Annotated in this window: 95 protein-coding genes and 1 tRNA gene (1 of these 96 running past the window's edge); 50 read left to right on the forward strand and 46 right to left on the reverse strand. The window is 67.7% G+C overall.

Features of this window, described 5'->3' with window-relative positions:
- Positions 1-11 precede the first annotated feature (11 nt).
- Positions 12-683: a cyclase family protein gene (locus CJ177_RS15060; protein WP_095868031.1), complete on the forward strand. Its 672-nt coding sequence runs from the start codon at positions 12-14 to the stop codon at positions 681-683.
- A 6-nt stretch (positions 684-689) separates the two neighbouring features.
- Here CJ177_RS15060 and CJ177_RS15065 read toward each other — a convergent pair whose 3' ends face one another.
- Genes CJ177_RS15065 through CJ177_RS15075 form a run of 3 tightly spaced genes read right to left on the reverse strand, consistent with a single transcriptional unit; the run spans position 690 to position 2,714 of the window.
- Complete coding sequence (locus CJ177_RS15065; protein WP_005251336.1) at positions 690-980, reverse strand: MoaD/ThiS family protein; 291 nt, start codon at positions 978-980, stop codon at positions 690-692.
- Positions 977-2,074 (reverse strand): hypothetical protein, encoded by a 1,098-nt coding sequence (locus tag CJ177_RS15070; RefSeq protein WP_061699471.1) that lies wholly within the window; start codon positions 2,072-2,074, stop codon positions 977-979. The genes CJ177_RS15065 and CJ177_RS15070 overlap by 4 nt, the downstream gene beginning before the upstream one ends.
- Positions 2,075-2,126: 52 nt before the next feature.
- The gene (locus tag CJ177_RS15075; protein ID WP_005251338.1) at positions 2,127-2,714 is read right to left on the reverse strand and encodes a sigma-70 family RNA polymerase sigma factor; all 588 of its coding nucleotides are present in this window, start codon (positions 2,712-2,714) and stop codon (positions 2,127-2,129) included.
- Between the two features lie 169 nt (positions 2,715-2,883).
- On the opposite strand from CJ177_RS15075, the gene CJ177_RS15080 reads away from it, so the two are divergent.
- The 3 genes from CJ177_RS15080 to CJ177_RS15090 all read left to right on the forward strand — a co-directional run bounded on the left by CJ177_RS15080 (position 2,884) and on the right by CJ177_RS15090 (position 6,902).
- The gene (locus tag CJ177_RS15080) at positions 2,884-4,071 is read left to right on the forward strand and encodes an AAA family ATPase (RefSeq protein ID WP_005258779.1); all 1,188 of its coding nucleotides are present in this window, start codon (positions 2,884-2,886) and stop codon (positions 4,069-4,071) included.
- Between the two features lie 130 nt (positions 4,072-4,201).
- Positions 4,202-6,157 carry an aconitate hydratase gene (locus tag CJ177_RS15085; protein ID WP_061699470.1) on the forward strand — a complete coding sequence of 652 codons (1,956 nt, stop codon included), beginning with the start codon at positions 4,202-4,204 and terminating at the stop codon, positions 6,155-6,157.
- 28 nt (positions 6,158-6,185) lie between these two features.
- Positions 6,186-6,902 (forward strand): M50 family metallopeptidase, encoded by a 717-nt coding sequence (locus CJ177_RS15090; RefSeq protein WP_061045351.1) that lies wholly within the window; start codon positions 6,186-6,188, stop codon positions 6,900-6,902.
- Here the strand turns inward: CJ177_RS15090 and CJ177_RS15095 are convergent.
- Complete coding sequence (locus CJ177_RS15095; protein WP_095868032.1) at positions 6,837-21,554, reverse strand: non-ribosomal peptide synthetase; 14,718 nt, start codon at positions 21,552-21,554, stop codon at positions 6,837-6,839. The two genes, CJ177_RS15090 and CJ177_RS15095, sit on opposite strands and share 66 nt — an antisense overlap.
- 135 nt (positions 21,555-21,689) lie before the next feature.
- Positions 21,690-22,697, reverse strand: a complete 1,008-nt coding sequence (locus CJ177_RS15100) for an NAD(P)H-dependent glycerol-3-phosphate dehydrogenase (RefSeq protein ID WP_005251343.1) — start codon at positions 22,695-22,697, stop codon at positions 21,690-21,692.
- Between the two features lie 106 nt (positions 22,698-22,803).
- On the opposite strand from CJ177_RS15100, the gene CJ177_RS15105 reads away from it, so the two are divergent.
- Complete coding sequence (locus CJ177_RS15105) at positions 22,804-23,472, forward strand: hypothetical protein (protein ID WP_061045349.1); 669 nt, start codon at positions 22,804-22,806, stop codon at positions 23,470-23,472.
- An 8-nt stretch (positions 23,473-23,480) separates the two neighbouring features.
- On the opposite strand, the gene CJ177_RS15110 is transcribed toward CJ177_RS15105, so the two are convergent.
- Positions 23,481-24,803 (reverse strand): HNH endonuclease signature motif containing protein, encoded by a 1,323-nt coding sequence (locus CJ177_RS15110; RefSeq protein WP_095868033.1) that lies wholly within the window; start codon positions 24,801-24,803, stop codon positions 23,481-23,483.
- 455 nt (positions 24,804-25,258) lie between these two features.
- On the opposite strand from CJ177_RS15110, the gene CJ177_RS15115 reads away from it, so the two are divergent.
- Positions 25,259-25,903: a dihydrofolate reductase family protein gene (locus tag CJ177_RS15115; RefSeq protein ID WP_005251351.1), complete on the forward strand. Its 645-nt coding sequence runs from the start codon at positions 25,259-25,261 to the stop codon at positions 25,901-25,903.
- A gap of 31 nt (positions 25,904-25,934) precedes the next feature.
- On the opposite strand, the gene CJ177_RS15120 is transcribed toward CJ177_RS15115, so the two are convergent.
- Positions 25,935-26,771 carry a class I SAM-dependent methyltransferase gene (locus CJ177_RS15120; protein WP_005251354.1) on the reverse strand — a complete coding sequence of 279 codons (837 nt, stop codon included), beginning with the start codon at positions 26,769-26,771 and terminating at the stop codon, positions 25,935-25,937.
- A gap of 103 nt (positions 26,772-26,874) precedes the next feature.
- Positions 26,875-29,577 carry a LuxR family transcriptional regulator gene (locus CJ177_RS15125; RefSeq protein WP_005251356.1) on the reverse strand — a complete coding sequence of 901 codons (2,703 nt, stop codon included), beginning with the start codon at positions 29,575-29,577 and terminating at the stop codon, positions 26,875-26,877.
- Between the two features lie 122 nt (positions 29,578-29,699).
- On the opposite strand from CJ177_RS15125, the gene CJ177_RS15130 reads away from it, so the two are divergent.
- On the forward strand, positions 29,700-31,634 hold the full coding sequence (locus CJ177_RS15130; RefSeq protein WP_005251358.1) for a 2-oxoacid:acceptor oxidoreductase subunit alpha: 1,935 nt from the start codon (positions 29,700-29,702) through the stop codon (positions 31,632-31,634).
- 5 nt (positions 31,635-31,639) lie between these two features.
- Complete coding sequence (locus CJ177_RS15135) at positions 31,640-32,707, forward strand: 2-oxoacid:ferredoxin oxidoreductase subunit beta (protein WP_095868234.1); 1,068 nt, start codon at positions 31,640-31,642, stop codon at positions 32,705-32,707.
- On the opposite strand, the gene CJ177_RS15140 is transcribed toward CJ177_RS15135, so the two are convergent.
- The 7 genes from CJ177_RS15140 to CJ177_RS15170 all read right to left on the reverse strand — a co-directional run bounded on the left by CJ177_RS15140 (position 32,683) and on the right by CJ177_RS15170 (position 40,852).
- Positions 32,683-34,047, reverse strand: coding sequence for an aromatic acid/H+ symport family MFS transporter (locus tag CJ177_RS15140; RefSeq protein ID WP_095868233.1), 1,365 nt, complete (start codon positions 34,045-34,047; stop codon positions 32,683-32,685). The genes CJ177_RS15135 and CJ177_RS15140 overlap by 25 nt on opposite strands.
- Before the next feature lie 146 nt (positions 34,048-34,193).
- Entirely contained in the window at positions 34,194-34,988 is a 795-nt protein-coding gene (locus CJ177_RS15145; RefSeq protein ID WP_005251366.1) for a 1,6-dihydroxycyclohexa-2,4-diene-1-carboxylate dehydrogenase, read from the reverse strand.
- Positions 34,985-36,523 carry a benzoate 1,2-dioxygenase electron transfer component BenC gene (gene benC / locus CJ177_RS15150; protein WP_095868034.1) on the reverse strand — a complete coding sequence of 513 codons (1,539 nt, stop codon included), beginning with the start codon at positions 36,521-36,523 and terminating at the stop codon, positions 34,985-34,987. The genes CJ177_RS15145 and benC overlap by 4 nt, the downstream gene beginning before the upstream one ends.
- A gap of 36 nt (positions 36,524-36,559) precedes the next feature.
- A complete protein-coding gene (benB, locus tag CJ177_RS15155) occupies positions 36,560-37,069 on the reverse strand; it encodes a benzoate 1,2-dioxygenase small subunit (RefSeq protein WP_095868035.1) in 510 nt (169 codons plus the stop codon).
- Between the two features lie 14 nt (positions 37,070-37,083).
- The gene (gene benA, locus CJ177_RS15160) at positions 37,084-38,460 is read right to left on the reverse strand and encodes a benzoate 1,2-dioxygenase large subunit (RefSeq protein ID WP_095868036.1); all 1,377 of its coding nucleotides are present in this window, start codon (positions 38,458-38,460) and stop codon (positions 37,084-37,086) included.
- 182 nt (positions 38,461-38,642) lie between these two features.
- Entirely contained in the window at positions 38,643-39,638 is a 996-nt protein-coding gene (locus tag CJ177_RS15165) for a 2Fe-2S iron-sulfur cluster-binding protein (protein ID WP_095868037.1), read from the reverse strand.
- A gap of 2 nt (positions 39,639-39,640) precedes the next feature.
- Positions 39,641-40,852, reverse strand: coding sequence for a cytochrome P450 (locus CJ177_RS15170; RefSeq protein WP_095868038.1), 1,212 nt, complete (start codon positions 40,850-40,852; stop codon positions 39,641-39,643).
- A 218-nt stretch (positions 40,853-41,070) separates the two neighbouring features.
- On the opposite strand from CJ177_RS15170, the gene CJ177_RS15175 reads away from it, so the two are divergent.
- A complete protein-coding gene (locus CJ177_RS15175) occupies positions 41,071-42,018 on the forward strand; it encodes an AraC family transcriptional regulator (protein ID WP_005251377.1) in 948 nt (315 codons plus the stop codon).
- A gap of 22 nt (positions 42,019-42,040) precedes the next feature.
- On the opposite strand, the gene CJ177_RS15180 is transcribed toward CJ177_RS15175, so the two are convergent.
- Both CJ177_RS15180 and CJ177_RS15185 read right to left on the reverse strand, forming a co-directional pair.
- Entirely contained in the window at positions 42,041-43,657 is a 1,617-nt protein-coding gene (locus tag CJ177_RS15180) for a 4-hydroxyphenylacetate 3-hydroxylase family protein (protein WP_061041962.1), read from the reverse strand.
- 24 nt (positions 43,658-43,681) lie between these two features.
- A complete protein-coding gene (locus CJ177_RS15185; RefSeq protein WP_037231006.1) occupies positions 43,682-44,242 on the reverse strand; it encodes a flavin reductase family protein in 561 nt (186 codons plus the stop codon).
- A 165-nt stretch (positions 44,243-44,407) separates the two neighbouring features.
- Between CJ177_RS15185 and CJ177_RS15190 the strand changes: the two genes are divergently transcribed.
- Positions 44,408-45,346, forward strand: a complete 939-nt coding sequence (locus tag CJ177_RS15190) for an AraC family transcriptional regulator (protein ID WP_095868039.1) — start codon at positions 44,408-44,410, stop codon at positions 45,344-45,346.
- Between the two features lie 10 nt (positions 45,347-45,356).
- Here CJ177_RS15190 and CJ177_RS15195 read toward each other — a convergent pair whose 3' ends face one another.
- Together CJ177_RS15195 and CJ177_RS15200 are read right to left on the reverse strand one after the other, a co-directional pair.
- The gene (locus CJ177_RS15195; RefSeq protein WP_005251383.1) at positions 45,357-46,841 is read right to left on the reverse strand and encodes a multicopper oxidase family protein; all 1,485 of its coding nucleotides are present in this window, start codon (positions 46,839-46,841) and stop codon (positions 45,357-45,359) included.
- Positions 46,842-46,893: 52 nt separating this feature from the next.
- Positions 46,894-47,841 carry an acyl-CoA thioesterase gene (locus CJ177_RS15200; RefSeq protein WP_005573872.1) on the reverse strand — a complete coding sequence of 316 codons (948 nt, stop codon included), beginning with the start codon at positions 47,839-47,841 and terminating at the stop codon, positions 46,894-46,896.
- 232 nt (positions 47,842-48,073) lie between these two features.
- On the opposite strand from CJ177_RS15200, the gene CJ177_RS15205 reads away from it, so the two are divergent.
- Positions 48,074-48,604, forward strand: coding sequence for an intradiol ring-cleavage dioxygenase (locus CJ177_RS15205; protein ID WP_095868040.1), 531 nt, complete (start codon positions 48,074-48,076; stop codon positions 48,602-48,604).
- A gap of 14 nt (positions 48,605-48,618) precedes the next feature.
- Here CJ177_RS15205 and CJ177_RS15210 read toward each other — a convergent pair whose 3' ends face one another.
- On the reverse strand, positions 48,619-49,389 hold the full coding sequence (locus CJ177_RS15210) for an IclR family transcriptional regulator C-terminal domain-containing protein (RefSeq protein WP_095868235.1): 771 nt from the start codon (positions 49,387-49,389) through the stop codon (positions 48,619-48,621).
- Positions 49,390-49,596: 207 nt separating this feature from the next.
- On the opposite strand from CJ177_RS15210, the gene catA reads away from it, so the two are divergent.
- The 3 genes from catA to catC are packed head-to-tail and all read left to right on the forward strand — an operon-like array spanning position 49,597 to position 51,887.
- The gene (gene catA, locus CJ177_RS15215) at positions 49,597-50,439 is read left to right on the forward strand and encodes a catechol 1,2-dioxygenase (RefSeq protein WP_005251389.1); all 843 of its coding nucleotides are present in this window, start codon (positions 49,597-49,599) and stop codon (positions 50,437-50,439) included.
- 29 nt (positions 50,440-50,468) lie between these two features.
- Positions 50,469-51,590: a muconate/chloromuconate family cycloisomerase gene (locus tag CJ177_RS15220; protein WP_061701616.1), complete on the forward strand. Its 1,122-nt coding sequence runs from the start codon at positions 50,469-50,471 to the stop codon at positions 51,588-51,590.
- A 15-nt stretch (positions 51,591-51,605) separates the two neighbouring features.
- The gene (catC, locus tag CJ177_RS15225; protein WP_095868041.1) at positions 51,606-51,887 is read left to right on the forward strand and encodes a muconolactone Delta-isomerase; all 282 of its coding nucleotides are present in this window, start codon (positions 51,606-51,608) and stop codon (positions 51,885-51,887) included.
- Between the two features lie 49 nt (positions 51,888-51,936).
- Here the strand turns inward: catC and CJ177_RS15230 are convergent, their stop codons facing one another.
- On the reverse strand, positions 51,937-53,130 hold the full coding sequence (locus tag CJ177_RS15230; RefSeq protein WP_005264060.1) for an ROK family transcriptional regulator: 1,194 nt from the start codon (positions 53,128-53,130) through the stop codon (positions 51,937-51,939).
- A gap of 151 nt (positions 53,131-53,281) precedes the next feature.
- Between CJ177_RS15230 and zwf the strand changes: the two genes are divergently transcribed.
- From zwf to CJ177_RS15255, 5 genes are all read left to right on the forward strand, one after another.
- Positions 53,282-54,760, forward strand: coding sequence for a glucose-6-phosphate dehydrogenase (gene zwf, locus CJ177_RS15235; protein ID WP_005251397.1), 1,479 nt, complete (start codon positions 53,282-53,284; stop codon positions 54,758-54,760).
- Entirely contained in the window at positions 54,757-56,625 is a 1,869-nt protein-coding gene (edd, locus tag CJ177_RS15240) for a phosphogluconate dehydratase (RefSeq protein ID WP_061041957.1), read from the forward strand. The genes zwf and edd overlap by 4 nt, the downstream gene beginning before the upstream one ends.
- Complete coding sequence (eda, locus tag CJ177_RS15245; protein ID WP_061041956.1) at positions 56,622-57,248, forward strand: bifunctional 4-hydroxy-2-oxoglutarate aldolase/2-dehydro-3-deoxy-phosphogluconate aldolase; 627 nt, start codon at positions 56,622-56,624, stop codon at positions 57,246-57,248. The genes edd and eda overlap by 4 nt, the downstream gene beginning before the upstream one ends.
- 29 nt (positions 57,249-57,277) lie before the next feature.
- Positions 57,278-58,456 (forward strand): ROK family transcriptional regulator, encoded by a 1,179-nt coding sequence (locus tag CJ177_RS15250; RefSeq protein ID WP_005251402.1) that lies wholly within the window; start codon positions 57,278-57,280, stop codon positions 58,454-58,456.
- Between the two features lie 228 nt (positions 58,457-58,684).
- Positions 58,685-60,136 (forward strand): sugar porter family MFS transporter, encoded by a 1,452-nt coding sequence (locus CJ177_RS15255; protein ID WP_005251404.1) that lies wholly within the window; start codon positions 58,685-58,687, stop codon positions 60,134-60,136.
- Positions 60,137-60,173: 37 nt separating this feature from the next.
- Here CJ177_RS15255 and CJ177_RS15260 read toward each other — a convergent pair whose 3' ends face one another.
- Positions 60,174-60,905: a FadR/GntR family transcriptional regulator gene (locus CJ177_RS15260; RefSeq protein WP_005251406.1), complete on the reverse strand. Its 732-nt coding sequence runs from the start codon at positions 60,903-60,905 to the stop codon at positions 60,174-60,176.
- A 167-nt stretch (positions 60,906-61,072) separates the two neighbouring features.
- Between CJ177_RS15260 and CJ177_RS15265 the strand changes: the two genes are divergently transcribed.
- From CJ177_RS15265 to CJ177_RS15275, 3 genes are all read left to right on the forward strand, one after another.
- Positions 61,073-62,467 (forward strand): GntP family permease, encoded by a 1,395-nt coding sequence (locus tag CJ177_RS15265; protein WP_005251408.1) that lies wholly within the window; start codon positions 61,073-61,075, stop codon positions 62,465-62,467.
- Between the two features lie 33 nt (positions 62,468-62,500).
- Positions 62,501-63,052 carry a gluconokinase gene (locus CJ177_RS15270; RefSeq protein WP_005573887.1) on the forward strand — a complete coding sequence of 184 codons (552 nt, stop codon included), beginning with the start codon at positions 62,501-62,503 and terminating at the stop codon, positions 63,050-63,052.
- A 172-nt stretch (positions 63,053-63,224) separates the two neighbouring features.
- A complete protein-coding gene (locus tag CJ177_RS15275; protein ID WP_025433210.1) occupies positions 63,225-64,196 on the forward strand; it encodes an alpha/beta hydrolase in 972 nt (323 codons plus the stop codon).
- A 48-nt stretch (positions 64,197-64,244) separates the two neighbouring features.
- On the opposite strand, the gene CJ177_RS15280 is transcribed toward CJ177_RS15275, so the two are convergent.
- Complete coding sequence (locus CJ177_RS15280) at positions 64,245-65,741, reverse strand: MFS transporter (protein ID WP_095868042.1); 1,497 nt, start codon at positions 65,739-65,741, stop codon at positions 64,245-64,247.
- Positions 65,742-65,805: 64 nt separating this feature from the next.
- Between CJ177_RS15280 and CJ177_RS15285 the strand changes: the two genes are divergently transcribed.
- On the forward strand, positions 65,806-66,186 hold the full coding sequence (locus CJ177_RS15285) for a MarR family winged helix-turn-helix transcriptional regulator (RefSeq protein WP_061041969.1): 381 nt from the start codon (positions 65,806-65,808) through the stop codon (positions 66,184-66,186).
- 4 nt (positions 66,187-66,190) lie between these two features.
- Here CJ177_RS15285 and CJ177_RS15290 read toward each other — a convergent pair whose 3' ends face one another.
- From CJ177_RS15290 to CJ177_RS15350, 13 genes are all read right to left on the reverse strand, one after another.
- On the reverse strand, positions 66,191-66,994 hold the full coding sequence (locus CJ177_RS15290) for a transglutaminase family protein (protein WP_061041953.1): 804 nt from the start codon (positions 66,992-66,994) through the stop codon (positions 66,191-66,193).
- 51 nt (positions 66,995-67,045) lie between these two features.
- Positions 67,046-67,885: an alpha/beta hydrolase gene (locus CJ177_RS15295; RefSeq protein ID WP_095868043.1), complete on the reverse strand. Its 840-nt coding sequence runs from the start codon at positions 67,883-67,885 to the stop codon at positions 67,046-67,048.
- Positions 67,886-67,955: 70 nt separating this feature from the next.
- Positions 67,956-69,554 (reverse strand): NAD(P)/FAD-dependent oxidoreductase, encoded by a 1,599-nt coding sequence (locus tag CJ177_RS15300; protein ID WP_095868044.1) that lies wholly within the window; start codon positions 69,552-69,554, stop codon positions 67,956-67,958.
- A gap of 33 nt (positions 69,555-69,587) precedes the next feature.
- Positions 69,588-70,811 (reverse strand): cytochrome P450, encoded by a 1,224-nt coding sequence (locus tag CJ177_RS15305; RefSeq protein ID WP_095868045.1) that lies wholly within the window; start codon positions 70,809-70,811, stop codon positions 69,588-69,590.
- A gap of 103 nt (positions 70,812-70,914) precedes the next feature.
- Positions 70,915-70,991, reverse strand: a tRNA-Met gene (locus CJ177_RS15310).
- A gap of 61 nt (positions 70,992-71,052) precedes the next feature.
- Complete coding sequence (locus tag CJ177_RS15315) at positions 71,053-71,691, reverse strand: LON peptidase substrate-binding domain-containing protein (RefSeq protein ID WP_005569482.1); 639 nt, start codon at positions 71,689-71,691, stop codon at positions 71,053-71,055.
- Positions 71,691-72,164: a DUF309 domain-containing protein gene (locus CJ177_RS15320; protein ID WP_007297214.1), complete on the reverse strand. Its 474-nt coding sequence runs from the start codon at positions 72,162-72,164 to the stop codon at positions 71,691-71,693. Before CJ177_RS15320 ends, CJ177_RS15315 begins: the two co-directional genes overlap by 1 nt.
- Positions 72,165-72,180: 16 nt before the next feature.
- Positions 72,181-72,930 carry an ESX secretion-associated protein EspG gene (locus tag CJ177_RS15325; protein ID WP_095868046.1) on the reverse strand — a complete coding sequence of 250 codons (750 nt, stop codon included), beginning with the start codon at positions 72,928-72,930 and terminating at the stop codon, positions 72,181-72,183.
- Positions 72,927-74,255, reverse strand: a complete 1,329-nt coding sequence (locus CJ177_RS15330) for a hypothetical protein (protein ID WP_095868047.1) — start codon at positions 74,253-74,255, stop codon at positions 72,927-72,929. The genes CJ177_RS15325 and CJ177_RS15330 overlap by 4 nt, the downstream gene beginning before the upstream one ends.
- 3 nt (positions 74,256-74,258) lie before the next feature.
- Positions 74,259-74,843: a DUF3558 domain-containing protein gene (locus CJ177_RS15335; RefSeq protein WP_095868048.1), complete on the reverse strand. Its 585-nt coding sequence runs from the start codon at positions 74,841-74,843 to the stop codon at positions 74,259-74,261.
- Positions 74,840-75,181 (reverse strand): hypothetical protein, encoded by a 342-nt coding sequence (locus CJ177_RS15340; RefSeq protein WP_306453394.1) that lies wholly within the window; start codon positions 75,179-75,181, stop codon positions 74,840-74,842. Before CJ177_RS15340 ends, CJ177_RS15335 begins: the two co-directional genes overlap by 4 nt.
- 97 nt (positions 75,182-75,278) lie before the next feature.
- The gene (locus CJ177_RS15345) at positions 75,279-76,622 is read right to left on the reverse strand and encodes an HNH endonuclease signature motif containing protein (protein WP_095868050.1); all 1,344 of its coding nucleotides are present in this window, start codon (positions 76,620-76,622) and stop codon (positions 75,279-75,281) included.
- An 80-nt stretch (positions 76,623-76,702) separates the two neighbouring features.
- Positions 76,703-77,302 (reverse strand): TetR/AcrR family transcriptional regulator, encoded by a 600-nt coding sequence (locus tag CJ177_RS15350; RefSeq protein ID WP_037182564.1) that lies wholly within the window; start codon positions 77,300-77,302, stop codon positions 76,703-76,705.
- 134 nt (positions 77,303-77,436) lie between these two features.
- On the opposite strand from CJ177_RS15350, the gene CJ177_RS15355 reads away from it, so the two are divergent.
- The 7 genes from CJ177_RS15355 (at position 77,437) to CJ177_RS15385 (ending at position 84,068) form a co-directional block, all read left to right on the forward strand.
- Positions 77,437-78,582, forward strand: coding sequence for an acyl-CoA dehydrogenase family protein (locus tag CJ177_RS15355; RefSeq protein WP_095868051.1), 1,146 nt, complete (start codon positions 77,437-77,439; stop codon positions 78,580-78,582).
- A gap of 40 nt (positions 78,583-78,622) precedes the next feature.
- On the forward strand, positions 78,623-79,384 hold the full coding sequence (locus CJ177_RS15360; RefSeq protein WP_061041943.1) for an SDR family NAD(P)-dependent oxidoreductase: 762 nt from the start codon (positions 78,623-78,625) through the stop codon (positions 79,382-79,384).
- A 44-nt stretch (positions 79,385-79,428) separates the two neighbouring features.
- Positions 79,429-80,124 (forward strand): TetR/AcrR family transcriptional regulator, encoded by a 696-nt coding sequence (locus CJ177_RS15365; RefSeq protein WP_005251444.1) that lies wholly within the window; start codon positions 79,429-79,431, stop codon positions 80,122-80,124.
- 122 nt (positions 80,125-80,246) lie between these two features.
- On the forward strand, positions 80,247-81,056 hold the full coding sequence (locus tag CJ177_RS15370; protein ID WP_025433206.1) for an SDR family oxidoreductase: 810 nt from the start codon (positions 80,247-80,249) through the stop codon (positions 81,054-81,056).
- A 22-nt stretch (positions 81,057-81,078) separates the two neighbouring features.
- On the forward strand, positions 81,079-82,320 hold the full coding sequence (locus CJ177_RS15375; protein WP_095868052.1) for an acyl-CoA dehydrogenase family protein: 1,242 nt from the start codon (positions 81,079-81,081) through the stop codon (positions 82,318-82,320).
- Positions 82,317-83,075: a 3-oxoacyl-ACP reductase FabG gene (fabG, locus tag CJ177_RS15380; RefSeq protein WP_005251447.1), complete on the forward strand. Its 759-nt coding sequence runs from the start codon at positions 82,317-82,319 to the stop codon at positions 83,073-83,075. Before CJ177_RS15375 ends, fabG begins: the two co-directional genes overlap by 4 nt.
- Positions 83,076-83,078: 3 nt before the next feature.
- Positions 83,079-84,068, forward strand: a complete 990-nt coding sequence (locus CJ177_RS15385; RefSeq protein WP_061042197.1) for an NADPH:quinone oxidoreductase family protein — start codon at positions 83,079-83,081, stop codon at positions 84,066-84,068.
- Here CJ177_RS15385 and CJ177_RS15390 read toward each other — a convergent pair.
- On the reverse strand, positions 84,065-84,523 hold the full coding sequence (locus CJ177_RS15390) for an SRPBCC family protein (protein ID WP_005251449.1): 459 nt from the start codon (positions 84,521-84,523) through the stop codon (positions 84,065-84,067). The two genes, CJ177_RS15385 and CJ177_RS15390, sit on opposite strands and share 4 nt — an antisense overlap.
- Before the next feature lie 119 nt (positions 84,524-84,642).
- Between CJ177_RS15390 and CJ177_RS15395 the strand changes: the two genes are divergently transcribed.
- The 4 genes from CJ177_RS15395 (at position 84,643) to CJ177_RS15410 (ending at position 88,330) form a co-directional block, all read left to right on the forward strand.
- On the forward strand, positions 84,643-85,263 hold the full coding sequence (locus CJ177_RS15395) for a TetR/AcrR family transcriptional regulator (RefSeq protein WP_061042196.1): 621 nt from the start codon (positions 84,643-84,645) through the stop codon (positions 85,261-85,263).
- Between the two features lie 99 nt (positions 85,264-85,362).
- The gene (locus CJ177_RS15400; protein ID WP_005251452.1) at positions 85,363-86,574 is read left to right on the forward strand and encodes an acyl-CoA dehydrogenase family protein; all 1,212 of its coding nucleotides are present in this window, start codon (positions 85,363-85,365) and stop codon (positions 86,572-86,574) included.
- Positions 86,571-87,596 carry a phosphotransferase family protein gene (locus tag CJ177_RS15405; RefSeq protein WP_005251453.1) on the forward strand — a complete coding sequence of 342 codons (1,026 nt, stop codon included), beginning with the start codon at positions 86,571-86,573 and terminating at the stop codon, positions 87,594-87,596. The genes CJ177_RS15400 and CJ177_RS15405 overlap by 4 nt, the downstream gene beginning before the upstream one ends.
- Positions 87,593-88,330 carry an SDR family oxidoreductase gene (locus tag CJ177_RS15410; RefSeq protein WP_005251458.1) on the forward strand — a complete coding sequence of 246 codons (738 nt, stop codon included), beginning with the start codon at positions 87,593-87,595 and terminating at the stop codon, positions 88,328-88,330. Before CJ177_RS15405 ends, CJ177_RS15410 begins: the two co-directional genes overlap by 4 nt.
- Here CJ177_RS15410 and CJ177_RS15415 read toward each other — a convergent pair.
- On the reverse strand, positions 88,327-88,878 hold the full coding sequence (locus CJ177_RS15415) for a ribulose 1,5-bisphosphate carboxylase large subunit (RefSeq protein WP_095868053.1): 552 nt from the start codon (positions 88,876-88,878) through the stop codon (positions 88,327-88,329). The genes CJ177_RS15410 and CJ177_RS15415 overlap by 4 nt on opposite strands.
- Positions 88,879-88,972: 94 nt before the next feature.
- Here CJ177_RS15415 and CJ177_RS15420 point away from each other — a divergent pair, with 94 nt between their 5' ends.
- From CJ177_RS15420 to CJ177_RS15445, 6 genes are read left to right on the forward strand one after another with little or no spacing between them, the layout of a single operon-like run.
- Positions 88,973-89,479, forward strand: coding sequence for a methylated-DNA--[protein]-cysteine S-methyltransferase (locus tag CJ177_RS15420; RefSeq protein WP_025433205.1), 507 nt, complete (start codon positions 88,973-88,975; stop codon positions 89,477-89,479).
- A complete protein-coding gene (locus CJ177_RS15425) occupies positions 89,476-89,967 on the forward strand; it encodes an RNA polymerase sigma factor (protein ID WP_095868054.1) in 492 nt (163 codons plus the stop codon). The genes CJ177_RS15420 and CJ177_RS15425 overlap by 4 nt, the downstream gene beginning before the upstream one ends.
- A complete protein-coding gene (locus CJ177_RS15430; protein ID WP_005251466.1) occupies positions 89,964-90,566 on the forward strand; it encodes a methylated-DNA--[protein]-cysteine S-methyltransferase in 603 nt (200 codons plus the stop codon). The genes CJ177_RS15425 and CJ177_RS15430 overlap by 4 nt, the downstream gene beginning before the upstream one ends.
- Positions 90,563-91,273: a 2OG-Fe(II) oxygenase gene (locus tag CJ177_RS15435; protein ID WP_005251468.1), complete on the forward strand. Its 711-nt coding sequence runs from the start codon at positions 90,563-90,565 to the stop codon at positions 91,271-91,273. Before CJ177_RS15430 ends, CJ177_RS15435 begins: the two co-directional genes overlap by 4 nt.
- Before the next feature lie 5 nt (positions 91,274-91,278).
- On the forward strand, positions 91,279-91,935 hold the full coding sequence (locus tag CJ177_RS15440; RefSeq protein WP_095868236.1) for an alpha-ketoglutarate-dependent dioxygenase AlkB: 657 nt from the start codon (positions 91,279-91,281) through the stop codon (positions 91,933-91,935).
- Entirely contained in the window at positions 91,932-92,777 is an 846-nt protein-coding gene (locus CJ177_RS15445; protein ID WP_095868055.1) for a DNA-3-methyladenine glycosylase, read from the forward strand. The genes CJ177_RS15440 and CJ177_RS15445 overlap by 4 nt, the downstream gene beginning before the upstream one ends.
- Here CJ177_RS15445 and CJ177_RS15450 read toward each other — a convergent pair.
- Entirely contained in the window at positions 92,774-94,996 is a 2,223-nt protein-coding gene (locus tag CJ177_RS15450; RefSeq protein WP_095868056.1) for an MMPL family transporter, read from the reverse strand. The two genes, CJ177_RS15445 and CJ177_RS15450, sit on opposite strands and share 4 nt — an antisense overlap.
- Before the next feature lie 83 nt (positions 94,997-95,079).
- A complete protein-coding gene (locus CJ177_RS15455; protein ID WP_095868057.1) occupies positions 95,080-96,621 on the reverse strand; it encodes a bifunctional 3'-5' exonuclease/DNA polymerase in 1,542 nt (513 codons plus the stop codon).
- 116 nt (positions 96,622-96,737) lie between these two features.
- Between CJ177_RS15455 and CJ177_RS15460 the strand changes: the two genes are divergently transcribed.
- Positions 96,738-96,947 carry a hypothetical protein gene (locus tag CJ177_RS15460; protein WP_005251476.1) on the forward strand — a complete coding sequence of 70 codons (210 nt, stop codon included), beginning with the start codon at positions 96,738-96,740 and terminating at the stop codon, positions 96,945-96,947.
- A 1-nt stretch (position 96,948) separates the two neighbouring features.
- On the opposite strand, the gene CJ177_RS15465 is transcribed toward CJ177_RS15460, so the two are convergent.
- Positions 96,949-98,292, reverse strand: coding sequence for a YhgE/Pip domain-containing protein (locus tag CJ177_RS15465; RefSeq protein WP_095868058.1), 1,344 nt, complete (start codon positions 98,290-98,292; stop codon positions 96,949-96,951).
- A gap of 75 nt (positions 98,293-98,367) precedes the next feature.
- The gene (locus CJ177_RS15470; protein WP_005251479.1) at positions 98,368-98,610 is read right to left on the reverse strand and encodes a phosphopantetheine-binding protein; all 243 of its coding nucleotides are present in this window, start codon (positions 98,608-98,610) and stop codon (positions 98,368-98,370) included.
- 152 nt (positions 98,611-98,762) lie between these two features.
- On the opposite strand from CJ177_RS15470, the gene entS reads away from it, so the two are divergent.
- Positions 98,763-100,028: an enterobactin transporter EntS gene (entS, locus tag CJ177_RS15475; RefSeq protein WP_095868059.1), complete on the forward strand. Its 1,266-nt coding sequence runs from the start codon at positions 98,763-98,765 to the stop codon at positions 100,026-100,028.
- Positions 100,029-100,044: 16 nt separating this feature from the next.
- Here the strand turns inward: entS and CJ177_RS15480 are convergent, their stop codons facing one another.
- The 3 genes from CJ177_RS15480 to CJ177_RS15490 all read right to left on the reverse strand — a co-directional run bounded on the left by CJ177_RS15480 (position 100,045) and on the right by CJ177_RS15490 (position 109,055).
- Positions 100,045-101,109 (reverse strand): iron-siderophore ABC transporter substrate-binding protein, encoded by a 1,065-nt coding sequence (locus CJ177_RS15480; RefSeq protein ID WP_095868060.1) that lies wholly within the window; start codon positions 101,107-101,109, stop codon positions 100,045-100,047.
- On the reverse strand, positions 101,106-108,236 hold the full coding sequence (locus CJ177_RS15485; protein ID WP_095868061.1) for a non-ribosomal peptide synthetase: 7,131 nt from the start codon (positions 108,234-108,236) through the stop codon (positions 101,106-101,108). Before CJ177_RS15485 ends, CJ177_RS15480 begins: the two co-directional genes overlap by 4 nt.
- A gap of 171 nt (positions 108,237-108,407) precedes the next feature.
- Positions 108,408-109,055 carry an isochorismatase family protein gene (locus tag CJ177_RS15490; RefSeq protein ID WP_005251483.1) on the reverse strand — a complete coding sequence of 216 codons (648 nt, stop codon included), beginning with the start codon at positions 109,053-109,055 and terminating at the stop codon, positions 108,408-108,410.
- Between the two features lie 223 nt (positions 109,056-109,278).
- On the opposite strand from CJ177_RS15490, the gene CJ177_RS15495 reads away from it, so the two are divergent.
- The 5 genes from CJ177_RS15495 to CJ177_RS15515 are packed head-to-tail and all read left to right on the forward strand — an operon-like array spanning position 109,279 to position 112,860.
- A complete protein-coding gene (locus tag CJ177_RS15495; RefSeq protein ID WP_025433200.1) occupies positions 109,279-109,875 on the forward strand; it encodes a DUF4178 domain-containing protein in 597 nt (198 codons plus the stop codon).
- Entirely contained in the window at positions 109,872-110,375 is a 504-nt protein-coding gene (locus CJ177_RS15500; protein WP_005251485.1) for a DUF2617 family protein, read from the forward strand. The genes CJ177_RS15495 and CJ177_RS15500 overlap by 4 nt, the downstream gene beginning before the upstream one ends.
- Positions 110,363-110,785 (forward strand): DUF4247 domain-containing protein, encoded by a 423-nt coding sequence (locus CJ177_RS15505; protein ID WP_005251486.1) that lies wholly within the window; start codon positions 110,363-110,365, stop codon positions 110,783-110,785. The genes CJ177_RS15500 and CJ177_RS15505 overlap by 13 nt, the downstream gene beginning before the upstream one ends.
- A 28-nt stretch (positions 110,786-110,813) precedes the next feature.
- The gene (locus CJ177_RS15510; RefSeq protein WP_005251488.1) at positions 110,814-111,284 is read left to right on the forward strand and encodes a DUF350 domain-containing protein; all 471 of its coding nucleotides are present in this window, start codon (positions 110,814-110,816) and stop codon (positions 111,282-111,284) included.
- Positions 111,285-111,288: 4 nt separating this feature from the next.
- Positions 111,289-112,860 (forward strand): polyamine aminopropyltransferase, encoded by a 1,572-nt coding sequence (locus CJ177_RS15515; protein ID WP_095868062.1) that lies wholly within the window; start codon positions 111,289-111,291, stop codon positions 112,858-112,860.
- Positions 112,861-112,910: 50 nt separating this feature from the next.
- Here CJ177_RS15515 and CJ177_RS15520 read toward each other — a convergent pair whose 3' ends face one another.
- Positions 112,911-113,573, reverse strand: a complete 663-nt coding sequence (locus tag CJ177_RS15520) for an IclR family transcriptional regulator (protein ID WP_095868237.1) — start codon at positions 113,571-113,573, stop codon at positions 112,911-112,913.
- A 207-nt stretch (positions 113,574-113,780) separates the two neighbouring features.
- Between CJ177_RS15520 and CJ177_RS15525 the strand changes: the two genes are divergently transcribed.
- The 3 genes in view from CJ177_RS15525 to CJ177_RS15535 are tightly spaced (at most 50 nt apart) and all read left to right on the forward strand, a layout consistent with a single transcriptional unit that may run on beyond the window.
- Positions 113,781-114,215 carry a nuclear transport factor 2 family protein gene (locus CJ177_RS15525; protein WP_095868238.1) on the forward strand — a complete coding sequence of 145 codons (435 nt, stop codon included), beginning with the start codon at positions 113,781-113,783 and terminating at the stop codon, positions 114,213-114,215.
- Between the two features lie 50 nt (positions 114,216-114,265).
- A complete protein-coding gene (locus tag CJ177_RS15530; RefSeq protein ID WP_095868239.1) occupies positions 114,266-115,102 on the forward strand; it encodes an SDR family NAD(P)-dependent oxidoreductase in 837 nt (278 codons plus the stop codon).
- A protein-coding gene (locus CJ177_RS15535; protein WP_025433197.1) for an SDR family NAD(P)-dependent oxidoreductase crosses the window boundary here: on the forward strand, positions 115,095-115,343 show its 5' portion. It continues 537 nt past the right edge of the window; 249 of the gene's 786 nt are visible here — the first part of the coding sequence; it begins with the start codon at positions 115,095-115,097; its stop codon lies off the right edge, out of view. The genes CJ177_RS15530 and CJ177_RS15535 overlap by 8 nt, the downstream gene beginning before the upstream one ends.

Genomic DNA, 115,343 nt, shown 5'->3' on the forward strand with positions numbered 1-115,343 from the left:
ACAATCGAGCGATGCCACACGTGCGGAAAATCGTGGATCTGTCACACACCATCGGGCCGGGGATGCAGGTGTATCCCGGCGACCCGGTGCCGACGCTGATCCGGCACTGCACCCTCGAACGCGACGGCTACAACGTGCTGGACGTCAGGATCGGTTCGCAGTCCGGGACGCACGTCGACGCCCCGGCGCATCTGCAGGCAGGGGCGGCGACCGTCGATCGGCTGGCGCCGGAGCTGTTCGTCGGACGCGGCGTCGTGTTCGACCTGCGCGAGCTCGTTGCGCGGCAGCGGATTACCCGCGAACTGATCATGTCCCGGGCGGAGGACGCCGGGCCGGGCGACATCGCCGTGTTCCATACCGGGTGGTCTCGCCACTACGGAACGGATGCCTATTACACACATCCGTTCCTCGACCCCGAGGCATGCGCGCTGCTGCTCGACCGGGGAGTGCGGACGTTCTGCCTCGACACCCCGAGCATCGACGAGACTCCGGACGGGGAACACACCGACGCCGGATACCCGGTTCACCATCTGATCGCCGACGCCGGCGGAGTGATCGGCGAGAATCTGTGCCGGCTCGACCGGATCGACTTCCCCGACCCGCTCGTCAGCCTCCTGCCGATCGCACTGGAAGCAGGCGACGGAGCTCCCACCCGGGCAGTGGCGATGGAGCTGGCCGAGTAGTCGCGCTCAGCCGCCGGCCACGGACTGCAGGATCTGCAGTTCCTGCCCGGGCGTCACCTCGGTGCCGACACCGCCGAGGAGCCGGACGTCCTCGCCGTCCACGTAGACGTTGACGTACCGCCGCAGGGCGCCGGTCTCGTCGCGAATCCGGCGGCCGAGAATCGGGAACTCGCCCGCGAGGACGTCGAGCACGTGGGACAGCGTCGAGGCGGTGTCGAGGGGCACGTGTACGGAGCGTTCACCGCCGACGATCGACGCCAGTGCCCGCGGAACCCGCACGGTGACGCCCTCGCTCATGACGCGATCACCGCGGCCCGCACGCACAGGACGTCGGGCAGATGCGCCGCGACCGTGCCGAACGTGGCGCCCTCGTCGGCGCTCCCGTAGACCTCGCCGCCGCGCGTGCCGAAATACACCCCGACCGGGTCGGCGGTGTCCACTGCGGCGGCGTCGCGGAGCACCACGTTGTAGTCGCGTTCCGGCAGCCCGCTGTCGAGGCGGGTCCAGCTGTTCCCGGCGTCCTCGCTTCGGTAGACGGCCGGCCGGCCGTCGGGTGGGATTCGTTCACGGTCCGCCTCGATCGGAACGACCCAGATGGTTCCCTCGCGGCGCGGGTGGGTGAGCATCACGAATCCGAAGTCCGTCGGCAGCCCGTCCGCGATCGACTTCCACGTGTCACCGCTGTCGTCGGTGCGGTAGACGCCGTGATGATTCTGGGCGTACAGCCGGTCGGGGGCGACGGCGTCGCGGGCGATCTTGTGGACGCACTGACCGAACTCCGGGTTCGGGTCCGGCAGGAAGTAGGCCGTGATCCCGGTGTTGCGCGGCTCCCAGGACGCACCCCCGTCCGTGGTGCGGTAGACCCCTCCGGTGCTCATCGCGACATGCATCGTGTTCTCGTCCTCTGGATGGGGTACGACGGAATGCGCTGCGGCGCCGCCGTATCCGGCTCCCCACTCCGGTCGGTGCGGATGGTCCCACAGCCCGCGTTCGAGGTCGAAATGCTCGCCGCCGTCGACCGACCGCCACACCGAGATGGGTTCGCACCCCGCCCACACGACGCCCGGGCGGTCGTCCGTGTCGGGCCGGAGCTGCCACACCCGCTCGAGCGCGGCGCCGTCTCCGTCGCCGAAGCGGATGGCGCCGTGATCCGGTTCGGTCCAGGTGGAACCCAGATCGTCGGAGTGTGCGACGGTGGGACCCCAGTGCTCGGACCGGACCCCGACCAGGATGCGGGTGCGCCCACCCCGCGTGTCGATCCCGATACTCGGAATCTCGTTCATCAGGAAGTGTGGGCCGGACAGCGACCAGGTGGCGCGGTCGCGGCTGGTGGCCAGCCACAGGCCCTTCTTCGTTCCGATCGCGACCAGGACGGTGTCGGGTGCGCTCATGAATCCATCGGACCACTCGGCCCGGCAGTTGGCAACGACGGAGCGGGAACTCTCAGCGGGCGGGCCCGTGCCCGATCCGCGCCCGCAGGTGGCTCAGTGCCCGGTGCTGGGCGACGCGGACGGCGCCCGGTGTGGTGTCCAGGACCCGTGCCGTCTGTTCGGCCGACATTCCCACGATGACGCGCATGAAGAGGATCTGCTGGTGCCGGACCGGAAGGGTCTCGACGAGCTGGCCCATCTCGCCGCGCAGTTCACCGCGCAGGATGTGATGCTCGGGGCCGTCCTCGACGTCCACCACGTGGTGTGCGGCCGCGGCGCGCGCAGTCTGCGGCACGGACAACCGGGTGGCGCGGCGCCGCGCGTCGGACACCTTGTGCGCGGCGATGCCGAAGATGAACGACAGCAACGATTTCCCCTGGTTCTCGTACGTCCGCAGGGCGCTCATCAACGCGAGGCACACGTCCTGGGTGACATCGTCGGCGGTGGTGTGCGGGTGATCCACCGACTCGAGCCGGCTCGTGCAGTAGCGGTGCACGAGGGGGTGCGCGATGCGGAGAACCTCTTCGACGGCGTCCTCGTCGCCCTTCGCTGCATGCGGCGCGAGGCGTTCCAACTCGGCTCTGGCGTCCAACTCGATCATGGTGTTCTCCCTGTTCCTGGTGCTGCATCCAGCCTCGGGGGAACGCGCGATAGTCGATAGGCACCGAAGGGTGCGGAAGTCACCACCCCGGCTAGGACTTCATAGCGGGATCTAGGACACGCGCTAGATGAGCGCAGATTCGGCAACAGAGGTTGTTACCTTCGTGGCCATGGACCCTGTCCGTAACCCCTATGCGCCCGGCGCGGGGCAGCGCCCGCCGGAGCTCGCGGGCCGAACCAGGCAGCTCGACGCGTTCGACGTCGTGCTCGAGCGGATTGCGCGCGGTCGCCCGGAACGCAGCGTGATGCTCACGGGTCTGCGTGGCGTCGGGAAGACGGTCCTGCTGAACCACCTGCGGTCGGCCGCCATCTCGCGGCGGTGGGGAACGGGGAAGATCGAGGCCCGCCCCGATCAGGATCTGCGGCGGCCGCTGTCGTCGGCGTTGCACATGGCGGTTCGGGAGATCGCGGGCTCGCATCGCGACCCCGACCGGGTGGAGGAGTTCCTCGGCGTCCTGAAGTCGTTCGCCCTGCGGGCGACGGCCGACAAGGGCATGCGGGAGCGGTGGCAGCCGGGCATCGACGCCCCCGCGGTGAAGGGTCGCGCCGATTCCGGCGACATCGAGATCGACCTGGTGGAACTGCTGCTCGACGCGTCGTCCCTGGCCCGTGACGTCGGGGTCGGGATCGCACTGTTCATCGACGAGATGCAGGACCTCGGCGCCGCGGACGTCTCGGCGGTGTGCGGGGCCTGCCACGAGCTCAGCCAGGACGCGGCGCCGCTGATCGTGGTCGGAGCCGGCCTGCCGCACCTGCCCGCCGTGCTGTCGGCGTCCAAGAGTTACTCGGAACGGCTGTTCAGCTACCACCGCATCGACCGGCTGGACCGGGTGTCGGCCGATCGGGCATTGATCGCGCCCGCCGAGCGGGAGGACGTGAAGTTCACGGACGAGGCGCTCGACGCGTTGTACGCCGCGGCCGACGGCTACCCCTACTTCGTCCAGGCCTACGGCAAGGCGACGTGGGACGTGGCCGCGGCCAGCCCGATCACCGAGGAGGACGTGCGGGTGGCCGCGCCGACCGCGGAGGAGGAACTCGCGGTCGGGTTCTTCGGGTCGCGGTACGAGCGCGCGACGCCTGCCGAGCGGGAGTACATGCGGGCGATGGCCGACCTCTCCGGCGACGACGGACCGGTCGCCACGTCGGCGATCGCCTCCGAGCTCGGCCGCAAACCCGCGTCGCTGTCACCGGCGCGGGACGGGCTGATCAAGAAGGGCCTGATCTATTCGGCCGAGCGCGGGTCGATCGGATTCACCGTGCCGCACTTCGGCAAGTACCTGCGGGCGCAGCACGACTAGCGGAATCTAGCTCTCTCTACGGATTTGCCTAGAGAGCCGAATATTTTCCTGTCGAGTGCCGGACGTATTCCGGGCGCTGGCCCTCGGCGTCGCTCCGGCGCATCCTGGAGGTACGACGAAGGGATCAGCGATGTCGGACACTGTCGCCCGCAAGGTCATCGGTGCACACCTCCTCGACGGCCGGATGGAACCGGGCGAGGAGATCTCGATCCGGATCGACCAGACTCTCACCCAGGACGCCACCGGAACCCTGGTGATGCAGGAACTCGAGGCGCTCCACCTCGATCGCATCAAGACCGAGTTGAGCGCGCAATACGTCGACCACAATCTGCTGCAGGCCGACGAGAAGAACGCCGAGGACCACGAGTTCCTCCGCACCGCCGCCCTGCGGTACGGGCTGTGGTTCTCGAAGCCGGGCAACGGGGTCTCTCATCCCACCCACATGCAGCGCTTCGGCGTTCCCGGCAAGACCATGGTCGGGTCCGACTCGCACACACCGGCGGCCGGATCGCTGGGCATGCTCGCGATCGGCGTCGGTGGGCTCGAGGTCGCCATGGCGATCGCGGGCCAGCCCCTGCACCTGCGGATGCCTCAGATCTGGGGGGTGGAGTTGACCGGCAGGCTCCCCGACTGGAGTTCGGCGAAAGACGTCATCCTCGAGATGCTCCGCCGCCACGGGGTCAAGGGCGGGCTCAACAGAATCATCGAATATCACGGTGAGGGGCTCGCGACGTTGACGGCGATGGATCGTCACGTGATCGCGAACATGGGCGCCGAACTGGGCGCCACGACGTCCATCTTTCCCGCAGATGACGCCGTCCGCGATTTCCTGCGCTCCGAGGGCAGGGAAGACGACTTCGTGGAAATCCTCGCCGATGCGGGCGCGGAGTACGACGTACACGAACACCTCGACCTGTCGACGATCGTGCCGCTGATCGCGAAACCGTCTTCGCCGGGAAACGTGGTGCCCGTCCGGGAGGTCGCCGGTGAGGACGTCAGCCAGGTGGTGATCGGGTCGTCCGCCAATCCCGGACTGCGCGACTTCGCGATCGCTGCGGCCATGGTGTCGGGGAGGCAGACCGACCCGAGCGTGAGCTTCGACGTCAATCCGAGTTCGCGGGAGATCCTCTCCGACCTGACCAAGATGGGCGCCACGCTCGAACTCGTCGTGGCAGGCGCGCGAATTCACCAATCCGGGTGCATGGGCTGTATCGGCATGGGCCAGGCGCCGGCGACCGGCCGGAATTCTCTCCGGACGATGCCCCGCAATTTCCCAGGGCGTTCGGGCACTCGCGAGGATTCCGTGTGGCTGTGCTCACCCGAGACAGCGGCCGCGTCGGCTCTCACCGGGGTGATCACCGATCCGCGGGACTGGGCGGAGAAGGCGGGGATGCCGTACCCGGAGATCACGCTTCCGGACGAGGCCACCGTCAACACGGCCATGCTGGTGGCTCCGCTGCCCGAGGACGAGGCTCGGCATGTCGAACTCGTGAAGGGACCCAACATCTCGTCCCTGCCCGAGTTTCCGCCCCTGCCCGACCGCATCGAGGCACCGGTACTTCTCAAGGTCGGTGACAACATCTCCACCGACGAGATCTCGCCGGCCGGGGCGCGGGCCCTGCCGTTCCGCTCCAACATTCCCAAGCTGTCCCGGTTCACGTTCACCCAGGTCGACGAGACCTATCCGGCGCGCGCGGAGGAGACGGCGAAGACCACCGGGCATTTCATCGTCGCCGGCGACAACTACGGGCAGGGGTCCTCGCGTGAGCACGCCGCGATCACCCCGCGCTACCTCGGGTTGCACGCGGTGATCGCCACCTCGTTCGCCCGTATCCACTGGCAGAACCTCGCCAACTTCGGTGTACTCGCGCTCGAATTCGAGAACCCGGACGACTACGACACGATCCGGCAGGACGACGTGCTGGTCCTGGACGGGGTCCGGGAGGCCATTCGTTCCGGCCCCCACCTGACCCTGTTCGACTCGACCCGTGACGTGGAGATCCCGGTGCGTCACCGGCTGTCCCCACGTCAGGTCGACGACGTGCTCGCGGGCGGATTGATTCCACAGCTGGCACGCAGGGAGTGAGCAGCCGGTCGCCGTACACTCGGCGCCGATGAATGGAATTGAATCGCTGTGGGAGCGCATGAGCGCCGTCAGCCCCGCGCCGGCTCCCTGGATAGTTCAGGTCACGGCGGTGGTGGCGGTGATACTCGTCCTCGAACCGCACGCCTGGCGAGTCACCCGCAACGTTGTGACCATCGTGCACGAGGGCGCACATCTGGTGGTCGCCCTGCTGTTCGGTCGCACGCTGAAGGGGGTGCGGCTGCACTCGGACACATCGGGTGTGGCGATCTCGTCCGGTAAACCGACCGGGCTCGGTGTGGTCCTCATGACGTTCGCCGGCTACGTGGGTCCTGCCGTTCTGGGGCTCGGTGCGGCCTGGGTGCTGGGTACCCAGCACGCGGTCGCGGTGCTGTGGATCGGTGTCGTCGCTCTCGCGGCCATGCTGATCCTCGTCCGGAACCTGTACGGGTTGTTCTCCCTCACGGTGGTCGGAGCTCTCCTGTTCGGACTCGTGTGGTTCGGGACGCAGGACCAGCAGGTGGCCGCGGCGTATCTGATCACCCTGTTCATGCTCGTCGCCGCACCGCGCCCGGTCCTCGAACTGCAGCGGCAACGGGCCCGCGGCGCTGCCCCGGAGTCGGATGCGGATCAGCTGGCGCGACTCACCCGCGTGCCCGGCATCGTCTGGGTGGGTCTGTCCCTACTCGTGACGCTGGGCTGTCTCGCGCTGGGTGGCTGGTGGATTCTCCGTCCCGTCGGTGGCTGAGGCACCCGCGAGATACTCGGCAAGGATCGGCCCGATGACGGCCAGCGCTTCCGGGTCGGTCATCAGTGTGTGAGGGCGGTCGACGGTGTGCGCCATGACGTCCCCGTCGATCCACGGCCGCCACGTCGTACTCGCCGGCACGGGCTGGGATCCGTCCCCGGCCGCGCCGAAGAACACCAGGTTGCCGTCGAAATGTCCCGGAACGAAGTCGGCGGCAGCGTCGACGACGTCGACGTAGTCCTCGTACAACCGGGTCAGTTGCTCCGGCCCGAGCTGCTCCGACGCCCCGCCGCCGAATTCCGTGAGCAGTTCCGGCAGTGTCGGTGCCGGGGTGTCCCGCTCCGCCGACGCGTAGCTGTCGATCATCGCGAGCACATGCACCTCCTCGCCGAGCGACCGCAGCTCGACGGCCATCGCGTGCGCGATCACGCCACCCACCGAGTACCCGAGCAGGTGGTACGGCCCCCGCGGTTGCACACGGCGAATCTCCTGCACATATCGATGGGCCCGCTCTGTGATCGACGAAAACCGTTCGCCGGGCACGGTCACGGTGGGGGACTGCACACCCCAGACGGGGCGGTCGGGGCCGAGATGCGCACTCAATCCCGCATAACACCAGGCCAACCCGACGGCCGGATGGATGCAGAACAGCGGCTCCCGTCCGCCGTCCGGATGCAGCGGCAGCAGCACCCCGAGCCCGGCGGAGGTGTCGGAGGCCGCGGCGAAACTCGACGAGATTCGCGCGGCGATGCTCTCCGCGGTCGCGTCGGCGAAGAACCATTCGAGCCGGACCTCGACCCGAGTGGTGGCGTGCAGCCGTGACGCCGCCCTGGTCGCGGACAGGGAGTTGCCGCCCAGTTCGAAGAAATTGTCGTCCAGCCCCACCAGGCCTGTGCCGAGAACGTCCGCGAACACCGCGGTGACCAGCTTCTCGGTACGGGTCGTCGGGGGACGGAACCGCTGAGCCCGCGGCACACCCGGATCCGGAAGCGCCCGTCGATCCAGCTTGCCGTGGAGTGTCGACGGTAGCGCCCCCAGCACCACGATCTGGTTGGGCACCATGTACCGGGGCAGTCGCTGCGCCAGTTCCGCCGACACGGCACGGGTGTCCACCACCATGTCCGGCCGCGGCACGACGTAGCCGACCAGCCGGACGCCGGTGCCGGCTGATTCGTACACGGCCGCCGCGGAGTGCGCGACGGCGGTATGGCGTCGCAGCGCCGTCTCGATCTCCTCGAGTTCGACGCGCTGACCGCGGATCTTCACCTGGAGATCGCGCCGGCCGAGGTAGTCGATCGTGCCGTCTCTGCGACGACTCACCACGTCGCCGGTCCGGTACATCCGCTGCCCGGGCGGTCCCCACGGATTCGCCGGGAATCGGGAGGCCGTCACCCCCGGTTGTCCGAGATAGCCGCGCGCCAACTGGGCACCCGCCAGGTAGAGCTCGCCCGGAACGCCGACGGGCACCGGATGCAGCCGCGAATCCAGCACGAGCACACCGATACCGTTCTGCGGCACGCCGATCGGGACGGTCGCATCCACGGTGCCGACGACCGTGCGGGTCACGGCGACCGCCGTCTCGGTCGGGCCGTACTCGTTGTACAGCACCGCGTCCGGGCACCGCGCGTGGAAACTGTGTGCCGTGCCGGGCGGCAGGACCTCGCCGCCGCACGACACCTGTCGCAGTGACGTCAGGTCCGCGTCGGGGATCGCCAGGATCTCGGCCAGCATGAGGGGAAGGAAGTATCCCGCGGTCACCCGGTGCCGTCCGATCAGCTCGGCGAGATGCCGCGGGTCGCGGTGGCCGTCCGGTCGAGCGATCACCAGCCGCGCACCGGCGATCAGCGGCCACCAGAATTCGCGGACCGAGGCGTCGAACGTGTACTGCAACTTGAGCATCACCGTGTCGTCCGCGCCGAGCGGGTCGGTGTCCTGACGCCAGCTCAGGAAGCTCACGACGGCCGCATGGGTCACGACGACACCCTTGGGGGTACCCGTCGATCCCGACGTGTGGATCACGTACGCGGGGTTCTGCGCTCGCAGGGGCGCGATCCGGTGCAGGTCGGAGATCGGCGACGGATCGATACCGGAGAGGTCCAGTCGGTCCACGACGACCAGTCGTGTCTCCGTGGGCAGGACGTCGGAGAGGTCGAACCGGTCGCGCTCGGTGGTGAGGACGACGCGTGTGTCCGAGGACCGGATGACCTGGGCATTGCGCTGCGCGGGCTGATCGGGGTCGATCGGCACGTACGCCCCTCCCGCTGTCGATACGGCATACATTCCGACGAGGAGGTCGACCGAGCGGCGAATCGCCAGTCCCACCATGGACTCCGGGCCGACGCCGGCGCCGATCAGGAGCCGGGCCAAGCGATTCACGTGCTCGTCGAGTTCACGATAGGTGAGCGCACGATCTCCGGAGACGACGGCGATCGCGTCGGGCGAACTGGCGACCTGCCGCGCGAACAGATCGACGAGGGTCTCCCCGGAGGACGGCACAGCGGTGGGGACATCCGGGGCAGGATCGAGAAGGGCGAGGTCGCCGACGGCCGTATCCGGTTGTGCGACGGCCTCGCTCAACGTCCGGATGAAGCGTTCGCCGATGTCCGCGACGGTGTGGTGGTCGAACAGATCGGTGGCGTACGTGAACACCGCCGCACGCCGGGTACGTTCCGTCGACAGGTCCGGATCGGCGGTCACGGTGAGTTGCAGGTCGAATCGGGCCGACCGGGTAGGGGGAGTCATCGCCGACACCCGCAGTCCGGGCAGCGTGAGCGGGGTGTGGTCGAGGTTCTGAAACGCCAGGGCCACCTGGAACAGCGGATTGCGTGCGCGTGACCGTGCGGGATCGAGCACCTCGACCACGGTCTCGAACGGAACGGCGGAGTGCGCGAACGCGTCCAGGTCGTGCTCCCGCACGCGGCCGAGCAGTTCCGCGAAGCTTTCCGAGGGAATCACCTCGGTGCGCAGGACCAGGTTGTTGACGAACATGCCCACCAGGTCGTCGAGGGCCTCATCCCCGCGTCCCGCGACGGGGGTGCCGATCACGATGTCGGTGGATCCGCTGAGCCTCGCGAGCAGCACCGCGAATACCGCGTGCACGACCATGAACGGGGTGACGGCAAGGGCCGAAGCGGTGTGCTCGACCGCACGGTAGAGCACGTCGTCGAGCGCGAACTCGACTGTGCCACCGCGGTGCGACGCGATCGCGGGATGTGGCCGGTCGGCGGGGAGGGACAGCTGTTCCGGCGCATCCGACAACGTGTTCTTCCAATACGACAGTTGCTGCGCGGCAACGGACTGTGAATCGTCGCGGTCGCCCAGCAGTTCGTGCTGCCACAGGGTGTAGTCCGTGTACTGGACGGGAAGTTCGGCCCACCGCGGCGCCCGGCCCGAGACTCGCGCCTCGTAGGCGGTCATCACGTCGCGGACGAGCAGCGGCACCGAGAACCCGTCCGTGCTGATGTGATGGACCATGACTGCGAGCACCCACTCGTCGGGGGCGAGGGCGAACAGCCGGGCACGGATCGGCGGTTCGGCGCCCAGGGCGAAACCCTTCGACGCGAACGTCGCAACCCGCGTAGCGACGTCACCGCGGGACACGGGTATCGGACTGAGAGTGGGAGCGGCCCGCGACACCGGGACCAACTGCTGGTACGCCACACCGTCACTGTCGGGGTAGAGGGTGCGCAGCGGTTCGTGACGGCCCACCACGTCCGCGACGGCCGCGGTGAGGGCGGCGACGTCGAGTGTTCCTGTGAGCTGCAACGCCATCGGGATGTTGTATTCGGGGGAGCCGGGTGCAAGGCGGGCGAGGAACCACAATCGTTGCTGCGCCGGTGACAGCGGCACGCGGGCCGGGCGCGGACGCACGGTCAGGGCGACGTGCGTCGCGCCGTCGGTCTGCTCGATGACGGCCGCAGCGAGCGCGGAGACCGTCGGCGAGTCGAACACTGCGCGCACCGGCACCGTCGTCTCCAGCGCGGCACCGATCCGGGACGCAACGCGCGTGGCGGACAGAGAACTGCCGCCCAGGGCGAAGAAGTTGTCGTCCCGCCCCACGAGGTCGAGTCCGAGCACCTCGGCGAACGCTGTCGCCACCACCCGTTCGGCGGGTGTGTGTGGGGCCTCGAACTCGGTTGCCGTGGGACCGGGGTCGGGCAGCGCCGAGCGGTCCAGTTTCCCGTTGGCGGTGAGCGGGACGGCGTCCACCACGACCACGATCGCGGGCACCAGCGGGGTCGGCAGGCGCGTCGCCGCGTAGCGGATCAGCTGATCCGGATCGACCGTCTCGTTCCGAGCCGGGAGGACGTACGACACGAGAACCTCGACGCCGTCCCGGAGTTCACGCACATCCGTCGCCGCGAATCTCACGGCCGGATGGGTGAGGAGGGTGGCGTCGATCTCGCCGAGTTCGATTCGGACGCCGCGCAGTTCGATCTGCGAGTCGTTCCGGTACAGATACTCGATCGACCCGTCGCGACGCCACCGTCCTACATCGCCCGTCCGGTACATCCGCTCCCCGGCTGTGCCGAACGGGGAGGCGACGAAGCGCGCGGCGGTCAGCGCGGGCCTGCGATGGTAACCGCGGGCGACGCCCGGTCCGCAGATGTAGAGTTCGCCGGCCACTCCCGCCGGAACCGGGTGCAGACGCGAATCCAGCAGGAGTACGGCGGCGCCGCGGACCGGGCGGCCGATGGTGACCGTCCCGCCGGCCGCCATGGGATCACTGATACTCGTCATGGCCGTCGTCTCGGTCGGACCGTATCCGTTGAACATCTGCGCCTGCTCAGCCCACACTGCCGCGAGCTCCGGCGGGCAGGGTTCGCCGCCCACCACGACGACGCGCAGATCGTGCAGGCCGCGCGGGTCGACCGTCGCCAGAACCGTCGGCGTGGTGAACACGTGGCTGACCCGCTCGCGGGCCAGCAGGTCCGTGAGTTGGTTCTCGCCCTGGACCGTCGGGGGTGCGAGCACCATGCAGGCGCCCGCACCGAGCGCGAGCAGTATCTCCAGCACCGCGCCGTCGAAGCTGGGAGACGAAGCGTGCAGCGTGCGCGACGACGCCGTCACCGAATACCGATCCCGCTGTTCCGCTGTGAAGTCGGCGAGACCGGTGTGGGTGACCGTCACTCCCTTGGGGTTTCCCGTCGAACCGGACGTGTAGACCATGTACGCCGGATGGCGCGCATCCAGCGGCCGAGCACGGTCGGCATCGGTGACCGGGGCCGAAGACCAACCGCGACATTCGGTTCGGAAGTCCGGGTCGTCGAGCAACAGCCAGTCCGTATCGTCCGGCAGGGCCTCGCGGTCCGCAACGGTGGTCAGCCCGAGGGCGGCGCCGGAGTCGTCCATCAGATACCGGACCCGCGCGGCGGGGTAGTGCGGGTCGACGGGCACGAACGTGGCACCCGTCTTCGCGACGGCCCACACGGAGACGACGGACAGGACGGACCGAGGCAGACCGAGCGCCACGAGTGCTTCGGGTCCCACCCCGCGCCGAAGCAGGGCGCGGGCGAGCCGATTCGACTCGACGTCGAGTTCGCGATACGTCATCGACCGGCCGTCCGCCGTCAGCGCCGATCCTCTCGGATTCTGCCGGACGGCGGCCGACATCAGTTCGGGCAGTGTGCATTGCGGCAACGACGGCGGTCCGTCGTGCCGCGCCTGCTGCTCCGCGAGGTCCCGCACGTCGATGTCGCCGATCACGACGGACGGGTGTGCGAGCGCGGCCCGCAGAATGCGCCGGAACCGGTCCGCGAATCCCGCGACCGTGGCGTCGTCGAACAGATCGGTGGCGTACGTGAAGACGCACGACAGTGATCCCGGGCCGCCTGCGTCGTCGACCGATTCGGTGACCGTCAGCTGCAGGTCGAATTTCGCGGTGTGCGTCTCGATCTCGACGATCTCGGCGGAAACCTCCGGCAGATCGATCACGACCGGCGCCGTGTTGTGATAGGCGAGCGCCAGCTGGAACAGCGGATTGCGACTGCGGGACCGAGCGGGCGCGACCGCCTCCACAACCTCCTCGAACGGGACGTCCGCGTGGGCGTACGCGGCGAGATCGACGTCCCGCACGCGGGTGAGGGTGTCGGCGAACGTGTTGTGCAGCGGGACGTCTGTCCGTAGCACCAGTGTGTTGACGAACATCCCGACGAGGTCGTCGAGTTCGCGGGGCCCGCGTCCCGCGATCGGCGCGCCGACGACGATGTCCGACGTGTCGCCGAGTCTGGCCGCGAGGACGGCCAGCGCCGCGTGCACCACCATGAACGGAGTGGCGTCGTGAGTGCGCGCGAGAGCACGAATCCGCCGATGAATCTCGGCGTCGAGATTGAACTCGACGTTCGCTCCGTGGTGCGTCGCGACGGGCGGGCGGGCTCGGTCGAACGGCAGGGGGAGCAGCTCGGGCAACCCGGACAGGGTCTGCGTCCAATACGCCAGGCCCCGCTGCCCGTCCTGCAGTTCACGCTGCCAGAGGGCGTAGTCGGCGTAGCGGACGGGCAGCGGCGTCCAGCCCGGGGAGTCACCCTGTGCCCGAGCGCGATACGCGGCCGTCACATCCCGGGCGAGCGGTCCCAGCGAGAACCCGTCGGCGCTGATGTGATGGACGACGAGGGCCAGCACGCACTCGTCGGCGTTCACCGCGAGAAGCTCGGTGCGAACCGGGGGTTCGGCGGTGAGGTCGAACCCCGCTGACAGCAGGTCGCGGACCCGGCCGACCGGGTCCGTCGTCCTCCGCACCGTGCACGCCGGCACCGCGGAGGCGGGGAGAACGTGCTGGCAGGGGATCCCGTCGTGCTCGGGATACACGGTGCGCAGGGGTTCATGTCGTTCGATCACGTCACCCACCGCCGCGCACAGCGCCGATTCGTCGAGCGTGCCGGTGAGGCGGAGCACGACGGGAATGCTGTCGGTGGCCGAGCGTCCGTCGAACCGGTTCAGGAACCACACTCGCTGCTGCGCGAGGGACAGCGGCACGTGGGCGGTCGGGGTGTGTCGGACCAGGGGCGCCCGCTCGGTCTCGTGCGTTCGTTTCGCGAGATACTCCGACAGTTCCGCGACCGTCGGGTGGTCGAACAGTTCGCGGATGTCGACGGAGGTTCCCAGCGCCGCTCCGACGCGGGCGACGGCCTGCGCCGCGGTCAGCGAGTGTCCGCCCGCCGCAAAGAAGTTGTCGTTCCTGCCCACCCGGCCGGTGCCGGTGACCTCCGCGAACACGAACGCGACGACGTCTTCGGTGGGTGTGGCGGGCGGATCGGATGCAGACTGCGCGGGCGCCGGTTCCGGTAGGGCTGCGCGATCCAGCTTCCCACTGGTGGTGAGGGGCAGCGCCGTGAGTGGGACGACGGCGGAGGGAATCATGTAGGCCGGGAGCAGACCGGCGAGACGGTTGACGATCCGGCGTTCGTCCGGCGGCACACCGTCCGCGGACACGACGTAGGCGATCAGCCGGTCTCCCGCTTCCAGGTCGCGGTGCACCGTGACCGCCGCGTGTGTCACCGCCGGGTCGGACGTGAGTGCGGACTCGATCTCGCCGGGTTCGATGCGTTGGCCGCGGAGTTTGATCTGGAAGTCGCTGCGCCCGAGATACTCGAGCCGGCCCGACTCGTTCCACCGCACCAGGTCGCCGGTGCGGTACATCCGGCCGCCCGTTCCGCCGACGGGATCGGCGACGAAGCGTTCGGCGGTCAGATCGGGGCGTCCGGCATACCCGCGCGCCAAGTACCCACCGGCAAGGTACAACTCGCCCCTCGTCCCGACCGGCACCGGCCGGAGCCGGCTGTCGAGTACATACGTACGTATGTTGTGAATGGGGCGGCCCATGGCGACCGCGGTGCCGATGTCGTTGCCGTCGACCGACTCCGAGGTCGCCGCCGCCGCCTCGCACGGGCCGTACCAGTTGTACAGCGCGGCGGCGCTGCGTTCACTGAATCGCGATGCCGTCGCCACGGACAGGGGTTCACCCGCCGAGTAGACGCGGCGCAGCGTCGAGAGCGCCCGCGGCCCGCACCGGTCCAGGAAGGCGTCGAGCATCGACGGTACGACGTGGAGAGTCGTGATCGACTCCTGCGCGACGATCCGCGCGAGGTAGCGGGGGTCGCGGTGGCCGTCGGGATCGGCGATCACCACCCGTGCGCCGGTGTGCAAGGGCCACAGCAGTTCCCACGCGGAGATGTCGAAGGTGAGCGGGGTCTTGTGCAGTACCGCATCGGAACCGTCGAGCGGCGTCAGCCTCTGTGCCCAGCGGAACTGGTTCACCATCATCTCGTGGGTCACCGTCACGCCCTTGGGTCGTCCGGTGGAACCGGACGTGTAGACGACGTACGCGGCGTTCGCTGGATGCAGCGGTGCGCGTCGCTCGGAATCCGTGATCGGTCGGGGGTCGTATCCGGTGACGTCGAGCAGATCGAGATCCACGACGGCGACTCCGTCCGGGACCGCGCGATGACGGGAACCGGACGTGAGGACCAGTGCGGCTGCGGCCGAGTCGATGACGAGTGCGGTGCGTTCGGGCGGGTGCTCGGGGTCCACGGGCACGTAGGCACCGCCGGCCTTCAGCACCGCGTGCAGCGCGACGAGAAGCTCGATCGAGCGGGGAGCCGCGACACCGACGACGGTTTCCGGTCCGATTCCCTTCGCCAGGAGATACCGGGCGAGCTGATTCACCCGGGCGTCGAACTCCGCGTACGTCAGTCGATCCGGGCCGAAGACCACCGCCACGGCGCCGGGGGAACGCTCGACCTGTGCGTCGAACAGATCCACCAGGGTCTGCGGGGGCACCGGGGCGTCCGTCGCGTTCCAGGTGCGCAGAACCTGCTCGCGCTCCAGCTCGCCGAGGAGATCGAGCCTGCCGAGGACGACGTGCGGATCCCTGCCGATGCACTCGAGGACGCGGCCGGCCCGCGCGAGCAGGGCCGCGCCGTCGTACCGGCGTGACCGGCACTTCACCGTCAGCCGCAGGGCCCGGGACACCGTCGCCGCCAGCGTCACGGCGTAGTGCGAGGCATCGTGTGCGCGGACCCCGTCCAGGGTGAGTCCGTCGACGAGTTCCGGCAGCGCGCTGTGGTCCACGGGGTACGACTCGAACGCGACCAGCGTGTCGAACAGCGGCGCCACGCCGACTGCCCGCTGGATGTCTGCGAGGCCCAGATGGTGATGTTCGAGGAGACGAACGTGGTCGGCCTGCAGGCGGGTGAGCAGTGTGGCGGCGTCGATACCGGGGTCCAGCGGGATCCGCACGGGCACGGTGTTGACGAACAATCCCACCGCACTCTCCACCCCGGCGACGTCCGCGGGCCTGCCGGAGACGGTCGCGCCGATCACGACGTCGTCCCGGGCGGTCGCCTGCCCGAGAACAATTCCCCAGGCTGCCTGCACGATCGTGCTCAGCGTGACGCCGAGCTCGGTCGCGCGGGCCGTCAGCGACCGGGTGTCCTCCTCGCTCAGCTCCAGCACCGTCTCCGACGGGGTGGGGGTGGGCTCGGCCGGGGCGGCGGGCTCGGTGATGCCGTCGAGTGCCGCGGCCCACGCCCGCGCCGAGGTTTCGGTGTCCCTGTCCGCCAGCCATTCCAGGAAGTTGCGGTACGGGCTCGAATCCGGCGGCTCGGTGCGGACGTCGCCGCGTCGGTAGGCGGTGAAGATCTCGCGCACCAGCAACGGCATGGACCAGCCGTCCAGCACGATGTGGTGGGCGGTAATTGCCAGGTCGGAACGGTTCGGCCCTCGCGACAGCAGGGTGAACCGAATCAGCGGTGGGGCGGACATGTCGAAGCGGGTGGTGCGGTCGTCCTGCAGGATCTCCTCGGCAACCTCGTCCGTGTCGCGGTCCGTGAGGTCGACCTGCCGCCACCGTAGCGGCACGTCGTCGAGCACGAGTTGCACCGGGATGCCACGACTGTCGCGCACGAGTGCGGTGCGCAGGTTCGCGTGCCCTGTGAGGACGGCGATGCACGCGCGCCGGAGTCGATCCTGATCGAGGTGCCCGGACAGGGTCAGGATCACCTGCATCGCATACGGATCGGCATCCGCGCCCGCGAGTGCCGCGTGGAACAGCAGGCCCGACTGCAACGGCGTCAGCGGCCACACGTCGAGCAGACCCGGATGGCCCCGCTCCCACTCGTCGATGTCGTTCCGGTCCACGGCGACGAGCGGCAGATCGGACGGGGTGAGCCCACCGGCGTGCGGAGAACGCGCCACCGCGGCAAGGGCTGTCAGCGCCTGCGCCCACAGATCGGCCAGCGCCCGCACATCCTCGGACGCGATCGCACCCGCCGGGTATGCGAAGGTGGCGTCGAGGACGCCGTGGGTGGTGAACGCGGTGATGTCGATCAGCGCGGTGACCGGCATCGACGGTTCCGCCGACGAGAACACGGCGGCCCCGTCCCGCACCGGGCGCCAATCGCGTTCGGTATCCGCGGCATCGAGACGACCGAGGTAGTTGAAAGCGACCTGGCCGGTGCCGTTCCCCGGATACCGCAACAGCCCGTAGCCGATGCCCTTGTCGGGCACCGCACGCAACTGTTCCTTGACGGACTTGATCGCAGTGCTCGCGGAGCGCCCGCCCGCGAACGCCTCGTCCAGGTCGACGTCCCCGAGGTCGAGGCGGATCGGAAAGATACTGGTGAACCACCCGACGGTGCGGGAAAGATCGGCGCCGGGGAGCACCCCTTCCTCGCGGCCGTGTCCCTCGAGCCGGATCACCGGCGCGGTGGCCGGTCGTCCCCGCCGGCGCTGCCACTGCGCGAGGGCGAGGGAGAGCGCGGTGAGCAGTGCGTCGGTGACCTCGCATCGGAAGGCGGCCGTGAGGTCGGTCAGCAACGAGTGCGTGACGGCTGCAGACACTTCCGTGTGGATCCGATCCACGGTGGAATTCACGTCACGCCGCGCGTCGAGTGGGCGGGTGCCGAGCGGCGAATCCGCGACGGCCGTCATCGTGCGCCAGAACGACAGCTCGGACCTGCGGCCCGGCCGCTGCGCCTCCTCGATCAGGCCGTGCGACCACCGGCGCAGGGAGGTGCCGATCGGTGCGAGAGTGGGCGGCACCCCCGCCGTTACCTGTGCCCACGCTGCGGCGAGATCACCGATCAGGATTCGCCACGAGACGCCGTCGATCACCAGGTGATGGGCGACGAGGAGGAGCCGTCCGCGGCGGGTGGTGTCGTCCGGTCCGGGGTCGAGCCAGACGCACTGCATCATCACGCCCGCAGCAGGATTCAACCGGCGTATCGCGGCTTCGTGTTCGTCCCGCGTTCGCTGCGCCGGGTCGGCGTGGACGGGCAGCGGAACCCGCAGGATCGTGTCCTCCGGCAGCGGTGTGCCTGCCGGGCTCACGGTGAGAAGCGCCGTCCCGTCCGAGCTGAGCATGAGGCGCGCCCGCAGTGCGTCGTGCCGGTCGACGACGGCGCCGATCACCGTGTGCAGCCCCTCCGCGTCCACACCCCGTGGCAGTTCCACCACCACGGCCTGTGCGTACCGGTCGACGACGCCGGCCCGGTCGAACAGGAATCGGGCGGCCGGGGTGGGCGGCATGTCGCCGACCCCGCCGCCGGGAAGTTCCTCGAGCACCGATCTGTCGACGTCGTTTCCGGCGACTTGGCCGAGGCGGGAGATCGTTCGCTGCTCGAACACGTCACGCGGAGTGAACGCGATTCCCGCACTCCGTGCCCGGGAGGCCAATTGGATCGCCATGATGCTGTCACCGCCGAGCGCGAAGAATGACTCGTCCACACCGAAATCGGACGTCCCGAGGATGTCGGAGTAGAGGGCGTGGAGTGTGCGTTCGCGCTCACTGCCGGGGGCGGTCCGGGAACGGGACCGGAGGCCGTGCTCGGGGAGGGCCGTGCGGTCCAGCTTGCCGGACGGGGTCAGCGGAATGTGGGAGAGCACGACGACGGCGGCCGGCACGAAATGCGGGGGCAGTTCGGCGGCGAGGAACGACAGCAGCTCCTGCTCGGCCAGGGTGTCGGCGCCCACCACATACGACACGAGCTGATCGCCGGCCGTCTGCGAGCGAATCACGGTGACGGCGAATCGAACCGCCGGATGCCGGCGGAGTGTCGCGTCGATCTCGCCGGGTTCGACGCGTAGACCCCGGAGGTTCACCTGTTCGTCGCTGCGTCCGAGATATTCGAGTTCGTGGTGGCGGGTCCAGCGGGCCGTGTCGCCGGTGCGGTACATGCGGGTGCCCGGTGATCCGTACGGGTCGGCGACGAACCGTTCCGACGTCTGCCGGGCGTTGCGGTGGTACCCGCGGGCCAGGGCGGTCCCCGCGACGTACAGCTCGCCGACCACACCGACGGGGACCGGACGGAGACGGTGGTCGAGGACCACGGCCCTCGTTCCGTGGATCGGCCGGCCGATGGTGACCGGTCCGGACTCGGCGAGAGGCGCGCTGACGGTCGCCAGGACGGTGGTCTCCGCCGGACCGTACGCGTCGATCATCCGGCATCGGGACGCCCACCGAGACAACAGTTCCGGTGAACAGTTTTCACCGGCGACGACGAGTGTGCGCAGACCTCCGACCTCGCCGGGTTCCATCGACGCCAGGACCGACGGGGTGATCACCAAGTGGGTGACGTGTTCGGTGGTCATCAGCTGCGCCAGCAGGGATCCACCGAACACCGCGGGCGGGGCGATGACGAGAGCAGCGCCGGAGCCGAACGCCATCAGCATCTCGAAGACGGAGGCGTCGAAGCTCGGCGATGCGACATGCAGAACCCTCGCCGCACTGTCGAGGTCGAGTCGGGTGCGCTGCGCGGAGACCAGATTGGCGATCCCGCGGTGCGTGACCACCACTCCTTTGGGAACTCCGGTGGATCCGGACGTGTAGATGAGGTAGGCGGCGTCGTCGAGTCGTATTGCCGGCGTGGGGAAATCGTGGACGTTCGAGTTGCCTGCCTCGTCGACCAGTAGCCACTCGATGCCGCCCGGCAATGTGGTTGCGTACTCCGCGGATGTCAACCCGACTGCCGCGTGGGAGTCGTCGAGCATGTGCCGAATACGGGGGACCGGGTAGTTCGGATCCACCGGCAGGAAGGCGGCCCCCGATTTGGCGACGGCCCAGACCGCGCAGACGTCGTCGGAGGATCGAGGCAGAGCCACCGCGACGATGTCGCCGGACCCGACGCCGAACCGTGCCAGCATCGCAGCGATCCGATCCGATCGGCCGTCGAGTTCGCGGTAGCTGATCGTGCGGCCGGCGCTGACGACGGCGGTCGCGTCCGGATGCTGTGCGGCGGAGGCGCGGAACACGTCGGCGAGCGTGGCCGGGACGCTGTCGGGAGGTCCGGGGAAGGGGACCAGCGCCACGGTTTCGTTCTCGGTGAGGACCGGGAGTTCCCCGATCGGGTGGGCGGCATCGGCGTCGAGGAAGTGCCGGAAGTATCGCAGAAATCTCGTGTGGTGCCCCTCGAGTTCGTCCTGCGAATACAGTCGCGGGTTCGCCTTGAAATCGAGGTGCACACGTCCGCGGGGACCGTACCGGTACAGGTTCACCAGGAGGTCTTCGATCGGACCCGAAGACAGCACATGCAATTGGCTCCGCAGCGAGCCGAGTTCCAACTCCTCGGGGAACAGCATGATGTTGACGGCGGGGCCGAACAGTCGCGGCCCGGACAGCGCGCTTCCCAGATCTGCGCGGATGTCCTCGTGCCGGTACCGCTGATGCCGCAGGGCGCCCGACATCACGAGGCGCGTGCGGGACACCAGATCGCCGATGGTCGCCGTCCCCGCGGACGTGATGCGCAGCGGCACCACATTGGACACCATCCCGCCGGACCGGCGCAGCGCCGCCGTCGTGCGGGCCGACACCGGGAGACTGAGCGTGACGTCGTCCTCTCCGGTCATTCGCGCCAGATAGCCCGCGACCGCGCAGACGGTAAGCGTCGCAGGATTGACGCCGTGCGCTGCCGCGCACTTCTCGAGCTGGTCGACGACCTCGGTGGTCAACGTTCCGCTGACGTCCCGGGAACCGGCGGTCGCAGGCGCGGAGCCGCGCGCGAGGGTGCTCGCGTGGGTGACACCGCGCATCTTCTCGGTCCAGTACTCCCGGTCGGACTCCCGGCGGGCGGAGTTGCGGTAGTCGGTCTCGACTTCCTGGATGCGCCGAAGGCTGAGGGGCCTGCTCGCGGGTGGCGGCAGTCCGTGCACCGCGGCGGTGTAGAGCGCGGCGATCCGGTAGACCATCGTGACGGACCCGAAACCGTCCATCGCGATGTGGTGGGCGCGCGAATACCAGAAGTAGTGGTCGTGTCCGACGTGGAGAAGGAACGAGACGGTCAGGCGGTCACGCTGGACGTCGATCGGATCGGCGGTTTCGGTGCGCATCCACGCGTGCGCCGCCGCCTCGGGGTCCGGCGTGTCCCGGAAGTCGAGGTAGCCGACGGGAGCGTCCAGGCTCGGTTCCACCCATTGCAGCGGTTGCCCGTCGGCCGCGGAGATCTGCAGGAAGAACGACTCGAACTCGGCGGCCGCTCGCACACACGAGGACGTCAAGACGCTCCGGTCGAGATCGCCGTGGATGTCGACGTACTGGGCGACCGACACCGGAACCGCGGGGTCGACGTGCTGCGCGAGCCACATCCCCGTTTGCGCGGGTGACAGGGGGAACGCGCGCGCCGACGAGTCTCCGGGACCAACCGAGGTCGGTGAACTCATCGCTGACTTCTCTCACGCATACGTCCCCGCACGACGCTGCTTGCTGGGGTGCCTCCATTCAGGAGTCTGCCCCAGTTTTCTAGGAGATTGCTTAGAAACGTCTAGATAGTGCTACTGCCGGTTGCAGTTGTGCGGTCACGCCACCTCATCCTCTCCGCCGGCAGCGACTTTCCGCAGGCCGCGGTAGGCGCCCTCCGGCGTCTGCCGCCCCGCGACCACTGCCTCGACCTCGGCGGCGATGGGCATGTCCACGTTGTAGTCGCGGGCCAGTTCCATCACGGTGGGAGCGGTCTTCACACCCTCGGCCACCTGCCCCAGCTTGGCGACGGCCTCGTCGACCGTCATGCCGCGGGCAATGAACTCGCCCACCCGCCGATTGCGCGAACTCGGGCTCATACAGGTGGCGATCAGGTCTCCGACCCCGGTCAGCCCCGCGAACGTCCGCGGGTTCGCGCCCATCGCCTCACCCAGCCGGGTCATCTCGGCCAACCCTCGCGCCAGGACCATCGCGCGCGTGTTGTCGCCGACGTCCAGTCCGTCGGCCATGCCCGAAGCGATGGCCACGATGTTCTTCAGCACGCCACCGAGTTCGCAGCCCAGCACATCGGTGTTCCGGTACACGCGGAACACGGCGGACGCGAACAACGGCTGCAACGCGGTGGCCACCCGGACGTCCTGGGTGGCGACGACCGACGCCGCGGCGAGTCCGTCGACAATCTCCCGCGCAATGTTCGGGCCTGCCAGAAGCCCGACCGGATGCCCGGGCAGGCACTCGGCGATCACCTCGGTGGGTCGCAGCCGCGTTCCCGGCTCCAGCCCCTTCGCCAGCGACAGCACCGGCACCCACGCCCGCACCTCGTTGGCGATCTGAGCGAGAGTGCTGCGGACCGCGTGCGACGGCACCCCGACCACGAGAACGTCGGCTTCCTGTGCCGCCTCCACCAGGTCGGCTGTGGATCGCATGGAGTCGGGGAGTGGGCGGTCGCCGAGATACCGAGAGTTGCGGTGCTCGTCGTTGATCTCGTCGGCCGTGTCCGAGTTCCGCGCCCACAGCAGGGTCGGTGTGTTGTGGGCGGCGAGACCTGCCACCGTCGTTCCCCACGACCCGGCGCCGAGCACGACGACGCGTACCGGGCGGGCCATTACCGATCACCCATCGTGTTGATGCTGTCCATGACATCCAGCCTGGCACTTGCCGGGCGTTCACGAAGCTGATTCGGCAAGTCACTGCGGCCGCTAGCATCCATTCATGCGTGGACGAATTGCAGGACTTGCAGCATGTGTCGGTGTGCTCGTCTCCATGGCAGCAGGCGAAGCGCACGCTGCGCCCCCGCCGCTCGACGACGTGGCGGCAGTGCGAGCCGCCCTCCAGTCGGCCGCCATGCCGATCAGCACCCGCACCGCACAGTCGATCACGACCACCATCGAGCGCGTCGCCACCGGTACACCGCGATACAACTACTTCCCCCGATCGGTTCATCTCGTCGAGGGCACAGCCCAGCCGTTCCTGTACGACACCACCGCTGCGGACTGCCTCCCTGCCGGTTTCGGAGAGCAGAACGATTCGGTCGGTATCGCTCGAGCGATTGCCGGCCCCGCCGTCGACGAAAACCTGCCTGTCCCTGTCATTCCGCCGGGGAAGGTCAACGTCTTCTTCAGCGGGATCAACACGGCAATGTCGTCGCCGCTGCAGGCCGATCTCGTGGAGGTCGCCTGGCTGAACCTCACCACCATGCAGTCGGGAAGAGCGCCGCTGTATCAGGAGCGACCGGCCGACTACATCGTCACGCTGTCCAACACCCTCGAGACAGGCAGGGGCACAATCGTGTTCGTCGTCTTCGGGAGCATCCTCGACAACACCAGCCGAGCATTGCCGCCGTGTGATTACGCCCCGGTGGTCGGCGTCGTTCAGGCCTGATCGCGCTGTCATGAGGCACGCAAGCGCGCGATCAGTACCGCCTCGACCTCCGACTGTCGTGCCGCGGACGGGAGCGGCGGGGCCGCGGATCGGTAGTGGTGTCCGGTCGGGGTGCGGAGGTCGATGAGGTGGGTGCGGCCGGGGTTGTGCACGGGTCGGGCCGTCCAGCCTGGTGCTTCCTTCGCGTAATTGCAGGCCTCACAGAGCCCGGACCCGTTGTCCGCCGTCGTGGCACCGGATTCTCGGCGTGAACGTATGTGGTCGCGATGCCGGATCGGGGCATCACACTCGCACCACGGGGTTCGGCACGTCCGGTCGCGGAGGTCGATCAGCTTTCGCAGGCTCTTCGGGAACGTGCGCGCCTGGGATTCCATCGCCGTCAGCGCCCCCGACTGCGGGCACGAATACACCCGCCGCCGCGACGTCTCGGTGTCATTGTCGACGGCGTCGGCGACCAGCTGCCGGGCGATCGCGGCCGGCACCGGCCCGAGCCCCTGCAGCTGCGCGGCCTCGTGCCCGCCGGCCAGCAAGGTCTCGTCCGAGAGCACCAGATTCACCGCCACCGGAACACCCGACGCCACCGATGCTCCGGTGCCGCGGTCGAACAACAGGTCCACCATCAGCTGATTGCGGGTGCGGCCACCGCTGTTCCCGGTCGCGATCAGACTGTCCGCGTCCCGCCCCAGCGTGGCCTGCAGACACACGGCCTGCTCGACCGGCATCAGCACGCTCAGATAGGCCATCGAGTCCGGCGCGGGGCGTGTCGTGACCCGTCGTTCGGACACTGCCTTTCGGTGCCGGGCCACGACCGCTGCGGCGTCGAGTTCGACCGCCAACGCTTTCGCCCGTGTGATCAGTCCGCGGTCGCCGACGCCGTCGAGAATGGCCGGGTCCGAGCACAACCGGCGGTCCACGATCGCCCGATCGGCCGCCGACAGGCAGGCTGTTTCCCGCACGAGCAGGGTGGCTCGCCATTCGTTCAACCGCCCGGTCTGCAGCAGGGTCAGGGTGTGCGGCATTTCGTGCACCAGAGCCCGTGCGAACCCCAGGTGCCGCCCGCCGCGGTTCGGGGACTCTCTGCGGGCCAACGCAATCTGCGAGGCGATGCCGCGGTCCCAGTCCGCCCGCGGTAACCCGGCGGCCTTGCGGTCCGCGCGGATCTGGGTGGCGACGTCGTCGGTGATCACCGCCTGCACCGCGCACCCGACCGACTTCAACGTCTCGATCGCATCGAGCAGATCGATGCCCAGTCCCGGATCTCCACTTGCCGCCTCGGCGCATTGCAGTCGCGCCGTGAATGTGCGCAATTCCTCGAGAAGTACTGCCCCCACAACCAACCTCCCCCAAGGTCGTTCGAATACATGTTCGACTCTAGCAGCGAAGTCCCGACCGGGCAATGCCCGAATCGCAGGCTGGGTACCGTGTGCACAGGCGCAGCCCCCGCGGAGGGTCAGGCGCTGACTGTCAGCCCACGCGGATCCCCCGTTTGGCGACAAACTCGCGGGCTCGACCCATCAGCCGAGCGACCTTGGACGACTCGATGTCCACCGGCTCCGCAATGGGCCCACCGATCGACCCCGCCATCTCGGCCCCCGTCTCCGTGTCGGTGACCACCCGTCCATCGGCAAGGGTGATTCCCCGAGGAGGCGTGCGGCGCGGCGCTGTCAGGTTGCAGCCTCAGAGTACGGCTCGAGGGAATACGATTTTCGACGTTCCGCGATGAGTTCGGCCATCTCTTCAGGTCTGTCTATTTGTATCCCGCACCCGGCTATTGGAGGAATCGCCCATGCCCCGCACACGGATCCACAATATGAATATTTCCCTCGACGGCTACGCCGCCGGTGAGCACGTGACGTTCGACGCCCCGATCGGCGATGCCGAACGGCTATTCGATTGGTTCGACGGACGCGTCATCCACGGGGTCGACCGGGTAGACGCCCCAGTCACCCTGGACCGCGCCGTGACCAGCCTGTGGAGCCAGGGCATCGGCGCGGAGATCATGGGCCGTCGCAAGTTCGGCCCCCAAACCGGCGAGTGGCCCGACGACGGGTGGCGGGGCTGGTGGGGCGACGAACCGCCATTTCACACACCGGTGTTCGTCATGAGCCACTACCCACACCCCAGCATCGACTTTCCCAACGGAACCAGCTTCCACTTCGTGGACGCGCCACCCCATGAGGTGCTGCGCATGGCCCAGGAAGCTGCCGACGGTCGGGACGTCCGGATAGGCGGAGGACCCTCGACCGTGCGGCAGTTTCTGCAGGCCGACTTGATCGACTTCATGCACCTGGTGATCGTGCCCATCACCCTCGGGCGCGGCGTATCCCTCTGGGAGGGCTTGAACGGCATCGAAGACCGCTTCACAGTCGAGACCGTCGCATCCCCCAGTGGGCTTACCCACCAGTTCTGGAACAAGAACGGCCACGACTGATCCCGGTGGCTGTTGCGACCTCTGTCCGCAATTACCACTTCCGTGCGGTGAGCAGGAGGTATTCCCAGTTCATCACTGTGCCGCCGGTACCGTGGTCGAAACGACGTGCGAGATCGGCGAGTTCGTGATCCAGTGCGGCGACCCGGGCGGGGTCGTGGGCGATGTTCCTGTACACCGCGATGGTCGGACCGTAGCGGGTCTTGAAGTAGTCGCGGAAGTCCTCCGGCGACCGGAACTGATCGATGCGCACGGTGTGCCGGGTTGCCACGATGTCGGTGATGTGGTGGCCGAACAGCGCCCGGACGTGTTCCTCGCGACCCCACAGTGGCGGGGGCTGCGCGCCCGGAGGGGGCGGGGGTGCATACGGTTTCATCGTTGCGAACATCTGGCCGATGAAACCCTCGGGGGTCCAGCTGAGTAGACCGATCGTCCCTCCCGGCCGGCAGACGCGGACGAGTTCGTCGGCGCTGGCCTGATGGTGCGGGGCGAACATGACACCGACGCACGACATCACGGTGTCGAACTCGTTGTCGGCGAACGGCATCGCCTCGGCGTCGGCCTCGCGCCACTCCACCTCGGCTCCGAGTTCGGCGGCCCGGCGGCGGCCGGCGTCGAACAGTTCGGGGGTGAGGTCACTGGCCACGACGCTCGCACCGGACAGCGCCGCAGGGATGGCGGCGTTGCCGGAGCCTGCCGCGACGTCGAGAACACGGTCACCGGGCCTGACCCGGCTCGCCCGGACCAGGGCGGGGCCGAGGCCGGCGATGATGTCGGTGGCGAGGGCGGGGTAGTCGCCGAGAGCCCACATGGCGCGGTGTTTGTTCTTCAGGTCGCGGTCGGCTTGCACTGCGTCGATCGTGTCATCCATCTCGGTACTCCGGTGGGTCGTCTGCATCGGTCGAGATCCAGCCTGGCCGGATGGCGGTGCCCCGAACAGGCACCCTCGGGGTAGGTTCCCGCCACCCCGGACGTCAGTCCTGGTCGCGGAACTGCGCCGCGAGTTCGCTGCGCGAGCGGATGCCGAGCTTCGCGTAGACCCGGGTCAGGTGGTACTGCACGGTCTTGACGGACAGGAACAGCTCGCCCGCCGCCTCCTTGTTGCTCGCTCCGCCGGCGACGAGTTCGGTCACAGCCCGTTCCTGCGGAGTCAGTTCCTCGAGCGTGAACCGGCTGCGTTTGAGGTTGAGGCCGCCGGCCTTGAGTTCGCGGTCGCACCGCTGCACGTAAGAGGTGGCTCCGAGCGCGAAATATCCCTCCCGGGCGGCCTGCATGACGGCGTCCGCTTCGCGCCGCTTCCCTGCCCGGCGCAGGGTCTGGCCGTACGCGAAGTTCACGCGGGCGCGGTCGTAGGGGAGGGGAAGGGTGTCGAGGTGCGTCAAGGCCGTCTCGAACACGTCCCGGGCGGAATCGATGTCGCCACGCGCGCCGGCGACGCGACCGCGGGCGTAACCGAGACGAGCCATCGCCGACCGGTGGCCGCGCTCGGCGGCGCGTTCCTCGTGCGGGGTGAGGAAGGTGTCCGCGTCGTCGACGCGACCGGCCATCACGAGGGCGTTCGCGTAGACGTCGGGCCACTGCCAGAAGCCGGGCTCGTCGATGCCCTCGCGCGGTTGCAGGCGGGTGAGAGGCTCGAGTGCCCTGATCACTGCGGCGTAGTCGGCCTGCACCTCGGCGCATTGGGCGCGTGCCAGTGAGGACGGAATGAACATCATCGGGTAGTCGTGCGAACTCGCCGCCGCGAGACGGAGGTGCTCGTGCGCAGCGGGCCAGTTTCCGCGTAGCGCGTGTGTCTGCGCGCCGGTCCAGTGCACCAGGGGCCGGACGAGGTCGAGTGCGGCGTCCTCGAGTTGGTGTGCCGCGCGGTCGACCGTGGCGATGGCGCCACTCCAGTCGCCGAGGGCGAATTGCGTTCGCGCCAGCCAGGCCTGCGCCCACAGCGAGATGCGGGTCGAGCCCATCCGGAAGGCCGTGGGGACGGCGCTCTCGAGTTCCTGACGCGCCGATTCGGGATCGTCCAGCGCCAGGTCGAGCCAACCCCTGGCCATGTCGAAGCGCTGGGACTGGGCACCGAGGGCGATCTTCGCGGACAGTGTGTCGTAGGCGGCCCGTGCCTCCACGATCTGACCCGTGGCAGCGAGTCCGAGTCCCATGATCGCCGCGGATTCGACGGCCGACGGATCGCCCGGATCGACGAGAGCCACGGCCCGGCCGGCCCATTCGACGAGGTCCGGTCCGTGCCAGCGGACGAGTGAGTCCAGGACGCGGCGCTGGCAGATCAGCGCGGCGGTCGCCGGATCGGTGTCCGGGTCGCATGCGGTCCACGACTGGGTGAGCAGCAGATCGGCCTCCGCGGGTCGTCCCCGGAGGATTGCGAGGTAGCCGAGTACGGCGTCGCGTAACGGACTTTCGGGGAAGCTCTCGATTTCCGGCGCGAACGCCAGTGCCTGGGGAAGGTTGCTGGCACCGACGAGAGCGTCGACGGCCCGGATGAGACGTTGTTCGCGTTCGCCGCGGTCCGCGGTGAGGCGGCTCGACTTGATCAGTGCGTCCGCGACGGCCGACCACGCCCCGACGGTCGCCCGCTGCGCAGAGTAGGTGTCCAGTTCGTCCGCGAGCGCGGGGTCGGCGAACGGCGCCGCCGCGGCGCGATGGTCCAGCCGCCTGCCCTCGTCCTCGACGATCTGTGCGGCATGATCGTGCAGGTCACGTAGCCGGATCGGCCCGAGGCTGCGGTAGACGGCGGCCCGGGTCAGCGGCGACGGGAAGGTCAGCACGGTCACGCCGCGATGCTCACCGACGGTGAGGAGGCCCGCCCGATGGATTTCGTCGAGCGCTTCCACCGGGTGCTCGATGCCCGCGAGCGCGGCGGCGTCGGCGAATCGGGGATCCCCGCCGAGTACGGCCGCCGATTCGACGAGTGCCCGGGCAGGCGCTGAGCACGCGGACAGTTGTGACTGCACTTTCGCGGCGAACGTGCGGGGTACCGGGAGCACTGGCTGCCACTGGCTCCACGCGCTCGGGTCGACTTCCTGTAGAAGTTGCGTGAGGTGCCGCGGATTCCCCGCAGTGTGCTGAACGAGCTGGTGCGCCACCGGGGCCGGAAGGTCGAGATGCGCAAGGGTATTCGCAAGTCTGCGGGTGTCGGACGCATCGAGCGGACGGACGTGGATCCGATGCCGGCGATGCCGGTCGAGGAGGTCGAGGACGTCCGCGGGAACACCCTCAGGAGGTTCCGAGTTCGTGACGAGGACGATCAGTGCCGGTCGGTCCAGCAGATGCACGGCGGAGGTCAGCGCCTGCAATGAGGCCAGGTCTGCCCACTGCGCATCGTCGAGCACGAAGACGAACGGAACGTCACCGGCAGGCGGGTTCACTGCAGCGACGAGTTCGCGGGTGACGTCGAGGGGGTCCGCCGACGTCACGGCCGCCCCGAGGAGCTGTTCGGCGACGCCGAAGGGATGGCCCGACGCCCACGGGGCGCAGACCGCGGAGAACGCGGGCAGGTCGGGATGCGCCGCGAGGAAGTGTTCCACCAAAGTGGTCTTGCCGATGCCCGGCACGCCTTCGACGACCACGACGACGGGCGCGTTCTCGCCCGCCTCACGCAGGATCGACTCTAGTTCGGCGAGTTCGCGGGAACGCCCGACGAGCTCGATGTTCCCTGGATCCCTCACACCACTCACCGTATCGCGGCGCCTGATTTCGGCGTGTTCCTGGCGAAAACTGGGAACGCTTGTACCGTGAGGTTAGAAGCTGCTGGTCAGAACGACTACGAGTCGAAGGATTCGGTGCATCCATGACGACGGAGGCGAACTCCACGAAGTTGGAGCGAGTGGCGATCCGCTTTGCCGGAGACTCCGGCGACGGCATGCAGTTGACCGGCGACCGGTTCACGTCGGAGGCGGCGGCGTTCGGCAACGACCTCGCCACCCAGCCCAACTTTCCCGCCGAGATCCGGGCGCCTCAGGGCACGCTCCCCGGTGTGTCGTCGTTCCAGATCCAGATCGCGGACTACGACATCCTCACGGCCGGCGACCGCCCGGACGTCCTGGTCGCCATGAACCCGGCGGCGTTGAAGGCGAACCTGGCCGAACTGCCGCGCGGCGGCATGATCATCGTGAACACGGACGAGTTCACCAAGCGGAATCTCGCGAAGGTCGGATACGCCACGAGCCCCCTCGACGACAACTCCCTCGAGGACTACGTGGTGCATCCGGTGGCGATGTCGACGTTGACGGTCGGCGCGGTCGAACCCGCCGGACTGAGCAGGAAGGACGGCGAGCGGGCGAAGAATATGTTCGCGCTCGGACTGCTGTCGTGGATGTACAACCGCCCCACCCACAGCATCGAGCGGTTCCTGCAGACCAAGTTCGCAGCGAAGCCGCAGATCGCGGAGGGCAACCTGCTCGCGTTCAAGGCCGGGTGGAATTACGGGGAGACGACGGAGAGTTTCGCGACCACCTACGAGGTGTCCGCGGCGACGCTCCCACCGGCCACGTATCGCCAGGTCACCGGGAACACGGCCCTGGCCTACGGGGTGGTGACCGCGGGACGGCTGGCGTCGCGGGACGTCTTCCTCGGCACCTATCCGATCACGCCGGCGTCGGACATCCTGCACGAGCTGAGCAAGCACCGGAATCTCGGCGTCACCACGTTCCAGGCCGAGGACGAGATCGCCGGAATCGGCGCGGCGCTGGGCGCCTCGATCGGGGGTGCGCTCGGCGTGACGAGCACGTCCGGACCCGGACTGGCGCTGAAGAGCGAAGCCATCGGGCTGGCGGTGATGACGGAGGTCCCGCTGCTCGTCATCGATGTCCAGCGCGGTGGCCCGTCCACCGGGCTCCCGACGAAGACCGAGCAGTCGGACCTGTTGCAGGCGATGTACGGACGCAACGGCGAGTCGCCGGTCGCGGTGATCGCGCCGTGCTCACCCGCGGACTGCTTCGACGCCGCCGTCGACGCCGCCCGGATCGCGTTCACGTACCGCACACCGGTGCTGTTGCTGTCGGACGGCGCCATCGCGAACGGCAGCGAACCGTGGGCCATCCCGGACGTGTCCGAACTGGACCGGATCGACCCCGGCTGCGACACGGCGCCACTGGTGGACGGCGAATTCGCACCGTACGCCCGGGACCGGGAGACGCTCGCCCGTGCCATGGCGATACCGGGAACGCCCGGGCTCGAACACCGCATCGGCGGACTCGAGAAGGCCGACGGCAGCGGCGACATCTCCTACGATCCCGCCAACCACGACCTCATGGTGCGGTTGCGCCAGGCCAAGATCGACGGAATCGCCGTTCCCGACGCGGTCGTCGACGACCCCTCGGGTGAGGCCGACCTGCTGCTCGTCGGATGGGGCAGCTCGTACGGACCCATCGGTGAGGCCTGCCGGCGTGCTCGCCGTGAGGGTAAGAAGGTGGCCCACGTGCACGTGCGCAACATCAACCCGCTGCCCGCCAATCTCGGTGCGGTGCTGCGCAGCTACGGGACCGTCGTCGCACCGGAGATGAATCTGGGCCAGCTCGCGATGATCCTCCGTTCGAGGTTCCTCGTCGACGTGCAATCGGTGACCAAGGTGCGGGGGCTCGCCTTCCTCGGCGACGAGCTGCACGACGTGATCGACTCCGCGCTGGCCGGAACGTTGCGTGAGCACGAGCTCGCGAAGACCTCCGACGCGCTCGCGTCGGCGACTTACCGATCGACCGGACCCCGGCAGGAGGAATCGGCGTGACACGGATGATCAGTCGTGTCGGTGCGGATCTGGGCCTGAGCGCCACCGCGCACGTGCCCAGGACCGACGAACCGCAGAAGGCCAAGGACTTCACGTCGGACCAGGAGGTCCGGTGGTGTCCGGGGTGCGGCGATTACGTCATCCTCGCTACGATCCGAAGTTTTTTGCCGGAGTTGGGACTCCGACGCGAGAATCTGATGTTCGTCTCCGGTATCGGATGCTCGAGCCGCTTCCCGTACTACCTGGACACGTACGGCCTGCACTCGATCCACGGTCGTGCGCCTGCCATCGCGACGGGTCTCGCGGTGACGCGCCCCGACCTGTCGGTGTGGGTGGTGACCGGCGACGGCGACGCACTGTCCATCGGGGGCAACCATCTCATCCACGCCCTGCGGAGAAACGTCAACATGACGATCCTGTTGTTCAACAACAGGATCTACGGGCTGACCAAGGGGCAGTACTCGCCGACCTCGGAGGTCGGCAAGGTCACCAAGTCGACGCCGCTGGGTTCGGTGGACCACCCGTTCAACACGCTCTCCCTCGCGCTGGGAGCCGAGGCGACCTTCGCGGCCCGAGCCATGGACTCGGACCGCAAGGGGCTGACGGAGGTGCTGCGGCAGGCGGCGGCGCACCGCGGCACGTCGTTCGTGGAGATCTACCAGGACTGCCCGATCTTCAACGACGGCTCGTTCGACGTCCTACGCAAGGAGGGTTCGGAGCAGCGCCTCATCCCGCTGACCCACGGCGAGCCGATCGTCTTCGGCGGAGCGGGCGAATTCTGCGTCGTCCGATCGGGTTTCGGTCTGAAGGTGGTCGCGACCGCAGACGTCGACCGGGACGACATCGTCGTGCACGACGCCCACACCGACGACCCCGACTACGCGTACGCACTGTCGAGGCTCTCGGACCAGGACCTCACCCACACCGTGACCGGTGTGTTCCGCAGCGTCACGCGGGACACGTACGACGACATGGTGCGCCTGCAGAACGAGATCGCGCGGGAGAAGGACCCGGTCGACGACGGCTCGCTGCAGCGCCTGCTGACCGGTCACGACACCTGGACGGTGGAGTAGGCGGCTTCGCCGGTGCCCGCCACCTCGGTGCGGGTGACCCGTGCGCGCGGAACGAAGAACGTCACGATCCCGCCCAGGACGGCGATGCCCGCGAAGACGTAGAACGCCACCTGGCTGCTGATGCCGGCGCTGATCAGTGCTCCACCGATCAGTGGGCCGAAGATCCCGCCCAGCCGGCCGAATCCGGCGCACCACGCCACTCCGGCGCCGCGTGCGGACGTCGAGTAGTAGTTGGAGACGAAGCCGTAGATCAGGACCTGGGTGCCGATGGTGCCGACTCCGGCGACCGCGACGGACGCGAGGAGCACCGGCAGCGGGAAGCCGAGCGTCAGGAGGATCAGGGCGAGTGCGGCGAGACCGAATGTCGTGGCGACGACGCGTTGCGGTCCGATGCCGTCGGCGACCTTGGAGGCGATCAGGCCGCCGAGGATCGCGCCGCCGTTGAGGACGAGCAGGAACGACAGCGAACCCTTCGCGTTGAAACCGGCGTCCTCCATGATCTTCGGAAGCCACGTGTTGAGTCCGTACGTGAGCAGGAGGCCGGAGAAGCTCATCATTCCGAGAAGCGCAGTGCCCCAGGCGTAACGGCGTGTCGCGAGTGCGGCGAAGCCGACCTTCTCGACCGAGGCACGTTCCGCGGCGATCTCGTCGGCGCCGGGCATCGGGATGCCCGTGCGTTCGGAGATGCGGCGGGCCTTGTCCTCGTGGCCGCGGGCGACGAGCCACTTCGGTGACTCGGGCAGTTTCACGAGCGCCAGCGGCAGCAGGATCACGATGGGCAGTGCGCCGATCCAGAAGAGGCCGCGCCAGCCGATCGTGTCGCGCAGGACGATGGCGAGGAGGGACGCGAGCACCCCGCCGGCGGGGACGCCGCTGTAGACGATCGCGTTGTACAGGTTCCGCTTTCCGGGAGGTGCGAACTCCGCCACCATCGCACCGGCGGTGGCGACGAGACCACCGACCCCGATACCGGTGAAGAATCGCAGCAGGCCGAACATGGTGACGTTGGTGGCCAACGCGGCGAGTCCCATTCCGATGGAGAACCACGCGATGTTGACGAGCATCATCCGCCGCCGGCCCAGGTAGTCGCCCACGGCGCCGGCGGTGAGTGCGCCCACCATGACACCGATGAGCGCGTACGAGCCCAGTGCACCGGCCTGCTGCGCGGAGATCTCGCCGAGTTGACCGGGATCGTTCATCAACGTCGGGAGGATGGTGCCGTACACGACGAGGTCGTAGCCGTCGAAGATGATGGCGATCGTGGCGATCGCGACGACCCACGTGACGGCACTGCGGTGTCTCGGACTCGCCCAGGTGTCGGATGTGGTGGATGGGTTCATGGTGATCTCCGCTCGGTGGGTGTGACGGGGAACCGGGACGAACTCGTAAGTGTGCTGTGTCACAATCGAATTCGGATAAAGAAATGCCCCATCGGCGAGACGATGCAATGCGCCCCGCCGATGAGGCGGTCGAGATCTGTGGGCAGCTAGCCGAGGTCGCCACCGGCGACGGGCAGTACCGTCCCGGTGATGTAGGTGGCCTCGTCGGAGGCCAGGAAGACGATGGCCGCGGCCTGCTCGTCCAGCGTTCCGTACCGCTTCAGCAGGGACGAGTCGACGGTCTGGTCGACGATCTGCTGGTACCAGGCCTTCTCCTGATCGGTCTCCGCGCCGGGGCCGCGGGGAACGCGGCGAGCGGGCGCCTCGGTGCCGCCGGGTGCGGTGGCCACCACGCGGATTCCGTACTGTGCGGCTTCGAGAGCGAGGGACGCGGTCAGGGCGTTGACCCCGCCCTTCGACGCCGCGTAGGGCACGCGGTTGACACCCCGCGTGGCCACCGAGGACACGTTGACGATGGTGCCCGACTCCTGCGCGATGAGGTGGGGGAGGACGGCGCGGCACGTCCACAGGGTCGGGAACAACGACCGCTGCACCTCCGCCTGGATCTGCTCGGCGGTGTAGTGCTCGTACGGCTTGGCCCAGATGGTGCCGCCGACGTTGTTGATCAGCACGTCGAGCCGGCCGTGCTGCTGCCGCGCCTCGTCGATCGCCGTCTCTGCGTCGGTGAACTGTTCCAGATCGGCGGTGATGCTGTGCGCGTCGGTGCCGTTCTCGCGCAACCCCTTCGCGACGTCGTGGACGAGCTCGGCGCGGTCGATCAGGATCAGCGACGCACCCTCGGCCGCGAGTCGGGTCGCGACCGTCAGGCCGATGCCCTGCGCTGCGCCGGTGACCGCGACGACCTTGCCGTCGAAGCGGTGCGGAGTGACGAGTCCACTCATGCGACGGCACTCCTCTCGATGGCGCGGCACATGGTGGCCTTGGCGTGCGCGCTGTGGCTGACGATCAGGTCGTGGGCGGCGGCCCGGTCACCCTTCTCGAAGGCGGAGACGATGTCGAGGTGGTCGTGCTGGATGTGCTCGTCCACCCAGTCCGCGGTGCGGAGCACCTTCGTCATGAGCTGCGTGACCTCCAGGCGGTTGTACGCCTCGAGGAGCACGTCGTTGGCGGTGCACCGGAACAGGAATTCGTGGAATGCGGCGTTGGTGTCGGTAAAGGCGCCGGCATCCGTGAAGTGGTCGTTCTCGATCGATTCGCACGAGGTCTCGGCGAGGATCCGGTACTCGGACAGCTGTTCCTTCGTCATCCGGCCGATGGTCAGTTCCATTGCACCGAGTTCGAGCGCCATGCGGGCGTCGAACTGCGCGTCCGACTCGGACAGCGGCTGGTGTTCCTCGCCGATCTCGTACTCGGGGGCCGCCTCGACTGCGTCGGCCGCCGGCGGTGCGGACGCCTCGGACCCACTCGGTGTCGCCGCGTTGTTGAACTTCTCGAAGTAGAAGTTCGCCGGCGTGACGCCCTCCGACTTCAGGTGGTCGCGCACCGCCTCGACCATGGGAGGCGGACCGCACAGGTACACGTCCACGTCGCCGTCGTTCAGGTGTGCGGGCTCGAACAGGCCGGTCACGTATCCCTTGTTCGGTGCACTGCTCGCCGGGTCGGACACGCAGTAGTCGAACGTGAACTGGGGCAGGGACTTCGTGTACGCCTCGAGCTTGTCCAGTTCCACCAGGTCCGCGTCGGACGAGACACCGTAGACCAGGTGCACGGGGTGGTCGGCGGCGTCGGTGCGCATCTTGTCGAGGATCGACAGCAGCGGGGCCAGCCCGGTGCCGCCGGCCAGCAGCAGGGCGCGACGCTTCTGCTCGCGGAGGAAGAAGCTTCCCATCGGGCCGGTGAACTCGAGCGTGTCGCCGACCTGTGCGCGGCTACGCAGGTACTCCGACATCAGGCCACCGTCGGTGATCTTGACCAGGAACGACAGTTCCTTCGACGTGGGTCCGGTGCTGAACGAGTACGAGCGCGTCGCTTCGGTCCCGGGAACGGTGATGTTCACGTACTGGCCGGGGAGGAAGACCAGGTCGTCCCGGTTCGCGATCTCGATCGTGAACCCGATGGTGGTGTCGGAGAACTTGCGGATCTCCGTGACCGTCGAGGTGAACGTGCCTGCGGCGGTCTTCGCGACGTCGGATGTCGTCGGGATCTGCAGCACCAGATCGCTTTCCGGCATCATCTGGCACGGAAGGCAGTAGCCCTGCTCCGCCTCTTCGTCGGTGAGCGCTTCCTCGATGTAGTCGCCGCCGTCGTACGTGCCGGATTCGCAGAGCGACTTGCAGGTGCCGCACGCCCCGTCTCGACAGTCGAGGGGAATGTTGATGCGCGCGCGGTAGGACGCGTCGGCGACCGTCTCGTCGCCGTCACACTTGATGAAGCGGGTGATCCCGTCCTCGAAACTCAGTGCAACTTGGAAAGTCATGGAAAACAGCTCGATTCGCGAAGAATGGGGAAGAAATCAGATGTGGTAGATGTCGACCACGTGGTGGATGTAGTCGTTCTTGAGCACGACCTTCTTCTTCAGGATCAGAGGCTGCTCACCGGAGAAGTCGATGGTGTAGAACGAATTCCCGAAGTACGTGTCGACCGTGTTGTACCGGAAGTAGAGCGTGAACCAGTTGAACCGGACGTCCACGACGTCGCCGCGACGGTCGGTGACCTCGACGTTCGAGATGTTGTGACCGGTGCGGGGTTCCGGAAGGCTCGTCGCGCTCGACCGGTCGGTCTTGATGCGGAACACCCGGTCCTCGATGCCACCACGGTTGGCGTAGTAGATCAGGGAGATCTCGGTCATCGGGTCGGTGGTCAGTTCACCGTCGTCGGCCCACGCCGGCATCCAGAACTCGGAGTCGGGGTGATAGCACTCGATCCACTTCTCGAACTCGCGGTCGTCGAGGTAGCGGGCCTCACGGTAGAGGAACTGCTCGATGTCGTGCTGGGTGACAGTGCTTTCGGCTACTGCGGTCATGTTTCTCGCCTCCCTCAGCGGTTGTTCGCGGCAACGTCGGCGTCGAGCGCCTTGGTGAGCGCTTGCACCCAGTAGCCGTGCTGGATCGGGTAGAGGCCCTCGTCCTCGGTCTTCACACCACTGGAGATGGGGTTGATGCCGATCTTCTTCGCATCTTCGTCGGGGCCCTGGAGTTGGTGGGTGACACCGCGGCTGAGGTCGTTGAACGGTGCGGCGCCGGCCTGGTACGTCTTCTGGCAGGAGCGGAACTCCTCGAGATCGTCCGGGGTGGCCATGCCGGTGGCGTTGAAGAAGTCCTCGTACTGGCGGATGCGGGCGGCACGTGCCGTGCGGCTCTCACCCTTGGGGGCGATGCAGTAGATGGTGACCTCGGTCTTGTCGACGGAGATCGGACGGAAATGCCGGATCTGCGAACCGAACTGGTCCATCAGGTACACGTTCGGGTACAGGCACAGGTTGCGGGACACGCCGATCATCCAGTCGGCGCGATCCTCCCCGTACTCGGTGACCAGTTCGTCGCGGCGCTCGTTCAGCGGACGGTTGGCGGGGTCCGCCCACTTGGTCCACAGCAGCAGGTGACCGTTGTCGAACGAGTAGTACCCGCCCTGCTGCTTCGACCACTTGCCGGCGTCCATCGCCTTCGTGGCGTTGGTGGACTCGCCGGACTCCCGACGCGACGTGGTCGCGGCGTAGTTCCAGTGGGTGGCGGACACGTGGTAGCCGTCGGCGCCGTTCTCGGTCTGCAGCTTCCAGTTGCCGTCATAGGTGTAGGTGGACGCGCCGCGCAGCACCTCGAGGCCGTCGGGCGACTGGTCGACGATCATGTCGATGATCTTCGTGGTGTCACCGAGGTGTTCCTCGAGCGGCGGGACGTCGGCGTTGAGGCTGCCGAACAGGAATCCGCGGTAGTTCTCGAACCGCGCGACCTTGGTGAGGTCGTGGGAGCCGTCCTTGTTGAACTGTTCCGGGTAGCCGGCCTCACGCGGGTCCTTGACCTTGAGGAGCTTGCCCGAATTGTTGAACGTCCAGCCGTGGAACGGGCAGGTGAACGTGGTCCGGTTGTCCGTCTTGCGCCGGCAGAGCATGGCGCCGCGGTGGCTGCACGCGTTCACCAGGGCGTTGAGCTCACCCTCCTTGTTGCGGGAGATCACGATCGGCTGGCGGCCCATGTACGTGGTGAAGTAGTCGCCGACGTTCGGGATCTGGCTCTCGTGGGCCAGGTAGATCCAGTTGCCCTCGAAGATGTGCTTCATCTCGAGTTCGAACAGGTCCTCGTCCGTGAAGACGCTGCGTCGCACCTGGTAGCGACCGGTTTCCGCGTCCTCGATGAGCGCGTCGGCCAGCTTGGCGCGCACGTCGTCGGACGGCGCTGTGTACAGGGTTTCAGTCATGGGATCCTCCAAGATCTCCGGGGGGCTTGCGCCCTGCGAGGGCGCCCGGGTCCGGCAATGGATTCCACTCTTGCAGCCTGTGCGCTGCATCACACTAGGCATTTACCGAGTACTGACTAGGACGTGTTCGGCATGCGTACGCCGAAGCTCGGAGGGCCTCGGCGTGCGCACGCGGGCCGACTTCACACGGCTGGCATGAACTTCTCCCGGAAGATGCGTCGCGGAGCCATACGCCGGCGCTTGAATGCCTTGACGCCGGCGTCGACCATCGCGGGCGGCCCGCACAGGTACCCGGAGTATCCGCGACAGGTATCGAAGTCCTCCACGAACGCGTCCGTGACGTAACCGGACCGCCCGGACCACGACTGGTCGCTCAGACACGGCACGTACCGGAAGCCCGGGTACGCCCGCTCCCACTCCTGGAACAGGTCGACATCGTAGAGGTCGGACTCCTCGCGCACGCCGTGATACAGGTGGATAACGCGTTCCGGTGTGGCCGTGAGTGCCTGGTGGGCCATGGATTTCAGCGGGGCGAGCCCGGTTCCGCCGCCGAGCAGGACCATCGGCCCCTCGTCGTCCGGATCGAGACGGAAGTCGCCGAGCGGCCCCGCCATTTCGACGCGTTCGCCGACGGACAGCGAGCCGAAGACCCAACCGTCCGTCGCGACTCCGCCCGGCTGCCTGCGGATGTGGAACTCGAGTTGTTTCGACTCGCCCGGCGTGTTCGCCATCGAGTACTGGCGGCCGTGGTCGGTGCCGGGTACTCGCAGTTCGACGTACTGCCCCGCGGAGAATTCGAGCGGGCTGTCGAGCGTGACGAGAACCCGCCGCGTGTCGCGGGCGACGTCCTCGATCGCGCTCACGGTGCCGACGAGGTCCCGCAGGGCGTGGACGGTGCCCGCCGGCGCCGTGTCCAGGCGTTCCACCACGGTGTCACCGCACGGAGTGGCCTGGCAGGCCAGGGCGAATCCCTGCTCGCGCTCGGCCCGGGTCAGCGTGTTCTCGGGCGAGCGGCCGTGGTCGACCGACCCCGATACGACCCGCAGCTTGCACGTACCGCACGTGCCCTGGTTGCACGAGTTCGGCATCCACACGCTGCCCCGGAGGAAAGCGTCGAGTATCGGCTGGTCGGGGCGGCATTCCACCCTGTCGGCAGCGACCGAGACGGTGAAGGTCACGGCTATACCTCCCACGTGGTCCGGAGGGCGGTCGGGCCGCGGAAACCCCAGCCCCAGAACTCGACGTCCGCGCCGGAGTCACGTTCGAGGTTCGGGATCGCCTCGAACAACTCCTCCAAGCCGATGCGGCAGACGTGATTGGCGAAGTAGATGCCTGCGCACGCGTGGTTGCCGGAACCGAACGCCAGGTGGGGGAGCGGGGGACGCGTCATGTCGTAGTCGGTGGGCGCGTCGTAGACGGCGGTGTCGTGGTTGGCCGAACCGTAGGACAACAGGACCACGGATCCCTCGGGGAGGAACACGTCCCCGAGCGTGACGTCCTTGGTGCTGATGCGGGCGGTCGCCGACCAGATCGGGGAGGTCCAGCGCATTCCCTCGGAAATCGCCCGCGGAATCAGGGCGGGCTCGTCGATGACGGCCTCGAGCTGCTCGGGGCGGGTGAACAGGCCCACGAGTGTCGATGCCATTCCGTGCCCGGGTTCCTGCATCGCGCCCAGCAGGTAGACGAAGAGCGTGGGGTAGATGTACTCGCGGTCGCGGACTTGTCCTTCGGGCATGCCGTCGTGCAGCCAGTGCGAGATGGCGCTGTCGTCGGGTTCGACGGTCCACTTGTCGATGAGCGGATCGACGACGGCCCGGATCTCTGCCTTGGCCTCGTCGCCTTGCACGAATCCCTCCGGGTTCGTGAAGTCGCCGTTCGCGTCCACTCCGGCATTGGTGAAGGAGTTCGACAGTCGGTGGAACCAGTCACGCAACGTGTCCGAGCTGACGTCGTTCAGCCCCAGTAGATCACCGAGTGCGCGCACGCTGACGGGTTCGCAGTACTGCGAGACCAGATCGGCCTTGCCGTCGTTCTCGAACTGCTCCACGTAGCGCCGCGCGATGGGGCGGACGAGTCCGTCGACCCAGCGGTCCACCTCCGACGGTTGCACTGCGGGGTCGACCATCGAGCGGAGGTCGCGGTGGATCTCGCCGTTGACGCCGATCACCGCCGGGTGACCGAACGTGCGGCCGCCGGCCTTGGTGATGATCCCCTCGAAGTCGGGGCTGTTGGCGATGGTGCGGCACAGGTCGGCGGTGGTCGCGACGAACGAACCGAGGACCGGGACGTAGGCCAGCGGCGCCTCGGCGCGCAGCCGCTCGTAGACGGGGTACGGGTTGCGCTCGAGTTCCGTCATCGTGATCTCGTCGATCCAAGACAGGGTGGCGGTCATCTGAATCTCCTCATTCAAAGCAACTGCTCGGAAACAACTTTCGTTGTGTGAGCGGGGTGAGGAAGAAGGTAGGCCGTCGCAGGAGGGTGGTCTAGCCACTCTGCGCGGTCTCTGGACCATCTGCGCGACTACTTGTGATCGCGGTCTCAGTTATCCTCGACTGGGCGTGACGACACGGTTTCAATGAGGTCGGAACGATTCTTCAGTGAGGCAGGTGCATGACGATGGCATCGACGATCACCGAAACCCAGGACTGGGATGCGGCGTCGAGGGCGGTGGCCGGTGCGTACTTTCCCCACACGTTGACCGACTTGTCGCCGAACGGAGCGATGAAGCTGTCGATGCGGACCGTTGACCTCGGCCCCGTCACTCTCGGGAGGCTGGGCTGGGGTGCCGACGTGTCGATCGAGTGCGACTATCCGGATGCGTACGAGATCAACATTCCGCTGTCCGGTTCGCTGGAGTCCTGTTCGCAGGGCGACACGGTGCTGTCGCGGCCCGGTCAGGCCACGGTCTTCCGGGCGGACGAGCCGACCCTGATCACCCGGTGGAGTGGCGACTGCTCGGTGCTCGGCGTCAAATTCGACAGCGCCTACCTCGAGCAGGAGGCTGACCGGATCCTCGGCTCCGACCTGCGGCCCGGGCTGCACCTACCGTCGCAGATCGATCTCACCGAGGCCCCGGGACACAGCTGGTTTCGTCTGGTGCGCTCATTGACCGCGCAACTGCGGGAGCCGGCCGACCTCCTCGCCAACCCGGTGGTCGGCCCGCAGCTCGCCGGCGCGATCACGTCGGCCTTCGTCCTCGCCGTCACGCCCGTCGAGGAGGTGCGCGGGGGCGCGCCCCGACCGCGAATCGTCAAGCGAGTGCTCGACGGACTCAACGACGACCCGGCCCGCGCCTGGACGGCAGCCGACATGGCCGAGTTGGCGGGCACCAGCGTCCGCCGGTTGCAGGAAGGGTTTCGCGAGTATGTCGGGCGCAGCCCGTCGGAATGCCTCCTCGACATCCGTCTGAGTCGCGCCGACGCCGACCTGAGGGCGCTGGAACCCGGTGTCACGGTCTCCGAAGTCGCTGCCCGGTGGGGGTTTACCCACGCGGGCCGGTTCTCCGCCGCCTACCGCCGCAGGTACGGCAAATCCCCGTCAGAGCTGATTCGCTTCTGACGGGGATTGCGCGGGTGTGCGGTTACTTGTTACCGAAGTACGAGACGTCGTCGTTGCCGATGAGGTCGGGGACCGTCCAGCCGTCGAGGTCGTATTCGGACAGGCACTGCTCGGCGAAGCCCTTCATGGAGGCGACGTCGCCACGGTTCTCGGCGGCGAACAGCAGTTCCGCCTTGACGTTTTCGTGGTTGCCGGAGTAGTTGCGCTCGTAGAGTTCGTGGCGGCCACCGAACTCGCTGCCGATCGAATCCCACAGTGCCTTCATGATCTTGACGCGTTCGACGGCGGTCATGCCGTCGGAGCCGCGGACGTACTTGTCGAGGTACGGCCGGACGTCGGGGCTCTTGAAGTCGCGGGCGCTCGAGGGGAGGTAGATCAGACCGGACGCGACGTCCTGTTCGATGATCTCCTTGATTCGCGGGTAGCCCTGGATCATGAACATGCGGTACGTCAGCCCGTATTCGAGCTTCGGGATGACGGTGTCGCCGATCCACGGCTCGGGGTTGCGTGCCATCGATTCGGTGAGTGACCAGAACAGGTTTCGCCAGCCGATGACCTCACCGACGCGGGTCTGCACGCCGCGGAACCCGCCCGCGCCGGTGGCGTCGAGTGCCTTCATCAGCATGCCGGCGATGAAGTCGAGTTTCACGGCGAGACGGGTGCAGCCCTGGAACGTGAAGCGGGGCAGGAATCCGGACTGCGGGAAGAAGCCGTTGATCTTGTCGACGTCGCCGTACATGAAGACGTTCTCCCACGGCACCAGCACCTTGTCGAAGATGAAGATGGTGTCGTTCTCGTCCATGCGGCTCGACAGCGGGTAGTCGAACGGGGTGCCCATCACGGCCGCGTTCTGGGTGAACGACGACCGGCAGATCAGCTTCACCCCCGGCGCGTCCATCGGGACGGTGCAGATCAGGGCGAATTCCTTCTTCTTGATCGGCAGGCCGTAGTGGGCGATGAAGTTGTAGTTGGTGATGGCCGAGCCGGTGGCCACGACCTTGGCGCCGGAGACGATGAGGCCGGCGTCGGTCTCCTTCTCCACCTTCATGAACACGTCGCCGACCTCGTCGGGCGGGAGCTGTCGGTCGACCGGCGGGTTGATGATCGCGTGGTTCCAGTAGAGAACCTTTTCCTGCGATTCCTTGTACCAGCGTTCTGCGTTGTCCTGGAACGGGGAGTACAGCTCCTTGTTGGCATGCAGGGTGCCGAGGAAGGAGGCCTTGTAGTCGGGCGACCGGCCCATCCAGCCGTACGTCATGCGCGCCCAGGTGGCGATGGCGTCGCGTTCCTTCAGCAGGTCGTCCGAGGAGGTGGGTGCCTTGAAGAACGGCATCGTGACGCCGCCGTTGCCGGTGTCGGTGGGGGTGGTGACCTTGTCGACGTGTTCGCCGGTATGCATCGAGTCGTAGAGGCGTGCGGTCATCCGGATGGGGTTGCGGAACGCCGGATGCGTGGTGACGTCCTCGACACGCTCGCCGTGCAACCAGATTTCACGGTCGTCGCGTAGCGACTCGATGTACTCGTCACCGGTCATCGGGCGCGATGCGAAGTTGGTGGTGCGGTTGGCTTCGCAGTCTGCGGCCGGGTTGACCTTCGTCGGGTCGAGCGCGGTCTCGGGAGCGCTTTCGGTGGTGGTCATGGAATGTCCTTTCGGATTCGGCGGTCAGTTGACGGGCTGAAGATGGAATGGGGTGAAGGAGGTGGTGGAGTCGAACCAGCCGTTGTTCGGATCGTCCATCGATCCGTTCCACGCGGCCGACGCGGACGGTGAGCCGAGGTCGTGGAAAGTGCTCCGGTAGAACAGCAGCGGGTCCTTGCCGCTGGATTCGGCCGCGACGATCTCACCGATGAAGATGATGTGATCGCCTCCGTCGTACTCGGCCCACGGCCGGCACGACAACGTGGCGGCGGCACCGCAGATGATGGGGGCGGTCGGCCCGTCGGCCCACACGGGTTCGGGGTTCTGCGGTCGCCCGGCGAAATGCATCGCGGTGTCCACCTGGTCGGCGGCGAGAATGTTGACGGCGAACGGCGCCTTGCTCAAGTAGTTGCAGGCCTTGGACTTTCGGGTCAGGGTGATCTGGCACAGTCTCGGCTCGATCGAGACAGCGGTGAAGGCGGTGACCGTCGCTCCGTGCGGCAGGCCCTCGGAGTTGGCGCACGTGATGACCGTGACTCCGCTGGCAAACTGCCCGAAAATGTTCCGGAGTTCGCGTTGCTCCATGGTCGGAGCCTCCCTTCCTGTCCGGGGCGCTGATGAGGTACGGACGAAAGTACGACCGTGGGAACGGCGCGTCGATCCGCTGAGCGCGGAGGTGATCCGCTTTGCGCGGTGACTTGGATCACGCCGAAAATTGCAATCGAAGGTGTCCGTAGTCACACTGGTGCCATGCAGCCCGCGTCCAAGCTGATTCGCCCCGAAGATTGGGACGAAGCGTCGCACGTGGTGTCGGACGTGTACTTCCCACACCGGCTGACCCCGCTGAACAGGTCGAACGCGGGCAACACCGTCGCGGAGGCGGTGGAACTCGGGCCGGTGAAGATCACCCACATCGGCTGGGGCGCGGACGTGGCGATCCAGTCGGACCACCCCGGCGCGTATGCGATCAACGTGCCGCTGTCGGGGCATCTGGAATCGGTGACCGGCAAGCACGAGGTGTCGTCCGTGCCCGGGGCGGGAACGATATGTCCGCCCGACACGACGACGCTCATCACCGACTGGAGCAAGGACTGCTCCATCATCGGCGTGCGCGTCGACCGCGACTACCTGCATCGTGAGATGGCGCGGATCCTGGCGCGGCCGGGACTGCGACTGCCCCCGCAGTTGGATCTGACCAGCGAGAACGGTGCCAGCTGGCTGGCTCTGGTGCGGTCGCTGCTCGACCAGATGCTGCGGTCGGACGGCATCTACACGAACCCCCTCGTCGCCGAGCAACTGTCGGGGGCGGTCACCACGGCACTGGTCCTGGCAGCGATCCCGGACGACGAGACGGCCGGTGCCGGTACCCGGCCGCGCATCGTCAAGCGCGTCATCGACGAGATCCACGCCGATCCCGCACGGGCGTGGACGGCGGCCGAGATGGCCGAGATCGCAGGTGTCGGGGTCCGCCGCCTGCAGGAGGGATTCCAGGAGTACGTCGGGGTGAGCCCCCGCGACTACCTGCTGGACGTCCGGCTCGAACGTGTCCACGACGACCTGCTGCGCGCGGACGGTTCGTCGACGGTCGCCGAGGTCGCGATGCGCTGGGGTTTCACCCACACCGGCCGATTCGCGGCGGCGTACCGCCGGAAGTACGGCGTGGCGCCCTCCGAAGCGCTCCGGGGCTGACGGTCCGGCGTCAGCTCACATAGGAGAAGATCGTCGCCATCCCGGCGGCAAGGTGATAGTCGTTGTGGCAGTGTGTGATCCACTGACCAGGGTTGGTCGTGTCGATGTCGGCGGCGACGGTCTGCCCGGGGAGCACGATCACGGTGTCCTTCCGCGGTCCGGAGCCGTCCGACCGGGCGACGGCGAACGTGTGCCCGTGCAGGTGCATGGGGTGGAACATCATCGTGGGGTTCGTGTAGACCAGCCGCACTCGCTGGTCCCGGTGGACGGTCAGCGGGGTGTGGTCGGGGTAGGCCTTACCGTTCACCGTCCACACGTACCGCATCATGTCGCCGCCGAGCGACGCCTCCAGGGTGACACCCGGGTCGACGACGGGTAACCGGACGGCGTCGGTGGCCCGCAGGCCGACCACGGTGAGCGGGGGAGGGCCCAGCTCACGGGGCGCCACGGCGGGGTCGGGGGCCGCGCCGCCGCCGGTGCGCACCACCGCGAATGCCTGCGCGCCCTTCCCCTCGGCGACCGCGACCAGCGGGAACACCCCGTCCCGAAGGGTGACGACGGCGTCGTACCGCTCGCCCATGCCGATCAGCACCGAGTCGGTGTCGACCGGTTCGACGGGGAAACCGTCCGTGTCCGTGACGGTCAGCCGGTGGCCACCCAGCGCGACCCGGAACGCGGTGTCGTCGCCCGCGTTGATCAGCCGGATGCGGGCGCGCTGCCCCGGTCGTGCGGTGAAGACGGTCGGATCGCCGGGTGGTTTCCCGTTCAGCAGGTACACCGGGTACCGGACGTCGCCGGAGTCACCGCCGAGCACGCGCGACGTCATCACGGGCATGGACGTCATCCGCCCACCGCGGAGTTCGTCGAAGACCTGCGACGGCGTGCGGTCGGTCAACCAGTCGGAGAGCACGACGACGAACTCGGCGTCGTAGTTCGCGGGAGCCCCGGGATCGTCGATGATCAGAGCCCCGTACAGCCCTCGGCCGCGCTGGAGATCGCCGTGCGTGTGGTACCAGTACGTGCCCGGGTCGGGCGGGATGAAGTCGTAGACGAACTCTGTGTCCGCCGGTATCGGAGCCTGCGTGACATCCGGGACCCCGTCCATGTCGTTGCGGATGGCCAGCCCGTGCCAGTGCACGGTGGTGGAATCCGGCAGCTGGTTGCGAAACCGCACCTGGACCCTGTCCCCGACGTTCGCCCGCAGGATGGGGCCCGGCAGTTGCGTGTTGTACAGCCACGCAGCAGTGCGCGTACCTGCGATGTCGACGTCGGACTGTGTCGCGGAGAGTTCATACGCGACTGGTCTCCCGCCGGGAAATCGCCGGGACTCGGCCTCGGCGAACGCGCGCACCTCAGGAGAGTCGGGTCCGATCGCGCCCTCGGCGTCGTCGCTGCGGGCGCAGGCCCCGCTGAGCCCGAGGAGTGCAGCTCCGGCTCCCCACTGCAGCACACGCCGCCGGGACAACTGCACGTCGAGTGGACGGTTCCCAGGCATCCCCCCGCTCCTTCCGCGGGTAGACCGTTTCCCGTGACGCTACTCGGGCGGATTACGCCAGGGCGCCGATTCGCGCCCGGTCGCGGAGGGCGATGAGTTCGCGGGCGTGCGCCTCCAGCTTGCGGTCCTCGTCGGACTGCGGCACCCACTGCTGCACTGCCGTTGCTGCGCCGTCCTCGTCGACGGCGGCGACGACGGTGAGGCAGTGGGTGGTGAGGTTCATTTCCCGGGTGCGCGGGTCGCCGGATCGCACGTGCACCGAGATGTGCATGGTCTGCGCGCCGGTGTGCAGCAGGCGGGCGTCGACCTCGACGACATGACCGATCTGGATGGGGCGGTAGAAGCGCACCCCGCCGGCGTACACGGACACGCACGGCGTGCCGTTCCACGACGTGCCGCACAGGTAGGCGGCCTCGTCGATCCAGCGCATCACGGTTCCGCCGTGGGTCTTGCCGCCCCAGTTGACGTCGGTGGGCGCGGCGAGGAAGCGGGTGAGCGATTCCGGTGCGGTGCCCGCGTCGGTGTAGTTCTGCTTGCTCATCGCCTCTTCGATGTCGGCCCGCAGGCCGATCCGCATGACCGCCTCCTCGGACTCGGCGCGGTCGGTGGCGGTGACGGGCTGCCACGGCGGCACACTCGTCGGCTTACCGGAATCGTCGACGGCGACGAAGATGATCAGGCAGTTGCTGGCCTCGGTGAACTGTCCGGTGCGCGGGTCGGCCGACGACACGGTGCACTGGATGTGCATGCTCGAGCGCCCGGTGTGGACGAGCCGGGCTTCGACCTCGACGAGGTGACCCGACTCGATGGACCGGGTGAACTTGATGTTTCCCACGTAGGCGGTGACGCAATAGCTCCCGCTCCAGCCGACCGCGCAGGCGTAGGCGGCCTTGTCGATCCATTCGAGGATCCGGCCCCCTTGGACGGCCCCTCCGAGCGTCGCCACCTCGGTGGGTGCGGCCAGGAAGCGGAGGGTGATGCTGCGGGGAGGCGTGGTCATCGATGTGATCCTCGGGAATTCGACGTGGCCGGCACGAGGGCGCGAACCGGGGACGGCGAAACGTCGTTGTCCGCCGGTGGCGGGGAAATTATCCCACAGATGCACCGGACCGACCCGTCCGCGATGTGAACGGACCGGAGGTTGACGAACTGTGTGACCACGCGCACACTCGACATCGACCGCACAGCGTTCTCAATGTACGCACAGCGTACGATAGTGATCGGATCAGGTGATGACCTCGACGTCGACGACGACCGCACCTCACGTGGACCACGACCACGTCGACCGGGAGTTCTACCTCCCCGCGCAGCGAGTGCTGCCGTGGAGGGCGAACCTTGCGGCACTCCCCGGCGAACCGGGGACCCCGCTCCGCATGGCGGGGGTCGTGCGCTCACGCGCCGGCGAACCTTTGTCGGGGGCGGAACTCGAGATCTGGCACGCGGACGCCGACGGCTGCTACTCCGGGTACTCCGTCGAGATTCTGCGCAACAACCTGCGCGGCATCGTCGTCACATGCGCCGGGGGCCGCTTCGACATCTCGACCGTGCAGCCGGCGCCGTGCGAATTCTCGAGCGCCCGAGGTGAAGCCGATGTCGGGCACGTCAACGTCGTCGTGCATGCGCGTGGCTTCCGGCCGCTCGAGACGCGCCTGGTGCCGACGCCGGGCGCATCGCGAGAAGTGGACGCGTCCGCCGTCGAGTCGCTCGTCGACGCCGGGGTCGGCGGAGAGGTCTCCTGCGACTTCGTGCTCGACCCGATCTGACCGACGTGATGCCGTCAGCCGGCGAAGCCCATGTCCGTGCTCAGGGCGGCCGCGGCGGCGAGGACGCACGGAACGGCCTGTTCCCGGAACTGTGCCGGAGTGTTCCGCGCGGACGACGTGGAGCACGCGACCACGCCGACCACTGTGCCGCCGGCATCGCGGACGGGGGCGGCCAGCGAGATCAGACCCTTCTCCAGCTCCTCGGACGTCAGGGCGAACCCCTGCTCGCGGACCTTGGCGAGTTCCCGTTCGAATTCGGCTGCAGTGCCGATGGTTTCGGGCCCGAGTTTCTCGAACGTGGACTCGGCGACCACCCGCTCGACCACGTCGGCGGGAGCCCAGGCCAGGAGCGCCCGACCCATGGACGTGGCGTACGCGGGGACGCGGGTGCCGACGGAGACGTTGATGCTCATGATCCGCCGGACGGGAACGCGCGCCGCGTAGACCACGTCGGCGCCGTCGAGCACGCCGAGCGACGCGGACTCCTGGGTCTTCTCGGCCACCTCCAGCAGCCGGGGCATCGCGGCCTCGATCAGTGCGTGCGACTCCGAGTAGTGCTGTCCGATGCTCAGCACGCGAGGGGTGAGCGACCATCGGCCTCCTGAGCCGGCGACGTACCCCAGCTTCTGCAGGGTGAGCAGGATCCGGCGGACGGCGGGGCGCGACAATCCCGCTTCTGTGGCGAGTTCGGCGAGCGTCGGGTTCGGACGCTGCGCGTCGAACGCGAGGAGCACTGCGAAGCCGCGCTCGATGCTCTGGATGTAATCGCGATCGCTCTCGGTCATTGCGGCCTCCACCAGCGATTCGTGTACGTATTCGGACTCGGGGTTGACATTTCAATGTGACTGCGCGCACAGTAGGGGTGTACGCACAGCGTGATGGTAGTACGCACAGCGTACGGAATGCAAGACCCTCGGCGCGTGAACACCCACCGCGTCGACCAAAACTCGATATCAGCCCATTCCGCTCCCTCCCAGCCCAAGGAGAAACAGATGACCACCACCGAGAGCCCCACCGCCGCCGGATCCGGCTCCGCCGCCACCGACAAGTTCAAGGCCGAGCGCGTCACCGCCGACACCTCGCCGGAGCGGCTCGCGGCCATCGCCAAGGACGCACTCGGCGCACTCAACGACGTGATCCTGAAGCACGGCATCACCTACCCCGAGTACCGCGTGTTCAAGCAGTGGCTCATCGACGTGGGCGAGGGCGGCGAATGGCCGCTGTTCCTCGACGTGTTCATCGAGCACTCGGTCGAAGAAGTCCTCGCCCGCAGCCGCAAGGGCACCAAGGGCAGCATCGAGGGCCCGTACTACATCGAGAACTCGCCCGAGCTGCCGTCGAAGTGCACCCTGCCGATGCGGGAAGAGGACGAGAAGATCACCCCGCTCGTCTTCTCCGGCCAGGTCACCGATCTCGACGGCAACGGCCTCGCCGGCGCGAAGGTCGAACTGTGGCACGCCGACAACGACGGCTACTACTCGCAGTTCGCCCCGCACCTGCCCGAGTGGAACCTGCGCGGCACCATCATCGCCGACGAGGAAGGCCGCTACGAGATCACCACGATCCAGCCGGCGCCCTACCAGATCCCGACCGACGGCCCGACCGGTCAGTTCATCGAGGCGCAGAACGGTCACCCGTGGCGTCCCGCGCACCTGCACCTCATCGTGTCGGCGCCGGGCAAGGAGTCGGTGACCACGCAGCTGTACTTCAAGGGTGGCGAGTGGATCGACAGCGACGTCGCGTCGGCGACCAAGCCGGAACTCATCCTCGACCCGAAGACCGGTGACGACGGCAAGAACTACGTCACCTACAACTTCGTGCTCGACCCCGCGTGACCCGTTCCACCCGTAGAGAAAGTGATCCGATGACCGACCTGTCGATCGTCTCCGTCGAAACGACGATCCTCGATGTGCCGTTGGTGCGTCCCCACAAGTTCGCCACCACGTCGATGACGGCGCAGCCGCTGCTGCTCGTCGCCGTCACGACCGCGGGCGGCGTGACCGGCTACGGCGAGGGCGTCGTCCCCGGCGGCCCGTGGTGGGGCGGCGAATCGGTGGAGACGATGCAGGCGATCGTCGAGCGGTACATCGTCCCGGTGCTGCTGGGGCGTGGTGTCGACGAGATCACCGGCATCATGCCGGACATCGAACGAGTCGTCGCCAATGCACGTTTCGCGAAAGCCGCCGTCGACGTCGCGTTGCACGACGCCTGGGCCCGCAGCCTGGGTGTGCCCGTGCACACGCTGCTCGGCGGCGCCTTCCGGAAGAGTGTCGACGTCACGTGGGCCCTCGGCGCCGCACCCGCCGAGGAGATCATCGAAGAGGCCCTCGGTCTCGTCGAGTCGAAGCGGCACTTCAGTTTCAAACTGAAGATGGGTGCGCTCGATCCCGCCGTCGACACTGCCCGGGTGGTCCAGATCGCGCAGGCGCTGCAGGGCAAGGCCGGCGTCCGCATCGACGTCAACGCCCGCTGGGACAGGCTCACCGCGCTGAAGTACGTGCCCCGCCTCGTCGAAGGCGGCGTCGAACTGATCGAGCAGCCCACGCCCGGTGAGCAGCTCGAGGTCCTCGCGGAGCTCAACCGCCTCGTCCCCGTACCGGTGATGGCGGACGAGAGCGTGCAGACTCCGCACGACGCCCTCGAGGTCGCACGCCGCGGCGCCGCGGACGTCATCGCCCTCAAGACCACCAAATGCGGCGGCCTGCAGAAGAGCCGCGAGGTGGTCGCGATCGCCAAGGCGGCCGGAATCGCCTGCCACGGAGCCACGTCCATCGAAGGCCCGATCGGGACCGCGGCGTCCATCCACTTCGCGTGCGCGGAACCCGGCATCGACTTCGGCACCGAACTGTTCGGACCGCTGCTGTTCAGCGAGGAGTTGCTGCAGGAACCGATCCGCTACGGCGACGGCCAGGTGTTCCTGCCCGAGGGGCCAGGCCTCGGAGTCGAGCTCAACATGGACGCAGTCAAGACCTGGACCAGGAACTAAGGAGCACACCACCCGATGGCACTCTTTCACGTCCGCATGGACGTCGCCATTCCCCGTGACCTCGACCCGAAGGTGCGGGACGAGACCATCGCCAAGGAGAAGGCGTACTCGCAGGAGCTCCAACGCTCCGGCAAGTGGCCCCAGATCTGGCGGATCGTCGGGCAGTACAGCAACATCAGCATCTTCGACGTCGAGTCGGCCGACGTACTGCACGAGATCCTGTGGAACCTTCCACTGTTCCCGTACATGAACATCGAGATCATGCCGCTCACCAAGCACGGTTCCGACGTCAAGTAGGCCCTCCGGGCCCGTGCGTGGTCAGCGAGTCTCTGGACTCGTCAACCGCTCACGGGCGCGGAGCGCCTGCCAGCAGCTGGTCCACCGCGCGCACGCTGAGGACGTGGTCGAGTGCCATGGTGGCACTGCCGACGACTCCCGACAGTTCCCCGTGCGTCCAGGGGAGGATCTGAAGCTGTTGGGTGGCAACGGCGATGGCGTTGCCGTAGAGGGTTTCGCGTAGCCCCGCGACGAACGTGTCGTAGGCCTGCGCCATGTCGCCGCCGACGATCACGACCTCCGGGTTGAGGAGGTTGATCGCGCCCGACAGGACCTCGCCGATCTGCCGCCCGCTCTCACGGATCATCCGCCGCGCCTCGGCGTCCCCGGCCAGGGCGAGGGTGATCACGTCGCGGATGTGGGTGACTTCGCGTCCCTGCTCCTGCAGATTGCGGACCAACGCCCACCCGCCGGCCACGGCCTCGATACAACCCACATCACCGCAGCGGCACACCACACCTTGTGCCGCTGCGGTTTTCGTGTGCCCGATTTCGCCCGCCGCGCCGAGGGCGCCCCGCTGGAGCACACCACCGGACACGAGTCCGGCGCCCAGTCCGGTCGACGCCTTGATGAGCAGCATGTCGGCGAAGTCGCGGCGTTCTCCGCGCCGCTCCGCCAGCACCATGACGTTGGCGTCGTTGTCGACGAAGACGGGCGCGTCGGTGACGTCGGCGAGGAACGGCTGGAGGGGGACGCCGTCCCAGCCCGACATCATGGGGGAGTTCAGGCTGCACCCGCGTTCGGTGTCGACGGTTCCGGGGAGGCTGATCCCGATCCCGACCGTCCGTCCCGCGGTCTCGCCCAGACTCTCGCGCAGCGCGATGAGGCGTTGCGCGATGACGGGCATCAGCTCGGCCGGGCTGGTGCCGATCTCCTGCTCCACGTCCTCGGCGACGATGACGTCGCCGGCGAGGTCGCAGATGGCCAGCTGGGTGCGGCTCCGGCCGATGGCTGCCGACAGCACGACACCGGCCTGTACGTGAAACGAGAGCTTGACCGGCGGCCGACCGCCAGTGGAGACGCCCTCCTCGCGTTCGACGACGAGCCCCGAGGCCTGCAGCGAAGACACCCGGGCCGCGACAGCGGTGCGGGAGAGGCCGGTGAGGGTGCCGATCTCGGTGCGCGTCGTTGCTTGCCCTGCGCGAATGAGGGCGAAGACGTCGCCACCCGTCGCCGGGGAGGTCGTCGAGCGAGGCGTCCGCATGAAGGCCATTCAACCAACCGGACACGCGTCTGACAACGTAAGCCCCGGATCTTTGTTCGCAGAAATACTTAAGTCTGTATTGATCAAAAGCGAAAGGTCGCCTACTGTCATCTGTGACGGCCCACACATCCGGCTTTCAGAGGGAGATGACATGTCACCAGCGACCACCGTGGAACCGTGCGATTTCGTCGTGTTCGGCGGAACCGGCGACCTGGCGGTTCGTAAGCTGCTTCCCGCGCTCTACCTGCGCGATCGGGACGGCCAGCTGCCCGCCGAAACCCGCGTGATCGGTGCCTCGCGAGCCGGTCTCGACACCGACGGCTACCGCGACAAGGTGCGAGGCGAACTCGCCCGGTTCGTGTCCGGCGATCAGCTGGATTCGGACACCTGTGAGCGATTTCTCAATCGCCTCGAATACGTCTCCGTCGACGCCGGGGACCCCGAGAACTGGGCGGGCCTGAGCGAGTGTCTCGCCGCCAGGGAAGGTGCGATTCGGGTCTTCTACCTGGCCTGCGCTCCCGGGCTGTTCGGGCCGATCTGTGAGAACCTCGCCCTGAACGGTCTCGCCGACGCGCAGTCCCGCGTCGTGCTGGAGAAGCCGATCGGACACGACCTCGCCTCGGCCCGCGCCGTCAACGACGCGGTCGGCGCCGTGTTCGAGGAATCGCAGATCTTCCGCATCGACCACTACCTCGGCAAGGAAAGCGTCCAGAACCTTCTGGTCACCCGATTCGCCAACACGTTCCTCGAGCCGCTGTGGAACTCTTCGTCCATCGACCACGTGCAGATCAACGTCGCCGAGTCGCTCGGAGTCGGCAGTCGCGGCGGCTACTACGAGTCGGCGGGTGCTCTGCGCGACATGCTGCAGAACCACCTCCTGCAGATGCTCTGCCTCGTCGCGATGGAACCGCCCACCTACGTCGACCGCGAGACCGTGCGAGACGAGAAGCTCAAGGTCCTTCAGGCCCTCAAGCCGATGAGCCCACAGGACGTCGAACGCTGCACCGTCGCAGGCCAGTACGGCCCCGGTCTGGCCGACGGGATCGCGGTCCCCGGATACCAGGAGGACGTCGAGAACCCGGAGAGCGCTACCGAGACGTTCATCGCCGTCAAGGCCGAGATCCAGAACTGGCGTTGGGCCGGCGTGCCGTTCTACCTGCGCACCGGCAAGCGCATGGACCGGCGCTGCTCGGAGATCGTGGTGCAGTTCAAGCCCGTCCCGCACCCCATGTTCCCCGGCAGCGAGGGCCACAGCGAACCCAACCGCCTGGTGATTCAGTTGCAGCCCCACGAGGGCATGCGGCTGCACATGACGGCGAAGGAACCCGGCCCCGGCGGTATCCGGCTCAAGCCGGTGTCGTTGGACCTCAACTACATCGAAACGTTCAAGCGTCCGTCGCCCGACGCCTACGAGCGGCTGCTGATGGACGTGGTCAGGGGTAACCCGACCCTGTTCATGCGCCGCGACGAGGTCGAGGCCGCCTGGGAGTGGGTCGAGCAGATCCTCGTCGGCTGGGAGAAGTCCGAGCGCGCCCCGCGCCGCTACCCGGCCGGCACCAACGGGCCCACCGACGCGACCACCCTGATCGAGCGCGACGGCCGCGCCTGGCACGAAGGAGTCACCGCATGACCGACGCACCCACACCGACGGCCGACGTGCACCCCGTCCTCGCCGCTGTCACCGAACGCATCATCGAGCGCAGCAAGCCCGAGCGCACGATCTACCTCGACCGTATCCGGGCGGCGGGGGACCGCGGCCCGGCGCGCGGCAAGCTGGCCTGCGCGAACCTCGCGCACGGCTTCGCCGCGTCCGGCCCGGCCGACAAGAAGGCGCTGCGCAGCTTCGTCAAGCCCAACATCGCGATCGTCTCGTCGTACAACGACATGCTGTCGGCGCACCAGCCGTTCGAGCACTTCCCGCGGCAGCTGAAGGCCGCGGTCATGGAGGCCGGTGGCATCGCCCAGTTCGCCGGCGGCGTCCCCGCGATGTGCGACGGCATCACCCAGGGCCGCGACGGCATGCAGCTGTCGCTGTTCAGCCGCGACGTCATCGCGATGGCGACGGCGATCGGACTGTCCCACGACATGTTCGACGGCGCCCTCATGCTCGGTGTGTGCGACAAGATCGTGCCGGGGATGCTCATCGGCGCCCTGGGTTTCGGTCACCTGCCGACGATCTTCGTGCCGGCCGGGCCGATGACGTCCGGTCTGCCCAACAACGAGAAGTCGCGCGTGCGGCAGTTGTACGCGGAGGGCAAGGCCGAACGCGAGGAACTGCTCGACGCGGAGGCGGCGAGTTACCACGGCGCGGGCACGTGCACGTTCTTCGGCACTGCCAACTCCAACCAGCTCCTCATGGAGGTCATGGGCCTGCACCTGCCCGGATCGAGCTTCGTGAACCCCGGTACCCCGCTGCGTGAGGCCCTCACGTCGGAGGCGGGTAGGCGCGTCACCGGTCTCACCGCACTCGGCGACGACTACACGCCGGTCGGTGAGGTCGTGGACGAGAAGGCCGTGGTCAACGGTTGCGTGGCGTTGCTCGCCACCGGCGGTTCGACCAACCACACGATGCACCTCGTGGCGATCGCCCGCGCCGCCGGAATCATCCTCACGTGGGACGACCTGTCGGAACTGTCCGCGGTGGTGCCGCTGCTCGCCCGGATCTACCCCAACGGTTCGGCCGACGTGAACCACTTCCACGCGGCCGGCGGACTCGGCTACGTCGTGTCGTCGATGCTGGACGCGGGACTGCTGCACGAGGACGTGAAGACCGTCGTCGGCCCCGGGCTCCGCCGGTACACCGAGGAACCGAAGCTGTCGGGCGAGGGCGTCGAATGGCAACCGGGCACGCGAATCAGCCTCGACACCAGCGTGTTGCGCGGACCGGAAGATCCGTTCGACGTCAACGGCGGGCTCAAGATGCTCACCGGAAACCTGGGTTCGTGCGTGATGAAGACGTCGGCCGTCCACCCGGATCACCGCGTGGTGACCGCTCCGGCCAGGGTCTTCGACGATCAGCTCGACTTCCTCGCCGCGTTCGAGGCCGGCACGTTGACCGGCGATTTCGTGGCCGTGCTCCGGTACCAGGGCCCGCGCGCCAACGGAATGCCCGAATTGCACAAGCTCACACCGGTACTCGGCGTTCTGCAGGACCAGGGCCGGAAGGTCGCGCTGGTCACCGACGGCCGGATGTCCGGCGCCTCCGGGAAGGTTCCCGCCGCCATCCACCTCACCCCCGAGGCGGCCGCGGACGGACCGCTCGCGCGCGTGCGTGACGGCGACGTCCTGACCGTCGATGCCGTGACCGGCTCCGTGAACGTGCACCTCGACGACGAGGAACTGGCCGCCCGCCCGGCGACCGGTCGTGCGCTCGGTGCCGACGAATGGGTCGGCACGGGGCGCGAACTCTTCGCCGGCCTGCGTGCCGCTGTCGGACCGGCGACCCAGGGCGCCAGCGTTTTCCACCCCCAACCCGTCCAAGGAGTATTTCAGTGAAGAACAGCCCCTCCCTCCTCGACCGCGTCCCGGTCATCCCCGTCGTCGTCGTGGACGACCTCGGCGACGCAGTGCCGGTGGCCCGCGCGCTGGTGGCCGGCGGCATCCCGATGATCGAACTGACCCTGCGCACGCCGTGTGCACTCGACGCCATCAAGGCGATCGCGAGCGAGGTGCCGGACATCTGCGTCGGCGCGGGCACGATCGTGGAACCGGTGCAGGCCGCGCAGGCGGCCGAAGCGGGAGCGCAGTTCCTGGTCTCGCCGGGTAGCACCGAAACTCTGCTGAAGGCGATGACGGATACCGGACTGCCGCACCTCCCGGGCGCGGCGACGGTCTCCGAGGTGCTCTTCCTGCTCGAGCACGGCTACCGCGAACTCAAGTTCTTCCCCGCCGAGGCGTCGGGTGGCGCGAAGTTCCTCGGCTCGATCCACTCACCCGTTCCGGCGGCACGGTTCTGCCCCACCGGCGGTATCTCGACGTCGAACGTCGGGGACTACCTGTCGCTGCCCAACGTCGGATGCGTCGGTGGATCCTGGCTCACGCCCGCCGACGCCGTGAAGCAGAAGGACTGGGACCGGATCAGCGGCCTCGCGCGTGAGGCGGCGGCACTCGCCCGGTAGAGCAAGAAGCGGCGCGGTACGGTGATGTCGTGCGCGACAGTGACAACGGTGACTCCCCGAGGCCGGGTTCTCAGTCCTCGCTGAAGTCCGCCAACCAGCACCGTGTGGTCCGCGCGCTCCAGACGTCGGGTGAGCTCACCCAGGCGGAGATCGCGCGCCGCACCGGGTTGGCGCCCGCCACCGTGTCCAACATGGTCAAGGAATTGACCGCGGCCGGGATGGTTGCCGTGCCGGGCGGCGACCATCCCGGCCAGCGGGGCCGTGCGGTGAAGCTGACCCGCAAGATGGGGCTCGCCGTCGGGATCGACTTCGGGCATCGCCATCTCACCGTGGCCGTCGCCGACATGGCACACGAGGTGCTCGCCGAGGAGCGCGTCGAACTCGGTGCAGGGCACCGCGCCGCGGACGGCGTGGTGCAGGCGGGCGCTCTTCTCGACGCGGCGCTCGATCGCCTCGGCTGCGACCGTACGTCCGTCCTCGCGGTCGGGATGGGTCTGCCCGCTCCGCTCGAGACCGACACCGGCGAGGTCGGTGGCCCGTCGATCCTCCCGGGGTGGGTCGGTGTCGATGCGGCCGCCATCGCGTCGGAGTATCTCGGCACCGCGGTGCACGTCGACAACGACGCGAACCTCGGCGTGCTCGCCGAGCACATGTGGGGAGCGGGCCGCGGAACCACCGATCTCGCCTACATCAAACTGTCCGACGGAGTCGGTGCCGGCCTCGTCCTCGACGGCCGGCTGTACCGCGGAAGAGGCGGCACCGCAGGCGAAATCGGCCATCTGACACTCGACGAGTTCGGTCAGGTATGCCGCTGCGGCAACCGCGGCTGCCTCGAGACCCTCGTCGCCTCGCACGTCGTGATCGGGTTGCTCGCCCCGAGTCGCGGTCCCGATCTCACCATCGCCGACATCGTCGCGATGGCCGAGGGCGGCGACGCCGCCTGCATCCGGGTGCTCGCCGACACAGGGCGGCACGTCGGCGTCGCGGTAGCGAGTCTGTGCAACCTCGTCAATCCCGAACGACTCGTCATCGGCGGCGAACTCGCGCTGGCCGGCGAACTTCTGCTCGGGCCGATGCGCGAGGTGGTCGGCCGCTACGCGGTGCCCAGTGCGGTCCGTTCCCTGGACATCCGCGTGGCCGAACTCGGCCCCCGGGCGCAGGTGCTCGGCGCCGTCGCGCTGGGTCTGCGATCTGCGCTTCCGGCCTGACTGTTCGCCGCTGAATTCTCCCACCAGTTCGTGGGGCGCACTCTGCGCACATCGCGGTGATCGCGTTCAAGGATGAACATTTGTGCGGTGAGGATCGTCTATTTGTGTTCACATCTTGACGGTTCCCCGTTTCGTTGCCTACTGTGTTCCGCACCACAACGAATGCGCTCTCGCGCAGGCCTCGGCTCGATCCGAGACTCGATCACCCCCTTGCTCACGAGGAGTCCCATGACTGAAAACGTCCTGTTGCCCGGCGCGGAATCGCCCGGCGACACAGCAGAGGGCACTTCGGTTCCCGTCCGTATCGCGGTCGTCGCCGCACTCGGCGGGTTGCTGTTCGGCTACGACAGTGCGGTGATCAACGGCGCGGTGTCGGCGATCGAGGGCAAGTTCCAGGTCGATTCCGCTCTCCTCGGATTCGCGATCGCCTCGGCACTGCTGGGCGCCGCGGCGGGAGCGATGCTGGCCGGGCGGATCGCCGACCGGTACGGACGCCTCGTCACCATGCGGGCCGCTGCCGTGATGTTCCTGCTGAGCGCCATCGGCACCGGATTCGCGGCCAACGTCGAGATGCTGGTGACGTTCCGGATCGTCGGCGGCATCGGTGTGGGTCTGGCCTCGGTCATCGCACCCGCCTACATCGCCGAGATCTCGCCCGCCCGGGTGCGTGGACGTCTCGGGTCGCTGCAGCAACTCGCGATCGTCACGGGCATCTTCGTCTCGCTCCTGGTCGACTATGCCCTCGCTGCCCTCGCCGGCGGGTCGCAGGAAGAACTCTGGTTCGGGCTCGAGGCCTGGCGCTGGATGTTCCTCGCGATGTGCGTGCCCGCACTGGCCTACGGACTGCTGTCGCTGACGATTCCCGAATCCCCCCGATATCTGATCGCCCAGGGCCGCCTCGGCGAAGCCCGCGGCATCCTCGCGGTCCTGCTCGGCGAGAAGGGCCTGGACCTCAAGATCGAGAGCATCCGGTCGACGCTGGCCCGTGAGACGCAACCGTCGATCCGTGATCTGAAGGGCTCCGCGTTCGGCCTGATGCCGATCGTGTGGATCGGTATCGGACTCTCCGTCTTCCAGCAGTTCGTCGGTATCAACGTGATCTTCTACTACTCCAGCGTCCTGTGGCAGGCCGTCGGCTTCGACGAGGGCAGCTCGCTGCAGATCACGGTCATCACGTCGGTGGTCAACATCGCCACCACCCTCATCGCCATCGCGTACATCGACCGTGTGGGCCGGCGACCGCTGTTGATCATCGGCTCCGCCGGTATGGCCGTGACGCTCGCGACCATGGCGTTCATCTTCGGAACCGCGTCCACCACCGTCGTGGACGGCGTCACGACGCCGCACCTGACCGGACTGCAGGGCCCGATCGCCCTCGTCGCCGCCAACCTCTTCGTGGTGGCCTTCGGAATGTCCTGGGGCCCCGTGGTGTGGGTCCTGCTCGGCGAGGCGTTCCCCAACCGCATCCGCGCCGCCGCCCTCTCCCTCGCGGCAGGCGCCCAGTGGGCCGCGAACTGGCTCATCACCGTGACATTCCCGTCCATGAAGGACTTCTCGCTGGGAATCTCCTACGGCTTCTACGCCGTGTGCGCCGTGCTGTCACTCGTCTTCGTCTTGCGCTGGGTCAAGGAGACGAAGGGCGTGGAACTCGAAGCCATGCAATCGGATTCGGTCGCATAAGACTCACCGAGCTATGAGGAAGACACCCGCGAGTACCTCACTCGTGGGTGTCTTCTTCGTCCTTCATCTGCTCGACCGCCGTCGCGGATTCGCTCACGATCGCGCGCATGGCCGCCTCCGCCGCGTCGGCGTCGCCCATCTGAATGGACGACGCCACCACGCCGTGCAGGCGGATTGCTTCGGTCTCGGCGACGTGCGGCATCAGCGAGTGCCGGGTGCGGCCCTCGAGCACCTCCACGACGATCTGCGACATCGCGCGCAACAGGGGATTCCCCGACGCGGTCAGCAGCGTGCGGTGAAAATCGGAGTCGTGGGCCAGGTAGGCGTCCGTGTCCGCGGCGCGGGACGTCGACGACATTCCGATGACGGCCGCCGTCAGCGCCCCGCACTGTTCCGGTGTCGCCCGTGTTGCCGCGAGACGCGCGGCGAGCGGTTCGATACCCGACCGCAGTTCGCTCAGGCTCGACAGTTGTTCGAACCGCTGCGGGCCGGCCAGCTTCCACCGAATCACGCTCGGATCCAGTGAATTCCAGTGCTCCTCACCCAGGACGGTGATCCCGACGCGACGTCGGACGGCCAGCAGTCCGAGCGATTCGAGAACGCGGACCACCTCGCGGACGACGGTGCGGGAGACGGAGTACTGGGTGACCACGTCGTCTGCGGAGATCCGGGTGCCGGGTGCGACGACTCCGGCCACGATGTCGCTACCGAGCCGATCGAGCACCGTTTCGTGCAATTGCCGGTACTCGCCGCCGTCTGCGTTGGTCATCCGCCGATGTTCCCACGGTTGCCCCCATTGAACACACGTTGGCGCGCGATTCAGACTCTAAGTAGTACTTAATCGGATTTGGCCTTGAAATCATATGGTTTATGAGGCAGAGTGACCTGAGTCACGAACAAGGGTCATTCCAACACCGATCTCCCTGGAGCAACAGAATGAGTACCGCGTCTCTACTCGCAGCGGCCGACAGTGCCGGCCACGACGCGCGGCTGATCACGGCCGCCGTCGTCGGCGTCGCCGTCATCATCGCGCTGATCACCTGGCTCAAACTCCATCCGTTCCTGGCGCTGTCGATCGGCGCCGTCGGCGTCGGTATCGCCGCAGGTCTGGGTGGGCAAGACTCGGTGAAGTCGTTCGTCGAGGGCTTCGGGGCCACCATGGGCAGCGTCGGAATCCTGATCGGATTCGGTGCCATGTTCGGCAAGTTGCTCGCCGATTCCGGTGGCGCCGACCGCGTCGTCGACACCCTCGTCGGACGAGCGGGCCCGCGGTCGCTGCCGTGGATGATGGCGCTGGTCGGCGCCGTGATCGGCCTGCCGATGTTCTTCGAGATCGGTCTCGTGCTGTTGATGCCCGTCATCATCCTGGTGGCACGGCGTTCGGGACTCTCGCTGATGCGGATCGCGATTCCCACGCTGGCAGGTCTGTCGGCCATGCACGGTCTCGTGCCGCCGCACCCCGGGCCACTGGTCGCGGTGGCGGCCCTGAACGCCAACCTCGGACTCACCCTCGCCCTCGGCGTCCTCGTCGCGATTCCCACCGTGGTCATCGCCGGGCCGCTGTTCAGCAAGCTGGCGGCACGCTGGGTGGACGTCCCCGTCCCCGAGCTCTACGTGACCGTCGAGGACCGGGAAGGCGCCGAGGCAGCCGCCGAGCGTCGCCGGCCCAGCTTCGCGGCAACCCTGTCCGCAATCCTGCTGCCTGTCGTCCTGATGCTGGGCAAGGCGATCGCCGACGTCATCGCCGCCGACTCGGAGTCGCCCGCGAAGGCGCTGCTCGACTTCCTCGGAACACCGGTCGTGGCCCTCGGACTCGCGGTGCTCGCGGGGATGGCGCTCCTCGGCCGGGGCGGCGGCATGGACCGCAAGGCCATCGCCGTCTCGCTGGAGAGTTCACTGCCCCCGATCGCCGGAATCCTCCTCATCGTCGGCGCCGGCGGCGGATTCAAGCAGGTCCTGATCGACACCGGCATCGCCGACGTGATCGCCGACGCGATCAAGGACAGCGCCCTTCCCGTGCTGTTCCTCGCCTGGCTCGTGGCCGTGCTCATCCGCGTCGCCACCGGATCGGCCACCGTTGCGACGGTGACCGCGTCCGGAATCCTCGCACCCGTCGCCGCCGAACTGACCTCCACGCACGTCTCGCTGATGGTGCTGGCGATCGGGTCCGGCTCGCTGTTCCTGTCGCACGTCAACGACGCGGGATTCTGGCTGGTGAAGGAATACCTCGGTGTCACGGTGGTACAGAACCTGAAGACGTGGACGGTGATGGAATGCATCATCTCCGTCACCGGTCTGGCCGGTGTCCTCGCACTGAGCGTATTCATCTAGAGGGGCTGAGAAATGTCGAGTGAGGTTGGTGAGATGCACGTGAGTACGCGCGAATCTGCAGGACGCACACCGCAGACCGCGGATCCGGTCCTGGTGCTGATGGGGGTGTCCGGGTCCGGGAAGTCGACGGTCGCGGGAATCATCGCCGGCGCCATGGGCTGGGACCTGCAGGAGGGAGACGCCCTGCACCCACCCGCGAATGTCGCGAAGATGGCGTCGGGGCAGCCGTTGACCGACGAGGACCGCTGGCCGTGGCTCGATGTCGTCGCGGGGTGGATTCGGGAACACACCGAGAACGGTCTTCCCGGGGTCATCACCTGCTCGGCGCTGAAGCGCAGCTACCGCGATGTGTTGCGGGGCGACAACGTCGTCTTCGTGCATCTCGCCGGGTCGCGGGCGCAGATCGGGGAACGGCTGACCGCCCGGCTCGACCACTTCATGCCCCCGTCGTTGCTGGACACACAGATCTCGACGCTCGAACCGATCGAGCCGGACGAGGACGCGATCGTGGTGGACGTGGGCGGATCGCCCACCCAGGTGGCGACCGAGATCATCGCTCGGCTGGAGGAGCGACTGGCTCGGTGAACCTCCGGCAATCGGACGAAAATCAGTCGAAGTCGCTCGGCAGCGGGCGACTTCGACTTACCGTGGCGGGAGGTCTCGGGGAGCGGACGTGACAGTTTCGGGTGCGTTTCTCTCCGGATCGCCCTAGGGTGTCCACTTGGCTGGACAAGCGTCCGATACAACGGAGGGCAGTATGCGAACGCGTGAATCGATCGTGTGGCACTGGGATGTCAGTCGGCGGGCGCGCATGACGTTCTGGTTTGCCAGGGCTTTCGTCAAACCGCTGTTCACGATATGGCCGACGACGGACCGCGGCATCGAACTGCTGGCGACCCTCGACGAGCTGATCGACCGGCTTCCCAAGCCGAAGGGCCTCGACATCGAGGCGATCTCGCTCGGCGGGGTGCCGTGCGAGAAGATCACCCATCCGCGACCCACGATCACGTCGATGGACGGCGCCACCATCCTCTACTTCCACGGCGGCGGATTCGTGTTCTGCGGGCTCGCCACCCACCGGGCACTGTGCGGACTGCTCGCCGCACGTTCGGGTGCGCCGGTCGTCTCGGTCGAGTACCGGCAGCTTCCCAAGGGTGCGATCGGGGCGTCCCTGGTGGACGCCATGACCGCGTATACCGAGGTGCTGAAGGTCTGCGACGACCCCAGCAGGGTGATCGTCGCGGGGGACTCGGCGGGCGGGTACCTCGCGATGAAGGTCGCGGAAGTTGCCGCGTTGCGGGGCCTCACCCGCCCGGCGGCCGTCATCGGGTACTCCCCGCTACTCAACCTCGACCTCGAGGATCACGACCCCGATTTCATGAAACGCGACGCGTACCTGCCGATGTCGCAGGTGGCCAAGCTGAAGGATCGCTGGCTGTCCGGGCCCGATCAGATTCCGGGAGCCCAGTCCCCGGTGAACGCGGATCCGGCACTGTTCCCGCCCGTCTTCCTCACCGCCGCCGAATACGAGATCATGCGGCCCGACGTCGAGATCATCACCGACAGGTTCGATCGCGAGGGACGGCAGATCGAGACCCACATCTGGAGTGGGCAGATCCACGCGTTCCCCGTGATCGGCAAGGTGCTGCGGGAGAGTCGCACGATCATCGGGCTCACCGTCGACTTCGCGTCCCGCGCGCTCACGGAGTCGAAGCGGCACTCGGCCTGAACGACCGGAACGGGTGGGCCTGTGCCCACCCGTTCCGCCGTCCGGGTCCTATGCGGGGTTGAGCACCCTGCGTAGCAGCGGTGACACCGTGATCAGCAATCCCAGCAGCGCGACTCCCGTGACGAGCACGAGGCCGGAGTGGAACTGGTGGAACCCGGCGCCACTGATGCCGGTGGCCGCGTGCGATCCGGCGGTGACGAGCGCGGTGGTGAGTGCCAGCACGAGCGCTGCACCGACCTGTGCGGACGTCTGCACGAGACCCGACGCCAACCCCTGCTCGGAGTCGTCGACGCCCGACGTGGCCTGGGCCATGATCGACGTGAAGCCCAGCGCGAAACCGACGCCCAACAGCAGCACGCTCGGCAGGATCGCGACCGCGTAGTGGGGCTGGTCGCTCCCCGCGAAGAGGAACCACAGGTAGCCGAGGCTCAACGAGGTCAGTGCCGCAATGATCATGCGTGCCGTGCCGAACGCGTCGATCAGGCGTCCGACGAACGGCGATCCGAAGGCCACGATGATGCCGGCGGGCAGGAGACCCAGCGCCATCTCCAGCGGCGACCATCCGAGCACCGACTGCAGGAAGATGGTCATCATGAACTGGAAGCTCAGGTAGGAGCCGAACAGCGCGACGATGCTGAGGTTCGCCCGCACGATCGAGCCGACCCGGAGGATGCTCAGACGCACCAACGGGTGCGCCACCCGGTTTTCCACGACGAAGAACGACGCCAGCAGGGCTGCGGCCAGTGCGAACGAGCCCAGCGTGAGCGGGTCGGCCCAGCCGCGGGCCGGTGCCGACACCACGGTGTAGACGGCGAGCAGCATCCCCGACACCAGCGTGGCGGCTCCCACGATGTCGTGTCCGCCGTTGTCGGCGGCGCGGTCGCGGGGGATCAGGATGGCGCCCGCGACCAGGGCGAGAACCGCGAACGGCACCGGCATCAGGAAGGTCCAGCGCCACCCGGCGCTGGTCAGCAGTCCGCCCAGGATCAGGCCGGACGAGTAGCCGCTGGCTCCGAAGACGGAGAAGATCGACAAGGCCCGGTTGCGGGCGGGCCCCTCCTTGAACGTGGTGGTGAGGATGGACATCGCGGTCGGCGCGGTGAACGCTGCGGCGAGTCCCTTCACGAAGCGGCTCGCGATGAGCAGCGTTCCGTTGTCGACGAGTCCGCCGACCAGGGACGCGATCGCGAACACGGTGAGTGCGATCAGGAAGACGCGGCGGCGTCCGAGAAGGTCGGCAGTGCGTCCGCCCAGCAGCAGCAGACCACCGAATCCGAGTACGTATCCGTTGATGATCCATTGGAGCGAGGTGGTGGACAGCCCCAACTCGGTTCCGATGGAGGGCAACGCGACACCCACCATCGAGACGTCGAGACCGTCGAGGAACATGACGAGGCACAGTACGGCCAGGACGCCCCAGAGGCGGGGTGTCCAGGCCTGGTCGGTCGACGGGGTGGCGGTGGCGCCCGACGAGGTGGCGAGGTCCGGGGTGGCGTCGCTGATAGTCACAGGAAGAATGTAGATGCACGTGCAATCAATGCGCAAGCACTAATTTCGGCTGCATTTAATTCGCTTGCACCTTTTTCGTGCGCGCGCTAGGGTGCGGTTCATGAGCTCTGAAGCAGACCTGCGCGGCACGTGGCGGCTGCTCGCGAGCAGATACAACTCGATCGCCTGCGAGTTGGATCGTGAGATGCAACACGCGCACGGCCTGAGCATGAGCGATTTCGAGACGCTCGACCGGTTGATGGACGCCACCTGCGAGCGACCGCGCATGCAGGATCTGGCGGCCGAGATGTACCTCAGCCCCAGCGCCCTGTCCCGGAGCGTGGCCCGGCTGGAGAAGGCGGGCCTGGTCGCGCGGGCGCTGTGCGAGGCGGACCGGCGAGGCGTGTTCGTCGACGTCACCGACGCCGGCCGCGACGTGCACGCCGACGCCAAGAAGATTCAGGTGGGCGTGCTCACCGAAAGGCTTTCGGACGCAACCTGACCCGTCAGGTCAGCGAGGTGGGTGTCGCGTAGTCGTCGGACGGGAATTCGCCGTCGACGACGGCTGTCACCACGGTGTTCTCGAGCGTGATCGCCCCTCCGTGATTGTCCAGGAATGCCGTGTCCGCGGCGTCGCGACCCGTCGCGATCCGCAGGAGTGCCGAACGCGGAGCCAATCGGGTCGCGTCGACCACACGCCATTCGTGATCGACGAACGCCTCGACGACAGCATGGAAGTCCATTGGATCGCACCCCGGCGCGTACACGGCCACCAGCCGCGCCGGAATGGTGACGGCCCGCAGAAGCGCCACCGTGAGGTGGGCGAAGTCACGGCACACGCCCGCCCCGGACAGCATCGTGTCGACGGCGCTGTCGGTGGATCTGCTCGAACCCGCCTGGTACAGCAGTCGCGATCCCACCCACGTGGTGATGTCCTGCAGTAGTTCCGGGTGCGGCTTGGACAGATTGAATTCGCCGCCGGTGAAACCGAAGAACTTGTCCGCCTCCGCATATCGGCTCGGGCGCAGATACTTCGACAGGTCGTAGTCGGTGACCGGAGGCGAATCGGCCTTACCTGCAACCGAAGCCGAGTACTCGACGTGCAGCGAACCGGGTTCGCTGTCCAAGAGGTGGACGCGAGTGCCGTGCTCCGCCACCATCTCTCGTGCCTCCACACGGTTCCCGTCGAGGGTGAACGTCAGCGATTCCGACAACTCCGAACCGGGGGTGCGGGCCACCGCGATCTTGAATTCGAGACTGGTGGCGTCGGTGACCTCGATGTCGAGAGTGGCGCTGACGTGACGTTTCATCAGCCCATCCTGGCATCCATCGTCCGGGGGTGCAGAACACCCCCGCCGAAGTCAGGCCTGCACGCGTGGCCGCAACCACTCGACGAGGTCGTCGAGTACCTCCTCGTTCTCCGGTTCGTTGAACACCTCGTGGAACAGGTTTTCGTAGATCTCCACCGTGAGATCCTCCGAACCGACGTACTCCGCGATCAGTTCCGTACCGTGCACACTCGCGAGCCCGTCGTCCTGGCCGTGCTGGAGTAGCAGAGGAACCGTCAACGACGGCAGACGTTCCGGCAACCGTTCGGCGGCGAGGATCATTCCGCGCGCAATCCCGGCAGGCACCTTTCCGTGGTGGACGAGGGGATCCTCCTCGTAGGCCGATACGACCGCAGGATCGCGGGAGACCAGCTTCGCGTCGAGCGACTCGACGGGCACTCCGGGGAGGAAGCGACCCACCAGCTTGCCGATCTCGACCACGATGCGCGGCGTGCCGCTCGTCACGTCGACCGCAGGCCCGGACAGCATGAGTGCCTTCAGGTCCTGCTGGTGGTCGAGCGCATAGGTCAGCGCGATGGAACCGCCCATGCTGTGCCCGAGGAGGAAGCGGTCGGTGCCCGGCCAGTCCGTCGACGCGATGCCGAACAACTGGTGCAGGTCGTCGGTGAACTCGCTCCAGTCCTTCAGGTGGACCCGTTTGCCGCCCGACCGCCCGTGCCCGCGGTGGTCGGGCGCGTAGATCGCGAGGTCGAGTTCCCCGAGCCGTTCGATCACATGGTCGTAGCGCCGGGCATGCTCCCCGAAGCCGTGGCACAGCACCAGCACGCCGCGCGGGCGCCGCTCGGGGAGCCACACGTCGTAGACGATGGGAATTCCGCCGACGCCGGCGAAGGATGATTCTCGATGCTGCATGATGCCCCTTCGTGGTCCGAATTCGACGACTCAGATCATTGCATGGTGAGGTACCCCGGCACGGGACAAATTAGGGTATCGGTCCCTTCGACAACAGGTCGATGACGGCGCGCGACGTGCGCCGCCGCAGCCACCCGCGCGGTCCGTCCTCGCCGAGCGCGGCGCGGGCGGCGTTCAGGCCCGACACCCCGTGTACGCCCCCACCCGGGTGCGCGGAGGCGCTTCCCAGGTACAGGCCCTGAACCGGCGTCTCCGAACGGGACGTCCCAGGCCCCGGCCGGAAGACCAGCTGCTGATGGAGTTGCGCCGTCCCACCGTTGACGGCGCCACCCACGAGATTCGCGTCGGCCGCCTCGAGATCCGACGGGCGCTGGACGACCCGTCCGACGACCCGCTCCGAGAAACCCGGTGCGTGCGCCTCGAGGACGTCGTCGACCCGCGCGGCCAGCAGATCGGCGGACGCGTCGTCGGTGATGTCGCGCGGTAGATGCGTGTACGCCCACGCGCTTTCGGTGCCTTCCGGTGACCTGGTGGGATCCGCGGTCGTCATCTGCCCGAACAGCAGGAACGGGCTGGACGGGACGGTGCCGGTGGTCAGGTCGGCCATCCAGCGGACGAGTCCGTTGTCGTCGGCGCCCAGGTGGACGGTGCCTGCACCGCGCAGGCTGGGCGAACGCCACGGAATCTTCTGCGACAAGGCGTAATTGACCTTCAGGACGGGCGTGTCCCACTCGAAGTGCTCGAGGTCGGCCCGCACGCGGGCGGGGACGGAGTGGCCGGGAAGCAGCGACCCGTACAGTGCGGGCGCTGAGACGTCGGCGATCACCGCCCGACGTGCCGTGTAACGGACACCCGACGCCGTCCGCACACCCACCGCGCGACCCGACCGGACGTCGATCCCGGTCACGGCGTCGCCGTAGTGGAAGTGCGCACCCGCGTGCTCGGCCCGGCGCACCATCGCGGCCGACAACTCGCCCGCGCCGCCCACCGGAACGGGGTAACCGCCGTCCTGGGCGAGCATCGTCAGGATGTAACCCATGACGCCGCTGCCCGGTGCGTCCGGAGGGGTGTCGGCGTGCATCGCGTTACCCAGCAACAGAAGTCGTGCCGCCTCGCTGCGGAACAGTTCATGGGCCATCCGCCGTGCGGGCAGGAGGAGGAATCGGGCCAGCCGCAACGACTCGGCGGTCCCCAGCTGTCGCAGCAGTCGGCTCGGACCACGCACGGGCGGGAATGGGCTGAACAGGGTGCTCAGCAGCGGTTCCTTGATGTCGTGCCACTGCTCGACGAGCGCCGTCCACGCGGCGCCGTCACCAGGTTGGCGGCGTTCGAGGTCGGCGGCCGTGTCGGCGGGGTCGGGATGGATCACCGGCGCGTCCTCGTCGGCGGCCGAGCGGGCGTGCCCGAGCGCGCTGGGCGCGTGACTCCACCGCAGACCGTGCGACTCGAGATCGAGACCGCGGAGCGCCGGCGACACGGTGGACAGGGGATAGAACGCGCTGAACAGGTCCGACGTGAATCCGGGGACGAGTTCCGCCGACCTCACCGCACCGCCGGGCGTCGGCTGCGCCTCCACGACCGCGACGTCCCAGCCCGCATCTGCCAGGGTCGCGGCCGCGACGAGTCCGTTGGGACCGGATCCGATGACCACTGCGTCGACGTTGTTCACTCGCCCAGGCTGTCAGAAAAGGCGGCGCTCCGCTCAGAGGGACGAAGGCGTGAACGTCACCGGCATGTGCTTGAGCCCGTTGATGAAGTTGGAGCGCAGGCGCTGTGCCGGTGCCGTCTGTTCCATGTCCGGCATGCGACGCAGAATTTCACCCAGCATCACCTTCATCTCGGCGCGAGCGAGGTTGGCGCCGAGGCAGAAATGGTGACCGCCGCCGCCGAACGCAATGTGCTGGGAGTAGTGGCCGGTGGGCCGGTCGATGTCGAACGTGTAGGGGTCGTCGAACACCGCCTCGTCGCGGTTCCCCGACATGTGCCAGATGACCACGCGGTCGCCCTCGGCGATCTCGACGTCGTGCAGCACGGTGTCCGTGGTCGCGGTCCGGCGGAACTGCATGACCGGTGTGGCCCAGCGCAACCCCTCCTCGATCAGAGCATCGAGCTTGGACGGATCCTCGAGCACCTTCCTGCGCTCCTCGGGATGCTCCATCAGCGCCAGCTGGGTGTGTGAGATGGCGTTGCGGGTGGTCTCGTTACCCGCGACCGCGAGGAGCATGAAGAACATGTTGAAATCCAGTTCGCCCAGCTTCTCGCCGTGTACATCGGCCTGGATGAGTGCTGTCGCGATGTCGTCGCGTGGGTGCTTCTTGCGGTCCTCGAACATCTCCAGGCTGTACGCGAACATCTGGGCCGCCGCCGCCCGTTCCTGCCCTTCCTCGAGATGGAATTCCGGATCGGACGAGCCGATCATCTGATTCGTCAGATCGAAGATCAGCTTGCGATCTTCCTGGGGCACGCCCAGGAAATCGGCGATCGCCTGAAGCGGGAGTTCGGACGCGACGTCGACCACGAAGTCGCACTCGCCGCGCTCGATCACCGCGTCGACGATGGTCGTGGCCCGCTGCGCGAGGATCTCGTGCAGCTGGCCGATGCGGCGGGGCGTGAAGCCCTTGCTCACGATCTTCCGCAGCGCCGTGTGGTCCGGCGGGTCCATGTTCAGCATCATCAGCTGCTGGCCCGCCAGGTCGTCGGGGCTCAGGTCGTCGATGTAGGTGGCGCCTCGCCAGGACGAGTACGTCTCGGCGTCCCGGTTCACCGTCACGATGTCGGCATGCCGGGTGACGCACCAGAACGGTTCGCCGCGCTCGTCGAGGTGCCGGTAGACCGGTGCCTCCCGCCGCAACACGGCGAACATCTCGTGCGGCACGCCCTTCGCGAAGGTGTCCGGGTTGTAGAGATCGACGTCGGCGAGCTGCACTGTCCCTCCTGAGGCCTCACATACGAGAATACGTTCTAGTCCTGGAGGATGTGGAACAACGAAAAACGGCCCCGGAGAATTGAATCTCCGGAGCCGTTTCCAGTGGTAGCGGGGACAGGATTTGAACCTGCGACCTCTGGGTTATGAGCCCAGCGAGCTACCGAGCTGCTCCACCCCGCGTTGCATTGACAACACTACACCCTTCCCGGAGTGCTCTTGACCAACCCCGGGGAGGGCTAGGTCACATCAGCCGGAACTGGACCATTTCGATGGCATTCTCGATCGCCTCGGAGACCTCCCGCAAGCGTTCGTCTGCGCCCGCCGCAGCGAGGATCTGCAGGCGGTCGGCGTCCCCCATCGGAATGTAGGTGGCGATCTCGTAGAGCCGCGTGCCGAGCGACCCGCGGAAAGCGCCGATGACGGGAACGTCGGGCGGGACGTTGCCGGTCTCCGTCGCGAGACGGCGAAGGAGGCCGTACAGAAATTCGAGTCTCTCGATGAGGGACGGGAATTCGTAGTCCGCCGTCTGGGTGCCGGTGTTCTCGTCCGGCCACACATCGACCTCGGCGATCGGATACGGGTTGTCGGGCAACCACTTCGACACCTTGATCCGTTCCTCCGTGCGGCAGAACAGCTCGTACCGCCCGTCGCCGATCGACGCGTGGGATTCGATCCGCGCGATGGTGCCGACATCGTGGCGGACGTCGCCGCCGCCCACCTCGTTGCCGCGGGCAATGAGAACGACCCCGAAACGGGGGCCGTCCGGTGCGTCCAGGCAGTCGCGAACCAGTTCCTGGTAGCGGGGTTCGAAGACGTGGAGGGGTAGCTGCTGACCGGGCAGCATCGTCGAGCCCAGCGGGAACATGGGGAGCAGAGTCATCAGGGGATTCTCAATCGGGGTACGGGCGTCGCCGGCAGCGGGTCGACGCGATCGATCTCGTCCGTGAGGTGTTCCGACCACGTCAGGAGGCCGGCGATGTCGAGGCCGTGCGGCGCCTCCACCTCGTAATGCCGGATCCGGTCGTGACCCTGGCGCAGCAGTGACCGCGCGCCGGTCTTGTTGCCCCGCATCAGGTGGGTGAGACCCACCGCGAGCTGTGCGAGCCCCTGCCACAGTTCCCGCTCGTCCTCGGGGGCGATCTTCCACGTTCCCTCGAGGATCTCGTGGGCGTGGAACGGCATGCCGTGGTCGAGTAGCCGCTGAGCCTCGGTGATCGCCTCGTCGGGTGGTAACCGCAGGTCGTCGGGGATGCGCGGCACACCCTCGGCGTCGTGGGGCAGGGGTCGGCCGAGTTCGTCGCGGGGGCGTGCATTGAGGGGTTTCCCCGTTCCGTCCCTGTCCCGATCGGTCATGGGACAAGGGTAACGCTCAGTCGCGGGTCGGCGAAGGGTTGGCGAGGGCCGCGGACACGCGTTTCGACAGCTCGTCGCGAACCAACCGGACTGTCGCGGACCGCAGGTGAACACGGTCGTCCTGGTGATAGAGGTACCGGCCGTCCGCTTCCACGTCGATCCAGGTCAGTTCGCCCAGAACGGGCTCGTCGAGCCCACTGCGCGCACCCCGGATGCAGATGTATCCGATTCCGGTCCGCGGCCGGCCGACGATCCTTCGCAGGAGAGTGCCGTCGGAGGCTCGGGCGCTCTGCAGGACGGACGCACCGCTGCTTCGATTCTCGAGGTCGTCGGGGTGAGCGGTCAGGGACGGGGTTCGTCCGGGCGCGCAGCCGGGGAGGTCTTTCAGGAGTTGGGTGGTCAGCCAGTCGACGCCCTCGGTGCCGGCGTCGATCCGGATGTCGCCGCGGCCCGGTGCTCCACGCAGCTGTTCGGCGACGACGGCGACCCGGCCACGGATGCTGCCCCTCCGGCGAAGCCCGGAGTCGAGTTCGGGGGATGGGGCGAGCACCGTGACGGACAGTTGCGGATCCCGGAGCGCCTGGATCGCGGCGACCAGTTTCGGTTCGTCGAGCGCGGTCCGCCACCGCTCCAGCTCGCGTTGCTGGACGGCGTACTGATCTTCCGTCGCAGCTGCGGACCGGTATTGCAGCGGGTACGGCATCCGGTCGAGATCGGTTGCCTCCCAATGACACATGAATTGGGCTGACGTCAGCCGCCAGTTCATGCGCCGATCACCGGCGGTGCGACGGGGTCGAGCTTGCCGATCAGTTCGTTGCCATTGTCGACGGTGATGAGATAGCTCGGCGTCTGATGCTCCGTATCGCCATCGCCGCTGCCGCCCGCTCGGCCGGGCGCACCCATCATCCCAGGTGCCATACCCATTCCGGGACGACTCATGCTCGGTTTCACCGGGGTCGCCGCTGCAGCAGCGGCAGCCGCCCCTGCGCCGGCCGCGGCGCCACCGGACGGGATCGGGCCACCCGGAACCACACCGCTCGAGTTGGACTCGGAGTCGCGCTTGTCGTTCTTCCGGCGCGCGCTCGACGCCGAACCCCCCACGCCCGATCCGCCGGCACCGGACCCCGAACCTCCGACGAGTCCGCCACCGTAACCCCCGGCACCCGCGCCGCTGCCCGACTGCGAACCGGCACCGGCCGCATTCTGCGCATTCGCGGCGGCAGTCTGTGCGGCCGAGCCGGATCCCGCCCCGGCGCCCTGACTGGCAGCGGCCTCGGCATTCGCTGCGGACGTAGCCGCGGCATCATCCCCTGCGGAATCCCCGTCCGCGGAGCTCTCGCTATCCGCCGACGAATCACCCTCGCCCGACGCGGAGGAGGTATTGCTGTCGGCTGTGCCCCAGGAACCGGGACTGCCCGAGCTCGGCGCAGCGACATTCGGATCGACGGAATCGACCCTGCCGTTGGGTGAGCGTGGTGCAGGAAGGACCGGCACATTCGTGCCCACGTCCTGGTAGTTCGGGACGTAGATGTTCTGCAGCTTCCGAATGGCCTCTTCCCTCGCCGCATCCCGCGCTGCTTCCTGAGCTTCGGCGGCGGTGGGTGTGAGGGGAAGAAGGCTGAGGGGTTGCTCCGACATCGGTGCTGGGATGCTGTTTTTCACATCCTGCGCAGCACTGCTGAGAATGTCGAGCTTCACGCCAATTGCTTGCACTCCCGAGGTCAATTGGTCACTCGCACCCGCAAGGGTATCTGTCGCCGCCAGCGCCGCGTCGGCGGCCGCGCCCTCCCACTTTTCGGCAATCGTGTTCTTGAGAAGGGCGAAGCCGAAGCCGATAGGTAGTGAGCCGACGATGGCGTGGCACGCCTGAGCGAGATCCCCGATGACGCTCGGATCCATATCCCGGGTCTTCGCATAAATCCTCGAGTGTTGCCAGCCCTCGAAACTCTCCATCGTGGTGATGTATGGAGGGTCTATTTCGTCTGACTCGAGTTGCTCCGCCGACCTCTGCAACTTGGTGCGGTGCTGATCGCCGGCGCCATTCGGCAGCACGGCGTCGAAGAAGGGAGCGAGCGGGTCCTTCGGTGCCATCGGTCAATCCCCCTTAGGGATAAACGGCTCAATGATCCGGGCGGTGTCCTCGAGTCCTGCGCACCACTCGGCCTCAGGCGCGTCAACTCCGTGCCCTTGGAAAACGCTGCGGTCAAGAATGAGCACCCCATACGAGGTTTCGATCGAGACTGCGCACGCGTTTGGTTTGTTGGCTTCCCATTTTAGAAGCGCTGGGCGCCCATTAATTTCGGTCGGGGTTGCGTATTCCTTTGTTTTCTCTCGTTCCTCGGCGAAGGAGACATTTCCCGACAGAACATTCAATCCGTAGAGCCGTTGCTGCGTGTCGTAACTGCATCCAAGGAATGTGTAGGAATCAGGTGTGAAGTCGACGTTTGTTTCGCTCTTGGGATCGAATCCGGCCGCGACCAGCGTTTCATCGGGGAGGTCTAGGCAAGGGTCGAACGACACCGGTGGGCGATCGGACTTATCGACATGCCTAGGTATGCGTGTTGTTGTTGGGCTAGATGCACTATCGGAGCTGGATTTGCCGTCCGCCGGCTGCGAACCACACCCAGCTAAGAAGGCGAGTGCCAACACCGACCCGGCACGTACGATGGCACGGTTCATCGATCGACTTCCCCTTCAATTGTGCCCAAGGCCTGGCTAATCGCGCTATCGGCATCTGCGAATTCTTCGCCACCCGCGATGAACGTGTCGCGCATTACTTCGATGACTTTCCGAAACTGGTCCAGGCGCTCGACTACCGAACCAGACCCGTTGCCCCCGTTCAGCTTCTCTTCATAGCGAGATTGCAACTGAATTGCGGAGTCGAAACCGCCGAAGCCTGTGACGTTGGTTAGAGCTCTGGACTTCTTGAGCGCGTCATCGAGCTGCTCGATCATCGTGTTGCAGATGCCCACGCATCGTTGGATTGCGTCATCTTCCAGACGCAGTGTTTTGCTCATTCCCATCCCCCCAGTACTCGACAGGACCCCCACGGCCGCGTGCGGAGATGCTACCGCACGGGTGCGTCACTCGGTCTAGTGCGCAGCGACCCGATGTTCAGGCCGCGTGGAGGTATTCGATGAGGATGCGTTCCACCGGCGAGCTGATCTGAACCTCACGGAACGGCAACGGTTTCGGTAGTGGTGGTGCGGTTGATCGGTACCGGTGTCCGGTGGGGGTGTGGATCTCGATCTTGTGCAGTCCGCCGGGCAGTTGGTGGGGCTTGGCGTTCCACCCTGCGCCTTGTTTGGCGAAGTTGCAGGCCGCGCACAGGCCGGCTCCGTTGTGTTCGGTGGTCGGGCCCTCGTGTTCGCGGGGTTGGATGTGGTCGTGATGCCGGATCGGCGCATCGCACCACGGTGTCCGGCAGGTTCGATCACGCAGATCGATCATCCTCGCCAACCCGGCGGGGAAGCAGCGAGCCTGGGACTCGGTCGCCGTCAGGGCTCCTGAGTGCGGGTTCGCATACAGGCGGCGCAGAGTCACCCGCGCCTCGTCCCCGGTGCCTGGATCGATCGCGGCCTGGACTGCCTCCCTGATCCAGTGCCCCGCCAGTGCCGCGGGGACGGGCCCGTACCCCTGCACGTAGGCGGGTTCGGACCCCCGGTCGAGGAGCGCGCGGTCCGAGATCACGAGGTTCACGGTGATCGGAGGTGCCGTCGCGGTGTGGGGCGCGCCGGTGACTCGGGAGACGAGGAGGTCGGCCATGATCTGGGACCGTGTGCGCTCGTCACCGGCGGCGAGGATGGAATCGGCGTCACGGGCGAGAGTCGCGTGCACCGCGACCCCCTGTGCCACCGGCAGCAGAGCGCTGACGTACGCCATGGTGTCCGGTGCGGGACGGGAGGTGACCCGCCGATCCGATACCGCCTTGCGGGCCCGCCGCACCACGGCCTCGGCGTCGACTTCCGCAGCGGCCGCGCGAACTTTCGCGCACACCGCCTGGTCGCCGAGCCCGTCCAATGTTGCCGGGTCGGCGCACAGCAGGTAATCGAGTGCAGTGCGGTCTTCTCGGGTGAGGCATGCAGTTTCGCGGACGAGAATTGTTGCTCGCCACTCGCTGAGCACCCCTCGTTCGAGCAGCGCCAAGGCGCAGGGCATCTCGTGGACGAGAGCGGTCGCCATACCGAGATGACGGCCACCTCGGAACGGTGAGTCCCGTCGTGCCAACGCCACCTGGTTGGCGATGCCTCGCCCTCGCTGTGCGGCCGGCACTTCGCGGTCTGCTCGTGCGGCGCGGATGGAGGCGTCGAGATCTCCGGTCACCCGGGCTTGCACGCCCGCGCAAGCGGCTTTCACCTCTTCGAGTGCGCGAAGTACGTCGATCCGTGTCGCATCGTCGATATTCCGGTCGAGTTTCGGTAACTCGGCCAGAAACGCGGTCACCGCTGCTGCATCCACCCCGACCCCCGGCTACCGTCGATTCCCCCGAATCGAACGTATGTTCTACATTAGCCGACCCCGCGGGACCTTGGCAATACCTAGCCGGCGCCCACCATGCGCATGGCGAGGTCTGCGTACAGGTCTGCGACGGCCTCCGGCTCGGTGTAGGCGCCGGCCGGGAACCAGCGGCAGATGTCGACGCACAGCGACATGAGGGCGAGGGTGACACCTTCGCCGTCGGGCACCGTGAATTCGCCGGATGCTGCCCCGGCGTCGACGACGGCACGAACGATGTGGGTGATGTCGCGGCGTAGTTTGACCACGTCGCGGTAGTGCTCGGGTGTGAGGGCGTTGAGTTCGTACTGCACGACGCGAGCCTGTGCGTGGTGCGTGGCCTGCCAGCTCGCGAACGCGCCGATCAGCGCCTGCAGTCTCGTCGAGGGCGCCTCGTCGGGGAGGTCTGCACTCACGACAACGTCGAGCGCCGCGGTGTGGCCTTCGTAACTGATCGCGAAGAGCAGCTCTTCCTTGGATCGGTAGTGCGGGTACATCGCGGCGGGGCTCATGTCGAGGCGGGCGGCGATCTCGCGGGTGGTGGTGCCGCCGTAACCGCTGGTTGCGAACGCGTCGACGGCTGCGGCTCGGATGCGGGCGGCAGCCTTGGAAGGGCTGATCACCTGGTTCGGTGATTCGCTCATGTCTTTCTCCATCCTCGGCTGCGCGGCTGTTGACAATACCGCGCCGCACGATCAGTATAAGCAAGCGCTTAGAAAATAAGCACACGCTTACAAGCGTGGACACACCACAGCTGGATTTCGAAAAAGGAGCGGTCATGCGACGCACCCTGTACGGCCCCGATCACGAGGCATTCCGCGAATCGGCCCGGGAGTTCGTGAACCGCAACCTCCTGCCGGTGGCCGACAAGCTCATCGAGCAGCGCTTCATCGATCGTGAGATCTGGCTCGAAGCCGGCCGCAACGGATTCCTCGGCCTCGAGGTCCCCGAGGCGTACGGCGGAAGCGAGGCCGGCGACTACCGGTTCAACGCGGTTCTCGCCGAGGAGCTTTCGCGGGCGAGCGCCGCCGTGTCGTCGAGCTTCGGCATTCACGCCGACGTCGTCGCGCCGTACCTCGTGCAGCTGACGACCGAGGAGCAGAAGCAGCGCTGGCTGCCCAAGTTCTGCACCGGTGAACTGCTCACCGCGATCGGCATGACCGAGCCTTCCGGCGGTTCCGACCTGGCGTCGCTCAAGACCACCGCGGTCAAGGATGGCGACGACTGGATCATCAACGGTTCCAAGACGTTCATCACCAACGGCTACAACGCCGACCTGGTGATCGTCGCGGCGCGCACCAGTCCCGAGAAGAAGTCCAAGGGCATCACCCTGTTCGCCGTCGAGACGGGCATGGAGGGTTTCGAGCGCGGCCGCAAGCTCGACAAGGTCGGCCAGCACGAGTCGGACACCGCCGAGCTGTTCTTCGAGAACGTGCGTGTGCCGTCGACGAACATCATCGGTGAGATCGACCGCGGTTTCATCCACATGATGGAGATGCTGCCGCAGGAGCGTATCGGTGCCGCCGTCTCGAACATCGCGCACGCCGCGCCGATCCTCGAGGAGACGATCCAGTACGCCAAGGACCGCAAGGCATTCGGCCAGTCCATCGGCTCGCTGCAGTGGAACAAGTTCCTCCTCGCGGACCTCGTCACCCGTGTCGAGGTCACCCAGGCCTACGTCGACAACTGCGTCGCCGCACACGCCGACGGTGAGCTCACCGCGGTGGACGCCGCCAAGGCCAAGTGGTGGACTGCTCAGGTGCAGAACGAGGTCCTCGACCACTGCGTGCAGCTGCACGGTGGCTACGGATTCATGACCGAGTACCGTGCCGCCCGTGCGTGGATGGATGCCCGTGTCACCAAGATCTGGGCCGGTTCCAACGAGATCATGAAGGAACTGATCGGCCGCGACCTCGGCCTCTGAACCCGTACCCCGTAGCCCGACGACAAAGGAGTCGCTTCGTATGTCCGTTCTCGACAAGTTCAGCTTGACCGATCGGGTGGTCGTCGTGACCGGTGCGTCGTCGGGCCTCGGGGTCGCGTTCGCGCAGGCCGCGGCGGAGGCCGGCGCCGATGTGGTGCTGGCAGCACGTCGCACCGACCGTCTCGAGAAGACCGCCGAACTGGTGCGGGCAGCGGGGCGTCAGGCGTTGTGCGTCGCGACGGACATCGTCGACCCGGCTCAGGCGCAGAACATGATCGACGCGGCCATGGAGAAGTTCGGCCGGGTGGACGTGCTCGTCAACAACGCCGGCGTCGGTACGGCTGTCCCCGCGACGCGGGAGACGCCGGAGCAGTTCCGGCAGGTCGTCGACATCAACCTGAACGGTTCCTACTGGGCGGCGCAGGCGGCGGGCAAGGTCATGAAGCCGGGCAGCGCGATCGTGAACATCGCGAGCGTGCTCGGCCTCACGACCGCGGGACTTCCGCAGGCCGCGTACGCCGCGAGCAAGGCCGGGGTCATCGGCCTCACCCGCGACCTGGCGCAGCAGTGGGGTGCCCGCAAGGGGATCCGCGTGAATGCGATCGCTCCCGGTTTCTTCGAGACGGAGATGACGGACCAGTACCAGGACGGGTATCTGGAATCGATGAAATCGCGGCTGGTTCTCGGTCGCCTCGGCGATCCGGAGGAGCTGGCCGCGACCGTGGTCTGGCTCGCGTCGGATGCCGCTGCATACGTCACCGGTCAGACGATCGCGGTGGACGGCGGCATCACCATCACCTGAGCGTCGGGTTGGGCGGGGCTGCTGTGCTGGCGTATAAGTAGGAAATGACCACGCGCACCGTCCATGAAGAGTGGGACGACCAGCCCGCCCCGTCGATGGCGGCCACCGATTTGTTGCGGGAGCCTCCGGCGACCCCGCGTGGTGCACGTACGCGCGCGGCGTTGGTGGCGGCCGCGCGGACGGTGTTCGAGCGGTCCGGGTACCTCGACGCCAGGCTCACCGACATCACGAAGGAAGCCAACTGTTCGACGGGGTCGTTCTACACGTACTTCGACAACAAGGAGCAGGTGTTCGCCGCTGTGCTCGAGGTGGCGCAGGAAGACATGATGCACCCGGGTATGAAGCGGGTGCAGGACACCGACGACCCGTACGCCGTCCTGGAGGCGAGTAACCGCGCCTACCTGGAGGCCTATCGGCGTAACGCCAAGCTGATGGGGCTGCTCGAGCAGGTCGCGCACATCGACCCGGCGTTCGCGGACCTGCGGCGTCAGCGGGCCGACGCGTTCATCGCGCGCAACGCGCGGGGCATCGCGGAACTGCAGGCGCGGGGCATCGCAGACAAGGAACTCGACCCGATGCTGGCCTCGCGGGCGTTGTCGGGGATGGTCAGCCGGTTGGCGTACAACGTGTTCGTGGCCAGCGTGAACGGGACCGACGGCACTCCCGTCGACTTCGACGACGTCGTGTTCACCACGACGCGCATCTGGGCAAATGGACTGAGGTTCCCCGATCGGAGCTGAGCTCTCTCCGGCGGCGTGAGCGCGTGGGACACCCGGGTCGACGAAACTGAATCCGACACCGGGTTCAGGTGATTTCTGTGGAAGACTGGGGCACGTCCGTGTCCCCTCGAGGGAGGAATCTCGTGCAGGTTGCGCAGAAGGTCGCCATCGTCACCGGTGGTGGAGGTGGAATCGGCGGTGCACTCGCGGAGCGGCTCGCCGCCGAGGGGGCCAGGGTCGTCGTCACCGATCTCGATGCCGCATCGGCCCAGGCGGTGTCGGACCGGATCAACGCGACGCGTCCGGGGGCCTCGATCGCCCGCGGTGCCGACGCGTCCGAGGACGCACAGATCGCGTCGGTCATCGACGCCGCGGAGGAGGCGTTCGGCCCCGTCGACCTCTACTTCGCCAACGCGGGTGTCGCGGCCGGGGAGGACCTCGAACCCGACGACGCGGTGTGGGACCTCGCCCTCGACGTGAATGTCCGTGCGCACATCCGTGCGGCACGCCGCCTGGTCCCTGGCTGGATCGAGCGCGGCGAGGGGTACTTCGTCAGCACGGCCTCGGCCGCCGGGCTGCTCACCCAGATCGGTTCCGCCCCCTACTCGGTGACCAAACATGCCGCAGTCGGATTCGCCGAATGGCTGTCCGTCACCTACGGCGACAAGGGCGTCCGCGTCAGCTGCCTGTGCCCGATGGGCGTCAACACCAAGCTGCTCACCGACGACGCCGCGCTGTCGGCCACCGCCGCACGCGCTGTCACCACCGCGGGTTCGGTGCTCGAGCCATCCGCGGTGGCCGAATGCGTGCTCGCCGCAATGGAAGCCGAACAGTTCCTGATCCTTCCGCACCCTGAAGTGCTGGAGATGTACCGGCACAAGGGCGCCGACTACGACCGATGGATCCGGGGAATGCGCCGCTACCAGGCCTCGCTCCTCGCCCAGCCGTCCTGATCCGACCGCACGAGGAGTCCGCATGTCGCTGTTCGACTTATCCGATCGCGCCCAGCAGTTGCAGACCGATCTGCTGGAGTTCATGGATTCGCATGTGTATCCGGCGGAGGCGGTGTATGAGGAGCAGATGCGGGAGTCGGGGGATCCGCATTTCCAGCCGCCGGTGTTGGAGGAGTTGAAGGTTGAGGCGCGGCGCCGGGGGTTGTGGAATCTGTTTCATCCGCATCCGGGGACGGGTGCGGGGTTGACGAATCTCGAGTATGCGCCGTTGGCGGAGATCATGGGGCGCAGTCATATTGCGTCGGAGGCGTGCAATTGTAATGCGCCGGATACGGGCAATATGGAGGTGCTCGAGTTGTTCGGTACGGCCGAGCACAAGGAGAAGTATCTGACGCCGTTGCTGGAGGGGACGATGGCGTCGGCGTTCGCGATGACGGAGCCTGCGGTGGCGAGTTCGGATGCGACGAATGTGGAGTTGTCGATGGTCCGGGACGGTGACGAGTATGTGCTGAACGGGCGGAAGTGGTTCGCGTCGAATGCGTTGCATCGGAATTGCCGGGTGTTGATCGTGATGGGGAAGACGGATCCGTCGGCGGCGCCGCATCGGCAGCAGTCGATGATGGTGGTGCCGATCGATGCGCCGGGGGTGACGGTGATGCGGGGGTTGCCGGTGTTCGGGTATCAGGATCGTGAGGGGCATGCGGAGATCGATTTCGCGGATGTGCGGGTGCCGGTGGCGGATGTGTTGAAGGGGGAGGGGGAGGGGTTCGCGATTTCGCAGGCGCGGTTGGGTCCGGGCCGGATTCACCATTGCATGCGGGCGATCGGGATGGCGGAGCGGGCACTCGAGCTCATGTGTCGTCGGGCGTCGTCGCGGGTGACGTTCGGCAAGCCCGTCAGTGAGAATGCGAATATTCAGGATTGGATTGCGGAGGCGCGGATCGAGATCGAGATGATCCGGTTGTTGACGCTGAAGGCGGCGTATCTGATGGATACGGTGGGGAACAAGGAGGCGCGGACGGAGATCGCGGCGATCAAGGTGGCGGCTCCGAATATTGCGTTGAAGATTGTGGATCGGGCGATTCAGGTGCACGGTGGGGCCGGTGTCACCGACGACTTCCCGCTCGCCATGATGTACGCCCATCTGAGGACATTGCGTCTCGCGGACGGACCGGACGAGGTCCACAAGATGTCCATCGCGAGAAGAGAACTCCGTAAATACCGTACGAAGACCGAGAACAACCAGCATGGAGGAAACAAGTGAGCCAGGAACGTAGAACCGCCATCGTCACCGGATCCGCCCGGGGAATCGGCGCCGCCGTCGCGAAGCGGCTGGCCGACGACGGCTACGCGGTCGCCGTCCTCGACCTCGACGAGGCCGCGTGTGCCGGCACCGTCGACGCGATCAAGTCCGCCGGCGGCGAAGCGCTGGCCGTGGGCGCGAACGTCGCCGACGAGGCGTCCGTCGCTGCAGCGGTCGAGCGAGTGGCGAATGAACTGGGCGCCCCGACGATCCTGATCAACAACGCCGGGATCACCCGCGACAACCTGTTGTTCAAGATGACCGTCGACGACTGGGACTCGGTCATGAACGTGCACCTGCGCGGTGCGTTCCTGATGTCGCGGGCCGTGCAGAAGTACATGGTGGACGCCAAGTTCGGGCGCATCGTGAACCTGTCGAGCACCTCTGCGCTCGGTAACCGCGGGCAGGTCAACTACTCCGCTGCCAAGGCCGGCATGCAGGGCTTCACCAAGACGCTGGCATTCGAGCTCGGCAAGTTCGGTGTCACCGCGAACGCGATCGCTCCCGGTTTCATCGAGACCGAGATGACCGCCGCCACCGCCGAGCGCGTGGGTGTCGGCTTCGAGGACTTCAAGAAGGCAGCGGCGTCGCAGATCCCGGTGAACCGCGTCGGGCAGCCCGACGACATCGCGCACACCGCGTCGTTCTTCGTCAGCGAGGGCGCCGGATTCGTGTCGGGTCAGGTTGTCTACGTCGCCGGTGGACCGAAGGACTGATCGATGAAGGCGTGGCGTGTACACGAATTGGGGCAGCCGAGGGACGTTCTGACGTTCGAGGACGTCCCCGACCTCGAACCGAAGCCCGGCGAGTTGCTGGTCAAGGTGCTCTCGGCCGCCGCCAACTTCCCGGACGTGCTGTTGTGTCGCGGTGAGTACCAGATCAAGCCGCCGCTTCCGTTCACTCCCGGTGTGGAACTGTGCGGCGAGGTGGTGGGGCTGGGCGAGGGTGTCACCGAGTTCTCCGTCGGCGACCGGGTGATCGGCATGCCGAGTCTTCCGAACGGTGGGTTCGCCGAGTTGGCAGTCATGTCCTCGGCCACCGCGTTCCCCGCTCCGGAGGCCCTCGACGACGCCGAGGCGTCGGCACTGTCGATCGGGTACCAGACGGGATGGTTTGCGCTGCACCGCAGGACGCAGCTCCAGCCCGGCGAAACCCTGCTCGTGCAGGCTGCGGCAGGTGGTGTGGGCAGCGCGGCCGTGCAACTGGGTAAGGCGGCGGGCGCGAAGGTGATCGGCGTCGTCGGCGGGCCCGAGAAGGCGGCCTACACGCGGGAACTCGGTGCCGACCTCGTGATCGACCGGCACAGCGAGGACTTCGTGCAGGCCGTGAAGGACTTCACGGACGGCCGTGGTGCCGACGTCGTGTTCGATCCGGTGGGCGGCGACTCCTACACGAAATCGACCAAGTGCATCGCGTTCGAGGGTCGCATCATCGTGATCGGGTTCGCGAGCGGCACCATCCCGTCGCCCGGGCTGAACCATGCGCTGATCAAGAACTACTCGATCATCGGGCTCCACTGGGGGTTGTACAACGCCTACAACCCCGCTGCGATCCGGGAGTGCCACGAAGAGCTGACGAGGATGGCCGCGGTCGGCGAGATCAAGCCGATGATCAGCGAGCGGCTCGGGCTCACCGACGTCGCGGACGGCATCGCACGGCTCGGCGAGGGGACGACAGTCGGACGGCTGGCTTTCCTGCCCGGACGCTAGCGGTTGCGCTTCGCGTACAGCTCCTCGAGGTTGTGCCGCAAGGTCGCCTCGGTGTTCTTCACGGCCGTTTCGACGAACGGTTCGACGATGAGTCCGAGGGCCTTGCCGGTGAGGCCGCCGGGGAGTTTGTACGCGAAGTCCACGCTGATCTCGGTCTTGTCTTCACCGTGAGCGGTGAATTCCCAGGTGGAGGAGTTGGCGGCGCCGTCGAGCGACGCCAGGGTGATGACCCGGTCCTGCTCCCACTCGGTGACCTCGAGCCGCGATCGCAGGGTGCTGGGACCGATGTGGATTGCGGCGTCGAAGGTCGACTCCATGCCCTGGTCGAATTCCCCGATCGGACGGAACTCCGAGACTCCGAACATCCAGTCGGGGACCGTCCGGTAATCATCGATGTACGCGAACGCCACGTGGATGGGGACGGCTGCGATCGCGGAGTGACGGACGTGGATCATCAGGTGGTCCCTGGCTCTCTGTCGGAGAAGGCTGTCGATCTGGGCGACCTCGTTCGACTCTAGTCAACTCCCGCGACCACAGCAGGGGAGCGGCGGGTATCTGTTCTACCGTAGGACCCATGACGGTAGAGGGCACCCAGCGCGGCAGTTCTTGGCGTGAGTACACCGACCAGGGCTTGTCCAAGGTTCTGGCCGCGGCGCTGGCGGCGTTCGTCGAGAAGGGGTACGACGGGGCGTCGATCCGTGAGATCGCGTCACGCGCCGGTCTGTCGGTCCCCGGTCTCTATCACCATTACCCCTCCAAGCAGGCGCTGCTGGTGGGGTTGACGAACGCGGTGATGCGCGAACTCCTCGATCGCACTCACGCGGCGGTGGCCGAGGCGGGCCCGACACCGGGCGAGCGGTTCGACGCAGTCATCGAGTCGCTCCTGCGGTTCCACATGTACCGGCGTGAACAGGCCTTCGTCGCGTCCCGGGAGACGCGGAGCATGGAACCGGAGAGCCGGAAGGCGTACATCGCGCTGCGCGACGAGCAGCAGGAGATGCTGGACGACATCGTCCGCGAGGGGGTGGCGGCCGGGCTGTTCCGGACGCCGTTCCCGGAGGACGCGAGCCGGGCCGTCGTCACGATGTGCGTCGCGGTGTCCACCTGGTACCGGGAGGACGGGCCGCTGTCGCCCGACGAACTGGTCGAGCGGTACCTGGCGATCGCGAGGAGCACGGTCGGCGCGTCCGACTGAGTCTTGACCGGCTTTCGAAGGTGTGGAATTGTCGGGGACGACTTCGACCGAGCGAGTGATCGGTCGGTACTGGAGTCGCCGTATTGACTGGAGGTAGTTGTGGCGATCGATCTGTCCTACGCACCCGAGGTGACCGCGCTCGTCGAGAAGACCGAGGCGTTCACCCGCGAAGTCGTGCTGCCCATCGAGGACGAGCACGGCGGTGACATCACAGCGGCCGGTGGCGACACCCTGCGCGTGGAGCTGCAGAAGGCGGCCAAGGACGCCGGGGTCTTCGCCCCGCACGCGCCCGTCGAGTACGGCGGTCAGGGCCTGAACATGACCGATCGCGCGCCCGTCTTCGAGGCTGCGGGCTATTCGCTGTTCGGTCCGACGGCCCTGAACATCGGTGCCCCCGACGAGGGCAACGTCCACATGCTCGCGCACATCGCCAGCCCGGAGCAGAAGGAGCGGTTCCTCGCCCCGCTGGCGCACGGCGACATGCGGTCGGCGTTCGCCATGACCGAGCCGTCGCCCGGAGCCGGCTCCGACCCCTCGGCGCTGACCACGCGCGCCGAGAAGGTACCGGGCGGGTGGAAGATCAACGGCCACAAATACTTCATCACCGGAGCCGACGGCGCGGGGTTCTTCATCATCTTCGCCCGCACGTCCGGCGTGCCCGGCGACCGCGGCGGCGCCACGATGTTCCTCACTCCTGCCGACGCCGAGGGGCTGAGGGTCGGTCGTCACATCGACACCCTCGACCGGGCGATGATCGGTGGGCACTGCGAGGTGTTCTTCGAGGATCTGTTCATCCCCGACAGCGGGGTGCTGGGCGAGGTGGACCAGGGATTCGCCTACGCGCAGGTCCGGCTCGGGCCCGCCCGGATGACACACGTCATGCGCTGGCTCGGTGCGGCGCGGCGCGGCCACGACGTCGCCGTGGCACACGTCGCGCAGCGTGAGGGTTTCGGAGGCAAGCTGGGCGATCTCGGCATGGTCCAGAAGATGGTCGCGGACAACGAGATCGACATCGCCGCCACCCGCGCACTGTTGACGCGGGCATGCTGGGAACTCGATCAGGGCGGTCACGCGAGCAACTCCACGTCCATCGCCAAGACCTACGCCTCCGAGGCCATCTTCCGCATCGTCGACCGCTCCATTCAGATGTGCGGCGGTCTCGGCGTGTCCGGTGACCTGCCCCTCGCCAGGCTGTCCCGCGAGGTGCGACCGTTCCGTGTCTACGACGGACCGTCCGAGGTGCACCGCTGGGCCATCGCCAAGCGTGTCGTCGGTGCCGCGAAGAAGGCCGCGCGGGAGGCAGGCGCATGACCGAACATCGGGGACTCGATCTCGTTGCGCTTCGGAAGTTCCTGTCCGAGTCGAACGTTCCTCTCGACGGTGAGTTGCGGGCCGACCTGATCTCGGGCGGCAAGTCCAACCTCACCTACGCCATCTTCGACGACTCCTCGCGGTGGGTGCTGCGAAGGCCGCCCACCGCGGGGCTCACACCCTCGGCGCACGACGTGGCCCGGGAGTTCCGCATCACCTCGGCGCTGCAGGGCACCGACGTCCCGGTGGCCGCCACCGTCGCGTTGTGCGAGGACGACAGTGTCATGGGCGCGTCGTTCACCGTGGTGGAACACGTGACGGGCCGGGTGATCCGGACGAAGTCGGATCTCGAGGCGCTGTCCGACGACGACATCGACTCGTGCACCGACGAACTGGTCCGCGTGCTCGGCGCTTTGCACAACGTCGACTACGACGCCGTCGGCCTGGGCGAGCTCGGCCGCCCGGACGGGTACGTGGCCCGGCAGGTCACGTTGTGGGCGAGCCAGTGGGGGCGGGTGAAGACGACGGACTCCGCGGACGTCGACCGCCTGCATGCCGCGTTGGTCGAATCGATTCCGCAGCAGTCGGAGTCGTCGATCGTGCACGGTGACTACCGCATCGACAACACCATCCTCGCGGCCGGCGACGTGAGCACCGTTGCGGCGGTCGTCGACTGGGAACTGTCGACCCTCGGCGACCCGCTCACCGACGTCGCCCTGATGTGCGTCTACCGGCATCCGGCTCTCGACCTGGTGCTCGGCGAACCGGCGGCCTGGACGAGCCCGCGACTGCCGTCGGCCGACGATCTCGCGCAGCGCTACACCGTGGCGTCGGGGCGCGAACTGGTCCACTGGAACTTCTACCTGGCGCTCGCGAACTTCAAACTCGCCGTCATCGCCGAGGGCATCAACCACCGCTACCGTGTCGGCGCCACCGTCGGTGAGGGTTTCGACAAGGCAGGCGACGCGGTGCCCGAGTTCGTCGCGGCCGGCCTGCGCGCCCTGAAAGGACAGACCGTATGAGTCGCACCGCACTGATCACCGGCGCCTCGCGTGGCATCGGACTCGGCATCGCCACTCGTCTCGCCGAACAGGGATACGGGCTGACGATCACCGCCCGCGATCGTGATCGGCTCGAGTCCGTGGCCGCCGACCTGCGGACCGCGGGCGCGAAGGACGTCGTCGTCGTCGCCGGTGACCTCGCCGACGAGGAATCCGCCGGACGCGTCGTCGAGGCGCACACCGATGCCTACGGTTCGCTGAACGCGCTGGTTCTCAACGCCGGGGTGGGAACCGCGGGACCCATCGGCGAGTTCCCCATGCGCCGATTCGACAAGAGCCTCGGAGTCAACCTGCGGGCGCCGTTCAGCCTGCTGCAGCAGTCGCTGCCGCTGCTCCGGACCGGTGCGGCGGAGAACCCGGGACGCGGGTCCAAGGTCGTGGCCCTGGCATCGATCACCGGCGTGTACGCCGAGGCAGGGCTCGCCGTCTACGGGGCGACCAAGGCCGCGCTGATCTCCCTGACCGAGACGCTGAACGTGGAGGAGTCGGGCAACGGAGTCTCCGCGACCGCGCTCGCCCCGGCGTACGTCGACACCGACATGTCCGCGTGGATCCACGACACGATCCCGCCCGAGGCGATGATCGAGGTCAACGACATCGTCGAACTCGTCGACGCCCTGCTGCGGCTGTCGTCGCGTGCGGTGGTCCCGAAGATCGTCGTCGGACGCGCCGGAACGGACGGCTACCGCGCTTAGTCGTCGTCCTCCTGGGCCTCGCCGCGCTTGCGGAAGAACTTGAAACCGGGAACACCCTGGATCGCCTGACGCACGCCCTGGACCTCCTCGAGGAGTTGATGGATCTCCGGTGACACGGTGTCCAGGGTCGCCAGGATCGGCATCAGACCCTCCATGCGCAGGGTCAGCTCGGGCAGGTGGTCCACCAACCCGATCGCGGCGTGAATCTCCTCCTCGGTGAGGTCGTCGACGAACCGCTGCGCCAGTGGGGCGGCCTTCGTCGCCAGCGGCTCGTACAGACCGATCAGGGTCTGTGCCAACGCGGATGTGTGCCCTGCCGTGGCGACCACGGTCGCCGCCGATTCCGCAACCGCGTTCGCCCTTGCCACCGCGATCTCGGCGCCGTCGCTGATTGCCTCGATGCGGGAAATCAGCACCTCGACCTGGTCCAGGAGGGTGCCGATCCGGCCGGGAAGGGAGACGACGAGTTCAGCGGTGTCCGCCGACCACCGGGCGATCCCGGTGACGGTACGCACCAGGTCGCGGGTGCCGAGTTGTACGAGAGCCATCGGCCCATCCTGCCTGATGCATTCCGGACCTCACGTTTCGGTCGTGGCAGACGTCTACCTTTCAGAGGCCCGTACACCTGGAAGGATTGGCACCGTGAATGCCGACCGAGCAGCACACACAGTCATCGATTCACCGATCGGCCCCCTGACGCTGGTGAGCGTCGACGGGGTGCTGAGCGGCATCTACATGGTCGAACACCGGCATCAGCCGAATCCCGCGACGTTCGGGGAGCGCGACACCGCAGGTTTCGACGAGGCCGTCACCCAGCTCACCGAATACTTCGACGGCAGGCGCACCGACTTCACCGTCCCGCTCGCCGCGCGGGGCACGCCCTTCCAGCAACGGGTGTGGGACGCCCTGCGCACCATCCCGTACGGCGAGACGTGGACGTACGGTCAGCTGGCCGACTCCCTCGGCACCCCGACTGCGGTTCGCGCGGTGGCGGCGGCGAACGGCAGAAATCCGATCAGCATCATCGTCCCGTGCCACCGCGTCATCGGGAGCAACGGCAACCTGACGGGGTATGCGGGCGGGCTCGAACGCAAACGGTTCCTGCTCGAACGCGAAGCGGAACGGGCGGGACTCCGGCTGAGCCGATGACCCTGAAGCCGTTCGAAGTCATCGTGGCCGAGCACGGGCCGACGGTCCTGCGTGTCTGTCGGGCCGTGGTCGGTCCGGTGGACGCCGAGGACGCCTGGTCGGAGACCTTTATCGCCGCGATGCGGGCGTACCCCGACCTGCGTCCCGGGAGCAACGTCGAGGCATGGCTGGTGACCATCGCGCACCGGAAAGCGCTCGACCACATTCGTGCGCGCGACCGGCGGCCCGTCCCCACCGACGAGCTTCCCGAGCAGACCACCGACCGCGGACTCCCCGGCGGTCACGACCCCGAGTTGTGGAACGCGGTCGGCGCCCTGCCGATGAAGCAGCGGGCGGCGGTGGCGTATCACTACCTGGCCGGGCTGCCGTACGCCGAGATCGCGGTGATCCTGGGCAACTCCCCGGACGCGTCGCGACGGGCCGCCGCCGACGGGATTGCGGCGCTACGCAAGACCCTCTCGATCTCTGTGAGTGGAGACATCACATGAACATCCCCGACATCGTCTACGCCCTGTCCACGTCGGACTCTGCGGTCGAGCAGAATCTGCGTGAGCGGCTCGCCGCCCTCGCCGCCGAAGCAGGGCTCCTCGACGTCGCGTACCGGACCCTCGACACCCCCGTCGGTTCGCTTCTCCTCGCCGCCACCGATCGCGGGCTGGTACGGGTCGCCTTCCCCAGCCAGGATCACGACGCCGTACTACAGACCCTCGCCGAGCAGATCAGCCCCCGGATCCTGCGCGCACCGGCCCGGCTCGACCAGGTGGCCCACGAGATCGACGAATACTTCCTCGGCGAGCGCACGAGCTTCGACGTCCCGCTGGACTTCAGGCTGTCCAAGGGATTTCGGCTCGAGGTACTTCACCATCTTCCCGAGATCGACTACGGACACACCGCCAGTTACGCCGCGGTCGCGGCGGCCGCGGGCAGCCCGAAGGCAGTGCGCGCGGTCGGAACCGCCTGCGCCCTCAACCCGCTCCCCGTCGTGATTCCCTGCCACCGGGTGGTCCGCAGCGACGGCAGCATGGGCCAGTACGCGGGTGGGCCGGAAGCCAAGTCGATTCTGCTGACATTGGAGGCAGCGGCATGACTACCTTGACGCAACGCGTGAACGACCTGGATTGGCAGGGTCTCCACGGCGAGACCGATGCCGCGGGATGCGCGCAATCGGAGCAGATCCTGACCGCCGAGGAGTGCGGTCAGATCGCGGACATGTACGAGGAGGTCGAGCGTTTCCGGTCCACCGTCGACATGGCCCGGCACCGTTTCGGCTCGGGACAGTACCGGTACTTCGACTACCCGCTACCGGAGGTCGTGGCCGAACTCCGTGCGGCCTTCTACCCGAAACTGCTTCCCGTGGCACGGGACTGGGCGGCCAAGCTGAGGCAGCCCTCGCCGTGGCCGGACACCCTCGACGAATGGCTGGACATGTGCCACGACGCCGGCCAGAAACGCGCAACACCCATCCTGCTCAGCTACCGCGCGAACGACTGGAACGCTCTGCACCGCGACCTCTACGGTGACCTGGTGTTCCCGTTGCAGGTGGTGATCGGTCTCGACCGCCCGGGAGTGGACCACGAGGGCGGGGAATTCATGCTCGTCGAGCAGCGACCCCGCGCCCAGTCCCGGGGCACGGTGACGACGCTGCGGCAGGGTCATGCGCTGATCTTCACCACCAGGGACAGGCCCGTGCGCTCGACCCGCGGTTGGTCGACGGGACCGGTACGGCACGGTGTCAGCACCGTTCGGCGCGGCACCCGCCGGACCCTCGGCCTGGTCCTGCACGACGCCGAGTGACCGTGATGTCCGCGTTGATACCCCGGCCCCGAACTGTGGTGGCGCCCGGCGCCGGCCACGTCCCCGACTGGCTCACGCCGGAGGAGCAGCGCCACCTGGTGGCCGAATGCCGGCGCTGGGCCACCGCACCGGTCCCGATGCGGGCCGCGCAACTGCCGACGGGGCACCGCATGTCGGTGCAGACGGTGTGTCTCGGCTGGCACTGGAAGCCGTATTCCTACTCGCGCACCGCCGAGGACGCGGGCGGCGGTCGTGTCGCGCCGGTGCCCGACTGGCTGGTCGAACTCGGCCGGCGGGCGGTGAGTGAGGCGTACGGGCAGCCCGCCGACGGGTACATACCCGATGCCGCGCTGATCAATTTCTACGACGACACCGCGAAGATGGGCATGCACCAGGACAAGGAGGAGCGGTCCGATGCGGCCGTCGTGTCGTTGAGCATCGGCGACACGTGCACGTTCCGCTTCGGCAACACCACCACCCGCACGAAGCCGTACACCGACGTCGAGTTGCTGTCGGGCGACCTCTTCGTGTTCGGTGGCGAGTCCCGGTTCGCGTACCACGGAGTGCCGAAAGTGTTTCCTGGCACGAGCGACCCGGACTGCGGACTGGCGAAAGGCAGATTGAACATCACGCTGCGGGTGACGGGACTCGAGGACGCATGAGAGTGCAACTGCCGTACCGGGGTCCGTTCACCCACGCGCCGTTGTGGGGCGCGCTCGGCGCCCACACCGTGTCCGGGCTCGAGCGACACGACCCCGACGGAACCCACACCCGGGTGGTGAACGGTCCCCACGGGCCCGCGCTGGTGTCCGTCGTCGTCCGTCCCGGGTACGTCGAGGCGCACCTGACACCGGCGGATCCGGGAGACGTCGAGGCTGTGACCGCCGCTGTCCGGCGCTGGCTCGACCTCGACGCGGATCCGCTGCCGATCGACACCGCGTTGAGCCGTCACCCGCAACTGGCTCCGCTGGTGGCGCTACGTCCGGGTCTGCGGCGCCTGGGGAGCGTGGACGGGTTCGAGACGGCGGTTCTGACCGTTCTCGGACAACAGGTTTCGCTGGCGGCGGCCCGGACGTTCGGCAGCAGGCTCGTGTCCGCGTATGGTCGGCCCGTCCATGACGGATTCTTCGCGTTTCCCGAACCGGAGACGCTGGCGGCGCTCTCACCCGAACAGTTGCGCTCGACCCTCGGTCTCACCGGCGCCCGGGCCAGGACGGTGCTCGCGCTGGCCGAGGCCGCGTCCGACGGTCTGCGCCTCGGCGCGGATACCGACCCCGCCGAGTTCCGGGCCGGTCTGCTCGCGCTGCCCGGCATCGGTCCGTGGACGGCGGACTATCTGACGGTGCGGGTGCTGGCCGACCCGGACGCGTTCACACCCGACGACCTCGTCCTCAAACGTGCGCTGGGGGTCAGGACCGGCAGGCAGGCAGCGGAACTCGCCGAGCAGTGGCGACCGTGGCGGGCCTACGCGCTGTTCCACCTGTGGACGGACGAAGCGTATTAGTCCTTGGCCTTCGCCAGCGCCGACGGCCACCAGATCTTCTTGCCGATGTCGTGGGAGAGTGCCGGGACGAGGATGCTGCGCACGATGATGGTGTCGAGCAGCACACCGAACGCGACCGCGAAACCGACCTCGGCGAGGAACACCAGGGGCAGCACGCCCAATACCGCGAACGTCGCGGCCAGCACGACACCGGCCGAGGTGATGACGCCACCCGTCACCGCCAATCCGCGCAACACACCGGATTTGGTGCCGTGTTCCTCGGTTTCCTCCCGGACCCGGGTCATCAGGAAGATGTTGTAGTCGATGCCGAGCGCCACGAGGAACACGAACGCGAACAGGGGGAACGCCGGATCTGCGTTCGCGAAATGGAAGACGTGGGTGAAGAAGAGTCCGCACACCCCGAGGGTGGCCGCGAACGACAGGACCACGGTCGCGATGAGGATGATCGGCGTGAGCAGGGCGCGGAGCAGGAGGGACAGCACGACGAAGATGACGACGAGAACGATCGGGATGATCAGGTTCCGGTCGTGCACCGACGCCGTCTGCACGTCGAGAGTGGTTGCCGTGCTGCCGCCGACGAGTGCATCGGCACCGGGCACGGCGTGCGCCGCGTCGCGCAGTCGTTTCACCGTCTCGAGGGCTTCCGGGGAATCGTACGAGTCGGCGAGTGTCGCGTTGACGACCATGCGCCCGTCGATCGGTGCGGCCGTGAGGAAGTCGGGTGCACACCCCTGCCCGGCGGCCGAGGCCACCGCGGCCGGGTTGGACTTGACGAGTGCAGACAGCTTCTCCACATCGACCTGCGGGCACACCGCGCCGGGATCCGTCGACACCCCGTCCACCCCGCTCACGGCCGCGATGACGGCGTCCGTCTGGTCTGCGTTGGTGACGATGACGGCGGGCGCGCCGGCACCCGGATCGAACTTGGAGTCGTACAACTCCTGACCGACGACGGCGTCGGGTCGGTTGGTGAAGTTCTCCGACGACGACAGCCCGTCCGTCTTCAGGCTGCCGATGCCGACGAGGAACAGCACGGCAAGCAGCACCGTCGTACCGATCCACAGGGGGCGGTCCTTGCTTCCGACCTGGGTAGCGATCTTGCCCCACAGACCGTGCGTGGTGAGGTCGGCAGCCTCGTCCACCTTGGGTTTCCGCGGCCAGAACACCCACCGCCCCGCTGCGGACAGCGCCACGGGAAGGAACGTCATCATCACGAGGTAGGTGCACGCGATGCCGATCGCGGCGACCGGCCCGAGGCTCTTGTTGGAGTTCAGTTCGGAGAACGTCAGGCACAGCAGACCGAGGATGACGGTGACCGCCGACGCCGTGATGGCGGGGGCGGATTCCTTCCACGCCTTGACCATGGCGTCGAACCGGCTGGGATAGAAGTGCAGTTCTTCCCGATATCGGGAGATCAGGAGGAGCGCATAGTCGGTGCCCGCACCGATCACGAGGACGAACAGGATGCCCTGACTCTGTCCGGTGAGCGTGAGCACCTCGGCCTTGGCGAGGAAGTAGATGACCATCGACGCCAGGCCGAGCGCGAGCAGTGCCGAGAAGAGCGGGAAGAACCACAGCACCGGTGAGCGGTAGACGACCAGCAGGATCAGGACGACCACGAGCAGTGCGGCGCCGAGCAGTGCACCGTCGAGTCCGGCGAACGCGTCGATGAAGGCCACCAGGAGACCACCGGGGCCCGCCGGAAGGACCTCGAGTCCGGCGGCTGCGTTCTTCGCGGCGGTGAGGACGTTCTCCTCGGTCGCGGCGAGCACATCACCCGCGACGGCCGTGCCGTCCTCCTTCGCGACGAGCGGAACGAAGATCGACGCCGTGGTGCCGTCCTCGGAGAACTGTGGCTGGGACATGCCTTCGGCGTCGACCCCGTCGACGGCCGCGATGGCGTCACGCGCCTGGGCGACGGAAGCCTTGTCCTGCTCGGTGAGCGGGGAGTCGCTGTGGAACAGCACGAAACCGGGGATGGTCTCGACGGTGAGGAACTTGGACGCTTCGTTGGTGACGATCGTCGATTCGGCGGAACTCGACAGGTAGGCGGCGTTGTCGTTCTTCTGGACCTCGGTGAGCTTGCCCTGGAAGGAGCCCCCGAATGCGCCGGCGAAGAAAGCGATGATCGCGATGGCCACGATGGTGAACGCAGGCCAGCGGTATTTGCGCGGCATCCGGCCGCCCGTGCTCGAGTCCGTCGAATCCAACTTTGTCATGGGTTCTCCTTCGCCGCCCCCTCCAGCAATGCGTCCCAGTACACCATGTCGAGCGCACCGGCGACACCGGAAATCCGCGCGCGTCAGGCCTCGTCGGAGGTTTCGGCGTAGCAGTCCCGCACCGCCACATCCATCGGAAACCGCACCCGTGTCTCGCCGAACAGCAACCGGGTGGCTACCTCGACCGCGCCGAGAACGTGCCGCGTCGCCGACTCGGGGTTCCGGGTATGCACCATCACCTCGTCGTGCTGGAAGAAGACGAGTTCGCTGTCCGGGTCGTCGGCCAGCCGTCGCCGCAGGTCGGCGAGCACGCACAGTGCCCACTCGGATGCCGTGGCCTGCACCACGAAGTTTCGGGTGAACCGGCCGCGGGAACGCGCGTCGCCGTGGGACCAGAAGTCGGGGGACGGCGGCGGGCACGCCCGGCCGAGCCACGAGTGCACGACCTCGCCGCGTTCACCGGCGCGGGCCGCCCTTTCCACATATTCGACGGCGACGGGAAAGCGGGTGCGCAGCAGGGTGAGCAGGGATCGGGCCTCGCCCGCAGTGGCGCCATACAGGACACCGAGGATCGCCACCTTCGCCTTGCCTCGATCGCCGTCGAACGTCTCCGCCGCGACCGGTGCGTACAGGTCGTCGGCGCCCGCGGCGGCGACCATGCGGGCGTCCCCCGACATGGCGGCCAGGATGCGGGGTTCGAGTTGGCCGGCGTCGGCGATGACGAACGTGTGACCCGGGTCGGCGATCACGCTCGACCGCAGCGGTTTCGGAATCTGCAGTGCGCCGCCGCCGCGGCTCGCCCAGCGGCCGGACACCACGCCGCCGGGAACGTACACGGGCCGGAACCGGTCGTCGCGGACCCAACTCTCCAGCCACTGCCAGCCGTTCGTGCTGAACAGCTTGGACAGATCCCGGTGGCGCAGGAGCAGCGGCACGGCGGGGTGATCGACCTCGCGCAGCAGGTGTTTGCGGGTCGACGCGAGTTCGATGCCCTCCCGGCGAAACGCGTCGACGACCTCCACGTGGGATGCCGGGTTGATGCGACGGCCGAACGCCGACCCGATCTCCACGGTCACGTCCTGGATGCGCTGCGGCGGGTCGTACCCGGCCGGCCGCGGCCCGAGCGCGGCCTCGAGGAACGCGCGATGGGTGCGGGTGGAGAACGGGAGCCCGTCGAAACTCATCTCCGCGGCGGCCAGCGCTCCCGCGGACTCGGCGGCCACCAGAAGGTCGAGCCGGGCGTCGTCACCGATCGTCTTCCGCTGTTCCGCGAAGTCCGCTACCACCTGCGCCGGATCCGTGGTGGGTGCGGTCTCGAACAGGCCGGGGCGTTCGTCGACGGGTTCGTCCGGCGGTGGCGCGGGTACACCGTCGCGCATGCTGAGGATGGCGTGGGTGAGTGCGAGGTCCTGGCAGCGCCGCACCCGCACCCCGGCTCGCAGCAGCGCCGGATAGACGGCCGCGGTGCTCGTCCAGACCCAGCGAGGGTGTTCGGTGGCCTCGATGTCGCGGACCGCGGCCACGACGTCGGAGTGACGACGTGGCGACTCGATCGGAACGCCCACGGGATCGGTGCGAACGGTCGTCGCGCCACCGTCGGCGTCGGGAACCAGGAGCACTCTCACGGGCCCAGTCTGCTCTGCGTCACCGACAGTCGATAAAACGCCGCCGGACGCGGGTAGATCCGCAGGTCGGCACTACACTGAACGCAGACGCTTCTCGCCGGAAGGAGGGGCATCCGATGGCAACCATCGAAGAGTTCGAGCAGACGGTGACCGACAAGGTGATCGCCGGGCTGCACGACAAATTCGCCGACTACGAGCGCCGCGGAGTCGGACTCGCCGAACTCGGCGACCCCGATCGGTTCGTCGAACGGATCCTGGCGGCGGTGCCCGCCCCGCATCCCTGGTACGAACAGTTCGGCACGGCCTGGTCGTCCGCGCCCGCGTGACTCACGCCCCGGCTGCGTCCACCGGTTCGGGTTCGGTCTGCGCCTTGTGGCGGCGATGCAAGCCCTTGCGGTCGTAGAACCGGGTGATGACGGCACCGAAGACGAGGCCGATGAGAAGGCCGGCGAGGGTCATCCACACCGCGTGGATGAGCCCTGCGTCGCCCGCTGCGCCGAAGAACATGATGGCGCGCACCCCGATGTAGATCTGGTGCATCGGTTCGAACTCACCCAGCCAGGTGTACAGGCGCGGTGCCGCCTCGAGCGGGATCGTGCCGCCCGATGAGGGCAGCGCCAGGACGACGAAGACCAGCAGGTTGATGAGAAGGCCCAGGTTGCCGAACGCGGCCATCACGGACATCGCCGTGATCCCGACCGCGGCGATCGCGAAGGCGCCGTATTCCCACAGGGCGAGCGGATCGGTGATCGGCAGGCCGAGGGCGGAGCTGATCCACAGGTACAGACCCGACACGATCATCGCCAGCAGCACCATCACCGCCCACTTGATGAGCAGGGTGTTGAAACGTGAGATCGGGACCGCCTCGTTGTGGAGGTACAGGGGCCCGACCTCGGTCGGAGTGAATCCGAGCATGCCGTCGATGAGGGTGCTCGCGATGGTCGCACCGGTGAAACCGGCCAGGACGATCAGGAGCGCGTAGTAGAACGCCGCCAAGCCGAAACCGGTGCCGTCAGGCAGCGGGTTGTGGGCCACGACCCGCACGTCGATGGGGTCGTCGAGCACGAGCCGGCTGGCCCCCGACAGTTGGAGGTCGGGGGCTGTCGCCTGGAGTTGCTGCGTCACCTGGGTGGTGAGCTGCTCGCCCATCGTCTGATTGGCCTTGTCCAACGCCATCTCCCCGATGTTCTGGACGAGGTTCGCGCTGATCGTGCCGGCGCGGGGGTTCGTGTAGATGGTGATCACGGGACGCTCGACGTCTCCGGGAATCACGCTCGCCTGGGCGAGGATGAACGTGCGCTTGGTGAAGTCGCTCGGAATGACGACGGCGCCGTAGATCTCCCCGTTGTCCAGGGCGGACTGGGCCTGGGCGATCCCGATCTGCCGGAGTTCGACCTTGTTCGGATCGACACCCTCGACGAGCCCGGCGGCGATCTGGTCGCCGAAATTCTGCTGCTGGGGCGGGTTGGAATTGGGCGTGGTGTCGCCCTCGTCCTGATTGACGAGCGCGATGGGGAAGTGGTTGAGGTGCTTGGGGGGATTGAGCATTCCACCCATGTACAGCGCGGCCAGCAGGGACATGACGACGGAGACGAGGAGCAGGGGAGCTATCCAGAACCGTGGTGTCCGGAGCACGCTCATCCTGCCTGCACCGCTGGTTTCGTGAGCCATGTCCCCTCGCATCCTCCCGTGTCCGTGCCGACCCTGGGATCGACCAGCCGGATCAAGAGTAGGCGGTGAGGCCGCTCAGCGTGCTGCCGTCACCTCGAACCAGGCGTCGAGTGTCGGCTCACCGACCAGGTCCACGAGATCCACCTGGACGCCGTCCGCCCGCCATCGTTCGACCAGCGCCATCACGCGCACGGAATCCATTCCCTCGTCGAGGAGGTTCGCGGAATCGTCGATCTCGGCGACCGGGACGTCGAGCACGTCGGCTACGTCGGCGCGGATTCGGTCGCGGGTCGGAACTGTGCTGGGAGCGGAACTCACTATGATCCTCCGGTGCGTCGGTCGAACCACGGCCCGTTGAGCCGATTCGACGACATGGGGTAGGTTGCTGGGTTAGTGAAGCCTAAGCATAGTTGCTCTCCGCGCGAACGGCGAAACGGAGAGCTGTTGCAACCGAATGTGAATGGATGACAATGGCTGGATTATCGCGATACGCAATCGACTTGACGCCTCTACGGACGAGTCGCGAGTTCCGATACATCTTCATTGCCCGCACGATCTCCATCTTCGGTCTGGGTCTGCTCCTGGTGGCGGTGCCGCTGCAGGTCTACGACATGACGAATTCCACACTGGCAGTGGGCGCGGCGAGCATCGTCGTGGGCTCCTCGGTGTTCATCGGCACCCTGTTCGGCGGCGTGATCGCCGACCGGTACGACCGCAGACCGGTCATCTCGCTCGCCCGTGCCGCAGCAGGTCTGGCGTTCGCGATCCTCGCGGTCAACGCGTTCCTCCCCACACCTCAGTTGTGGATCATCTACCTGTGTGGCGTGATCGAGGGCCTCGCCGGCGGTATCTCCGCGACCGCGCTGATGGCGGTGATTCCGTCGCTGCTCCCCAAGGACAAGATGGCGGCCGCCGGTGCTTTGATGACCGTGATGGCCGACCTCGGCACGGTCGCGTCACCTGCCATCGGCGGTGTGATCATCGCGGCGACATCGGTGGGCACCAACTACGTTCTGGCCGCGGTGTCCTCGGGAATCACCGCGTACTGCATCGCCAGGCTGCCGTCGCTGCCGCCGCCGGTCAAGAACACCGAGAGTCCGCTGCGGTCGATCGCCAGCGGCTTCACCTATGCCGCCAAGGACTCCGTGGTCGGTGGGACGCTTCTGGTCGGGTTCTGTGCCATGATGCTGACCGGCTGGAACGTGCTGCTGCCGGCCTACGCCAGCCAGGTCCTCCACGCCGGACCGGCGGCCACCGGACTGCTCTACAGCGCCCCCGCCGTCGGCGCCCTCACCGGATCACTCACGAGTGGCTGGACGGGAACTGCCCGTCGCGGTGGCCTGATCGTGTTCCTCGCGGCCATGATCGCGTCGGCCGGGCTGGTCGGCGTCGGCGCCGTCCCGATGATCGCGGTCACGTTCCTCGGGCTCGCCGCGCACGGATTCGGCCGCGTCCTCGGTGACATCCTCCGGTACGCGGTCATCCAGACCGAGACCCCCGAGGAGTACCGCGGACGCGTCGCCGGTGTGTGGGGCGCCCAGATCTCCACGGGCTCGGCTGCCGGTGCGCTCGTCGCGGGAGCAGTCGGCGCCGCGGTGGGTCCGCGTGAGGCGTTCCTCCTCTACGGGGCGGGCGGCATCGTGGTGCTGGCGGTTCTCGCACTGACCTTGAAGGGGTTGCGCACCTACAGCAGTGCCGCTGCCGACGAGGACGACCTCTCGGCAGCGGCACAGTGACGCTGTCAGGTGGGAACTAGCTGGCCTGAGCGTTGTTCGCGGCCTGCGACAGCTGCGGGAGCAGCTTGTCCAGCAGCCACGGCATGCTGAGCACGTTCGGTGAGCTCGACGCGAACACCAGCGGCGGGTCGGTCAGACCCACGTAAGCGTTGTAGCGCACGGCCTTCATCCCGGCGAACAGCGGATTCGACTGGACCTCGTTCTGCAGCTCCGGCGACAGGTACCAGGCGAGCAGCACGTCCGGGTTGTACGTCGGCAGCAGTTCCAGGCTGACGGGAGCCGCGAACTTGGTCTGGTCACTGCTCTCGCGCAACTGCTGGGCGAGAGGGTCGACCGTGAAACCGAGGCTTGCCAGCATCTTCAGGCGAGGATCGGTGTCGAAGTAGAAGTTGTACGATCCCGGCTCGGTGCCGCTACCGAATGCCACCGTCTTCCCGGTGAACTCGGGGTGCTGCGACTTCGCCTGCGCCAGGGTGTCCTGCGTCTGGGTCACCAGTGCCTCGGCCTGTGCCGACCGGCCGAGGGCCTTGCCGACGGTGGTGATCTGGTCTTCCCAGCTGGTGGCCCAGCGACGCTCCGGGTACGCCACGGTGGGGGCGATGGCCGAGAGCTTGTCGTACTGCTCCTGGTTCACGCCCGAGTGGACGGCCAGGATCACGTCGGGGTCGAGTGCCGCGATCTGCTCGTACGGCATCTCCTTGCTCGACGCCGTCAGCAATGTGGGTTCCGCGTTCGGGTCGAGCTCTTCGAGCTTCGCCCGCGACCACGGCAGCAGGCCGTCGTCGGTTCCCGTGTCCGACTTCATGTTCTGCACGGCGACAGGAACGACGCCGAGCGACAGTGCCGCGTCCTCGCTGCCCCAGCCGATCGTGACGACACGTTCCGGTGCCTCCGTGATCTCCGCGGTACCGAGCGCCGACGGAATCGACACGGGGAAGGCCGACGCGTCGGCCTGTCCGGTGGCGGATCCCGCCGCGTCGGTCGAGTCGGAATTCGACTCGCTGCAGGCACCCGCGAACAGCGCGGTTGCCGCCATCATCACGATTCCGGCTCTACGCCAGTATCTTCCGGACGTTTTCATCGATCTCCCTGTTCTTTGTTGATGGGGTTCATGCGCGAGCCGAACGAGGCGAGGGCCTCGTTCACGACGGAGCCGACTTCGCCGATCCAACGGGGCTGAGTCATGTCCTTGTGCTCGCAGTCGAGGTCGTGGTTGACGATGGTGCCGGTCAGGTAGGGCCGCCACAAGTCGTACGTCGCCGCGGTCGCAGGATTCCTGGCCGCAGTGAAGAAGAGCATGTCGGAGTCCACGACGATCTGTGAGGGTTCGGATTCGAGGCGCACGGCATTCGCGAAGTTGTCGATCATCGCAGCCGGTGTGTGCTCGTTGATCCCGGCGAGCGCACTGCCCTCGCCGCGCAGGATGTCGATCACCTGCTGCCGGTCGAGACCGCCGCCGCGGTGCGGCTCGGTGTTGGCGGCGAGGAGCGGTTCGGGATCGTAGCCGACCATGTAGAGCAGCGCGGCGAGCGCGTCCTGCTCGGTCGGCATGGATGCCCACGCGTCCGACGGGAAGGAGTCGAGCATGACGAGCATGCCGAGTTCCTCCCCCTGGTTCTGCAGTGCACCGGCGATGGCGTGCGCGACGACGCCGCCCAGCGACCATCCGAGGAGGTGGTACGGGCCTTTCGGCTGCACGGTCCGCATGTGCTCGATGTACTCGGTGGCCATGTCCTCGAGCGTTTCCGGCGGCCGCTTGGACGTCGACAGGTTGGAGGCCTGCACGCCGTACAGCGGGTAGTCGTCGTTGATGTGCCGCAGCAGGCCCGAGTAGCCCCAGCTGATTCCACCGGCGGGGTGGAAGCAGAACACCGGCGGCTCGGACCCCTCGGTGCGGAAGGGCAGCAGGACGGCCAGCGCGTCGGCGTCGTGATCGTCGTCGAGACGGCCGGCCAGCTGGGCCACCGTCGGCGCCGCGAACAGCGAGGCCACCGTCGCGGTGACGGACAGCCGCTTCGAGATCGCGCTCATCAATCCGGCCGCCATCAGCGAGTGGCCGCCGAGGTCGAAGAAGCTGTCGTCGATGCCGACCCGCTCGATACCGAGAGCCTCGGCGAACAACTGGCACAGCACCTCTTCGCGCGCCGTGCGCGGACCGCGCTCGGACACCTGCAGTGACAGGTGCGGAACGGGAAGTGACGACTGGTCGAGCTTGCCGTTGGGGAGGGTGGGGAACTCGTCGACGGCGATGAACGCGGCCGGGATCATGTAGTCCGGCAGCCTGCTGGCGGCGCGGCGGTGCAACTGGTCGGGGTCGATCCGGCCGCCCGGCACCGACGTGGCGTACGCGACCAGCCGCTGATCGCCCGGGCGGTCCTCGCGGACCACGACGACGATGTGCTCGACGTCCGGGTCACCGGACAGCACGGCCTCGATCTCGTTGAGTTCGATGCGGAATCCGCGCACCTTGACCTGCGAGTCGGCGCGGCCGGTGAAGTAGATCTGACCGTCCCGGCCCCACCAGACCACATCCGACGTCCGGTACATGCGACTGCCCGGCTCGGCGAACGGGTCGGCGATGAAACGTTCCGCCGTCTTGGGGCTCTGGTTGCGGTATCCCCGGGTGACGCTGTCGCCCGCGAGGTACAGCTCGCCGGACACGCCCGGAGGCACCGGCCGCAGCGCGTGGTCCAGGACGTACGCGTGCTTGCCCGGATCGACGACGCCGATGGGGACCGGACCTTCGTGTCCGGGTTCGACGAGGGCCAGGGTGGCGTTGACCGTGCACTCGGTGGGTCCGTATGCGTTGAACAGCCGGCGTCCGGGTGCGTACCGCTCGATCAGCTGGGGTGTGAGCTTCTCGGCGCCGAGCATCAGGTCGACGCCGTCCGGGATGGGGTGCTCCGGCGGGAACGCGGCGGCGAAAGACGGTGGTATGCCGACGAAGTTCACGTCGTGTTCGTTGATGACGCGGGCGAGTGGCTCACCGGGGATGCGGTCGGCGTCCGTCGCGACCACCAGGGTTCCGCCCGAGAGCACACCCCACATGATCTGCCAGAACGCGAGGTCGAAGCTGATGGACGAGAAGTGGAGCGCACGAGTGGTGTGGTCCATGCCGATCACGTCCGACTGCAGCGACAGCAGATCCGCGATGCCCAGGTGGGGGACGACGACGCCCTTCGGCACCCCCGTCGATCCGGACGTGTAGATGAGATACGCGGCGTCGTCGAGTTGCAGCGGTCTGCTCCGCTCGGCGTCCGTGGGGGCGGTGACCGGCTGGGTGTCGATCAGGGCCTGCAGGTCCGGATCGTCCAGGTCGAGAATGGGCACGTCGGTGCCCAGCGGGGTGCGGTCGGGCACACCGACGGAGGACGTGAGGATCGCGACCGGTGCGCCGTCGGCGAGCATGTGCGCGATCCGGTCGGCCGGGTAGGTGGGGTCGACGGGGAGGTACGCGGCACCGCTCTTCAGCACGGCGAGAACGCTGACGATCAGTTCGGCGGAGCGGTCGAGTGCGAGCGCGACCACGTCACCGGGGCCGGCGCCACGCGAGATCAGCAGGTGGGCAATCCGGTTCGCCCGTTCGTCGAGCTGCCGGTAGGTGAGGGAGACCGCGGGCCGCACGTTCGCGCCGACGGCGAGGGCCTCGGCGTCGGGTGTCTGCGCCACCGGTGCGGAGAAGTACTCGTCGAACGTGCGGGCCGGGATGGAGTGCTCCGCGTGGGACCATTCGCCGAGCACCCGTTCCCGCTCCTGCGGGGTCAGGATGTCGAGCCGGGCGATCCGCTGCTCGTGGTTCTCGACGAGCCGCTCGATCACCACGGCGAGGCGGTCCGCGAAGGATTCGACGGTCGCGGCATCGAAGAGTTCGGTGGAGTACTCGAACGTCACGTCGACCCCGCCGCTGTCCGGACGTTCCTGGAAGCGCAGCGCCAGATCGAACTTCGCGGACGTCGCGTCGAGCATCCGCACCGAGGCGGTGGTCGCGTCGAATCGCTCTGCCGCACCGTCCTGCTTCCAGTGCGACAGCATCACCTGGAACAGGGGGTGGCGGGCCGACGACCGTGGGGGATTGACGAGTTCCACGATCCGGTTGAACGGCACGTCGGCGTGGTCGACGGCGTCGAGGTCGACGGTCCTGACCCGGTCCAGCAGTTCGTCGAACGTCGGGTCGCCCGACACGTCGGTCCGCAGGACCACGGTGTTGATGAAGCAGCCCACCATGGCGTCGAGGTCGGGATGACTGCGACCGGCGACGGGAACGCCGAGGGCGATGTCCTCGCCGGCGCCCAGCCTTTCGAGCAGCACGGCCACGGCGGCGTGGACGATCATGAAGAAACTCGCGCGCCGCTCGGCAGCGAGCGACTCGACGGCCGCGTGCAGCGACGGCGACAGCGTGCGGTGGACGCTCGCGCCGCGGTTGGTGGGCAGGGCCGGTCGGGGGCGGTCGGTGCGCCAGCCCAGTTCGAGCGGCAGACCGGCGAGTTGCTCACGCCAGTAGTCGAGCTGGCCGGTCAGCAACGGGGTCGCGTCGTCGCCGGCGCCGATGCGTTCGCGTTGCCACACGGCGACGTCCGGGTACTGCAACGGCAGCGGCGTGAACTCCGGTGCCCGTCCGGCGCGGCGGGCGCTGTACGCGAAGGCGAGATCGTCGAGGAGTTTCGACTGCGACCACTCGTCGCCGATGATGTGGTGCATCAACAGGACCAGTGTGTGCTGCCGTTCGTACAGCACCACGCGCAGCGGCGGCTGGTCGGTGAGCCCGAGGCCCACCGTCGTCATCGCCGCGATGTGTCCCTCGATGTTGCCGACGTTGTCGACTCGTTCGAGCCGGACCTTCGCGTCTCCGGCGGGAAGGACGACCTGGTGGGGCACCGAGTCGACGAGGGGGAACACCGTCCGCAACGACTGGTGCCGGGTCACGACGTCCGCGAGCGATGCGGACAGGGCGTCGGGTTCGAGGCCTTCCCCGAAATCGACGGCAAGCGCCAGCAGGTAGGTTCCGCCGCCGGCCGCGCTGTCGAGGAACCACAGGCGTTCCTGCGCGGGCGACAACGGCACCGGCGTGCCCTCGGGGAGGTCCCTCGGGGACGGCCTGCTCGCCGACACCGGCTCGCCGGCATCCTCGAGCTGCGCGGCGACGGCAGCCACGGTGGGATTCTCGAAGACCGTCGCAACCCGCAGCGGCACAACCAGTTCCGCGGTGATCGCGGACACGAGAGCGGCGGCGAGGAGGGAGTTTCCACCGAGTGCGAAGAAGTCGTCGTGGACGCCGACCTCCTCGGCGCCGAGCACCGAGGTGAACAGTGGGAGGATCCGGGCTTCGGTGTCGGTCCGCGGTGTGTCGCCGGCCTGTCCGAGCCAACGGGGTGCGGGCAGCGCGTCCTTGTCGACCTTGCCGTTGTGGGTCAACGGCAATCGGTCGAGCATCACCAGCGCGGACGGCGTCATGTACCCGGGGAGGGAGCGGACCAGGTGCGCCCGTACTTCCTCCTCGACGGCGTCGTGCTCGCTGCCCGGCCGGGGAACGACGTACCCGACGATCCGCTGGTCGCCGCCGGCCCGCTCGTGCACCGTGGCCACCGCCGCCTGCACGTCGGGCACCGCAGTCATCGCGGCGCCGATCTCGCCGAGTTCGACACGGTAACCGCGCAATTGGATCTGGTCGTCGATCCGGCCGTGGTAGTGGAGCGTGCCGGTCGCGTCGTACCGTGCGAGGTCGCCGGTCCGGTACATGCGCGTCCCGCCGGGGGCGAACGGGTCGGCGACGAACCGTCCCGACGTCAGGTCCGGGCGCCCGAGGTAGCCCGGGGACAGTCCGGGACCGGACACGTAGATCTCGCCGGTCACGCCGGGCGGCGCCGGACGCAGTCCCGCGCCGAGAACGTACGTGCGCAGGTCGCCGAGTGGAACCCCGATGTCGACGACGTCGGCGGCGGTGACCTTCGTGGCGGTGACGTGCACGGTGGTCTCGGTGATTCCGTACATGTTGACCAGCTCGGTTCCCGCATCCGGGCCGGTCTCGGCGAACCAGGCGCGCAGGACGGCGGGATCGAGAGCCTCACCACCGAACACGACGTACCGCAGTCGTAGCCGGTCGAACGAGTCCGCGCGGACGAGAGCGTCGACGAGATGCCCGAACGCGGACGGCGTCTGGTTCAGCACCGTGACACCCTCGTCGACGAGAAGGGCGGCGAGGTCGGTCGGTGACGTCAGGGTGGCCTCGTCGACCGTGACGAGGCGGCCGCCGTGCAGCAGCGCGCCCCAGATCTCCCAGACGGAGAAGTCGAACGCGTACGAGTGCAGCAGGGGCCAGCAGTCGTCCTCGGTGAACGTGAACCAGTCACGGGACACGTCGAACAGCCGCATCACGTTGCGGTGCGGAATCGGAACGCCCTTGGGCACCCCGGTGGATCCGGAGGTGTAGATGACGTACGCGATGTCGTCCGCGCGCGCCGCGTCCTCGAGTTCGCCGACGTCCGCGGTGTGGACAATTTCGCCGAGGTCGGACCGCACCGCGCCCTCCTCGACTCGGGGAAGGTCGCCGAGCAGATCGGCGGATCCGATTCCCAGCGACGGCTGCGCATCCCGCAGGATGAACCGGGCGCGGTCGGCCGGGGAGGCCGGATCGATCGGCAGGTAGCTCGCGCCGCTGCGGAGAATCGCGAGGATGGCGACGATCAGGTCGGTGCCGCGGGGGAGGCTGACAGCTACGACCGTGCCGCGGCCGGCGCCGGCCGACCTCAGCTGCCGGGCCAGGGCGGCGCTGCGATTCGAGAGGTCCCGGTACGTCAGATCGTTCACCGCGACGCGGTCCGGGTGGGTGCGCACCTGGGTGAGGAAGGCGGAGACGATGCTGTCCGGAAGGGCCGCTGCGGTGCCGATGGTCCGGTCGAGGCCGGCCGCCGACCGCCACAGGACCAGTTCGTCGGGAGCGCAGACGTCGACGACGGAGACAGGTTCTGCTGCCACGGAGATGGTTCGCAGGTAGTGCGCGAATCGGTGCGCGTGGTCCCGGATCTCGGCGTCCGTGTAGACCTCGGGATTCCCGGCCCATTCGAGCGTGAGCTCGTCCCCGGCGCCCGAGACGGAGATCACCACGTCTTCCACCGGACCGGTGGCGAGCTGATGCACCGCCCCGAACGTGGGACCGAACGCGATTCTGGCGGCGAACGGTTTGACGTTCACCACCGCTCCGCCGGTGACGCGGCTCCCGGCGTCCCGGACGCGCTGGATCGGTCGGGTCTCGGACAGTGCGGCGGCCGCTCTGCCGATCACGTCGGCGAACGTCGGTTGCGCGTCGAGCGGAATGCGGAGCGGCACAATGTTCGTGGCCGTCACGGGCGACGCCAGCTCGATGCCCTGCCGGGCCAGAACCGGCACGCGGAGCCGGACTTCTTCCGCTCCCGTGTGGGCGCCGAGGTAGGCGGCCGCGGCCGCATAGACCGCCTCGGCCCACGTCGTCGCCTGCGCGGAGGCCGCGTCACGCAGGGTCTTCGCCACCGCGGGCTCGATCGTGAGCGTGCAGCGATGCGGGTCGGGGACGGGCCTGCGCACGGTGTCGCTGAATCCGGCCGGACGGGAAGCGTCGTGGGGCGCGTCGATGTCGGGGGTCGCGGCATCGAATTCCTGTGCCGCCCGGACGTGCACCTGCAACGAAGGGAATTTGGCCGGCCGGGGTTCGGTGCCCGCGAGCCCGGCCGCGTACAGCGCCGCGACGCGGCGGGTGAGCAACGAATATCCGTAGGCGTCGAGCAATGCGTGCGGGGCGCGGAGGTACCAGAGCACACCGGATTCGGTCGTGATCAGTGCCGTGCGCACGAGGGGAGCGGAGTCGAGGTCGAGCGGTCGGCGCACGTCCTCGCGCATCCACTCGAGGGCAGCGGCCCGGTCGCGTTGGAGACGTTCGAGTTCGGGGGCGTGGCGACGGTCGTGCACCTGGACGACGTCGGCCGAATCGGCACCGGGTTCGGCCTCGAAGCGGACCGAGAGCACCTCGGCCTCCTCGATCACCGTGCGTACCGCCGCGGCGAGAGCGTCGATGTCGACGGGGGCGGCGACCTCCACGTATTCGGCCGTGGTGAACGCCGATCGGGTCGGGTCGAGATGGTGCCCGGCCCACAGCTCGCGCTGGGCGGCGGTCAAGCAGACGTCGGCCGTGTCCTCCCCGGTCTGCGGGGTGGACGGCGACGATATCGAAAGGGACATCTAACAGGCACTCCTGATGCTTTCGGCTGTCGGGCGTGGGGATTCCGGGCTTTCAGCAACTCAGCGTGTCAGGTTAGCCTAACCACATTGATTGTGGTCATCCGACTGCCGAGCACACCGGCGCAGGCTTCGGAACGAAGCGCTGCGCCGGAGTGTGGGCTTCGTGTCGACTCAGCCGACTTCGAGCGGGGAGAACGCGGAGACCAGCGCATCCGTGGTGGTCACCGAACCGCAACGCTTCGCGGCATAGGTGAGCGCCATCAGGTGCTCGTCACGGCTGAAATCCGCGGTCGCGTCGGAGACCAGGAACGGCTGCACGTCCGACATGAACGCCTCGGCGGCACTCAGCATGCAGCCCATGTGCGCGTAGACGCCCGTCACGATCAGCTGGTCGCGGCCGTGGTGGCCGAGCAACTGCCGGAGGTCGGTGCGCTGGAAGGCCGAGTACCGCCATTTGGTCACCTGGATGTCGCCCTCGCGGGGGGCGAGCGGCTCGACCACCTCGGTATCGCGACCCGACGTCAGTCCCGGGCCCCAGAAGTCGGCGAGGATGCCGCGACGCGACGGGTGCTGGTCGCCCGGCTGCATCGTGTAGATCACGGGAATCCCTGCTTCCGAGCACAGTTCGCGAATCCGGACCATGTTCGCCATCGCAGTCGACATCGGCTCCGACCGCATGTCGTACGCGTCGATGAAGTAGTTCTGCATGTCGTGGACCAGCAGTGCGGAACGCCGGGGGTCGAGGCGCCAGGACACCTTCGATTCGGGGACCTCGTGGATCGCCGGGATCGTGTAGGTCGAAATGGGCGGGATGGCCATATGGTTCCTCACTGTCGGTCTTGTCGACGTCTGGGCGTATGCCGCGCAAATCTCGGTGAACGACAGCGCTCCGCTCCACCGCTCGCGCGTTCGGTTAGGCTAGCCTTTGCTACCAGGCTCTGCAATCGCTAGGTGTGTGGGTGCGCGGCGCACAGTAAGGTGACTGAGCGGTGGGGGCCGGGCGTCGGTCTCCCGCGCCGGAGCCGCTGACCAGGAGAGATTGTTGACCACGCTGCTGTTACTGCTGCTGATCGTCGTCGTGATCGTGGGCATCGTGCTGATCCTGCGGAATCGGGCCGGGAAGAAGACCACTCCTGCTGCCCGGGTCGATCCGCTCGCCGACTACCCGGAGGTCTACGACCCGTACAAGATCGGAGTCGGCGACATCATCACGTATGCCGGAATCGATCACGTCGTGCGCGGCACCATCACCCTCGACGAAGAGGGGTACATCTGGCACGAACACCTCCTCGACGGATCGACCGGTCAGCGATGGCTGACCGTCGAGAACGACGAGGGCAACCTCGACATGACGCTGTGGATGCGCCGCGAGGGCACGGGGCTCGAACCGGACGGTGACGTGATTCTCGACGACAGGGTGCACCGGCAGATCGAGCGCGGCACCGCCTCGTTCACCGCGGAAGGCACCACCGGAACCGCACCCCAGGGCATCGTCGACTACGCCGACTACGAGACTGCCGACAAGACCGGCCTGCTGTCCTTCGAGCGCTGGGCGCGGACGCAGTCGTGGGAGGTCTCCACGGGCCGCGCCGTCACGCGCAGTGAACTCACCGTGATCCATTCCGGTCCGCCGCAGTGACACTGCACGTCCTCGACATCGAGTCGCGCGATGTGACGGCCGAGGCACTCGGTCTCGTCGTGAACGCCGAAACACCGCTTCCGCTGGCCGAACTCACCATCACCCACGGTGACGACCGAGTGACGCTTGCAGTTCTCGGGGCGTCGCACGCGGTGACGGCGTCCGCGTCGGGCAGCCGGATCACCGAACAGGTGTCGTGCGACGCGGTCCGGGCCGGCGGCAGGCCGCTGCCGGTATCCGACAGCGCGAGCGGGTATCGGTTCGACTCGACCACCGACACCGTCGACCGCACCCACCTCGAGCAGACCGCCGACTGGCTGCGTCGCCAGGCCACCGAGGTGGACGGGTGGATCTGCGGGGCGTTCCCCGGCGACCACACCGCACTGACCGCGCTCACAGCGGCGAAAGATTCGGGCGGATGGGCCTGGCGGACCTGGCATCTGTACCCAGGAGACAAGGGCGGGGTGATCGTGAAGACTCGAAGCAGGTGGCAGCCGTGAGCCGGTTCAGTGCGCGCGTGCGACTCGCCTCGATGCTGCTCCTGGTATTGGCCGCGACCGCGTGCGGTGGCAGCGTCCGCGATTACATCGCCGACACCTACGCTCTGCAGAACACCGCGGGCGACGCGAAGACGTACACGTCGAACGACCCGGTGGGGACGACCGTCTCGAACATCGTCGCCGAGGAGGAACCGGCGGCGCGGAAGGCCGACGGCGGCAGCGAATACCTGCGTTACGACGACGACATCGTCACGGTCAGCGCCGGGCCGGGTGGCGGCAGTCTCGTCCGCGTCGAAGACATCGACGGACGCTACCGGAGCGGCGGGTTCGCCTATCTGGGACCCGGTTTCAACCCCGGTTCGCCGGCGGGCGGCGCCAGCGGCAGCGGCGGATCCGGGAGCGCGAAATGACAGAGAACACTCGACTGGGGAGAAGCGCGTGAACACCACCTACACGGCGGCAGCAACGGAAATCGGCAGCGTCGACGTCGGACTGCTCGCCGTCGGCATGCTCGGCACCCTGGCGTATTTCGTCATCGGCATCGCCGTCCTCGGAGTCGGCTTCGCGGTCCTCGACCTGGCGACCCCCGGCAATCTGCGGCACCAGGTGTACGTCGACAAGAACCCCAACGCGGCAATCCTGCTGGCGTCGAACCATCTCGCCCTCGCCGTCGTCGTGGTCACGGCGATCCTCACCAGCTCCGACGGATTCGCGCAGGGACTCGCCGACTCCGCGGTCTACGGTCTCTTCGGTGTGCTGTTGCAGGTCATCGCGCTGCGCCTGATGAATCTGCTGCTGCCGGGACAACTCGTCGGTCTGGTCGGGAACCCGCAGATGTGCGGTGCCGCATGGGCCGTCGGTGCGAGCCTCTTCGCCATCGGCCTCGTGAACGCCGCCGCGCTCACCTGATCTCGTGACGACCACAGCGGCAGAGCCGAATTCCTCCACCACTCGCGCTCTCGGTGGGCGGGCCAGGGCGTTCCTGCTCGCCGCGGTGGCCGCGTGCGCAGCGTGCGGGCTGATCTACGAACTGGCCCTGCTGACGCTGTCGGTCAGTTTGACCGGCGGCGGAATCACCCAGACGTCGCTGATCGTCGCGGGTTTCGTGGCCGCACTCGGGGTGGGTGCCCTCGCCGCCAAGCCCCTGCTCTCCACCGCGGCCGCGTCGTTCGTGGTCGTCGAGATCGTCCTCGGCCTCGTCGGCGGATTCAGTGCGGTGACCCTGTACGTGACGTTCACGTTCTTCGGTTCCAGCGCAATCGTTCTGGTGCTCGCCACCGCACTGATCGGAGTGCTGGTGGGCGCCGAGGTGCCGCTGCTGATGACGCTGCTGCAGTCGGGACGCAGCGACACCGACGCCGAGAGCACCGGAAAGGTGCTGGCAAACCTCAACGCCGCCGACTACGCAGGCGCCCTGGTCGGTGGCCTGCTCTGGCCGTTCGTGCTGTTGCCGATCGCCGGGATGATCCGCGGCGCCGCCATCACCGGCATCATCAATCTCGTTGCCGCCGCGGTGGTGGCGCTGATCCTGTTGCGGTGGCAGCTGAGCCTGCGCACCCGGTTGCTCGCCGTCGTGGCGCTGCTCGTCGCCGCCGCGTGCATCGCGGTGCTGCTGGTGCGAGCCGACGGCATCGAAACCACGTCGCGGCAACGTCTCTACACCGATCCGGTGGTCGCCGCGGAAAGGTCGCAGTACCAGGAGATCGTGGTCACCGAGCGCGGGGGAGACGTGCGCCTCTTCCTCGACGGCGACCTCCAGTTCTCCAGCATCGACGAACATCGGTACACCGAATCGCTGGTGTACCCCGCGATGGCGGACGACCCGAAACGGGTACTGATCCTCGGCGGGGGCGACGGCCTCGCCGCCCGGGAGGTCCTGCGACTGCGCGGGGTCGAGGAGATCGTGCAGGTGGAACTCGACCCGGCGGTCATCGAACTCGCGAACACCCGGCTGTCCGGGCTGAATCAGGGAGCACTGCAGGACCCGCGCGTGCACGTCGTCATCGACGACGCGTTCCGGTGGCTACGCGACGCACCCGATTCGGGTTTCGACGCCGTGATCGTGGACCTCCCCGACCCGGACACCCCGGCGCTCGGGCGCCTGTATTCCACCGAGTTCTACGGTCTCGCTGCCGCCGCCCTGAATCCCGGCGGTCTGATGGTGGTGCAGTCGGGAAGCCCCTATTCGACGCCGGACGCGTACTGGCGCACCACGTCGACGGTCGCGTCCGCGGGTCTGGCCGTGACGCCGTACCACGTGCTGGTGCCGAGTTTCGGGGACTGGGGTTACGTCCTCGCCCGGCGCGGACCCGAACCGCCGGCCCTGCGCCTGCCCCGCGACGTCCCCGAACTGCGCTTCCTCGACGAGCCGACCCTCGCCGCGTCCGCGATCTTCCCGCGCGACCGGCCCCGCCGCGACCTCGAGCCCTCCACCCTCGACCGCCCGCGCATCGTCGACGACATGCGGAAGGGCTACGAGCGCTGACGCGCCCGTGAGTACTTATCAACCGCCGGGCGTTGATAAGTACTCACAGGTCAGCGCAGCAGGTTGCCGAGCGTGCGGGCGGCGTCGACGACCGCTGAACCCAGCGCCTCCTCGTCGGGCATCTCGAAGATCGACACGCCCACGCTCGCGAGTGCATCGCCGCGCCGCCCGGGAATGGCCGCGGAGACACCGAGCACGGACGGGATCACCTCGCCGTCGGTGACGGCGTAGCCGCGAGCGCGGGCCACGGTCACCTCTTCGCGTTCGCCCTCGACCGCGGGAAGCGCGGCGAGGATCGCCAGTCCCGCCGAGCCACGGTCGACGGGGTCGACCTGGCCGGGACGGAACGCGACGTGCACCTTCGCGCTGCGCGGTTCCACCACCATCAGGGCCCGGACTTCCGTCGCGTTCTCGCGGACGACGAGATGCACGGTGGCCTGGACGGCGTCGGCCAGCTCTTCGAGTACGGGTCGTGCCAGTGTGCGCAGGTCCTGCTCGACGGGTTCGGCGAGGGTCACCAATCCCGCACCGAGTGTGACGCGTTTGAATCCGTCCTTTCGGCACAGCCGATGCGCCTCGAGGGTGCGGATCAACCGATGCGCGACGGTCCGGTGGACGTCGATCCCGTCGGCTATCTCCGTGACGGACAGTCCGTGCGGATGGGCCGTCAGCAACTCGAGAATTTCGAGCCCGTGGTGGAGGGTTTTCGACATTCCCGAATCGAGCTGAACTGCGCTTTTGCGTGAAAGTTCCCGCGGCCGTTCGTCGGTCGTGCTCACTGTCTTGCCCGCCCTCCTTGACGTCTGTGAGGTGCGACACCTACTCTTTCATCATATCGCACAGTGCGTGCGATTATCGCACATATGATTCGAGTAGGGCAAGTGCCGCGACTGACGCGGAACGGGTCCGGGGAGCACTCCATGAGCAGTAGTACCGGGGCCGTCGATGCGGTGACCGTCGCTCGGCTGCATCAGCTGTACGGGCGGCAGAGTCACCTCATCGACGGTGGCGACGCCTCCGGGTGGGCGCAGACGTTCACGGATGACGGCGAATTCCATTCTCCCAGTTACCCGGAGCCCGTGTCGGGCGCCGACGCGTTGATCGCATTCGCCGAACGGTTCCACACCCGGGCGCGGGCCGCGAACGAGGTCCACCGCCACGTGATCACCAACCTCGTGATCGACGAGACCGGCGACGGCGCCGCCACCGTGCGGGCATATCTGCAGATCGTCGCCACCTCGATGGGTGGCGACTCGCGACTCGTGCGGATGACCACCCTCACCGATCGCGTGGTGCGGGTCGGCCACCGGTGGCGGATCGCCCGCCGCGACATACGGCGCGACGACACCGCGTAGTGCCCGTTGGGCCGAGAACACATTTCGAGATGACAGAGGAAGAGAACACCATGACCGCAAGTGCAGATCAGACCAACCCCGGCCGTACCGTGACCGCGCAGATGACCGCGCGTTATCCGGAGATGGTGGGCAAGGTCGCGGTGGTCACCGGCGCGGCCCAGGGCATGGGTGCGGCGTTCGCATCCGGCCTCGCCACCCGCGGCGTCCACGTGGTCGGCGCCGACATCAACGAAGACCAGATGAAGCTCACCGCCGAGGAGATCACGACCGCTCTCGCGTCGGAGTCCCTGGCAGATCAGCCCGGGACCGTCGTCGGCGCGCGGATCGACGTCACCAAAGCGGAGGAGCACGAGGCTCTCGCACAGGTGGCGCTGAAGGAGTTCGGCCGCATCGACTACTGGATCAACAACGCGGGAATCTTCCCCTTCGCCCTGGCGGAGGAGATCTCACCGGAACAGATCGGTGCCACGCTGTCCGTCAACGTCGAGGGTGTCCTCTTCGGCGCTCAGGCGGCGGCGCGCCACATGCAGCACGGCGGTGCGATCGTCAACATGTCGTCCGTGTCGGCGCTCCGGGTCCGGAAGGGCCGCGGCGCGTACTGCACGTCGAAGGCGGCGGTCGCGCATCTCACCGAATCGCTCGCAGTCGAATTCGGAGACAAGGGCATTCGCGTGAACTCCATCGCACCCGGCTACATCGACACGGCGATGACGCAGTGGGTGCAGGACGACCCGGCCGCACTGAAGCACGCCCTCGACGTGGTCCCGCTGCACCGTCTCGGCTCGCCGGAAGAGGTCTTCGGCCCGCTGCTGTTCCTGTTGTCGGACAGCGCCCGTTACGTGACGGGACACAGTATCGCCGTCGACGGCGGTTCGCGTCATGTCTGAGTCGGTGAACTACCCCGGCGTCGTCCTGATCACCGGAGCCGCCGGCGGCATGGGCGCGAATCACGCCCGTGCCCTCGCGACCAGGGGAACACACGTATGTATTGCCGACGTGGCGGACTGTTCGGCCGTCGTCGAGGAGATCACGGCGGCAGGGGGATCGGCGTCCGCTCACGAACTCGACGTCACCGACGCCGCCGCGTGGACCCGGGTCGTCGACGAGATCCGGAACACCCGAGGTGAA

It is taken from the genome of Rhodococcus sp. ACPA1 (assembly GCF_002300195.1).
In the GTDB taxonomy this organism is placed as follows: domain Bacteria; phylum Actinomycetota; class Actinomycetes; order Mycobacteriales; family Mycobacteriaceae; genus Rhodococcus_F; species Rhodococcus_F opacus.

Coding starts and splice junctions, on each gene's coding strand:
- CJ177_RS15195 (WP_005251383.1), bottom strand. CDS start 46,841: ATGCCTGGGAACCGTCCACTCGACGTGCAGTTGTCCCGGCGGCGTGTG.
- catC (WP_095868041.1), top strand. CDS start 51,606: ATGGCACTCTTTCACGTCCGCATGGACGTCGCCATTCCCCGTGACCTC.
- CJ177_RS15325 (WP_095868046.1), bottom strand. CDS start 72,930: ATGAACTGGCGGCTGACGTCAGCCCAATTCATGTGTCATTGGGAGGCA.
- CJ177_RS15330 (WP_095868047.1), bottom strand. CDS start 74,255: ATGGCACCGAAGGACCCGCTCGCTCCCTTCTTCGACGCCGTGCTGCCG.
- CJ177_RS15485 (WP_095868061.1), bottom strand. CDS start 108,236: ATGTCCCTTTCGATATCGTCGCCGTCCACCCCGCAGACCGGGGAGGAC.
- CJ177_RS15530 (WP_095868239.1), top strand. CDS start 114,266: ATGACCGCAAGTGCAGATCAGACCAACCCCGGCCGTACCGTGACCGCG.
- CJ177_RS15100 (WP_005251343.1), bottom strand. CDS start 22,697: ATGGCCCGCCCGGTACGCGTCGTCGTGCTCGGCGCCGGGTCGTGGGGA.
- CJ177_RS15135 (WP_095868234.1), top strand. CDS start 31,640: ATGATCAGTCGTGTCGGTGCGGATCTGGGCCTGAGCGCCACCGCGCAC.
- CJ177_RS15060 (WP_095868031.1), top strand. CDS start 12: ATGCCACACGTGCGGAAAATCGTGGATCTGTCACACACCATCGGGCCG.
- CJ177_RS15340 (WP_306453394.1), bottom strand. CDS start 75,181: ATGAGCAAAACACTGCGTCTGGAAGATGACGCAATCCAACGATGCGTG.
- CJ177_RS15320 (WP_007297214.1), bottom strand. CDS start 72,164: ATGACCGATCGGGACAGGGACGGAACGGGGAAACCCCTCAATGCACGC.
- CJ177_RS15405 (WP_005251453.1), top strand. CDS start 86,571: ATGACCGAACATCGGGGACTCGATCTCGTTGCGCTTCGGAAGTTCCTG.
- CJ177_RS15095 (WP_095868032.1), bottom strand. CDS start 21,554: ATGAGTTCACCGACCTCGGTTGGTCCCGGAGACTCGTCGGCGCGCGCG.
- CJ177_RS15390 (WP_005251449.1), bottom strand. CDS start 84,523: ATGATCCACGTCCGTCACTCCGCGATCGCAGCCGTCCCCATCCACGTG.
- CJ177_RS15435 (WP_005251468.1), top strand. CDS start 90,563: ATGACTACCTTGACGCAACGCGTGAACGACCTGGATTGGCAGGGTCTC.
- CJ177_RS15335 (WP_095868048.1), bottom strand. CDS start 74,843: ATGAACCGTGCCATCGTACGTGCCGGGTCGGTGTTGGCACTCGCCTTC.
- CJ177_RS15090 (WP_061045351.1), top strand. CDS start 6,186: ATGAATGGAATTGAATCGCTGTGGGAGCGCATGAGCGCCGTCAGCCCC.
- CJ177_RS15265 (WP_005251408.1), top strand. CDS start 61,073: ATGAGTACCGCGTCTCTACTCGCAGCGGCCGACAGTGCCGGCCACGAC.
- CJ177_RS15520 (WP_095868237.1), bottom strand. CDS start 113,573: ATGTCGAAAACCCTCCACCACGGGCTCGAAATTCTCGAGTTGCTGACG.
- CJ177_RS15355 (WP_095868051.1), top strand. CDS start 77,437: ATGCGACGCACCCTGTACGGCCCCGATCACGAGGCATTCCGCGAATCG.
- CJ177_RS15205 (WP_095868040.1), top strand. CDS start 48,074: ATGACCTCGACGTCGACGACGACCGCACCTCACGTGGACCACGACCAC.
- CJ177_RS15350 (WP_037182564.1), bottom strand. CDS start 77,302: ATGAGCGAATCACCGAACCAGGTGATCAGCCCTTCCAAGGCTGCCGCC.
- CJ177_RS15365 (WP_005251444.1), top strand. CDS start 79,429: ATGACCACGCGCACCGTCCATGAAGAGTGGGACGACCAGCCCGCCCCG.
- CJ177_RS15360 (WP_061041943.1), top strand. CDS start 78,623: ATGTCCGTTCTCGACAAGTTCAGCTTGACCGATCGGGTGGTCGTCGTG.
- CJ177_RS15180 (WP_061041962.1), bottom strand. CDS start 43,657: ATGACCACCACCGAAAGCGCTCCCGAGACCGCGCTCGACCCGACGAAG.
- benC (WP_095868034.1), bottom strand. CDS start 36,523: ATGACTTTCCAAGTTGCACTGAGTTTCGAGGACGGGATCACCCGCTTC.
- CJ177_RS15395 (WP_061042196.1), top strand. CDS start 84,643: ATGACGGTAGAGGGCACCCAGCGCGGCAGTTCTTGGCGTGAGTACACC.
- CJ177_RS15290 (WP_061041953.1), bottom strand. CDS start 66,994: ATGAAACGTCACGTCAGCGCCACTCTCGACATCGAGGTCACCGACGCC.
- CJ177_RS15525 (WP_095868238.1), top strand. CDS start 113,781: ATGAGCAGTAGTACCGGGGCCGTCGATGCGGTGACCGTCGCTCGGCTG.
- CJ177_RS15220 (WP_061701616.1), top strand. CDS start 50,469: ATGACCGACCTGTCGATCGTCTCCGTCGAAACGACGATCCTCGATGTG.
- CJ177_RS15440 (WP_095868236.1), top strand. CDS start 91,279: ATGTCCGCGTTGATACCCCGGCCCCGAACTGTGGTGGCGCCCGGCGCC.
- CJ177_RS15480 (WP_095868060.1), bottom strand. CDS start 101,109: ATGAAAACGTCCGGAAGATACTGGCGTAGAGCCGGAATCGTGATGATG.
- CJ177_RS15385 (WP_061042197.1), top strand. CDS start 83,079: ATGAAGGCGTGGCGTGTACACGAATTGGGGCAGCCGAGGGACGTTCTG.
- CJ177_RS15460 (WP_005251476.1), top strand. CDS start 96,738: ATGGCAACCATCGAAGAGTTCGAGCAGACGGTGACCGACAAGGTGATC.
- CJ177_RS15255 (WP_005251404.1), top strand. CDS start 58,685: ATGACTGAAAACGTCCTGTTGCCCGGCGCGGAATCGCCCGGCGACACA.
- CJ177_RS15085 (WP_061699470.1), top strand. CDS start 4,202: ATGTCGGACACTGTCGCCCGCAAGGTCATCGGTGCACACCTCCTCGAC.
- CJ177_RS15275 (WP_025433210.1), top strand. CDS start 63,225: ATGCGAACGCGTGAATCGATCGTGTGGCACTGGGATGTCAGTCGGCGG.
- CJ177_RS15410 (WP_005251458.1), top strand. CDS start 87,593: ATGAGTCGCACCGCACTGATCACCGGCGCCTCGCGTGGCATCGGACTC.
- CJ177_RS15425 (WP_095868054.1), top strand. CDS start 89,476: ATGACCCTGAAGCCGTTCGAAGTCATCGTGGCCGAGCACGGGCCGACG.
- CJ177_RS15120 (WP_005251354.1), bottom strand. CDS start 26,771: ATGGATGACACGATCGACGCAGTGCAAGCCGACCGCGACCTGAAGAAC.
- benB (WP_095868035.1), bottom strand. CDS start 37,069: ATGACCGCAGTAGCCGAAAGCACTGTCACCCAGCACGACATCGAGCAG.
- CJ177_RS15075 (WP_005251338.1), bottom strand. CDS start 2,714: ATGATCGAGTTGGACGCCAGAGCCGAGTTGGAACGCCTCGCGCCGCAT.
- CJ177_RS15465 (WP_095868058.1), bottom strand. CDS start 98,292: ATGGCTCACGAAACCAGCGGTGCAGGCAGGATGAGCGTGCTCCGGACA.
- CJ177_RS15105 (WP_061045349.1), top strand. CDS start 22,804: ATGCGTGGACGAATTGCAGGACTTGCAGCATGTGTCGGTGTGCTCGTC.
- CJ177_RS15210 (WP_095868235.1), bottom strand. CDS start 49,389: ATGACCGAGAGCGATCGCGATTACATCCAGAGCATCGAGCGCGGCTTC.
- CJ177_RS15185 (WP_037231006.1), bottom strand. CDS start 44,242: ATGGAGCAACGCGAACTCCGGAACATTTTCGGGCAGTTTGCCAGCGGA.
- CJ177_RS15190 (WP_095868039.1), top strand. CDS start 44,408: ATGCAGCCCGCGTCCAAGCTGATTCGCCCCGAAGATTGGGACGAAGCG.
- CJ177_RS15375 (WP_095868052.1), top strand. CDS start 81,079: ATGTCGCTGTTCGACTTATCCGATCGCGCCCAGCAGTTGCAGACCGAT.
- CJ177_RS15450 (WP_095868056.1), bottom strand. CDS start 94,996: ATGACAAAGTTGGATTCGACGGACTCGAGCACGGGCGGCCGGATGCCG.
- CJ177_RS15065 (WP_005251336.1), bottom strand. CDS start 980: ATGAGCGAGGGCGTCACCGTGCGGGTTCCGCGGGCACTGGCGTCGATC.
- CJ177_RS15140 (WP_095868233.1), bottom strand. CDS start 34,047: ATGAACCCATCCACCACATCCGACACCTGGGCGAGTCCGAGACACCGC.
- zwf (WP_005251397.1), top strand. CDS start 53,282: ATGTCACCAGCGACCACCGTGGAACCGTGCGATTTCGTCGTGTTCGGC.
- CJ177_RS15270 (WP_005573887.1), top strand. CDS start 62,501: ATGCACGTGAGTACGCGCGAATCTGCAGGACGCACACCGCAGACCGCG.
- CJ177_RS15490 (WP_005251483.1), bottom strand. CDS start 109,055: ATGGCCATCCCGCCCATTTCGACCTACACGATCCCGGCGATCCACGAG.
- CJ177_RS15070 (WP_061699471.1), bottom strand. CDS start 2,074: ATGAGCGCACCCGACACCGTCCTGGTCGCGATCGGAACGAAGAAGGGC.
- CJ177_RS15170 (WP_095868038.1), bottom strand. CDS start 40,852: ATGACCGCCACCCTGTCTTGGATCGACGAGATCACGATGACGGAACTC.
- edd (WP_061041957.1), top strand. CDS start 54,757: ATGACCGACGCACCCACACCGACGGCCGACGTGCACCCCGTCCTCGCC.
- CJ177_RS15285 (WP_061041969.1), top strand. CDS start 65,806: ATGAGCTCTGAAGCAGACCTGCGCGGCACGTGGCGGCTGCTCGCGAGC.
- CJ177_RS15445 (WP_095868055.1), top strand. CDS start 91,932: ATGAGAGTGCAACTGCCGTACCGGGGTCCGTTCACCCACGCGCCGTTG.
- entS (WP_095868059.1), top strand. CDS start 98,763: ATGGCTGGATTATCGCGATACGCAATCGACTTGACGCCTCTACGGACG.
- catA (WP_005251389.1), top strand. CDS start 49,597: ATGACCACCACCGAGAGCCCCACCGCCGCCGGATCCGGCTCCGCCGCC.
- benA (WP_095868036.1), bottom strand. CDS start 38,460: ATGACTGAAACCCTGTACACAGCGCCGTCCGACGACGTGCGCGCCAAG.
- CJ177_RS15230 (WP_005264060.1), bottom strand. CDS start 53,130: ATGCGGACGCCTCGCTCGACGACCTCCCCGGCGACGGGTGGCGACGTC.
- CJ177_RS15315 (WP_005569482.1), bottom strand. CDS start 71,691: ATGACTCTGCTCCCCATGTTCCCGCTGGGCTCGACGATGCTGCCCGGT.
- CJ177_RS15415 (WP_095868053.1), bottom strand. CDS start 88,878: ATGGCTCTCGTACAACTCGGCACCCGCGACCTGGTGCGTACCGTCACC.
- CJ177_RS15175 (WP_005251377.1), top strand. CDS start 41,071: ATGACGATGGCATCGACGATCACCGAAACCCAGGACTGGGATGCGGCG.
- CJ177_RS15200 (WP_005573872.1), bottom strand. CDS start 47,841: ATGACCACGCCTCCCCGCAGCATCACCCTCCGCTTCCTGGCCGCACCC.
- CJ177_RS15430 (WP_005251466.1), top strand. CDS start 89,964: ATGAACATCCCCGACATCGTCTACGCCCTGTCCACGTCGGACTCTGCG.
- CJ177_RS15295 (WP_095868043.1), bottom strand. CDS start 67,885: ATGCAGCATCGAGAATCATCCTTCGCCGGCGTCGGCGGAATTCCCATC.
- CJ177_RS15130 (WP_005251358.1), top strand. CDS start 29,700: ATGACGACGGAGGCGAACTCCACGAAGTTGGAGCGAGTGGCGATCCGC.
- CJ177_RS15115 (WP_005251351.1), top strand. CDS start 25,259: ATGCCCCGCACACGGATCCACAATATGAATATTTCCCTCGACGGCTAC.
- CJ177_RS15260 (WP_005251406.1), bottom strand. CDS start 60,905: ATGACCAACGCAGACGGCGGCGAGTACCGGCAATTGCACGAAACGGTG.
- CJ177_RS15080 (WP_005258779.1), top strand. CDS start 2,884: ATGGACCCTGTCCGTAACCCCTATGCGCCCGGCGCGGGGCAGCGCCCG.
- CJ177_RS15145 (WP_005251366.1), bottom strand. CDS start 34,988: ATGAGTGGACTCGTCACTCCGCACCGCTTCGACGGCAAGGTCGTCGCG.